Source organism: Pantoea sp. XAF26B01_ASV70 (assembly GCF_054512635.1).
The window spans coordinates 1,542,248-1,657,590 of sequence record NZ_CM137251.1 but is presented as its reverse complement, the minus strand read 5'-3'; the positions used below and the strand labels follow the sequence as shown (position 1 = coordinate 1,657,590).

Sequence of the window (115,343 nt, the reverse complement as noted above, 5' to 3'; positions counted from 1 at the left end):
GGTAATGTAAAGACTGCAGCAGGCACGGGAATCATAATTTTAATCAAAATTATCAATACATTACACGAAGTAAATCAAAGATTAGCAGGCAGATAGTTTCCCTTGAGAATAATGAAAGCCTCATTAATCAGATCATTGAGTAAGCATAAATAATATTAAAGATTAGTCTGGCGCTGACGATAAGAAGATTATCTTTGAATTATTTAACAGCCTCTTCTCTGCTTCTGATATCTCACTAAAGGTGAACCTTATGGGCCTTGCTCAACGCATCTCCGATATTAAAATTGGGAAAAAACTGGGCGTCGGTTTTATCGTCGTCATTGCTGCCTCCCTCGCCATTACTTTTATCGCTTTCGATTGTTTTCGCAGTATTAAAGACAACTCCGCCCGGCGCACGATTACCGTGGAGATGGTAAACACGTTAAGCAAGGCACGCCTTAACCGCACCCTCTACCAGTACACCAAAGATCCCAAATTTGCCACGCAGAACGTTCAGGCCCTGAAGGAGTTAGATGCCCTTTATAAACGGCTGGATGGATTCAAATGGGATGAGATGGGCCAGCAGAAAGTCGCGCTGATGGGGCAGTTACTTAACGATTATCAGAATCAGCGCCAGACATTCGTGACGGCTGCGCAGGCGACAAGCAGCGCCTTTGATGCCATTAAACCGGGTGCCCTGATTGCGCTTGCGCATCAGTTTGAATCACTCGATATGGCTCTGACACCCGACGCGGCGCTGCCGGTCATGCACCTGGCCGCAGCGCTGTTTGATGCGGCCAATGTTGAAAAAGCGTTTCTCGATAAGCCGTCTGAGGCCAGCAGAGAGGCGATTCTTGAAGAATACACCGCTATCAACACCCTGAGCGAGCAACTGGATATTTTCGCCCAGCCGAATATTAATGACGTAACGCGAAATGTGCTCAGCACTCTGACGCAGCAACGCCAGGCTTTAACGCGCTATGTCGATGCGACAGAGAAAGAAAAGAGCGAATCGGCGGGCCTGACCACCACCGCAGAGCGGCTCAATGCGGTGGTCTCCGATACCTTTGCCTATCAGTCCCAGCTATCCTCTGAATTTATCAAACAGGCGGAGTGGCGCATTGCTTTTGCCGCGCTGATTTGTGTGGTGCTGAGTCTGCTGATTGCCTGGCGGATCACCCGCAACATTACGCTGCCATTGAAAGAGACGCTGAACGCAGCGCAACGTATTGCCAGCGGTGATTTAACAACCTCACTGAAAACCACACGTGGTGATGAGTTAGGTCAGCTGATGCAGGCGGTAGATGCAATGAACATCAGCCTGCAGAACATCATCTGCAACGTGCGTGATGGCGTCAGCAGCGTGGCGCGTGCCTCGGCGGAAATCGCGGCAGGTAATACCGATCTTTCATCCCGCACAGAACAGCAGTCTGCCGCAGTGGTTCAGACCGCGGCCAGCATGGAAGAGCTCTCTTCAACGGTGAAACAGAATGCGGAGAACGCTCACCATGCGAGTCAGCTGGCGACAGACGCGTCAGTGAATGCCGGACGTGGTGGCGAGATTATCCGTGACGTTATCGAAACCATGAACAACATCAGCCAGAGTTCGGGCAAAATCGGCGAGATCATTCACGTCATCAACAGCATCTCCTTCCAGACCAATATCCTGGCCCTTAACGCCGCCGTCGAAGCGGCACGAGCCGGAGAGCAGGGTCGCGGATTTGCGGTAGTTGCCGGTGAAGTCAGAAATCTGGCCCAGCGCAGTTCACTGGCCGCCAAAGAGATTGAAACGCTGATACGCGAGTCACTTGATCGGGTTCATGATGGTTCTGAGTTTGTGGAACGCGCCGGTACCACCATGGATGACATCGTCCGCTCTGTCAGTCAGGTTAAAGATATTATGGGTGAGATTGCTGCCGCCTCTGACGAGCAAAACCGCGGCATTTCTCAGATCGCCACGGCAATGGCCGAGATGGATACCACGACGCAACAGAACGCCGCGCTGGTCGAAGAGTCTTCCGCCGCAGCCAGCTCACTGGAATCTCAGGCAGATGAACTGGAAAAAACAGTGGCCGTATTCCGTCTCTCTCCCGGACAGAGCAGTAGCAGCCGGGGCGCACCTGCCCTGTCACCGCGTTTAGTACCCGCTGCGCCCGTTAATGCATCCGCAGACTCAAGCTGGGAAAGCTTTTAACGGCTAGCGAAGCGTTAATTCTGTCTGACTGTAAATAGAGCCAGCCTTAATTGATTGAGGCTGGCTGAAATAACAGCCCTCTTCAGACAAATAAGTGGTCTGATTAATCAGAAGATAATAAGCCGCAGCGGTTAACGCGGGAATGACAGGGTCAGGCGGGCATCCGTAAATTGAGGGAAGATAATATTATCGGCCACGACAGCTGAAACAAGCTGGCCCGAACCTGATGATTCCGGTTTATATCCCGGCTGGCTTTGAAATGAGGGTAGATAACAATCGCGATCGGTCTGTACAGAAAGCGATGGAGAGAGAGTTGTCGTCCCTGACAGCTTCTCCGGCCGGTATACGCTTTCGCGCAACCGATGAGGTCGTCCGCTTCGTCGTTTTCCGGCCGGAGCCGGACTACGTCCATTGGCATCAGTTCCGTTACTGCTAGTTCAGCTCTTCGTTCAGGCTTGCAAGCGTCCGCAGGTACGGCACCTGCTGTTGAGCAATCGCCGGTGACTCAAAACTACTCAGCCAGCTTCTGGCTTCGGCGATTTTCGTCAGCCGATCCGCGTTGCTTTCAGATTTCGCCATATAACCCAGTTGGGTAAAGAGTGTTGCGATACTGATTTCTTTTTCACCCAGGGCAAGGCTTAGTGCCGCTTCGCCAATAATGACGTGGCCTTTCTCGTCGTTTTGAAATAACACAGAAAATCCTCCATTAGATACGAATTGATGACAACCTCACCAGAGACTGTAGTCGTAAAAGAGAGAGCTGCCCGAATTTATCACTAAAAATCGCGCAACTTGCTGAACAAATGTTCTTAATGTTTTTTTTCCGGATTGTTCTGTTTGTCTCTGCCGCCCTTCCTGTCAGACTTGCTTTTAAATTCACGATGGGATGTCACCATGAAACTTTCCATTCTCCTTACGCTGCTGGCTGCAACGGTCTGCTCCGTTTTTGCTGCCCATGGCAAATTTGAAACGCAGCAGGCTGGCCAGTCACTCTTCACGCAAAGCGGGGAAACGATCAGCGAAGAATAATGGCTGCGCGCAGCATCGTCAGTGACCGGCCAATCGGTTATGATCCGTTGCCATTTACCTGCCGGTTGCCCGATGTCTGCCATTATCGATACGTTTATCGCCCCGCCCTGCTTTGATGAGATAACCCTCCTCTTTCAGGACGACCATCTGCTGGTGATCAATAAACCCAGCGGCTTGCTGAGCCTGTCAGGCAAAAATCCGCAAAACCTCGATTCGGTGCATCATCGGCTGGTGAAGCTTTTTCCTGGCTGCACGCTGGTTCATCGGCTCGATTTTGGCACCTCCGGGCTGATGGTCGTCGCACGCAGCAAAACGATTAACGCGGCACTCTGCCAGCAATTCAGCCAGCGCAGCGTGCGTAAAACTTATCAGGCGCTGCTGTGCGGGCACCTTGCCGATGACGAAGGCGTTATTGATGCCGCGATAGCGAAAGATCCGGCGCAGTTTCCCCGGATGGTGATTTGCCCGATCCAGGGGAAACCTGCGCGCTCACGCTACCGGGTCATAGAACGCGGTTATTATCAGGAAAAAAAGGGAAAGGGATTGCCGGTCACGCGGGTCGAACTGATGCCGGAAACCGGGCGCACCCATCAGCTGCGCATTCACTGTCAGCAGCTGGGGCACCCGATTCTGGGCTGTGATCTCTACGGCGGGCTTTTGCTGCCTGGCGCAGATCAGGCAGAGAGACTGATGTTGCACGCCAGCGCACTGACGTTTGTTCACCCTGTCAGCGGCAGCACGCTGCAACTCTCTGCCGACAGCCCGTTCTGAATGCGTCAGCGCGCTGTTACCACATCAAATCATCGGGCACTTTGAAATCAGCATAAGGATCATCTTCGTCCTGTGCTTCTTCGCTTAATGCACTGTTTAATACGATGGCACTGGCATCACGCTGCGCAATTTTATCCGCTACGCTGGCGGGGATGATAGCGTACTGGCTCTCGCCATTATTGTCAGCCGCCAGGCGGGCAATGGCGAGACGCCCATTGATCAGCTGAGTCTGCGTCAGCTTATCCACCATAATCTTTTTGATCAGGTTATTGTCGGTGAAATTGAAGCTGATGTTGCCTCTTGCCACGTCAATTTTGTTCATTTCGATCAGCTGTTTGACCTGCGCTTTGTACTCTTTAGACAGCACAGCCAGCTTCTGCTGCTCGTTCAGCTGCTTATCCCGCTCAAGCTGCGCTTTTTTGTTATCTTCCACCGCCGCTCTGGCTTCGCGTGCCTGAACCCTGGATTTCTTCGCTGTCCGCTGAACCTTGTCCATTTTTTTGCTGGATACTAATCCCGCTTTCAGCATCTGCTCTTGCAAGGTGAGTTTTGTCATTGTCGTCTCTGAACCTGTGAAATAATGTCCGGGATTATACCTGTAATCATCCGGGCTGTACCAGGTTGCCGCACCTGCCACGCCCGCGATTGCGGGCAGCCTCTCAACACTGTGCTAACATTCCCCGGTCAAAATCACCTTATTGAGCACCATGTCAGAGCTAACAAAACGTAAAAATGACCCTGAAGGGCTGAAAAAACGCATTATCGCAGGCGCACTGAAAACCTTCGCGGAGTTTGGTATGCAGGGTGCCAGGCTGGAGCAGATTGCTGAGCATGCGCAAACCACTAAACGCATGGTGGTCTATCACTTTGGCAGTAAAGAGCAGCTTTATATCCACGTGCTGGAGCAGGTTTATCAGCAGATACGTCAGCACGAAACCGGCCTGAACCTGGCGGCGATGGAGCCGGAACTGGCCATGACCCGCCTGGTGGAAGCCAGTTTTGATTACCATGTCGAGCATCCCGATTTTATCCGGCTGGTCTGCAGTGAGAACCTGTTGCGCGGGCGCTACATCACCCAGTCGCCGCAGATTAAAGCCCTTAATCGCAGCGCGCTGGATCTGCTGGATGACATTCTGGCACGCGGTCAGCAACAGGGCGTGTTCACTGCCGATGTGCAGACCATCGATGTCCATCGCCTGATCAGCAGTATCTGCGTTCATCACGTCTCAAACCGCTACACCTTCAACGCCCTTTTCAGCCTGGACAACAGCGAAGCAGAGAGTATCCGCCGCAATCGTCAGCTGGCTGTAACCGCAACGTTACGCTATATCCGCAAATAATTGCCCGCAGGCCGGGCTGCGCTTAGCCATAGTCTACGCTTACTGATACTTGTCACTAAAATGCAATAATAAGGAATGCTGTTGTGAGCAGAGATGCACGCCTCTATCCGCTTCGTCAGACCCATGTTGAACCCGATGATGATGCGCTGTGGAACTGGGCGCAGAACGCGCAAATCGGCAGCCGTCACCAGGTTCAGCGTCCCGCCAGTGAAGCGGAATTACAGAGACTTATCCGGGAGTCACACGGCCAGATTCGGGTGATCGGCAGCAAGCTGTCGCCTGGTCGTATGCTGCATGTCAGTGATGACGATGTGCTGCTCGATCTCAGCGCACTGAGCGGCCAGCTTGCCAGTGATGAACAGAGCGTGACCTTTGGTGGCGCGACCCCGCTTGAGCAGGTCTATCGCAGCCTGACCGAAATGAACCGCATGCTGGCTTCATCGCCAGGCGTGATTGCGATTCAGACACTGGCGGGCGCGATGGCGACCGGAACGCACGGCCAGGGATTGCAGCAGAGTTCGATTGCCGACGAAGCGCTGGCAATCAGAATGGTGCTGGCCGATGGCAGCGTGCGCGAATTTGTTCGTGGCGACGCTGACTTCCCGGCAGCGCAGGTCTCACTGGGCGCACTAGGCATTGTTACCGCGGTAACCCTGCGTACCCAGCCGTTTAGCATCTTCACCTGCCACAAATATGCCGTCTCTGCCGATACCCTTGAAGAGGATCTGCTGCGCTGGAACAACGACTATCCGCTGAGCAAAGCCTGGTGGTTTGTCGATGACAACCTGATGCACGTCTGGAACGCCCATGAGGCGAGTGACGAAGAGCGTCAGCGCTACGAAGCGCAGGGTCGTCAGGTGGTGGAACATGAGGGCGACGTTGACGAAAGCCTCAACGACACTATCGACCAGACGCTGGCACATATGCACCGCGATACGCAGATTGAGGGCAAAGGGGGAAAACAGTTTCGCACCGTCACCCGTTTTCGTGATTTCACCGATGTTACCGGTGACATTTACCAGCTTTTCTGCCGCGGCATTGCAGTGCCACAGATCAATGTGGAAATCGGCGTGCCGCTGGCAAAAACCCCGGCCATCATTCGCCGCATCAAGCAGTGGTATGCCGAGAACCGTCCGCATATGCACTACCCGATTATCCTGCGCTGCACCGGTGCATCATCGGCCTGGCTCAGTCCGGCCGCTGACCAGCCAACCTGCTTTTTCGGCTTCGTGGTCTATTACGCCGACGATGGTTCGCTGTCACAGGAAGGCCTGCACTTCCTGACTGAAGTGGAAAAACTGCTGGCCGAAGAGGGCGGACGCCCGCACTGGGGCAAATATTACGATGAAGAACGCTACAACTGGCGTGAGATCTATCCGCAGTGGGACGCCTTCCGCGCCCTGCGCAGCCAGCTCGACCCAAATGGCCGACTGGGTAACGACTACATCACGCCACTATTTGACTGATTGAGGAAAGCTATGTTTGCCTGGGTAACGCTGTTAACTCAACCCGATTATCTGGTGGGCGTGAAAGCGCTGCACCGTTCGCTGCAACAGAGCCAGAGCCAGTGGCCGCTGGTGGTGATGACCACGCCGGCGATTTCAGCGTCTGACTGTCAGATTTTGCAGGATGAGGGCTGTGTGATTAAACCGGTCGACCCCCTCTATCCGCGCGACGATCTGGATCAGCACTACGCATCGGCGCAGTTCGGCGAAGTCTGGACCAAGCTGCGCGCATGGCAGCTCACCGATTATGAGCGCGTCGTGTTTCTGGATGCCGATATGCTGGTCCTTCAAAACATGGATGAGCTTTTTACCCTGGATCTGGGCGATAACCCGCTCGCCGCCTGTCACGCCTGCCGCTGTAATCCCAACCAGATTGCCTCTTATCCGGCAGAGTGGCAGCCTGAGCAGTGCCACTATACCTGGCAGGCGCGCGGTGAAAAGGCGCCAGAGAGTGTGGATCTGTACCTGAACGGCGGTTTTCTGGTGCTGAAGCCCGATAATGCGATGTTCGACGCACTGGAAAAGCGTATTGCCGCCATTGATGATCTCAGTAACTATCCCTTCTCCGAGCAGGATCTGCTGAACGAAGTGTTTGCCGATCGCTGGAAGCCGCTCTCTTACATCTACAATGCCTTGAAAACGCTGCCGTTTCAGCACAGCGGTCTCTGGCACGATGAAGAGGTGAAGAACCTGCACTATATTCTGGCAAAACCGTGGAAACGCGATCTCAGCCAGCCCGAGAGTCAGCGCGATCGCTTTTATGCGCTGGATAAATTGTGGTGGGAAAAAAGCGGTCTGATCTGATTGGCTGTGGGCGGGAAGCCAACGTTTCCCGCCCTGCCCGCCAGTGTTAATCAACACATCGGCAATACCCTCTATCCCTCTGATTCTGCCCTATACCTCAATCCAGCGGCGTTGCACTGCTGAGTCAGCAATCGCTTCCAGTACCTTCTGAACCTGCAATCCCTCTGCAAAATCGGGCCACATGCGGTCGCCCGCTGCGATGCCGTTGATCAGGTCGCGAATCTCCACCGTTTTCTGATCGTTAAAGCCGATACCGTGTCCGGCAGAAACACAGAAATTTGCGTAGTCAGGGTGCGCTGGTCCGGTCAGGATAGTTTTAAATCCCTGACGCCCGGCCGGTTCGTCATGCAGATAAAGCTCCAGCTCCGCCATGCGCTCCTGGGTGTAGCGCAGTGTGCCTTTAGTGCCGGTGACAACGTAAGTCAGGCCCATTTTTGCGCCACAGGCGATGCGTGAGGTTTCAATCACGCCGTGCGCGCCGTTATGGAAGCGCAGCAGCGCGCTGGCCTGATCTTCGTTTTCGACCGGTAACTGCCGCGCAGGCTCTTTCGGGTCGGGCCGGGAGGCGATCACCGTCATCATGTCGCCGCTGACCTCAGCAATGTCACCCACCAGGTAGTGCGCCATATTAACGATATGCGCCGCCAGATCGCCCAGCGCACCGAGGCCTGCCAGCGCTTTCTGACAGTGCCAGTCGAGCGGCGTTTCCGGTCGGGCGAGATAATCCTCGTTATGGGTGCCGTAGAAATGCACCACGTCGCCTATCTCACCATTGGCAATGATCTCTTTCGCCAGCTGGCTGGTAGGGTTTTTCATATAGTTGAAGCCTACCAGCGTTTTAACCCCTGCCGCATCGGCTGCCGCCACCATCTCCTGCGCATCCGCCACGCTTAACGACAGCGGCTTTTCTGAATAGACGTGTTTGCCGTGGCGTATCGCCTCCAGCGCCATCTCTTTATGCAGGAAGTTGGGGGCGCAGATATCCACGACATCAATCGCCGGGTCGCGGACCAGCGCGCGCCAGTCACCCGTCGATCGTGCGAAACCAAAGGTCGCCGCCTGACGGGCGGCCAGCTCGGGGTTCACTTCAGCCAGCATCTCCCGCACGATTTCGCCTTTCAGCGCAAATACAGTGGGGGCCTGGGCATAAGCAATCGCGTGGCAGCGTCCGATATAGCCGCTGCCAATCATGCCGATTCTGACTTTGTTCATTTCAACTCCACGGATTCAGTTCAGGGTTGAAATGGAATCTACGTTTCGTTTTTATTGCTGACAAAGCCAGAATGGAGACTTTGTGACGCCCGTAAAAAACTATCCGGTTAAATCACGCGCCTGGCCGCCTGACAAGGGCGATACAGCGCCATAACACCTCATAAACACCTCAGTTTTACACGTGGCGTTTTGCCGGATGAGTCAGCCGCACAGGCCGCTCTGTCAGTGCTTAAAACGCCATAGTGGCGACTATTTCAGCAGTCGCGCTAATTTATGAAAAAGAGCTTTGACATGGCCCGGCGTGGCCGTTACTATGCGCCCCGTTCAAACGATTCCTCTGTAGTTCAGTCGGTAGAACGGCGGACTGTTAATCCGTATGTCACTGGTTCGAGTCCAGTCAGAGGAGCCAAATTAGAAAAGCCTGCTTAGGAAACTAAGCGGGCTTTTTGCTTTTCATACTTCTGATAAAATTTTTGCGTCTTACTCAGTCTGTTTACTCTTCAAATTCCCCGTTCTTTTCGTTAGTGCCTGATACTTAGACATTCGGTGCCGCCCTCACTTAAAGGTTCATTTCTGACCCCTACATCTCATACTCTTTTTAACAAATGCATTAATAGTGACTTAAAGTGTCATAAATGACCTTTCATCGGCATATTTCGCATTCTGGCTGTAAGCTGAGAAGATGATGCCGGTAAATAGTTCAAAAATGACCCTTTTAGTACTATAGTCGGACCATATCGTTTCAAAAACGTACTGAAATTGCAGAAAAGGTCAAAAATGAACCTTGATGAGATTAAATCTTCGTTGCTAAGCCTTTCTGAGTCAGATCGGCAAAAGGTATTGGCGGGGTTAGCTTTGAGTAGAGAAGTCACAACAGAAGCAATAAATGCGGACAAACCGGACACCCGATCGGAGCTGAGTGATCTGACGTTTCCGACACTGCCACAACTACTGGCCAATGAACTCAAACAACAAAACATCACCTATGAAGAGATGGCGATTCAGATTGGTGTATCACTCTCAACATTTAAACGACTGATTGCTAAACCATCTTCTGCAAAGGCAATAAATCTTCACGCCTTGCTTAAAGAACTGGGTATAAAAGTATGGCTCGAAAAATAGAGGTGTGGCTTTACAACACGCTGGCAGGAACGCTGAGTGAAGGGCAAAACGGTTATACTTTCTGCTACCTGCCCACTTATGCTGGTTGTGCGATATCTCTCAGCATGCCGGTAAGACCTGAGCCCTATTTAAGTGAAGAGCTACATCCCTTCTTTAAAGGTTTAGCGCCGGAAGGCTGGTTGCGAAAACGCTATTCTGAAATTCAAAAAATTGATGATAAAGATCTGTTCGGCTTACTGATGGAAAATGGTAACGATTTGCTTGGGGCTGTCGTCTTTAAAGAGATAACATCATGAATTCAGAACGCTGCCTGATCACATTAAAACGGCTTAAAGAATCTGAGCTAAAAACTGGCTACTCAACAAAAGGCATCCGGCATCTGCTGGGTAGTCTGAATGTGGCTCTTAGCCTGCCGTTTACTCGCAGTCAGTTTATTCAGGAACTCCCTGAACGTCAGAAAGGCATGAGCATTTCAGGCTATCAACCCAAACTTTCACTTCGCCTAACAAAGGGAGAACTGGTGGTCGTCAGCAATGATGGCACCTATATCCTGAAACCCTCTCCGGAAGAATACCCACACCTGGCAGAAAACGAGCATGCCACTATGTGCGTTATGCAGCGTCTGAAATTTGACGTCCCCCCATTCGGGCTGATGCCATTCAGACACGATGAAAATCGGCCAGAAGAACTGGCGTTTGTCATTAAAAGGTATGACCGGACAGCGTCAGATAATGCGAGATTACATCAGGAACAGCTGGATGGCGCGATGGGTCTCGGCGATAAATATGGCAGGATTGATAATCATAAAGCCATCAGTTATGAGAAAGCCGCTAAATTCCTGAATACCAGAGTGAACAGCAGCTTAAAGAGTAAACGTGACCTCTTTTTGCGCATCGTGTATGCCTATGTGCTGGGAAACAATGATTTTCATCTGCGCAATATCGGGATTATCCTGCCTCCGCAGGGTTCACCCTGGCTGGCCCCGGTTTATGACTTTATCAGCGTTGTGCCCTACCCTGCAGCGTTTGGAGAGTATTTAGCTTTGCCCCTGCTGGAACGTGAAGAAAATGATGCAGGAAACGCACCGGGGATCAATTCAGAGTACGGAGAATATCTGGGTGCAGACTTTATCCTGCTTGCCCAGGGTATGGATATTAATCCGACACTGGCACGAAAATGGCTTTCCGAGGTGGTGAGTCATCATCAGCTTATTATCGATACTTATAATGAAAGTCATATGCCTGAATCGCAGCGGGAAGCCGTACTTGACTACGTGGCCCGAAGGATCACGTTACTGGCAGTGACCGAAATTTAAATGATGCCATTAACCTGTTGTACCTGGGTTGTAAAAGGATAGTTAAGCGGTCGAATAACTCACCTGCTCTCATAAAAAAACCCGCTAATATCAGCGGGTTTCAGGTTTTACAACGTCAACAGCAATCAGAGTTCAAACCGATCCAGATTCATCACTTTGGTCCAGGCGGCAACAAAGTCTTTGACGAATTTTTCACGGGCGTCGCTGCTGGCGTAGACTTCCGCCGAGGCGCGTAACACCGCATTGGAGCCAAACACCAGATCGGCGCGCGTGGCGGTGAAACGGGTTTCGCCAGTGACGCGATCCCGTCCAATGAATTTCTCATTGGTCGAATCGGCGGCTTTCCACTCGGTGCGCATATCCAGCAGATTCACGAAGAAGTCTGTGTTCAGCGTCCCTGTGTGGTGCGTGAAGATGCCGTGCTGGCTGCCATCAAAGTTAGCACCCAGCGCACGCATTCCGCCAACCAGCACCGTTAACTCCGGCACGGTCAGGGTCAGCTGCTGCGCTTTATCGATCAGCAGATTTTCGGTGGTGGTTTTGCCGAAGCCAGTACCGTAGTTACGGAAACCATCTGCACGCGGTTTCAGCAGATCGAACGATTCGATGTCAGTCTGATCCTGACGCGCATCAACACGGCCCGGAGTAAATGGCACGTCAATTTCAACGCCAGCTGCTTTCGCCGCCTGCTCAACGCCGACCACACCCGCCAGCACGATCACATCTGCCAGTGAAGCCTTGTGCGCTTCACGCTGCACCGCTTCCAGCGTCGGCAGCACGCGTGCCGCGATGGCATTGACGTCCCACTCACGCTGCGGCAGCAACGCCAGGCGGGCACCGTTGGCACCACCACGTTTGTCGCCGCCACGGAAGGTTGATGCCGAAGCCCAGGCAACCGAAACCAGCTCGCTGACGCTGAGGCCGGTTGCAGCAATCTTCTCTTTCAGCTGCGCGATATCCGCCACGGTTGGATGATAAACCGGTGCAGGCAGCGGATCCTGCCAGATCAGATCTTCCTGCGGGACTTCAGGTCCGATGTAGCGCGCTTTTGGCCCCATATCACGGTGAGTCAGCTTAAACCAGGCACGGGCAAAGGCTTCGTTGAACGCCTGCGGATCGTTGTGGAAACGACGCGAAATCTTTTCAAATTCCGGGTCAAAACGCAGCGTCAGGTCGGTGACCAGCATGGTCGGCTTGTGTTTCTTCGCAGCGTCAAACGCATCCGGGATAATGTCCGGGGCATCAGCTGCCACGAACTGGATGGCATCCGCCGGGCTGCGCGTCTGAACCCACTCATATTTGAACAGGTTCTCGAAGAAGTAGTTACTCCACTGGGTTGGCGTCTGAGACCAGATTACTTCCAGACCAGAGGTAATCGCATCTGCGCCAACGCCCGTGCCGTGGCTGTTGACCCAGCCCAGGCCCTGCGCCTCAATCGGTGCAGTTTCCGGATCGACACCGACGTGGCTGGCCGGTGCGGCACCGTGGGTTTTACCCAGCGTATGTCCACCGGCAATCAATGCCACGATCTCTTCGTCGTTCATGCCCATGTTGCCGAAAGTGGCGCGAATAGCCGGGGCCGCAGAGGCAGGATCGCCGCTGTGTTCCGGACCTTCCGGGTTGACGTAGATCAGACCCATTTCGGTAGCGCCCAGTGGCGACTGCGCCAGGGATTCCGGGTGACGGTGTTCCAGCCAGGCGGCTTCTTCGCCCCAGTTCACATCCATATCCGGTTCCCAGACATCTTCACGTCCGGCACCAAAGCCAAAGGTACGGAATCCGGAGTTTTCCAGCGCGACGTTGCCCGCCAGAATGTAGAGGTCGGCCCAAGAGATCTTCTGACCATATTTCTGTTTAACCGGCCACAGTAAGCGGCGCGCTTTATCCAGACTAACGTTGTCTGGCCAAGAGTTTAGGGGTGCGAAGCGTTGCTGACCACGACCTGAACCACCGCGTCCGTCCACGGAGCGATAGGTTCCGGCGCTGTGCCAGGCCATACGAATAAACAGGCCGATATAGCTGCCCCAGTCAGCGGGCCACCAGGCTTGTGACTCGGTGAGCAACCCTTTGATGTCAGCTTTCAGCGCTGAGTAATCTAATTTGGCAAATTCTTTACGGTAATCGAAGGATTCATCAAGCGGGTTCGAACGGGATGAGTGCTGGTTCAGCAGGTCAACCCGGAGTTGATTAGGCCACCAGTCGCGGTTGGTTGTTCCGCCGCCCGGCGCCTGATTTTCCTGAGAAGGCTTACCGGCATGAAAAGGACATTTGCCCTCGGGCGCTTCGCGATCGGCTTCGACAATAGGCTTTGCATCTTTTGCATCTTCATCAATGGAATTGCTCATGGTCACACCTCTTTTTTGTATTTTCATCGCTACTCTATAGAGGATTTTCAGGATCGCACACCTGTCTCATCCTATCTGTTTGATAGCTTTTACCTTTTTATACGCCTTCTTCAAAAGCTTAAAACAATGAATTGACGGTTGCCGCCAGGCTGCAGAGAGCAGCGAAGCGGCAACTGTCACCCTGAGACTATTCCGACAGCGCCGGTTTCACAACTGCCGTTTTGCTGCCCGGCAGGCGGATGCGGAACCAGATAGCGTACATTGCGGGCAGGAAAACCAGCGTGATCAGGGTGCCGCCCAGCGTGCCACCAATCAGGGTATAGGCCAGCGTTCCCCAGAACACCGAGTGGGTCAGTGGAATAAACGCCAGAATCGCCGCCATTGCCGTCAGCAGCACCGGACGGGCACGCTGCACTGTCGCTTCGACCACTGCATCAAAGGGTGCCAGACCCTCCTGTTCATTGTGGTGAATCTGCCCTATCAGAATCAGCGTGTTACGCATCAGGATGCCCGACAGGGCAATCAGCCCGACCAGTGCATTAATACCAAACGGCTGACTGAACAGCAGCAGCGTCGGCACGACGCCAATCAGCCCGAGAGGCGCAGTCAGAAAGACCATGATCATCGCCGACAGAGAACGCACCTGCAGAATGATGATTAGCAGAGTGATCGCAATCATGATCGGGAACAGCGGGGCCATCGCCTGGGTCGCTTTACCGGACTCCTCTATTGAACCGGCCAGTTCAATGCGGTAGCCCGCGGGCAGCGTCGCGATGATCGGTTGCAGGGCTTTGTTCAGCGCCGTCGAGACGTCAGGCGGCTCCAGGGAATCGGCGATATCACCCCGAACGGTGATGGTCGGCGTGCGGTCGCGCCGCCGCAGTACGGGATCTTCCATTTTCACCTGCACATCACCAATCTGCGATAAGGGAATACGCTGACCCGCGGCGCCCACCAGCGTGAAGTCGGCGATTTTAGCCGGATCGAGCCGGGTTTCTCCGGCCGCACGCCCCACCACCTGGACCGCGCGGATATCTTCCCGCACGGTAGTGACAGGCACGCCCGACAGCAGAAACTGTAATTGCCGGGCGACGTCACTGGATGTCAGCCCCACTGCCTGCAGCCGGTTCTGATCCAGTGAAAAATGCAGCGTCGGCACGGGGGCGCCCCAGTCGGTGTTCACCGTCCTCATCATCGGGCTGGCCCGTAGGACCGCTTCCACCCGATCGGCAATCGCGCGCAGATGGGCCGGATCAGGCCCCATCACCCGCCACGCCACCGGATAAGGGGAGTATGGGCCAAACACCAGCTGCGTCACACGAACCTGCGCTTCAGGCACCAGACCGCTGGCAATGGCGGCGCGCAGCTGCGTTTTCAGTGCCTCACGCGCGTCCTGACTGTCGGTCAGTACCACCAGCTTGGCAAAGGCCGGATCGGGCAGTTCCGGTGCCATCGCCAGATAAAAACGCGGTGGCCCCTGACCAATATAGGTGGTGACGATTTTTGCCTGCTGCTGCTGTTTAAGCCATGTCTCAACCTTTTCAGCCGCTGCGCGGGTCTGTTCTATGGCGCTGCCGTAGGGGAGCTGAACTTCAACCAGCACTTCAGGCCGGTCTGAGGTCGGGAAAAACTGTTTTTTCACCAGCGCCATACCGAGCACAGCGGCGATAAACAGGGCAATCACCACGCCTGCCACCCAGCCTTTACGGGCAATCACGCGGGTCAGCAGGCGGCGAAAGCGGTTGTAGTGGCGGGTGTTGTAGATCGCTGCGTGGCCGCCTTCTACCGTTTTGATGGCTGGCAGCAGCTTTACGCCAAGATAAGGGGTGAACACCACCGCGACGATCCAGGAGGCGATCAACGCGATGCCGACTATCCAGAACATATTGCTGGTGTACTCGCCCGCCGTGGACTGCGCAAACCCATTGGGCATAAACCCGACGGCCGTAACCAGGGTGCCTGCCAGCATTGGTGCCGCCGTATGACTCCAGGCATAGGCAGAAGCCTTAATGCGGTCGTAGCCCTCTTCCATTTTCACTACCATCATCTCAATGGCGATAATGGCGTCGTCCACCAGCAGGCCCAGCGCCAGAATCAGCGAACCCAGCGTGATGCGGTCAAAGTTTTTGCCGGAAGCCTCCATCACCACAAACACCACCGCCAGGGTGAGCGGCACCGCAGCCGCGACCACTACCCCGACACGCCAGCCCATGCTGACAAAGCAGACCACCATCACCACCAGCAACGCCACGACGAACTTAACCATAAATTCATCAACCGCCGAGCGGATATTGACGGACTGATCGGTGACCTGAGTCAGTGAGAGCCCCAGCGGCATCGCCTGGTTAATGCGGGCGGTTTCAGCCGCCAGTGCCTTGCCGAGTTCCAGACCGTTCCAGCCTTCACGCATTACGATACCCAGCAACAGCGCCGGTTCGCCCTGATTGCGCACCATAAAGGTGGCGGGATCTTCGTAACCCCGGGTCACCGTAGCCACGTCCGCCAGCTTCAGGCTTCTCCCCTGCGCCACAATCGGCGTCTCACGGATTTTTTCCAGTTTATCGAACGCGCCATCCAGCCGGATAAAGACCTGCGGCCCCTGCGTATCAATCGATCCCGCTGGCGTCAGGACATTCTGATCGTTCAGCGCAGCAAAAATCGCTTGCGGGGTGATGCCGAGTGTCGCCAGTCGATCGTGTGAAAACGACACATAGATGCGTTCACTCTGCTCACCGATGATATTGACCTTTTTCACGCCAGGCAGATGCAGCAGTCGCTGACGCAGTGATTCCGCTTCACGAACCAGCAGGCGCTGCGGCTCCCCTTTTGCCTTCAGCGCCAGCAGTGCAAAGGTCACGTCGGAGAACTCGTCGTTGATCATCGGCCCGATGACCCCGGCAGGCAGATTTCTGCTCTCATCACCCAGCTTCTTACGCGCCTGGTAAAACTCCTCCTGAACCTGGGAAGGCGGCGTTTTATCCTGCAGGGATAACATAGTGAAAGCCAGACCGGGGCGCGTGTACGTCTCGCTACGGTCATACCACCTCAGCTCCTGCAGACGCTTTTCCAGCGGCTCGGCCACCTGATCCTGCATCTCCTGAGCCGTCGCACCTGGCCAGGCGGAGATAATCGTCATCTGTTTTACGGTGAACGGCGGATCTTCTGCCCGTCCCAGTTCGAAAAAGGACAAGACGCCCGCCACGGTAATCAGGATGATCAGAAACAGCGTAATGGCGCGCTCGCGCACGGCCAGCGCTGACAGATTAAAGCGTCCCTGGCTCATGGCTGGCTCCCGGCAACGGCAGCGTCATCGGGGCGCACGCGCTCCCCCTGCTGCAACAGATGCGCGCCCAGCGCCACTATCTGATCGCCAGCATGAAGCTGACCCGTGACGGTGGCCGCCTCGTCACTTATCGACACCACCGTCACCGGCCGCCAGGCAACGGTAGCGGGCTGGCCGGTAATATCCCAGACGCCTGGCCCTTTACCGGCATCGTAGATCGCCGCCAGCGGAACCTGCAGCAGCGGTTGCGACGGTTTATTCGGCAGCGTGATTGTGACGGTGGCTCCCAGCGGTGCGCTGGCCAGTGCGCCCTCCAGCACATATCTCGCCTCAAAGGTGCGCGTCATCGGATCGGCCACATCAGCCAGTTGACGCAGCCGGGCGGAAACCGGCGCACTGTCCGCACCATACAGCGTTGCCTTTGCCTCACTTCCCACTGCCGGGCGCAGGGTCTCTGGCAACTGAACACTTGCCTCGCGCTGTCCGGCTCTGGCCAGTCTGATGACAGCCTCACCGGCACTCACAACCTGACCCGGCTCCGCCAGCGTTGCCATCACCACGCCATCGTCATCAGCCAGGAGCAGCGCATATCCGCTGGCGTTACCTGCAACGCTGGCCTGCGCCTGGGCGGCTTTCAGCTCAGCCTGAGCGGTGGCCGCAGCGGCCCGAATCTGGTCGTATGCCGACGCAGAAACTGCCCCGGTTGCCACCAGAGTGCGGTAACGCGCCTGATCGGCGCTGGCCTGTCTGACGCGTGCCTGCGCGGCGGCAACGGCCTGCTGCTGAGCCTGGGCCTGCAGCCGGAGATCTGCCGGGTCGAGCCGCATCAGCGGCTGACCGCGCTTCACCCGCTGGCCGCTGTCCACCAGCCGTTCGAGGATTTTTCCTGAGACCCGAAAGCCGAGGTCGCTCTGAACCCGGGCAACCACGACGCCACTAAACGCACGGCTGCCATCGGTGGCGCTGATGACCTTTGTGACCCTGACCAGCGGCGGCTGCGTGCGCGGATCGTCTTTGGGTGAATTATCCCGGCAACCCGCCAGCGCCAGTGGCAGCAGACAAACAACCAGAATGGCAGGATTGAACCTGAGCATAGATTACCTTCAACAGTAAGCAGGAGAGTGCCGCCATTCTCTTATCATGTGACCAATACTGTCAATAGTCACAAATTACGTAAAGGCATTGTCCGTTCATACAGGTTATGAAAACACGTTAAACCAGGGAAATGCGTTGATGAAGGGTTCAGGCCCACCCTGAGCAGAGGAAACATCCCATTCAGCAACAAGTGACGAAATAAATCATAAGTCACAAAATCTGCATATTCCGTACACTGGAAACAGAGTGACGACAAGGCTCTGCCAGGGCCTGGAATGGCTCGCCAGAGAGAAGTTCAGCGAGGATAAAGCAGAAAAAAACGGGGAGTGATGACGCGCGTTTACAGCGGAATCACCGCAGGCGCTTTGTCATCTGCGCCTGAGGTGGATCTCACTGCGCCCTGCTCCTCAGGGCGCTCTGTCACTTAACGCCAGCCGAGTTCCGGGGCGACATACTTCAGGATCGCCTCAATCACATGGGCGTTATAGGCGACACCAAGCTGGTTAGGCACGGTAAGCAGCAGGGTGTCGGCTTCGGCAATCGCCTCATCCTGCGCAAGCTGCTTAATTAACGCCTCTGGCTCTGCGGCATAGCTGCGGCCAAAGATAGCGCGGGTTTTCTCATCGAGAAAGCCGACGGAATCCTGGTCGTTACCGCTGCGGCCAAAGTACGCGCGGTCCATATCATTCACCAGCGCAAAGATGCTGCGACTGACCGAGACGCGTGGCGCATGCTGATGCCCCGCTGCTTTCCAGGCCTCACGGTAGGCGCGGATCTGTTTAGCCTGCTGAATGTGGAACGGCTCGCCGGTTTCATCATCTTTCAGGGTTGAACTTTGCAGGTTCATGCCCATTTTTGCCGCCCATTCTGCGGTGGCATTGGAGCCGGATCCCCACCAGATGCGGTCGCGCAGGCCTTCAGAGAGCGGCTCAGGACGCAGCAGGCCTGGCGGATTGGGGAACATGGGCTGTGGATTGGGCTTAGCAAAACCTTCGCCGCGCAGCACCTCCAGAAACTCTTCGGTGTGACGACGGCCCATATCCGCATCGCTTTCTCCCGCTTTCGGTTCAAAGCCGAAGTAACGCCAGCCATCGATTACCTGCTCAGGTGAACCGCGGCTCAGACCCAGTTGCAGACGACCATTGGAGATCAGGTCTGCCGCGCTGGCGTCTTCCACCATGTAGAGCGGGTTTTCGTAGCGCATGTCGATGACACCGGTGCCGATCTCAATCGTTTTGGTGCGCGCTGCAACGGCAGCCAGCAGCGGAAACGGCGAGCTGAGCTGGCGGGCAAAATGGTGGACGCGGAAGTAAGCGCCATCTGCGCCCAGCTCTTCGGCGGCGACCGCTAAGTCGATCGATTGCAGTAACACATCCTGCGCGGTACGGGTGGCGGACTGAGACGAAGGCGTCCAGTGACCAAAGGATAAGAAGCCAATATTTTTCATCTGTATTTCTCCTGACAGGCGGTAAACGCCCGTGGATGCAAGGCGATTTCTGATAGAGAAAGGTTACGCCCCCGGAGCCGTCACTGATAGTCAATATCTTTCAGCGCCATATTCAGGAATTTCGACATAGCTAAGCAGATTATCCACTTTGCCTTTGCCCGCCCTTTCTTTCACTGTTCAGATTCCCGCTTCCGCTGTCAGGTGAATCATGCACACCGGTTATCTCTCTCTACAGCAGCGCGCCTGGCTTAAAGCGCGCGCACGCAGCTGGCTCTGGCGCAGCGAACTGCCGACCTGGCTGCTAATCGGTGTGATCTATGGCGGCTGGTTTGCGGTGATGCTGAACGCGCAGACGCTGGGACGGCTGCCCGCCACCCTGCTGCTGATCGTCTTCACTGGCTGGTATATGTCGCTGCAGCATGAGCTGATTCACGGGCATCCCACACGCTGGCCGCGGGTGAATCAGCTATTTGGCACCCTGCCGCTGGCGGTCTGGTATCCCTACGGACTCTATCGCGATTCTCATCTGGCCCATCATCGCAATCACACCCTGACCGAGCCGGATGAGGATCCGGAAACCTACTACCTCTCCGCTGCTCGCTGGGCGAAGTTACCGCGCTGGCAGCAGCAGCTGATTCATCTGCGTAACACTTTTTTGGGACGGTTGCTGCTCGGCCCGCTGCTGGATGTAGCGGCGACCTTCGGCGGGATGTGGCAGGCACTGCGCCGTGGCGATCGATCCGCGATAGCGATGTGGCTGCTGCACGGGGCGCTGCTGGCACTGCTGTTTTTCTGGATGGCACGGCAGGGATTTTCGCCGCTGTGGTATCTGCTGACGGTGAGTTATCCGGCGCTGGCGCTGACCAAAGTGCGCTCCTTCTATGAACATCGTGCGGCGGACGATCCGCTGGCACGGTCGGTGAATAATGAAGCGGCGTGGCCGTGGCGCATGCTATTCCTGAATCTGAACTACCATTCAGTGCATCACGACCTCCCCGGCGTCCCCTGGTATGGCCTGCGTCGCCTCTATCTGCGCGACCGCGAGCATTACTACCAGCGCAATCATGGCTTTCGCGTGGCGGGTTATCGGGTCTGGCTGCGTCAGTTCTGGGTCAGACCGGTCGGGGTCAATGTCCATCCGGGACGATCAGCGGAGAAAACGCATGAATAACCTGCTCGCCTTGCCGATGTATGCGATTCACCCGCCCGCCACACGAGCACTGATGCAGGCAGTGGTTACCCTGCTGACGCAGCACGGCATCGCTACGCAGCCGGTCTGGCCTGAGGATCTGCTGACACACTGGCAGGATAACCGATTGCTGCTGAGCCAGACCTGCGGCTATCCGCTGGTCAGCCAGCTTCCTGCGGTTCAGCTGGTCGGCACCTTTCACTATCAGGCCCCAGGCTGCACCGGCCGTGACTATCGCAGCTGGCTGGTGGCGCGGGACAAACAGGCGACGCTGGCCGATTTTAACGGCCAGCGGGCCGTAGCTAACAGCCTGGACTCTCACTCCGGCTATAACGCGCTGCGGTTTGTGGCTGCGCTTCAGGGCATGAGATTTTCGCAGCTACTGCTGAGCGGTGGGCATCGTCAGTCGCTGGCAGCACTGCGTGATTCACAGGCGGATATCGCGGCTATCGACTGCGTCAGCTGGGCGCTGCTGGCGCGCTATGAGCCGGATGCGCTGCGCGGCCTGCATATTATCGGTGAAACGCCAGCCGCGCCCGGATTGCCGTTGATCACGGCAGCCTCGACGTCAGTGGACCGGCTGGAGAGACTCCGCACGGCACTGCATCAGCTGGTGAACGATCCCACCTGGCGCACCGTCTGCGACGATAACCTGATCGGCGGATTCAGCCCGGTGCAGAGAGACGATTATCAGGGCGTGCTGGCGTGGGAACAGCAGGCTGCCGCGCTGGGCGTCACCCGGCTGTAACACCCCCCTCTGTTTCGCCCTGCTGACCGGGCAGGGAAAATCTGATATCTCTGCATCGTCACCTCCCTGCCCGCGCTTTCCCGACCTCTCATTTCATGCTCCCCGACGCGCTCTGACCGAGGCTAAGACTGGTAAGCCCGGTCACGGCGTTCTAAGGTAGAGGTTTTCAGCAGAGGGAGAGTGGGATGCGCATTCTGATGGCAGGCGCCGGCGCGACCGGTGGATATTTTGGTGCACGGCTGGCTCAGGCGGGCCAGGACGTGACTTTTCTGGTCCGTGAACGGCGTTATCAGCAGCTTCAGGCCAGCGGTCTGGTGTTGCAGACGCCACAGGGCACTGAAACGCTAAAACCGCAGCTGGCTCAGGCGAGCAGCCTGACGGGCCACTATGATCTGATTATCGTGACGGTGAAGAGCTTTGCCCTTGATCAGGTGATGGAGGATATTGCACCTGCAGTGGGTCCGGAAACGCTGATCATGCCGATTCTGAACGGATTGCGGCACATCGCGACGCTGCAACAGCGTTTCGGCGAAGATAAGGTGATTGGCGGCCTGTGCAAAATCAACGCGACGCTGGGTGACAATGGCGAAGTTATCCAGATGACGCCGCTGCATCAGCTCTATTATGGCGCGCTGGACGGTAACAACGATGCGCGACTGCAGCGGGTTGATGCGGCGCTGCGTGACTGTCAGGTCGATACCCGATTCAGCGATAACATCATGGATGAGCTGTGGGAGAAGTGGCTACTGCTGAGCACGCTCGGCGCGGTTTGCTGCCTGGCGCGCGGAAATACCCAACAGATACTCACCTCGCGCGGCGGCGAAGCGCTGTTACAGGGTGTTTTCTCGGAGATTCTGTCAGTCATTACTGCCGAAGGCTATCAGACGCGTCCGGCGGCCACTGCCCGCATTCTTGAGCTGTTAAGCGATCCGGCCACCCCGATGACCTCCTCAATGTACCGCGATTTAACCCAGGGCTTTGATATCGAAGCCGATCAGGTGATAGGTGACCTGCTGCTGCGGGCGAAACGCCATAGTCTCGCCACGCCACTGCTTAACGCGGTGGATGTGAACCTTCAGGTCTATCTGCAGCAGCGTTAATGGCCCTGCCAGATACCGTGACCGGGTGCCGCAACGGACCCGGTTTTTGTGGTCGTGAAAGTGTGGTGTGCAGCAGCAGTGCAGCAGGAAAATTTGCTACACTCGTCGCTTCATCTTTTGGAGAGTTCAATGACTTCCCGCTCCGTGACCCTCGATGATGTCGCTCAACTTGCCGGCGTCTCATATCAAACCGTTTCACGTGTTTTAAACCGTTCTGAACAGGTGTCAGCCCGCACGCGGGAAAGGGTTGAGGCGGCGATGCTGCAGCTCAATTATGTGCCCAATCGTGTGGCGCAGCAGCTGGCCGGTAAGGCGACGCGCACGCTAGGTCTGGCCACCAGCGACCTGGCCCTGATGGCTCCTGCGCAGATCGCCTCGGCGATCCAGCAGCGCGCCGCCGGGGCGGGTTATCATCTGGTGATCGCCATGGACAGTGGTAACGATGCGGCAGCAACGGTGAATGAACTGCTGGCACAGCGGGTCGATGGACTGCTGATCAACCTGCCACTGGAGGCAGATGAGGCGCAACAGATCCAGTTGCTCTGCGGCAGCAAACCGGTGCTGTTTCTGGATGTCGAACCCCAGGCGGCGGTAGCGCAGTGTCAGTACCCGAATGAGTCTGGCGCACGTGCCGCCGTTGAACATCTGGTGGCGCTGGGTCATCGTCAGATTGGTTTGTTAAACGGGCCGCTGCGCTCGGTCTCGGCCCGTCAGCGTGAAAATGCATGGCGTCAGGCGCTGGCCGATCATCAGCTGACACCGCACTGTTCTCTGCGCGGCGACTGGAGCGCGCAGTCGGGTTATCAGGCGCTGCTGGCGCAGCTTCCCGACGATCTGCCGCAGGCGCTGCTGGTGGCGAACGATCAGATGGCGTTGGGTGCGATGCGGGCGCTACATCAGTATGGCGTAGCCATTCCTGGCGAGATATCGGTGATTGGATTTGATGACACCGCCGAGAGTGCGTGGTATCAGCCGCCGCTGACCACGGTGCGGCAGGATTTGCAATTTCTCGGCGCGCAGAGCGTCGAGCGGATGCTGGCCCGGCTTCAGGGAGCAGAGGCGTCAGACAACGCGCTGGAAACCACGCTGGTGATCCGGGAGACCACCGCCCCGCCTGCTGATGAGCGGGTCAATTTAGTGGCGCTGTCACAGCAGTTACAGGTGATCGCCCGCAGGCTGGCGGGAAAATAACCCTGCGCTGACGCAGGCAATAAAAAACCCGCCCCACCGGAGTGGATGCGGGTTGGCATAAGACGTCTGGCGCTTGCGCGCTGCTGTCTGCCCTTACGCTTTCGGGTGTTCGCCCACGCCCATCGCTTTGATCTTTTTCGACAGCTCGCGACGCTCTTTAGACAGGTCGGCGTTTTTGATGATGTACTCATCCACGCGATCTTCATAATCCACACGCATGCTGGCGATGATTTCCTGAATAGCCTCAACGCTCATGCCGGGTTTGATATATTCGCTCAGGTTGTCGAGCAGCAGTACACGCTTCTGGTTGTCGCGAATTTTCTTCTCGTTGTCGACAATTTCACGCTGCAGTTTGTTTTTGCGGCGGAACATACGCACGAACTCCAGTACGTCCTGAAATGATTGCTTGGCATTTTCCATGATGGCACCTTTCTTTGAGCCTGCTGACGCAGGGAGAGAGTCAAAACGATCAGCTTAGCGGCTAGCCCGCCAGGTAAGCAATTTTCACAGCTAAATTCAGACTGGCTCTTATCTTAGCGCAAAGAAACCCTGTTTCACATTAAGTCATTGTCTGAGGTGATTATTTGCGCAGCGCCATCCGCATCAGGTCGGTCATCCGTTCCAGCTGTTTTGCCAGTTCCAGTGTCAGCCAGACGTAGCCGTAGATCGGCGTCTCCTCCAGACCTTCGCTGCCCGCTTCCGCGATCAGTCGCCGCAGTTCGCCACTGATTTCGGTCAGCTCGTGACTGTTAGCCACCACCTCTTCCGTTTCCCCTTCAATCGCCATGACCGACAGCGCCCGCAGCGTGTTCTCAGTCATCTGCTGGGTGCGGCGCAATGCAGGCGCATTAAGCATAATCAGATGGCTCTCGCGCGATGCCCACCAGGCATTAATCTGCATCTCAATGGTATAAACCATATTACGGTTGATGGTCTGGATCGCTTCAAGCACCGATTTTGGAATGCGCGTCTCTTTGCTTGACGGCTCCAGCAGCGCCCGCATTTTGATCACGCTGCTCAGCAATTTGCCCAGCGGCTTGTTAAGACGCGGCTTTTCAACCAGATTTGGCGAGAAGCCGGCGTGATAGATTTTTGCCATTTCCGCCAGCGCGTCGGAGAGCTGAATGCGCCAGTGTGTATAGGCACGCTGCGCCCAGATAGCGGTAAACAGCAACGCCATCAGCGAGCCCAGAATCACATCACCGCCGCGCCACAGTGCCATCGTGAAATCGCCGGTTGGCGCGCCCACGACCACGCTTAGCGTAATCCCGATCAACAGCGCCATGTAGGGATGTTTGCCCAGCGTCAGGTAGCCGCTGATCATCATGATGATGCCGCACCAGACCAGCATCATCGGCATCGAGATCAGCTCCAGCTTCAGGGCGATCAGACCGGATATTGACCCGGCGACCGTGCCGCTGATGCGCTGCAGTGCACGTGGAAAGACATTTCCCCAGGTGGAGATGGGCCCCATCACCACCACCAGCGTAATCAGCGGCCAGGTGCCTTCAGGGATATCGGTCGCCCGCACAAAGATAAAGCAGAGCAAAAAGGCGATGGCAATACGCACACCGTGGACGGAGCGATAATGGCGATAAAACCAGAACTCCAGTTTTGATATGGGCTTATCGGGACGCAAAATGACTTTCCGGTTGCGGGAACATGGTGTGGCTATCTTAACGCTGAACGCGGCTCAGGCTTAGCGCCGGCCGGATATTTAAAACAGTTTTGACGTTCGCTTACAATTATCAACATCCGCCTCACATACTTTCCCGGTAGTTAAAAACAACTTAGTGCGATTTTTTAACCTTTATCAGCTCTCAGTAACACATTCAGGGCAGCCAGCGTGCAAGTAAAAACGGGCAGCCCGCAGGCTACCCGTTTTAGTGCTGACAATCGGCTAATCAGAACTTCTGCCTGAGATAATCCGTCAGGCGGGTAATCACGCCTGCAGGTTCAACCGCACTCAGCGCCACCAGCGGATAGTGGGCAATCTGCTGATCTTTATCCATCACCTGAATTTCACCAATGACTTCGTTGGCTTTCAGTGGGGCTTCCAGATCTTTGCGATCGATAACATACTTCGCCTTCACGTTCTGCACTTCACTGCGCGGCAGTGACAGATAAACATCTTCTGCGGTACCCACATCCACCTGATGAGGATTGCCATACCAGACGTTTTCGCTGCCAATCTTCTTACCGGCATGGAACAGCTGAACGGTATCAAAGGTGTTCTGGCCCCAGACCAGCAGTTTACGCGCCTGCTCTTCGCGGCCTTTCGGGCTTTTACCGCCCATGACGACGGCGATCAGGCGATGCTTGCCCACCACATTCGAGGCGATGATGTTAAAGCCCGCGGTCTCAGTGTGACCGGTTTTCAACCCATCAACGTGGAGATTATTATCCCACAGCAGGCCATTACGGTTGTTCTGGGTAATGCCATTCCAGGTCAGGGTCTTCTCACTGTACATGGCATAAAAATCAGGCTCACCATCAATAATGGCGCGTGACAGTTTCGCCATATCCAGCGCGCTGGAGAACTGACCCGGCGCATCCAGACCATGAACCGTTTCAAAATGGGTATTCTGCAGGCCGAGCTTCTCAACGTAGTGATTCATCATGCCGACGAAGTTCGCTTCGCTGCCCGCCACATAATCAGCCAGGGCAACGCAGGCGTCGTTACCGGAGTCGATGATGACGCCACGGCTTAAATCCCGGACGCTCAGCTTATCGCCTGGCTTCAGGAACATCAGCGAGGAGCCTTTGAACACCGGATTACCCGCCGCCCAGGCATCTTTTCCGACCGTAACCATGTCGTCACGGCTGATTTTCTTCTGGTCAATGGCGCGATCAACCACGTAACCGGTCATCAGTTTGGTCAGGCTGGCGGGATTACGGCGTTCATCGGGATTGCCAGCGGTCAGAACCTGTCCTGTAGTGGCATCCATCAGCACCCAGGAAGCCGCATCAACCGCCGGAGGCGTCACAGGAAAGGGAATCGCATCAGCCTGCGCCAGCGAGGCCCAAAAAACAGTAGCGGTAACGGTGAACAGCAGACGCCTTTTCAACACTTCATCCTTAATTGCACGGGAGAGAAAATTTCTAAAACGAAACGGAAACAGCCGCACGTTTTACGGCAAAAGCGTTGTGAAGGTTTGAATAAATTGAAAAAAAGTATGAACTGCGACGGGTATGGCTGATGCCTGCAGGGGGGAGGTAACGGCTAATTGATGCAGGAATTGAGACTGAATATTTCAATATCATCCTGAAAAACGTTAAGGTCACCACGGTATCGCCCTGCCTTGCACCCAGCGGCATGAGCAGCACGCATCTGGAAACACCGGAATTACAGTATGCAGCAATAACCTGGAAATATGCCGAACGGAATATTATCTATCGTGGCACATGAAATGAGCGAGCTGCAGCCTGAGAGGTAAAAAGTCCGCTTTACTCCTTGCCCCTGACCGCTCAGTCAGATACTACGCCCCCCGCTACCATCCGAAACTTCAGGCCAGTGGGATTATGGTTTACCATGTAGTGAGTGAAGCCTGAGCCTGTATGACCTTGCCCGGCAAAGGCACCGCTCTCGCACCAGCAGCCAGGCGCCGATGAAGAAAGGCATCCAGCGAACGGGAAGCCTGATGACTTTCTGTTCATCAGTTTAGTGAACGCAATGAACGGATATGAAATTTGAATAACGACCGCGTACAGCCCACTTTCCTCTTCCACGATTACGAGACCTTCGGCACCAGCCCTTCTCGTGACCGGCCAGCCCAGTTTGCCGGCCTGCGCACCGACAGTGAGTTTAATCCGGTCGGCGAACCCGAAGTGTTTTACTGCCGTCCGCCTGATGACTATCTGCCACAACCCGAAGCGGTGATGATCACCGGCATTACCCCGCAGATAGCGATGAGTCGCGGCGTGATCGAAGCTGAGTTCGCTGAACGCATCCACGCGTTGTTCACCACGGAGCAAACCTGTGTGGTGGGCTACAACAACGTGCGTTTCGATGATGAAGTGACGCGCAATATCTTCTATCGCAACTTTTACGATCCCTATGGCTGGGCCTGGCAAAACGGCAACTCACGCTGGGACCTGCTCGACGTGATGCGTGCCTGCTACGCGTTACGGCCAGAAGGGATCAACTGGCCGGAGAATGAAGAAGGTTTTCCCAGCTTCCGGCTGGAGCATCTGACCAAAGCGAACGGCGTGTCACATGAAAATGCGCACGATGCCATGTCCGACGTTTACGCCACGCTGGCGATGGCGAAGCTGGTGAAGGAGAAGCAGCCAAAACTGTTTGAGTTTTTGTTTACCCATCGTAACAAAAACAAGCTGATGAACCTGATTGATATCCCGCAGATGAAACCGCTGGTTCATGTCTCCGGTATGTTCGGTGCCGCGCGCGGTAACACCAGCTGGATCGTACCGCTGGCCTGGCATCCCGATAACCGCAATGCGCTGATCGTGGTGGATCTGGCGGGCGATATGTCACCGCTGCTGCAACTGGATGCCGACACGCTGCGTGAGCGTCTTTACACGCCAAAAAACGATCTCGGCGATCTGCCCGCGGTGCCGGTCAAACTGGTGCATATCAATAAGTGTCCGGTGCTGGCGCCTGCCAGTACGCTACGACCGGAAGATGCGGCCCGGCTGAATATTGATCGTCAGCACTGCCTGGCGAATCTGGCGCTGCTGCGTCAGCAGCCCGACGTGCGGGAAAAACTGGTCACGCTATTTGCCGAAGCGGAGCCGTTTACGCCGTCAGATGATGTGGACACACAACTCTATGATGGCTTCTTCAGTGATGCCGACCGGGCGGGGATGAATATTATCCGTCAGACCGCGCCCGCGAATCTGCCTGCGCTGGACCTGAGCTTTGAGAGTGCACGGGTAGCGAAACTGCTGTTCCGCTACCGGGCGCGTAACTTCCCCGGCACGCTGGATGATGCCGAGCAGCAACGCTGGTTGCAGCACCGTCGTGACGTGCTTAATGCCGATCGGGTGCAGGCGTTTATGCAGGAACTGGAAGCTCTGGCGAATCTGCATGAAGCGGATGCAGAAAAGGTTGGGCAGCTTAAAGCGCTCTATCTCTATGCGCAGGAGTTGGTTTCCTGAAGCACTAAGAGTCTGACCCGGTATCGCCTGCCGGGTCAGACTTTCTGATGCGGCTTAATCAGAGCACGGTCCACGCCAGCCAGGTCAGCGCAAAGCCGCTCAGCCCCATTAGTGTTGTCAGCACCGTCCAGGTGCGTAAACCGTCGGCCACCGAAAGTCCCAGATAACGGGTCACCACCCAGAATCCCGCATCATTGACATGCGACAATCCCAGACCACCAAAACAGGCCGCCAGGGTGACCAGTACCCGTTGCATATCCGTCACGCCGGTCACCGCCTGCGTCAGCAGCCCGCTGGTGGTGAGGATCGCCACCGTGGCGGAACCCTGTGATGCACGCAGCGCCAGCGACAGGATAAATGCCGCGGGCACCAGCGGCAGATGCAGCGTTTCAAGGGTGACCGCCAGCGCTTTACCCACGCCCGACTCCACCAGCACTTTGCCGAATGCACCACCGGCCCCGGCCACCAGAATCACGCTGGCAGAGGTGGGAATGGCCCGGCCGGTCAGATCTTCCAGCTTATCTTTGCTCCAGCCACGCCGTACGCCCAGCAGCCAGGCCGCCAGCCCTAAGGCAATCAGCAGGGCAATCGGCGGTGTGCCGATCACGGTCATCACACTACGCAGCAGCCTCCCTTCAGCCAGCAGTGTGTGTGACAGAGTTCCCAGCACGATCAATACAATCGGGACCACAATCAAGCCGCTGATGGTGAGCGCACCGGGTGGTGCCGGTTCATTCTCCTTTTCCTGCCCTTCCGGCCTGGCCATCTGCAACTGTTCCAGCACCTCCACCGACAGAGGGTAGTGGCGACGGTTCATGAATTTCGCTACGTAGTAGCCGATGATCCCGACCGGCACGGAAATCGCGATTCCCAGTATCATCAGCCATCCCATGTCGGTGTGCAGGATCCCGGCCGCCGCCGCAGCGCCCGGATGGGTCGGCAGCGCCACATGTACCGTCAGCATCACACCCGCCATCGGCAGGCCAAACTTCAGCGGCGAGACCCGCGCCACTTTGGTAAAGCCATAAATCAGCGGAATAACAATGATAAAACCGACTTCAAAAAATACCGGGATGCCAAGGATAAAGGCCGCCATGGTCAATGCCGCAACGGTACGCTTCAGCCCCAGCGTTTTACTGAAACGCTGCGCCAGCGACTCGGCACCGCCCGAGGCTTCAATGATCGCCCCGAGCATGGCACCAAGCACGATGATGATGGTGATGTGACCAAGCAGGCCGCCCATCCCGGTGATAATCGTCTCCATGATTTTTTCAGCCGGAATGCCGGTGGCGATGGCCACCAGCAGACTGACAATTAACAGGGCGACAAAGGGATGAACTTTGGCTTTGATGACCAGCAGCAGCAGGATCACGATGCTGGCGGTCGCTATGGCTAACAGCAGTGCGGTGGACATAGTAAACCTCAGAAATTGTTATATTTTTTAGGTTATCGGCGTACAGAATAAACAGGTGCAGGGTCAGAAAAAGGACGAAAAAATCTCAACCGGTGCCGAAACACCGGTTTTTTTTAGCCCGTTAAATCAGGTTTTTCTCGCCCAGGGCGCAAACCAGCCAAGACCCGCAGTAGTGTTGCCGCGCGGGATATATTCGCAGCCCACCCAGCCGGAATAGCCGACCTCATCCAGCAGTGAGTAGAGATAGGGGTAGTTGATTTCACCCTCATCCGGTTCATGACGATCCGGTGCCGAAGCAATCTGCACGTGCCGATAGCGTCCGGCATAGTGGCGAATCAGATGGCTGAGGTTGCCATCCACCCGTTGCGCATGGAACAGATCGAGCTGAGTGAAGACATTGGGTCGATCGATCTGTTCGACCATCTCCAGCGTCTGATACTGGCTGGCATAAAGATAGTTGGGTTTGGTTGTGGGATTCAGCGCCTCAATCAGCAGGATGATGCCGTGCGGCGCAAAGCGCTCAGCCGCATAACGCATATTGCTGATAAAGGTCTCAACGTAGCGCTGACGGTCAGCGTCGGGCGGCACCGTCGCCGCCATGATGTGCACCTGCGGGCAGTTCAGCGCCAGCGCATAGCTCAGGGCGCGATCGATATCCGCCTTTGCTTCCGCTTCCCGTCCGGGGATGGCCGAAACGCCCCACTCACCCGCTGCGACGTTGCCGGGTGCGGTATTGAACAGCACCAAGTCCAGCTGGTTATCATCAAGCCACTGCTTGATCTGCGTGGCGGGATAGTCATAAGGAAACAGAAATTCGACGGCGGTGAAACCGGCTTCTGCCGCTGCAGCGAAGCGTTCAGCAAACGGCAATTCAGTAAATTGCGTCGAAAGGTTAGCAGCAAACTTCGGCATTATCGGCTCCTTAATTCTGCCACTTCGGCATCATTGAGATAACGGATCGGGCGGTCGCCCAGGGTAAAGATCAGCCGGGCGGTCTCCTCCAGCTCTTCAGTGTTGTCTGCCGCTTCCTGCAACGATTTCCCCACTACTACCGGGCCATGATTCGCCAGCAGGAAGGCACGGTAACGTGGAGCCAGCGCCGCGAGATCCTCGGCCAGTCGCCCATCACCCGGCTTGTAGTAAGGCACAACCGGCACATCACCGACACGCATCACCACATAGGGGGTAAACGGACGGATGCAGTTGTCCGTGTCCAGCCCCTGTAAACAGGAAAGCGCCGTCAGGTAGTGGCTATGCAGATGCACCACCGCCCTGCAGTCGGGATTATTCAGATAGAGCGCGCGGTGAAACGCAATCTCTTTGGAGGGTTTATCGCCTGAGATCCATTCGCCGTCAGGCGTGACTTTGGCCAGCCGGTCACCCTGTAATTCACCCAGGCATGAACCGGTGGGAGTCGCCAGCAGATTGCCATCCTCCAGCAACATTGAGAGGTTGCCCGCCGAGCCGGTGGCATAGCCGCGCTGAAAGAACGAAGCGCCAAGACGCACCATCTCGTCACGCGCCTGCTGTTCCGTTAAAGAGAAAGATTCAGACATCAGTAAACTCCGTTTGCGCGCGGCGGAAGAAATCTTCATCGCCAAAATTGCCCGATTTCAGTGCCAGAGAGAGCGGCTGATGAATGTCGCGCACCCAGGGCACGCCGGGCGAAATCGTCGGACCGATGTGAAAGGCCGTCACGCCCAGGCTCTGTGCGACCACGCCGGAGGTTTCGCCACCCGCCACGATAAAGCGCTGCCATCCGCGCCGTTTCAGCTCGCGGGTGACGGCAGCAAACAGCTGCTCAACGGCTTCGCTGCTGCGTTGAGCACCATAACGCTGTTGAATCGCCTGCAATTGTTGTGCGTCAGCGGTGGCAAAAAGCAGGGGTGCCAGCGTCTGATCGCTGTTCGCTTCCACCCAGTCGCATAACTGCCGGGCATAAGCCCCGGCATCTTCCAGACAGCGTTCAGTCTCCACTTCGCAGGCCGGTGCCAGCTGGCGGTACACCGCGACCTGACGATTTGTCATCTGTGAACAGGAACCGGAAAGCACCACGGCGCGATCGCCCTGCGGACGGCCTGCCTGCTCCGCTTTTGCATCACTCTGAGCCGTTGCCCACTGCCGTGCCAGACCGATGGCCAGCCCGGAACCGCCGGTGACCAGGCGCAGATCGCTCAGTGCTTCGCCCAGGGTCAACAGATGTTCCTGATGCAGGGCGTCAGTTACGACGTAGTTGATCCCCTGCACCGCCAGCTGACCCAACGCCTGCCGTACTGACTCAGCGCCCTGATCGACCTGTGCCGCAGCGATCAGCCCGGCTTTGCCCGTCGCCTGTGATGTCATCAGGCGCAGCAGGTTACTGTCGTGCATCGGTGTGACCGGATGATGCCGCATACCGGAATCTGACAGCAGCTGATCGCCGACAAACAGGTAGCCCTGATAAACGGTGCGGCCATTCACCGGCAGCGCCGGACAGATTACCGTCTGCGTTTCACCCAGCGCCTGCAGCAGAGCGTCGGTTACCGGACCGATATTGCCCTGCGCGGTGCTGTCGAAGGTGGAACAATATTTGAAGTAGAAACGCTCACAGCCCTGCGTCTGCAGCCAGGCCAGCGCAGCCAGCGACTGAGCAACCGCCTGGTCTGCCGGACAGGAGCGGCTCTTCAGGCTGACCACAATCGCCTGCGCCTCTGTGGTTTCCTCGCTGTCAGGAATGCCGTTGAACTGAATAGTGGTCAGCCCGTTCTGCACCAGAAAACTGGCAATGTCAGTCGCACCGGTAAAATCGTCCGCTATCACGCCAAGCCGCATCAGATTTTCTCCTCTGCCTGCGGCAGCGTGATGCCGCTGAAGATTTTAATTACTGCACTGTCATCTTCACGGCCGTAACCGGCGTTGCTGGCTTCGGTGAACATATTGAGGGCGGTTGAGGCCAGCGGCAGCGGGAAGTGCAAGGCTTTCGCGGTATCGGCCACCAGGTTGAGATCTTTCACAAAGATATCGACCGCCGATTTCGGGCTGTAGTCGCCATCCACCACATGCCGCATGCGGTTTTCGAACATCCATGAATTGCCTGCGGCGTTGGTGACCACTTCATACATGGTTTCCAGCGGGATGCCGGCACGTGCCGCCAGCGCCATCGCTTCTGCCCCGACCGCGATATGAACACCTGCCAGCAGCTGATGGATAATTTTGACGGTTGACCCGAGGCCGATCTCACTGCCCACGCGATATACTTTGGCTGCGACGGCATCCAGTACAGATTGCAGTTGTGCAAAGGCCGCGTCGCTGCCGGACGCCATCACCGTCATCTCACCGCTGGCCGCCTTAGCGGCACCGCCGGAGACCGGTGCATCCAGCACCAGCAGCTGATATTGCGCCAGCTGTTGTTCAATCTGCTGCGCATCCCGGGCGGACAATGTGGATGAGACCATGACCACGGTGCCGGGACGCAGTTTTGCGGCCAGGCCCTCTTCACCGAACAGAATGGCGTTAACCTGCTGCGCATTTACCACCAGCAGCAAAACGGCATCAAGCTGGTCTGCAAAGGCGGATGCTGAAGGCTGCGCATCACGCGCGCCGGCCTGGCGTAAGTTCTCAAGCGCGGCGGGATTCAAATCGACACCCCAGGTATTAAGACCGGCACGCAGACAGGATTTCGCAGCACCCATGCCCATGGAACCTAACCCGATAACGCAGATATTTTCAGCTGGCACGATACGCCTCCACTGTTAATTTAAGTGATTATTTGTTTGTTACTGTTAATCCTGCCAGTTTACTGCCGGCAAAAACGTGTTGCCGCTCACAAAAAGATATTCCCTATGTGAACCAGAACAATTTTTAACATTGCCACATTCACAGCGCTGGCCCTGTTGCAGTGCGGTTAGCGCCGCCGTTGCCGGGATTGCCGCTGTTATTATTTGTTCTGGTTAACCCGCAGATGCTTTATAATGTGAAAAAATGGTAATCATCAGGAAGCCAATATGATTCCGGTTGAACGTCATCAACAGATTCTTGCGCTGGTGGCCGATCGTGGCGTGGTGAGCATTGCAGAACTCACTGAACGGCTGGGTGTGTCACACATGACCATACGCCGTGATGTGCAGAAACTGGAGGAGCAAGGGGCCGTGCTGTCGGTCTCCGGCGGCGTGCGCTCAGCCGAGCGGCTGGCCGCTGAGCCGTCACACCTGACGAAAAGCACCCTCTACAACGAGGAGAAGCGCGCCATTGGCCGCACCGCCGCCCGACAGATCCCCCGTAACAGCTGCATCTACCTGGATGCCGGCACCACAACGTTAGCGCTGGCAAGAGAAGTGGTGGATCGCGATGATTTGCTGGTGGTAACCAATGATTTTATGGTGGCGAATCTGCTAATGGAGGCCAGTCAGTGCCGGGTTATTCACACGGGCGGCACCGTTTGCCGGGAGAACCGCTCCTGTGTCGGCGAGTCGGCGGCACGCAGCCTGCGTCATCTGGCCATTGATATTGCCTTTATTTCCGCCTCCTGCTGGGGGCCGCGTGGCTTGTTTACGCCGGATGAAGATAAAGTGATGGTGAAGCAGGCGGTGAGTGAGGTGAGCAGTAAGCGGGTATTGCTGAGTGACAGTTCGAAGTACAACAGGATCGCGACGTTTCTGGCTTTACCGCTGGAGAGCTTTGATCGGGTAGTGACAGACACGCATCTGAGTGAGTCGGCGCGGGAGCTGTTAAGTGCGGGGAGCTGTGAACTGGTACTGGCTGGTTAAGCTGTCGCCGCCTTCCCTGAGACCGGGAAGGCGGCAACGTGAGCGTGATTAAACTTCTTCGCTGAACTGCGGCACCGGATTACGGAAGCTGCGGGTTACGAACGCCAGGTAGATAATCCCGATGGCGGCCCAGATCAGGCCCAGCTCCATAGAACTCTCTTCCAGATTCACCCACAGCGCTCCCACCGTCAGCGCGCCAAGCAGCGGCAGCAGCAGATACTGAACGTGATCTTTCAGCGTGCGGTTACGCTTCTCACGAACCCAGAACTGCGCAATCACCGACAGGTTAACGAAGGTAAACGCCACCAGCGCACCAAAGTTAATCAGCGCGGTTGCGGTCACCAGGTCGAAGTTAATCGCCATCAGCGCAATCGCACCCACCAGCAGCACGTTGAGCGACGGGGTACGCCATTTCGGATGGATGTAACCGAAGAAACGCTCCGGGAACACACCATCACGGCCCATCACATACATCAGACGCGAGACGCCAGCGTGCGCCGCCATACCGGATGCCAGCACCGTGACCACCGAGAAGATCAGGATGCCGACCTGCAACGCTTTACCGGCCACGAACAGCATGATTTCAGGCTGCGATGAGTCCGGGTGCTGGAAGCGTGTGATGTCCGGGAAGTAGAGCTGCAGGAAGTAAGATGCCGCGATAAAGATCACCCCACCAATCAGCGCGGTCAGGAAAATAGCGCGCGGAATGGTGCGTTCTGCATCTTTGGTCTCTTCCGACAGCGAACTGATGCCATCAAAGCCGAGGAACGAGAAACAGAGTATCGTCGCACCGGTAATCATCGGCACCACATGCGCATTCTCAGACCAGAATGGACGGCTGCTCACCAGCGTGCCGGAACCTACGCCGCTTGCCACACCGTAGATTACCATCGCGGTAATCCCGACCATGACCACCACCTGCAGCACCACAATCACACTGTTGAAGTTGGCGACGGTTTTGATGCCCTTGAGGTTAGAGAGCGTCATAAACCCGACCAGCAACACCACAAAAATCCACGACGGAATGCCCGGCACCAGCGATTCGAAATAGTTTTTAGCCAGCAGGATGTTGATCATCGGCATGAACAGGTAGTCCAGCAGTGATGACCAGCCGACCATAAAGCCGACGTGCGGACTGATCGCCTTCTGAGCGTAGGTATAAGCGGAGCCCGCAGAGGGGAAGCGGCGTACCAGCTTACCGTAACTCACGGCAGTGAACAGAATCGCAATCAGCGCGAAAGCATAAGCGGTGGCGACGTGACCTTCGGTCAGCCCGGAAACGATGCCAAAGGTATCGAACAGGGTCATAGGCTGCATGTAGGCTAAGCCCATCATGACGACCGGAAGTAACGTGAGTGTTTTTTTGAGTTGCGCACGCTGCGGTGCGGCGGAGGTATTAAGCGACATGCTTCAGTCCCCCATGTGCGACAACCTGGCTGGGCTGGGTCACAGGGCAACTGCGCATTAAGCGACAGGGAGTAAGGTTAGCGGTTAACGCGGCGCCGTAGTCATCACGAAAACGCGTACCAGCGTTGGCTGGCAGAGTGTAAAACATCCCCATCTTTGTCATCCTCAATCTCACGCTTATGCGTGTTTTCAGTGTTTATCTATCCGGGTGCGTGCCCGGCCTCGGTTAAGTCAGCAAAAAACGCTCTAATAAAACTGGATGCAAAAAAATAACCGGCGCGGTTAGCGTCGGTTATCATCTGATTTTGCAGGCCGAGTATTCTGCCCTAACCCGTGGCAGGAATACAAGCCATCGGGGCATCTTATGCAAAAAAAAGCGCGTCAGATGACAGGTAAAAAAACCTGTCAGGCATTTTTCAGCATCCAGTCAATCTCGGTAGACGTAATCAGCCGTTCAAACTGCATCAGTTCATGATGCTTACAGCTGTGCCAGACACTGGCAAAGCGTTCGCCCAGTAACTTCTGCAGCGGATAGCTGTTGTCAAACTCATACAGCGCATCGCTCTGGCGAATCGGCAGTGCCAGACCCTCGGCATGGTGACCGTTGCCGGTGACCGGATGGGGCAACGGCAACTGGGTATCCAGCCCATGCAGCATCCCGGCAAGAATAGCCGACACCACCAGGTAGGGATTAGCATCCGCGCCCGCAACCCGGTACTCAATACGATGATTGTCGATATCCCCGCACGGCACCCGCAGCGCAACGGTCCGGTTGTTATGGCCCCACGATGCCTGCAACGGCACATAGGCGTCCGGAACAAAACGGCGATAGGCATTCACATTGGGTGCCAGCAGCGCCATTGAGGCGGGCATCAGATCGATCATCCCGGCCAGCGCCCGTTTCATCAGCGGCGAATCACTGCCGTCATCGCAGGCGAAGGCGTTATGATCGGCGGCATCCAGCATGCTGATATGCACATGCATGCCGCTGCCCGCATACTCCTCATAGGGCTTCGCCATAAACGTGGCGGTCATACCGTGGTTTTCTGCCACCTGACGAATCAGGCGTTTCAGCTGCACCGCATGGTCACAGGCCCGCAGCACGTCGCGGGTATGATGCAGGTTAATTTCAAACTGTCCGGGCGAGGCTTCCGCCAGCGCACCATCGGCCGGGATGCCCTGCTGACGGGCCAGATCGTCGATGTCACGCAGCACATCGGCGAAATGATCGAGGTTATCTACCGAGTAGACCTGGCTCTGCATATTGCGTTCATCACTGCCGGGCGAACACGGCGGCTGGATAAAGCCTTCGGCATCGCGCTTTTTGTCCACCAGATAGAACTCCAGCTCTACCGCTACCACCGGAAACAGACCTCGGTTACGCAGCTGTTGCCACAGCCGGTTAAGGACATTTCGGGGTTCAACGTCAAAGGGAGTGCCATCTTGGTTGCACATGGTTAACAGCAGTTGCGCAATGTGCTGAGGGTCAGACGCGGAGGGAACTAAAGTACCGGTGACGGGCAGGCAGAGATTATCGGGTTCGCCCAGTGACTGGCCGAGTCCCGCTTCTTCTACTGTGTTGCCGAGGATATCCATGGCAAACACCGAGGCGGGGAAATAACACCCTTTTTCCAGCTTAGGCAGCGCAGAGACCGGAATGCGCTTACCGCGGAACACACCATTTAAATCATTTAACAGGATGTCGACATACTGCGTGTCAGGATGGCGCTCCAGCCAGGTTTTCACCTCAAGCTGGAACGCGCTGGTTCGTTTCTCTTCACTGTGAAGCGTGAAGTCTTCCACTTCTACCAGGTTAGTCATGATCTCACCCGCCCCTATTAGGTTTGCGTAATGCTCAAAATAACAGCCACACCACTAACATAGCGCCAACATAAAAAGTGTGCAAATGTAACAAATCTGTTTGAAGAACAAACAGCAGATTGCTAGATTGAAAAAATATTGCACACTTAACCGCCAGACGTGCCCTTTCGGTAGATATTTCGAAAAGCGATGCGAGGACGTGAGATGGGCATTATTTTTGACAAGCCGTTGATTGGCGTAGTGATGTGCCAGAAGGATCTGGGCGGCCATCCGAGCCAGACGGTTCACAATAAGTATACCGATGCGGTTGTCCTTGCGGGTGGCGTACCGCTGGCCCTGCCCCACAGTCTGATGAATGCGCCTCATCTATTAGAAAACGCTATGGCTGTTCTGGATGGCCTGCTGCTGACCGGCAGCCCCAGCAATATCGAACCCTGGCATTATGGCGAGGCGGGCGAAGAGCTGCATGCCGATCCGGGCCGTGACCATCTCGCCTTTCAGCTGATCACCTGGGCCACCAGCCACAAGATGCCGATGTTCGGGATCTGCCGTGGGCTGCAGGAGCTGGTGGTGGCGAATGGCGGCGCGCTATGGCGAGAGCTCAGCGGGCAGCCGTCGTTTCAGCGTCACCATGAAGATGAGACGCTGCCGCTGGAGCAGCAGTATGCTCAGGCGCATCCAATCACTATTGAACCCGACGGCCTGCTGGCGACGCTGCTGGACAGCAACAGTCCGCTGGCGGTCAATTCACTGCATCATCAGGGGGTACGCGAACCGGGCCCGCAGTTGCGCGTTGAAGCGCGCGCGCCGGATGGCCTGATTGAGGCGGTGAGTCTGCGCCATCATCCCTTCGTCCTGGCGGTGCAGTGGCATCCCGAGTGGCAGCCGGAACACACGGCGGGATCGCAGGCGCTCTTCAGCGGCTTTATTCAGGCCGCCATTCGTTATCACAAGGAAAAAGAAAATGAGTGATGCCACGCTGGCGCCGGGACGACGGCTGGCGCAGATCCGGCAGACACTGGGGCTGTCGCAACGCCGTGTCGCCGAACTGGCCGGACTGACCCATAGCGCCATCAGCACCATTGAACAGGATAAGGTCAGCCCGGCGGTCAGCACCCTGCAGAAGCTGCTGAAAGTCTATGGGCTCTCGCTGTCAGAGTTCTTCTCGGAACCCAAACCGGATGCGGAACCGAAGGTCATTGTCCGCGCCAGCGACCTGCTGGAGATTGGCAGTCAGGGGGTTTCGCTGAAGCTTATCGACAATGGCCGTGCACAGCGCACGCTGGGCATGCTGCTGGAAACTTATCAACCGGGTGCCAGCACTGGCGAGAAGCTGCGTCATCCGGGCGAAGAGACCGGCACACTGCTGGAAGGAGAGATTACGCTGGTCATCAACGGAGAGCACTATCATCTCTCCGCCGGAGAGAGCTACGTCATTGATACGGGCTTACCACACAGTTTCACCAACCGTGCTGAAATCCCCTGCCGCATTGTCAGTGCCCATACGCCAGCCAACTTTTAGGCGCTTCAGGAGGTTGTTATGAATTACGTGGAGAGTTATTACGCAGCGACCGCCAATCCGCATGCGCCCTGGCCGACATTACAGGAGAGCATTCAGTGTGACGTCTGCATTATTGGCGGCGGTTTCACCGGTCTTTCGGCGGCGCTGCATCTGACCGAGGTGGGCTATGACGTGGTCGTGCTGGAAGCGGCGCGGGTCGGCTTTGGTGCCAGCGGACGTAACGGCGGTCAGGTGGTGAACTCCTACAGCCGCGACGTGGATGTGATTGAGCAGCGCTACGGTAAAGAGAGCGCCCGCATGCTGGGCAGCATGATGTTTGAAGGCGCTGAGATTATCCGCGATCGCATTAAGCGGTACGCGATTGACTGCGATTACCGGCCTGGCGGCGTTTTTGCGGCCCTGAATGCGCGCCAGATGGCGCATCTGCGAAAACAGAAAGCGTTATGGCAGCAGTATGGGAATCATGATCTGGAACTGCTGGATGAGCGAGCCATCCGACGTGAAGTCGCCACCGAACGCTACGTTGGCGGGCTGCTGGATCGGCGCGGCGGCCATCTGCATCCGCTGAACCTGGCGCTGGGTGAAGCGGAGGCGATCCGTCGACATGGCGGACGCATCTATGAACAGTCCGCGGCGACCAGTGTGGTTTATGGCACACCAAACCGGGTGAAAACCGCCCAGGGCGAGGTCAGCGCGACCTTTGTGATCTTCGCCGGGAATGCCTATCTAGCCCCGCAGCTGGAACCGCGACTGAGCAGGAAAAGCATGCCGTGCGGATCACAGATTGTAGCAACCGAACCGCTGTCACCCGACCAGGCGTTGTCGCTGATGCCGAACAACTACTGTGTGGAAGATTGTAACTATCTGCTGGATTACTTCCGTCTGACGGCGGACAACCGGCTGCTCTATGGCGGCGGCGTGGTTTATGGCGCACGGGAACCGGCCGATATTGAAGCGTTGATCCGGCCCAAGCTGCGCCGCACTTTCCCGCAGTTGCAGAACGTGAAGCTGGACTTCAGCTGGAGCGGCAATTTCCTCCTGACGCTGTCGCGCATGCCGCAGTTTGGCCGACTGGAGAAGAATGTCTATTTTATGCAGGGTGACAGCGGTCATGGCGTAACCAGTACGCATCTTTCCGGCAAGCTGATCAGCGAAGTGTTACGCGGCGACGCCGAGCGTTTTGATGCCTTCGCCCGCCTGCCTCACCTGCCGTTTCCCGGTGGGCGACGATTTAAGGTGCCGCTAACGGCGATGGGCGCGGTGTGGTATGCGTTGAGGGATCGGTTAGGGGTGTGAGGCTGAGGGCCAGACCTGGCTGTCTGGCCTGATGAAAACAGGTCTTTCAGCAGGGCACATTCTGCCCTGTAGTTTAAACTGCTTTAGTATGTTGTAACTATGAAAAGAGCAGAACCCTTATATATCAGAGCGGGAGCAATCAGCCCCCGCAACAGCGCCAGCCGCGTATCACTCCAGCGGCATTTTAATCGGGTCGTCATAGCGGTACTCAAAACCGAGCTCGCTACAGATGCGGGAACCATCAATCAGCTTGCCGCTATTCTTTTCCGCCTCGGGTGCGAACTGCGGCGGCTGCAGCCCAAGCTGGTGCGTGACCGCAGGATAGAAGGTGTCACGCGAGGGATGTTTCGAGGCACACAGATTGTAGACCCGGCCCCCTTTGGGCGACTGCAGTAGCAGCGTGATCGCCTCAACCACATCATCCAGATGCACCAGATTCACGCCCTGCGAGCCATTGGCCACATCCTGCTTGCCGGCGAGGAAGCGTCCCGGATGGCGCTTTGGTCCTACCAGACCGGCCAGCCGCACAATATCTACGCTGGTGCCTGGCAGATCGTGCAGCCAGTTCTCCAGTTTAACCAGCGTCTTTCCGGCCACCGTTTCTGCGTCCAGCGGGCTGTTTTCCCGCTTAGCGCCGGCGCTACTGCCATAGACTGAGGTGGAACTGGTAAAGATAATGCGCGGTACCTTATAAACCAGCGCGGTATCGACCACATTCTGCACCGCCTGCAGATAGGCTTCGCCCCCTTCCGCAGTGCGGCTGGCGGGCAGTGTAACGATCAGCGCATCGACGTTGAATAGCGGCTCAATATCGGCGGCATCACAGAGCAGTTCTGGCGTCAGTTCCAGCTGGAACGCCTCAATGCCGCAGCGGCGTGCCGCGTCTATACCGTCTGGCGTGGTTTTGCTGCCGGTGACCTGCCAGCCTCGCGCCGTTAACGCCGTGGCCAGCGGCATGCCTAACCAGCCCAGTCCCACAATCGCGACCTTCTTCATTTTGACTCCTGACGTGAAACATCAACCCTGACTTCACCGTAGTTTGCCCCCGGATTGCAAACCAGAACAACCTGTTTCAGCGCTTTCCGAACCGCCCGTTTAAAAAAGTGTTGCCAAGCGCAGCCATCTTCGCTAGGTTAAACCCCACAAATGAATACTCATTCATCGACGAGATTATTATGACACGCGTTCAGTTCAACCATCATCACCACCATCATCCTGACTAGTCTTTCAGGCGATTGGTGCTGGAAGACTTTCAAGATCTTCCAGTGGTGTGAACGCAAGAGAACCCCCGGAAGATCGTCTTCCGGGGGTTTTTTTATGGGCTGACGTAACCACACATTCAGGACCGAATTAAGAGGACAGGAACCATGTTAGATAACACCCGTTTACGCATAGCTATGCAGAAATCTGGCCGTTTAAGTGATGATTCACGCGAACTGCTGGCGCGCTGCGGCGTTAAAATCAACCTTCAGCAACAGCGCCTGATTGCGTTTGCGGAGAACATGCCGATCGACATCCTGCGCGTGCGCGATGACGATATTCCTGGCCTGGTGATGGATGGTGTGGTCGATTTAGGCATCATCGGCGAGAACGTGCTGGAAGAAGAGCTGCTGTCGCGCCGTGCCCAGGGTGAAGATCCGCGCTACTTTACGCTGCGCCGCCTCGACTTCGGCGGTTGCCGTCTGTCACTGGCGATGGCGACAGATGCCGAGTACACTGGCCCGGAATGCCTGGATAAATCCCGTATCGCCACCTCCTATCCGCACCTGTTAAAACAATACCTCGACAAAAAAGGCGTCAGCTTTAAGACCTGTTTACTGAACGGTTCCGTAGAAGTGGCGACCCGTGCCGGTCTGGCTGACGCCATCTGCGATCTGGTCTCTACCGGTGCTACGCTGGAAGCCAATGGCCTGCGCGAAGTTGAAGTAATCTATCGTTCAAAAGCGGTGCTGATCCAGCGTGACGGCGAGATGCCTGCCGCGAAGCAGGAGCTGATCGACAAGATGATGACCCGTATTCAGGGCGTGATTAAAGCGCGTGAATCGAAGTACATCATGCTGCACGCGCCGAGTGAGCGCCTGGAAGAAGTAATCAGCCTGCTGCCTGGCGCAGAGCGCCCGACCGTGCTGCCGCTGGCAGGCGATGTCAGCCGCGTGGCGATGCACATGGTCAGCAGCGAAACCCTGTTCTGGGAAACCATGGAAAAACTGAAAGCGCTGGGTGCCAGTTCGATTCTGGTGCTGCCTATTGAGAAGATGATGGAGTAAGCCATGGCCTTTTCTACCCCGATTGAGTGGCAGCAGTGCACCCCCGAACAGCAGCAGGCGCTGCTGTTACGTCCTGCTATCGCCGCCTCTGAAAACGTGACGCTGACGGTGCGCGATGTGCTGGAGCAGGTAAAGCTGAACGGTGATGACGCTCTGCGCCAGTTCAGCGCCCGCTTCGACAAAGCGCAGGTGGATAACCTGCGTGTTACCGCGCAGCAAATCGCAGAAGCCAGCTTACGTCTGAGTGACGAGCTGAAGCAGGCGATGGCCGTCGCGGTGGGCAATATCGAAACCTTCCACAACGCGCAGATCCTGCCGCCGGTGGATGTGGAAACCCAGCCAGGCGTACGCTGCCAGCAGATTACCCGTCCGGTGAAATCGGTCGGACTCTATATTCCTGGTGGTTCCGCCCCGCTCTTCTCCACCGTGCTGATGCTGGCGACCCCGGCCCGTATCGCTGGCTGTGGCCGCGTGGTGCTCTGTTCGCCGCCGCCGATTGCCGATGAGATCCTGTATGCCGCCCAGCTGTGCGGCGTAGAAGAGGTGTTCCAGGTGGGCGGCGCGCAGGCCATCGCCGCGATGGCCTTCGGCACCGAAACCGTGCCACGCGTGGATAAGATTTTTGGCCCGGGCAACGCCTGGGTGACAGAAGCGAAACGTCAGGTAAGTCAGCGACTCGATGGCGCGGCGATTGATATGCCAGCGGGTCCTTCTGAAGTGCTGGTGATTGCGGATGAAGGCGCCACGCCCGCGTTTGTCGCGTCTGATTTGCTTTCACAGGCAGAGCATGGTCCCGACTCGCAGGTGATTCTGCTGACGCCTTCATTAAAGCTGGCCGAGGCGGTCGCGGTCGCGGTTGAGCAGCAGCTGGCGCAGTTGCCGCGGGCTGCCACAGCGCGTCAGGCGCTGGAAAGCAGCCGCCTGATCGTGGCGCGTGACCTTGAGCAGTGTGTCGCGATCTCTAATCTCTACGGCCCGGAGCACCTGATTCTGCAAACGCGCCAGCCGCGCGATCTGGTGGAGTCGATCACCAGCGCCGGTTCGGTATTTTTAGGCGACTGGTCGCCGGAGTCCGCGGGCGATTACGCCTCTGGCACCAATCACGTGTTACCGACCTACGGTTACACCTCGACCTGTTCCAGCCTGGGCCTGGCCGATTTCCAGAAACGCATGACGGTGCAGGAGCTGACGCCGCAGGGCTTCCTGAACCTGGCCGCCACCATTGAAACCCTGGCCGCCGCCGAGCAGCTGGATGCCCATAAGAATGCCGTCACCCTGCGCGTTGCCGCACTGAAGGAGCAAGCATGAGTCAGGATATTGAGCAGCTGGCGCGCGCCAATGTGCGCGCACTGACGCCCTATATGTCGGCGCGTCGTCTGGGTGGCAACGGAGATGTCTGGCTCAATGCCAACGAGTTTCCGCTGCCGGTGCCGTTTGAGCTGTCGCAGCAGACGCTGAACCGCTATCCGGAATGTCAGCCCAAACTGGTGATTGAGCGCTACGCGGCTTATGCAGGCTTAACGCCGGAGCAGGTGCTGGTGAGCCGTGGCGCGGATGAAGCCATCGAGCTGATCATGCGCGCCTTCTGTGAGCCGGGTCAGGATGCGATTCTGTTCTGTCCACCGACCTATGGCATGTACAGCGTCAGCGCCGAAACCATCGGCATTGAATACCGCACCGTCCCGGCCCTGACCGACTGGCAGCTGAACCTGCCTGCCATTGCAGAGCAGCTGGATGGCGTCAAAGTGGTTTACCTCTGCAGCCCGAACAACCCGACCGGCAACCTGATCAATCAGGACGACATCCGTCAGCTGCTGGCAATGACCGCCGGTAAAGCGCTGGTCGTCGCAGATGAAGCCTACATTGAGTTCTGCCCGCAGGCGACCCTGACCGGCTGGCTGAAGGATTATCCGCATCTGGTGATCCTGCGTACGCTTTCTAAAGCCTTTGCGCTGGCTGGCCTGCGTTGCGGCTTTGCGCTGGCGAATAAGCCGGTCATCGACCTGCTGATGAAGGTCATCGCGCCCTACCCGCTGGCCACACCGGTTGCCGATGTCGCCGGTCAGGCACTGAGCGACCAGGGAATTGCGCTGATGCGTGAGCATGTGGCACAGCTGAATGAGAATCGTAGCTGGCTGCAGGTTGAACTGACTCAGCTGGCCTGCGTTGAGCAGGTTTTCTCCAGTGAAACCAACTATGTGCTGGCGCGCTTTACCGATTCACCAAAAGTCTTCAAAACCTTATGGGATCAGGGCATTATCCTGCGTGATCAGAACAAAAATCCGGGCCTGTCGGGATGCCTGCGCATCTCCATCGGCACGCGTGAAGAGTGCGAACGAGTGATCGCCGCGCTGCAAGCCTTTTCTGTGGAGCAAGCATGAGCCAGAAGACCCTTTTTATTGACCGCGACGGTACGTTAATCTCTGAGCCGCCTGAAGATTATCAGGTGGACCGCATGGATAAGCTGGCGTTTGAGCCAGATGTTATCCCGGCGCTGCTGGCGCTGCAGGCCGCTGGTTATCGCCTGGTCATGATCACTAACCAGGATGGTCTTGGCACCCCGGGTTTCCCGCAGGCCGATTTCGATGGTCCGCACAATCTGATGATGCAGATCCTGACCTCGCAGGGCATTGCGTTTGACGATGTGCTGATCTGCCCGCACATGCCGGACGATCACTGCGACTGTCGCAAGCCAAAAACCCGAATGGTGGAAGCCTGGCTGGCCGAAGGCGCGCTGGATACCGCCAACAGCTACGTGATTGGCGATCGCCTGACCGATGTTCAGCTGGCGGAGAACATGGGCATCCAGCCTATCCGCTACGGTGCTGACGGCCAGAACTGGCAGACTATCCAGCAGCGTCTGACCCAGCGTGACCGCCATGCGCTGGTGCAGCGCAACACCAAAGAGACACAGGTGCGGGTAGAACTGTGGCTGGATCGCGAAGGCGGCAGCAAGATTAATACCGGCGTGGGTTTCTTCGACCACATGCTGGACCAGATCGCCGTGCACGGCGGGTTCCGCATGAATATCGAAGTGAAAGGCGATCTCTATATTGACGATCACCACACGGTGGAAGATACCGGTCTGGCACTGGGCGAAGCGCTGCTGAAGGCGCTGGGCGACAAGCGTGGCATTGGCCGTTTCGGCTTTGTGCTGCCGATGGATGAATGTCTGGCGCGCTGCGCGCTGGATATCTCCGGCCGTCCGCACATCGAGTTCAAAGCGGAGTTCAACTATCAGCGCGTGGGCGACCTCAGCACCGAGATGGTCGAGCACTTCTTCAGCTCACTCTCCTACGCCATGATGAGCACCCTGCATCTTAAAACTAAAGGCAAGAATGACCATCACCGCGTCGAGAGCCTGTTTAAAGCCTTTGGCCGTACGCTGCGTCAGGCGATCCGCGTTGAGGGCACTACGCTGCCGAGCTCGAAGGGAGTGCTGTGATGAACGTGGTGATCATGGATACCGGTTGCGCCAACCTGTCGTCGGTGAAATGGGCGATTGAACGTCTGGGCTACACCCCGGAAGTAAGCCGCGATCCCGATGTGGTGCTGCGTGCCGACAAACTGTTTCTGCCCGGCGTCGGCACCGCACAGGCGGCAATGAATCAGCTGGAAGAGCGTGACCTGATCGATCTGGTCAAAGCCTGTACCCAGCCGGTGCTGGGGATCTGCCTGGGTATGCAGCTGCTGGGACGCGGCAGCGATGAAAACGGCGGCGTGCCGACGCTGGGAATTATCGATGAGCCGGTGTCGTTAATGGACACGCACGGCCTGCCGCTGCCACACATGGGCTGGAACCAGATTACCGCGCAGGCGGGCAATCATCTGTTCCGTGGCATCGACGAAGGCTGCTATTTCTACTTCGTCCACAGTTATGCCATGCCGGTCAACGCCAGCACTATCGCCCAGTGTCACTACGGTGAAGCTTTCACCGCCGCGGTGCAGAAAGATAACTTCTTTGGCGTCCAGTTCCACCCGGAACGCTCGGGCAAAGCGGGCGCGCAGCTGCTGAAAAACTTCCTGGAGATGTAATGATTATCCCCGCGTTAGATTTAATTGACGGCAAAGTGGTTCGTCTGCATCAGGGCGATTATGGACAGCAGCGCGATTACGGCAGCGATCCGCTGCCACGTCTGCAGGATTACGTTCGCCAGGGCGCGACCGTGCTGCATCTGGTGGATTTAACCGGCGCGAAAGATCCGGCGAAACGCCAGATCGCGCTATTGAAAACCCTGCTGGATGGCGTTGATGTGACGGTGCAGGTCGGTGGCGGCATTCGCAGCCGTGACGATGTTCATGCGCTGCTTGAAGCCGGAGCGAGTCGTGTGGTGGTTGGTTCCACGGCGGTGAAACAGCCTGAAGAGGTAAAACGGTGGTTTGCGGAATTTGGCGCAGAGGCGATTGTGCTTGCGTTAGATGTGCGCATTGATGCCAGTAACCGCAAAGAAGTGGCAATCAGTGGCTGGCAGGAAGCGGCGGGTGTCACGCTGGAAGAGGTGATTACCGACTTTCAGCAGGTGGGCCTGAAGCACGTGCTGTGCACCGACATTTCTCGCGACGGCACCCTGAGCGGCTCCAATGTTGCGCTCTATCAGGAAGTGACGGCGCGCTTCCCGACGATTGCTTTCCAGTCCTCGGGTGGCATTGGCGACCTCAATGATATCGCCGCCCTGCGCGGCAGCGGCGTTCAGGGCGTGATTGTTGGACGTGCGCTGCTGGAAGATAAATTCACTGTTTCGGAGGCGATCGCATGCTGGCAAAACGGATAATTCCCTGCCTGGACGTACGTGACGGCCAGGTGGTCAAAGGCGTACAGTTTCGCAATCACGAAATCATCGGCGACATCGTGCCGCTGGCGCAGCGCTATGCCGCCGAAGGTGCCGACGAGCTGGTGTTCTATGATATCACCGCCTCATCCGATGGCCGGGTCGTCGACAAAAGCTGGGTCTCCCGGGTTGCGGAAGTAATCGATATCCCGTTCTGCGTCGCGGGCGGCATTAAAACCCCGGAAGACGCAGCGCGCATTCTGGAGTTTGGCGCAGATAAGATTTCGATTAACTCGCCGGCGCTGGCCGACCCCACGCTGATCACCCGCCTCGCGGACCGTTTTGGCGTGCAGTGTATTGTGGTCGGGATCGATACCTGGTTTGATGAAGCCAGCGGTAAATATCAGGTGAATCAGTATACCGGCGACGAAGCGCGCACCCGCGTGACGCAGTGGGAAACGCTGGAGTGGGTGCAGGAAGTGCAGAAGCTGGGCGCAGGCGAGATCGTGCTGAACATGATGAATCAGGATGGCGTGCGTAACGGCTATGACCTGGTGCAGCTGAAGAAAATGCGTGAAGTCTGCAACGTCCCCCTGATCGCCTCTGGCGGCGCAGGCACCATGCAGCACTTCCTGGATGCGTTTACCGAAGCTAACGTGGATGGTGCTTTAGCCGCCTCGGTATTCCATAAGCAGATTATTAATATTGGTGAGCTGAAGAGCTTTCTGATCGACAACGGAGTGGAGATTCGCGCGTGCTAACTGAACAACAACTGGCCCTTCTCGACTGGGATAAAACACAGGGCATGATGCCGGTCATTGTCCAGCACTTCGTCTCAGGCGAAGTGCTGATGCATGGCTACATGAACCCGGCCGCGCTGGAGAAAACGCTGGCAGAAAGCAAGGTCACCTTTTTCTCCCGCACCAAAAATCGCTTGTGGACCAAAGGCGAAACCTCCGGCAACTTTTTGCAGGTCGTGAGCATCACGCCTGACTGCGACAATGACACCCTGTTAGTGCTGGCGGATCCTATTGGCCCGACCTGCCATCTGGGCACCACCAGCTGCTTCTCACCGGCGGTCCCTGAGTGGACGTTCCTCTATCAGCTTGAGCAGTTGCTGGCTTCGCGCAAAACCGCCGATCCTGAAAGCTCCTACACCGCACGACTCTACGCCAGCGGCACCAAACGCATCGCGCAGAAAGTGGGTGAAGAAGGCGTTGAAACCGCACTGGCCGCCACGGTCAACGATCGGGATGAACTCACCAACGAAGCGTCTGACCTGGTCTATCACCTGATGGTGCTGTTGCAGGATCAGGATCTCGACTTCCGCGCCGTGATCAACAACCTGCGTGACCGCCATAAGTAACTGTGCAATATGCTGCTCAGAATTTCGTTTTTTATGCGGATTCTGAGCAGTCTTCTGCTCATTCCTCACGTCCATCCGACACAATGACGGCAACTCAAACCTCAGGGAGAGAACCGTGACCACCCATGAGAAATTAATCGCCCTGCTCGACCAGCACCAGGCACGCTATCGCCTGATGGAGCATGAGGCGACCGGTAAATGTGAAGCGGTCGCGGCGATACGCGGCACCGAAATCGGCCAGGGTGCTAAAGCGCTGGTCTGTCATGTGAAAGGCAACGGCGTTAAACAGCATGAACTGGCGGTTTTACCTGCCGATCATCAGGCCGATCTGGGCAAAGTCGCGGCCGCGGTCGGAGGAAGACGCGCCTCACTCGCCAGTCCGGCGGAAACCGATCTGCTGACCGGCTGCATATTCGGGGCGATTCCGCCGTTCAGCTTTCATCCCGACCTCAGACTGGTTGTTGACCCCGCGCTGTTTGAACGTTATCCGGAGATCGCCTTTAACGCCGGTCTGCTGGAACGTTCAGTGATCCTGAATACCGAAGATTATCGCGCGTTATGCGCGGCTGACGTGGTGAAGATTACGCAGTAATTGCCATCCCGGCAGCCCGGCGATACTCTGCATAATCACTCATCACGACAGAATAAGAGCAAAATCATGAACATTTTCACTCAATGCCTGCGTCAGACGCTGGCTGTGGCGGTTATGGCAGGCTGCGCTTTTGGCGCGCAGGCGAAGATCGAACAGGTGCGTTTCGCGGTCGATCCGACCTATCCGCCCTTCGAATCGAAAACGCCACAGGGCAAGCTGGTCGGCTTTGATATTGATCTGGGCAATGCGCTTTGTACCCAGATGCAGGCAAAATGTGTCTGGGTTGAAAGCCAGTTTGACGGCATGATCCCGGCCCTTAAAGCACGTAAATTTGATGCCATTCTGTCCGACATGGGCATTACCGAAGAACGCCTGAAGCAGATTGATTTCACCGCGCCGCTCTATGACACCCACACCCAGCTGATTGCCCGTAAAGGTGCTGGCATACTGCCCACCGTTGAATCCCTGAAAGGAAAAACGGTCGGCGTAGAACAGGGAACGGTTCAGGAGCGCTATGCGCTGGCGAAATGGCAGCCTCACGGTGTGATCGTAGTGCCTTATGGCGATCAGGCACAGGTTGAAAGCGATCTGGTTTCAGGCCGACTGGATGCGGTATTCACTGATGCGGCACAGGCGGCCATCGGCTTCCTGAAGCATCCGCAGGGCAAAGATTTTGAACTGGCTGGCCCGATTATACAGGATCCGATCATCGGCCCCGGCACGGCGATTGGCCTGCGTAAAGGCGATACCGAGCTGAAAACCGCACTGGATAACGCCTTCGTCGAAATCAAAAAGAATGGCACCTTTGACCAGATTCAGAAGCGCTACTTCGCCACGGATATCTCTATCCAGCCTTAACCTCGCGGTCGCCCTTTTTCATCCTCACCGCGATCCGGCACTATACTCTAACTATTTCGGGACGGCGCGCTGTCGTCCTTTGCCGATTAAAGGACATTAACACGGTATGCATCAACAACATCATCCACTGTTAAGCGCCTCTTTAGGCACCCAGCGTGAAATCATCAGTTTCCATTTCGCGGAAGACAACGAGCGTCAGGTCTACATTCAGGCTGCGCTGCATGGCGACGAACTGCCCGGTATGGCAGTGGCGTGGTTTTTAAAGCAGCGACTACAGGCGCTGGAGTCCGCCGGTCAACTTAAAGCCGCCGTTACCCTGGTGCCGGTTGCCAATCCCCTGGCGCTGGGACAGCACTGGCATGGCACCCATCTGGGCCGATTCCATACACTCTCTGGCCAGGACTTCAACCGCCGTTTCCCGTCACTGGGCGCAACCCTGGCGGCCGGGCTGGCTGAGAGTCTGACCCAGAGTGAAACGCAGAATAAGAGCCTGATCCGCGAGGCGATTGATCGCCACTATCGCGATACCGTGCCAAAAACCGAGCTGGATGCGCAACGCCACACGCTGATGCGGATGGCCAGTCAGGCCGATCTGATGATTGATCTGCACTGTGACTGGGAAGCCGTGCCACATCTGTACACCACGCCGCACGCCTGGCCGGACATTGAACCGCTGGCGCGCTGGTTAGGCAGCGAGGTGCAGCTGCTGGCGCAGATCTCTGGCGGTGAGCCGTTTGATGAAGCCTGTTGCGAACCCTGGCTGACGCTGGCGGAACGGTTTGGCAAAGATTACCCGATGCCACGGGGATTGCTGCCGGTGACGCTGGAGTTGCGTGGCGTGCGTGATGTGTCGCCTGAACAGGCAGAGAAAGACGCGGAGGCGATTATCTCAGCGCTGCAGGAAGGGGGTTATATCGGCTACAGCGAGCCTGCGATTTCCGTGGAAGTGGCTGCGCCCGTGATTGGTGGCGACGAACTGGTCCCGGCGAGCGCGGGCGGAGACGATATCGTGGCTATCAATGACGGCCCGATTGGTTTAAACGTGCCAGATATCGCTGAAGCACCTGGAGAAGCTGGCGTCATCAAAGAGCGTCACAGCGAAGGATCGGCGGCGGCCTCCCCTGCCCTGAAAAATCCACCTACGCCGTTAGCGGGCTGTGAATATATTCATTCGCCGGTATCCGGACTGATCCTGCATCGTAAACCGCTGGGCGCAAAGATTCGGCCGGGAGAAGTGGTGGCGGAGATTGTTGACCCGATAACTGACCAGATTACGCCGCTGGTGACGGAACATGGCGGTATTCTCTATGCGAGACACTGGGCTAAGTTTGCGACGGCAGGCATGCTGGTTGTGAGGCTGGCAGGTGAGCGAGAGATTCGGAGCGGGGATTTGCTGGTAGGATAAAAAAAGGGCTTCCCGAGGGAAGCCCTTTTTAGTGATTAATCTAACCACTCGGTGTGGAACACACCGTCTTTATCAATGCGCTTGTAGGTATGCGCACCGAAGTAGTCACGCTGCGCCTGAATCAGGTTAGCAGGCAGCACTTCTGAACGGTAGCTGTCGTAGTAAGCGATCGCCGCAGAGAAGGTTGGCGTCGGGATACCGTTCTGAATCGCGTAGGAAACCACATCACGCAGCGCCTGCTGATACTGATCGGCGATATCTTTGAAGTACGGAGCCAGCAACAGGTTAGCGATGCCTGCATCTTCTGCGTATGCATCAGTAATCTTCTGCAGGAACTGGGCACGGATGATGCAGCCAGCGCGGAAAATCTTCGCGATTTCACCGTAGTGCAGATCCCAGTTGTTCTCTTCTGACGCGGCACGCAGCTGTGAGAAGCCCTGAGCATAAGAAACGATTTTACCCAGATACAGAGCGCGACGAACTTTCTCGATGAACTCCGCTTTGTCACCGGTGAAGGCCTTCGCCTGTGGACCGCTCAGTACTTTAGAGGCTGCCACACGCTGGGTTTTCAGCGAGGAGAGGTAACGAGCGAATACAGATTCAGTGATCAGTGACAGAGGTTCGCCGAGATCCAGTGAGCTCTGGCTGGTCCATTTACCGGTGCCTTTATTCGCTGCTTCATCCAGAATCACATCAACCAGGTATTTACCTTCTTCGTCTTTCTTGGTGAAGATATCTTTGGTGATGTCGATCAGGTAGCTGCTCAGTTCGCCGTTGTTCCACTCAGTGAAGGTCTCAGCCAGCTCTTCGTTGTTCAGACCCAGCGCGCCTTTCAGCAGAGCATAGGCTTCAGCGATCAGCTGCATGTCGCCATACTCGATGCCGTTGTGAACCATCTTCACGTAGTGACCCGCGCCGTCCGGACCGATGTAAGCCACACAGGCTTCACCATCTTCTGCACGTGCAGCAATTTTATCCAGAATAGGAGCAACCAGCTCGTAGGCTTCTTTCTGACCGCCAGGCATGATAGATGGGCCTTTCAGTGCGCCCTCTTCACCACCGGAGACACCGGTACCGATGAAGTTGAAGCCCTGGTCAGAAAGCTCTTTGTTACGACGGATAGTATCTTTATAGAAGGTGTTACCGCCATCGATCAGGATGTCGCCTTTATCCAGGTGTGGAGTCAGGGAGGCGATTGTCTTATCGGTCGCTTCACCCGCCTGAACCATCAGCAGGATACGACGAGGTTTTTCCAGCGATTCGACAAACTCTTCAACGGTGTAAAAAGGAGCAAGTTTCTTGCCCTGGTTCTCGGCGATGACTTCATCAGTCTTTTCGCGTGAACGGTTAAAGATAGAAACAGTGTAACCGCGGCTCTCAATGTTAAGAGCCAAATTGCGGCCCATCACTGCCATACCTACAACGCCGATCTGTTGCTTGGACATTACATACTCCTGTCTGTGGTCTCGCATGGTGTTACTCGTAACACCACTTTGTAAGTGATCAGTATGTTAACTCAGGATGGCGGATTAAAGGTAATGAATGGTGCGGTCGCGCAGATGAAATTATCTGAAAATAAATCACACATTTAACAAGGATTTATAAAGCTTTGTATAGCTTTGAATCATTCTATCTGCTGTGAAAAGGGATTCAAAGCGTGCCAGCGCAGCCGCACCATAGGTCATTGCCAGCTCGGGGTTCTGCCAGATTTCATCCATCGCCCGTCGTAATGCTGCGGGATCGGATGGAGGGACGACTAATCCAGTGACCCTATCAATATTAATAAAGGTTGTTCCCGTTCCGATCTCGCTGGAGATTAGTGGTTTTGAATAGAGAGCACCTTCCAGTAAAGAGATACCGAATGCTTCTGAACGTAAATGAGACGGGAAAACCAGACAGGTACATAACTGTAGCAAGGCAGATTTTTCGCTGTCTTCCAGCGCACCCAGGAAATGGATATTGTTCACGCCTAACTGCTGCGCCTGCGATTTCAGCTCAGCCTCAATAGGTCCTGCACCAACCACAACGATTGGATAATGGCTGTTCTTTGCCGCCTCGATTAAGATATGCAGGCCTTTGTAATAGCGAAACGTTCCAATAAAGAGAAAGAAGCCATCCGGAAATCTTGCCTGCCATTTTTGCAGAACGGCAGGATCGTTATTTTGATAAAACTGTTTATCAAGACCGTAAGGAATAACTTCAACTTTATCTTTGAACTGCTGCAGGACCGGGCTACTTTCAACATAGTTTGGCGACGCGGCAACGATGCGGTCTACACTGGAGAGAAAGCGGTTCATCAATGGAGTGTAGAGCTTTAACAGCACCTTCTGTTTAACAATATCAGAATGATAACTCACTACTGATGGCTTTTTGATGCCAGCGGCAAAATGCATAAAGTCCATAAAGGGATACGGGAAGTGGTAATGGATGATATCCGCCTTCTGAGCCAGTTCCCTGAACTCTTTTATCGCTGAATAAGAGAATGGCGTGGAAGCAAACTCACACTGCGTTTTTACCCGATGAATCTGATGATTATCCAGCGTGTTTTGTTTGTTTTCAAATTGGGGACTATGAGTAAAAACAACAGACTCAATACCTGATTTAAAACCACCTTCTGCGAGCTGATAAATAACCTGCTCGATGCCGCCAAAAGTATCAGGGTAGTAGGTTTTGTAACAGTGTAGAACTTTAATCATATATATCTTGCGACCTGCTCATAAGCTTCAATGGTTTTATCCGCACACAGTGACCATGAAAATTCGCGGGCACGCGCTAATCCCGTATCAATCATACGGCGCTTTTCATCAGCGTTTTCAATCATCATCTGGATGTAATTTGTCAAAGCATGAACGTCCTGAGGTTCATGCATTAATGCTGCATCTCCAGCGACTTCCGGAAGTGATGTTGCATTTGAGCAGATCACGGGCGTTCCTGATGCCATCGCTTCAAGAACCGGCAAGCCGAAACCTTCATAGATTGAAGGGAAAACAAAGCTCGTTGCAGCACTGAATAAAAACGGCAGATCTTTACCGGGTACAAAACCTAAATATTTTAGCCACCCTTCTCTCTCGCCCTTGTCAAAGAGTTTAAAGAGTTGCTCATTTTCCCAACCCTTATAACCACTAATGACTAACGGGAAAGCAGATTTTTCCTGAGCGGGCAGACGATCATACGCCTGAAGCAATGTCAGGATATTCTTTCTTGGTTCAATCGTGCCGGTATACAGAAAGAAACGTCGCCACTTAAGATTGTATTTTTCAAGAACATGTTGTGTTTCTGCTTCATCCCGGGGATGAAAATGTTCATTACAGGCCAGAGGAGCTACGGCAATCTTATGATCTTCAATACCAAAGAAATCAATTAACTCATTCTTTGTGTAATAAGAGTCAGTAATCAACATCGATGCACGCGAAACGGTATTTCTTAACTCTTTTTGCATCAGGTGAACACGTCCAGCCGGATGAAATTGAGGCCAATGGAATACTGACAGGTCATGAAAGGTGGCAACACAATGTTTCACGCGAGGAGGTAGATAATAGTTTGGACTATGAAATATATGATTCTTAAAATGCCTCAGCGCCATCATTTTCATTACCGGGAAAGTCAGGCGGTATATTTCACTTACTGTTTTGCTTCTTTGTAACTTACGCTTTATAGATTGAACCGATTGAGCAGACTCACTCGCGACTGCTAGTGAGTCGCGAGTCTTAGTGCCATGAAGAAACGTCAGCGCGACGTTATCTCTTTCCTGAAGCTGTTTAGCAAGCTCAAACGCATAACGGCCAATACCGGTTAAAGGATATTTAATACAGTCCGTAGAATAAACGACGTCTATTGCTTTGCTTCCAGCATCCATTTCAGGGTATCTCTAAGAGGGATTTTAGACGAAGTCTCACCGACTAAGCTACTGAGCAAAGTGATATCGCCACAAAGTTCTTTAATTTCATTAGGCCGCATAAAATCAGGATTAACTTCAATCTTAATATCATGGCCTGTCAGGGATTGACAGAGATCAACGACTTCCCTCAATGAATGCATTTTACCTGAAGCGACATTGACAGTCTGACCAGATGAGCGGGAATGCAGTAACGCGGAATAGCTTTTAACGACGTCACGCACGTCGGAAAAATCACGCCATACATCTATGTTGCCCAGCTCAATGACATCTTTTCTCTCACGAAAATGTTTGACGATTTTCGGGATCAGGAAATTTTCTGCCTGACCGGCGCCGGTGTAATTGAATGGCCGGGTAATAATAATCGGCAATTTTTCATAAAACAGACTGGTCATATACTCCATTGCCAGCTTGCTTACCGCATAGTCATTTGCAGGTCTGGCAGGAACTGACTCTGCTAATTTTCCCGGTGTGTTATTACCGTAAACATTAGCACTGCTGGCGATCAAAACTGCATCCGGCATTTTTGCTGATTCGCTAAGAGCCTGTAATAGATTACGCGTACCGCAAAGGTTTACACTATAGAACGCATTCGGGTCGGCATGACCAACAAAAGCGATGGCTGCAAGATGAACAACGACGTCAGGCTGAATACTGTCCACAGCATTTTTTACCTGTGCTGCATTCGTAAGATCAACCTGAAAATAGCGTGAGGAATTCTGGGCGGGAGTTGAACCGAAACCATAAACTTCATATCCGGCAGCGGATAAATCCGCTGCCATATATTGGCCGGTAAAGCCCTTGATCCCAGTGATCAATGCTTTTTTGCCATTAGTCATATCAGAAGGAGAACCCTTGTTTATTGCGGCGCAGATCTTCTTCTACCATCATCGCGCACAATTCTTCGAGCGTAGTTTTTGGTTCCCAGCCCAGAATGTCTTTCGCGCGCTGTGGATTACCAATCAGTAATTCTACTTCAGCAGGACGATAGAACTTAGGATTGACCTTAACCACCACTTTATTAGTGGCTACATCGATTGCAACTTCCTGGTCATCTTTGCCTTCGAAGCGCAATTCAATGCCAGCAGCTTTGAACGCCATTGAAACGAAGTCACGGACTGTTTCAGTGCGGTTGGTTGCCAGGACAAATGTATCTGGCTCATCAGCCTGCAGCATACGCCACATGCCTTCAACATATTCCTTAGCAAAGCCCCAGTCACGCTTGGCGTCCATGTTACCTAACTCAAGCACATCCAGCTTACCGAGCTTAATTTTGGCTACAGAATCGGTGATCTTACGGGTCACAAACTCCTGTCCACGCAGTGGTGATTCATGGTTAAACAGAATGCCGCTTGATGCGAAGATGTTGTAGCTCTCACGGTAGTTAATTGTCATCCAGTGGGCATACAACTTTGCAACGCCATACGGGCTACGTGGATAGAAAGGCGTATCTTCTTTCTGCGGAATAGCCTGTACTTTACCAAACATCTCTGAAGTAGACGCCTGATAGAAACGAATTTTAGGGTTAACGATGCGAATAGCTTCTAACAGGTTTACCGGACCAATACCTGTAATTTCAGCTGTGGTCAGCGGCTGGTCAAAAGAAACACCTACAAAGCTCTGAGCCGCAAGGTTGTAGACTTCGGTCGCTTTGCTTTCCTGAAGTAAACGAATGCTTGATGACAGGTCAGTCAGGTCATATTCGACAAGGTGAAGATTAGGATTGCTTTTAATTCCTAACTCTTCGATGCGCCAGAAGTTTACTGAACTTGTACGACGATAGGTGCCAAAAACTTTGTAGCCTTTATCGAGCAACAATTCGGCTAAATATGCGCCATCCTGACCAGTGATGCCTGTAATAACTGCAGATTTCATAAAATAGTACCTTAAACCAGGGTGTTATAGAGATCGATAGATTCTTTAGCGGAGTTGTACGATGACAGTTCTCTGACTCGTAGCAATGCACCTTCGCTAAGTTTAGCTACTACACTGTCATCGTTGTTTAACAACGCGATTTTATCAGCAAGTGCCTGTGAGTTACCATCTTCAAAAAGCAACCCACAATAGTTATTAATAACAACTTCAGGAATCGCGCCTGAGTTGCTTGCGATAACGGGCTTACCATGTACAAACGCTTCAAGGGGCACTAAACCGAAAGATTCGTATCTTGATGGGAAAATTACGACATCACTTAATGCATAAATTTTCTCACGATCAAAATCATTAACTTCTCCGAGATACACGATATTGTCATGATCCTTAAAGCGATCTTTCAAAATACTTCTGATATCGATTGAAGAGCTTCCGGCTATTATAAAACATGCATTGTTATTATTAAGATGCTCCAGATTGAATTTCTCAATTGCGTCTAATAATACATCAATACCTTTTCTTAATTCCAGCCGGCCTAAAAACAGGAATTTTTTCTTGTTCTTTATTTTCTCATCACTCAAATCAGGGAAGTTTTCTAACTTCGCATAACCCTGAGATACCTCATAATAAGGCCAGTAGGCTATCCCAGCATGGATCTTGTGATATTTAACACTTTCAGACGGTGAGTATTTTTCAATGAATGTTTTCTTGATTGATTCGCTTATAGGGATAACAGCATTAGCATTGTTAACAATTTCCGTTTCGAAGAACGATAAATAGTCAACATCTTCAGTCTTCATATTCCAGGCATTTTTTTCATTAGCTACCTTCAGTGGCGTAACTAATCTAACCACTAAAGGAATATCGAGATTTTTATTAATCAGGCTAAATGAATAGACTTCAGAATCCCAAAGACATGAATCAACAACCGAGATGGGATGAATCTCGTTGAGACTATCAATCTCTACTGCCACTCTTGTAGACCAACTAACAATAGCGTTAGCAATGTTTGAATCATCAATATAAACGTGATTGATAGATTGTTTTTCGAGTGCTATTAGTTTAAATCGGCCTCGCTCTAAAACATTTTCCTCATCGCTTTCAATAATCACACTTACAAAGTGGCCAGCCAGTAGCAGTTCGCTCACCAAATGATAATAAAGCGTGCCTATCCCGCCAGAACGGGTAAATGGTGGGAACTCTTTACTGACTACAACTATGTGAAGTCGTTTGTAATCTGTTGCCTGAGATTTAAAAGGAAGAAATTCGTCAGGTTTTAAGCCTTCGTAGCTCAAAAGTTTTGGTGAATTATTAGCTGCACTCAACCCAGCATCAAAACCTCGCCAAATTTCGGCCAGATATTTATCACACTCTTCTTTACTAATTTCTTTCTTATTAAAACCACTTTGTATGTAGTCGACTCTCTCGCGCTTAACAATAGATTCCAGTTCTTCAATCAAAAAACTCCGACTTGCTTTAGAATACGTCAGCGCAAAATAAACAGTATTTTTTACTATAGAATACCAGTTGTAGCCATATTTATTGGTTCTGTTTTCACTTTGCGCGAATTCATGTCTGAGATATGCATCTGCGCAGTGGTTTATAGAGAAACCATTTTTAATCAATCTAAAACAGAGATCAGTTTCGTCCAGAAAGTAGTCGTATTCTTCGTCAAATCCACCACACTCAATTAAATAATCACGTCTGAAAACAGAGTTAGTACCAAGAAGCGTTCTGTTGTATTCAGGATCATTTTTAATATTATCGTTAGGATCTACGATTCCACTACCAAAATGATCGACAAATATATCCCTGGCCTGAAAGTTTAGTGTCCCGGCGTAATAAGTCGGACCGCCCGCACCTGCAACGAATGAGTGCGTACTGTTAAAGTAATTTACCAGGTTTTCAAACCAGTCAAAAAACGGTATGGCATCATCATCAATAAAAGCGACAAGATCACCTGAAGCAGCTTTAATACCTATATTTCTAGATATAGACAAGTTTTTAACTGGATTGTCGAATACTTTAATCAGATGAGACCATTTTTTTAAAACATCTGAAGTGTTATCGGTAGATGGCCCATTAACAACAATAACCTCGAAATTGTTACTATAGCTTTTTTCAAGGTAATCCAGGCATCTGTCTAAATGGTCTCCTCGATTGAGAGTACAAATAACAACAGAAACTGTTTTAAATTGATCTTTATCAGGTAGAATCGTTGACAGGAAACTATCTGCATATCCTTTCCAGGAACTATAGTTATTTTTAGTCAGGACATCATTTTGATAATCTATTAAATTTTTCCGGTAAATATTATCGTTTAGCGATTTAGTTAATAATCCTTCCAGTTCAATAGAGTCGTTAAATATACCGGGAGAGCCTGATAGTGTCTCATACACAGCCGCCTTATTTAAGGCCAGTACAGGTAATTGATATTGCGATGCTTCAAGCAACGGTACACCAAATCCTTCATGTTCACTAAAAGAAATAAAACAGGAAGCATTTTTATAATACTCATCTAATTCTTCTTCAGATACAGAACCAGTAAGTATCACTTCATTTTTTAAGCCCAGGTCATTAATAAGCTGGACAACTTTCTTGTAGTAGGCCGATGATGTATCGTATTTACCAACTAAGAAAAGTTTATTAACTGAATTTTTCTTCCTGTATTGAGAAAAAAATTCAACTAACTTGTGCTGACATTTGTTTTCACAAATCCTGCCAACAAATAGAAGATTTTTTTCAACCTCATCAACCGTTCTAAGTTTATCAAGCTTACGATCATCAATGATGATAGGAAGTTTTAGTGTTCTGCTCTCTTTAAACCCAAGATTAATTATCTCCTGAATGTTATAAAAGCTATCACCTGTTACAAAACTAAACTTATCAATTATTGAACTTAACTGGTCTCTACCTTTTTTACAGAGCTCATAAAGAAATGAATTCTTCTCAAAAAAATAGTGTGGCGTAATATTATGATAATGTAGTACTTTGAATCCCTTTGAGGAAACAACTTTCTCAGCGCAATATTCAGAATAAGCAGAGAAATGAAAGAGTATAATATCATCATCAGTTGTCTGTAAATGATCGATGAACTTTATCAATGACTCTCTTTCAGGATGAAAATGCCGTGCATAAATTTCTGATTTCAAACCATATGCGCTTTTAACATACTCATCAATATTGACGACATGATTCGAACATGCATCATACATATCCAGAGATTCGATTACCTGGATAAAACGTCCCGAGAAATGTTCGTACATATTCAGCCTCTGACCTTAATATAAATTTTTCTTGCAAGATCGAAAAGAGTTTTGTTTCTACGCAATATTTTTACTGCGGCATATTTAAAACTGCCTTTAACCCTGACTTTTGATTTCGGATGAAGAGCCAGAAGGTTAATAAATATAAAAGGACTTGCCCTGAATCTATCTATGAATGAATAGCCCTCAATATTTTCAGGTGAGACTTTGGTGATCAAAACAACAATAATTTTTCGATAATCATCTTTGCATAAAGTAATCAATTCATTAATTTCAAACTGAGTGGTCTTAAAAAGAAACCTCAACTCTTTAGGCAAAATATTAATGCCCGTTCTTTCGGTTTGTCTTCTTTCTGAACGAGCATCTTCGATTGTCTCTAAAATGCTTTTGTTTGCGGAGACAATTTTTTCTTTGTTCATATAAACTCCATTATTTAATTGCGAGAACTTCCATTTCTCTGCAGAGGCCATTCTTTCTGTTGTCTTCTACTAACGTTACAGTAGTAAATCCTGCATCAGTAAGCATCTTTTTTAACGAGTCGACTGAGAACATGATGTAATGGAAGTCACCTTCATAATCTTGTGCTCCATAAGTGACTTTCCGCAGATCGTCAAAACTCATGGTGCCACTGACGTAATCCTTAATCATACTATCTGCGTCAGGTGTTACTAATTTTAGTACTCCGCCAGTTTTGAGCTTCTTGTACCAGTGTGGGAAAATAACTCTGGTCAGTTCTAATTCAGTAAAATGCTCAATCAGATGTGCAGCATAAATTTCTTCCAATGCTTCATCATCAAATACTAAATCGCTCGCGCTACAGATGACATCAACTCCAGGTAACTCCCTGGCATCAACATTTATATAACCCTCAGGTTGAACGTGACCGCAACCGATATTGATCTTTCTCCAGCCGAGGTTATCGAATTTATCTGAGGATATTATCTTTGTTTCAATTTCTTTTTTGTTATCTCTGTCTGTTAGCGTACCTGTTTTCAGACGTAACTCGAACATAAATTCTTCGCGCACAAATTCAAGTCTGTCCTGAAGATTGTGCACAAGCTGCTCAATAACAGCGCTCTTATCATCAGCCTGATCAACCTCTACCGGAATTAACTGGCTCTTTTCTTCATTTACTGCATCAAACTTATCGTCAATAGATGCTATTTTATGATTTAAATTTTCAACTTTAGCATCTACAGATAGCACTTTTTCATCAAGGCTCGTCACCTTGTTTTCTAATCTACTGATGACATCAATAATATTATTAAATTTATTCTTGAATTCACTGATAATATTCAACATAATTTTCCTAGATTGTTGTTACGGTGCAGGTGTTTTCAAGCCAAGCGCTGCCGACAAATATTTTTCCAGGCGCTATTACATTAAATTGTCCTAAACCATCCTTCCAATGGAAACATTCTTCGTAGTGATCCCTTTCTTTGTGTAATGCAGCTGAAATACTGTATTCACCAACCCCTATATTCATATTAAATTTAAATCTAACGATCTTTTTACCTGGCTCATTCATGTCAATGTTATGAGCGAGAGTATTAGTTCCAAAAACAATGTTGCCAAGGCGGTCTCTGATATGAAAGCCAAGTGTTAAACCTGAACGAACTTCTTTGTTATCAATGGCAAAACATAAAGAACTGTCTTCAGCCACGTTAACAACTTCAGTTTTTTGACCTGCTGAATTTTCAAGAAAGAACTCAGTAATAACCGCTTTTTTATTGCCAGATTCAGATTTACCATTTTCTGCATTTATAGCATTCTGTTCTGAACTTTTAGAAAGCTTAGCATTATACAAGTTCATCACATCTGTAGGAGCGCCATCGGCAAGAACTTTACCTTTATCCAATAAAATCGCTCGGGTACAGATATTAGCTATGGCAGCCTGATCATGGGAAACGATGAGCAGAGTTGTACCCTGTGCTTTAAACTCTCTGATTCTGTTAAAGCATTTGGCCTGAAAATAAGCATCCCCTACCGAAAGTGCTTCATCCACGATGAGCAACTCTGGTCTGACGGCAGTCGCGACAGCAAATGCCAGTCTGACTTGCATCCCGCTTGAATAGGTTCTGACGGGTTGATCTATATATTCGTTTATTTCTGCAAATGCTTCTATCGCTGGCATCAAATCTTTTATTTGAGCGCTATTCAATCCCATTAACTGGCCAGACATATACACATTGTCTCTACCAGTAAAATCAGGATGAAAACCCATACCTAACTCAAGCAAAGCTGCCACTCTTCCTGTTACAGACACGCTTCCTGAAGTTGCAACCGTTGTGCCAGTAATAATTTTTAACAGAGTACTTTTGCCAGCACCATTCATTCCAATGATTCCGACAGACTCTCCGGCACCAACATTAAAATTAATACCTTTCAAAATATCGATGGTAGTGTGGCATTTCTTATAACCTAAAGATGCCCATTCGATAAGACGATGGTTTTTTTTAGGGTAGTTTTTATAGCTCTTTGTGACATTATTTACTGAAATTATATTCATCAGAGTTCATCTACCATTTCGCCAGCATGTTTGCGGTAAAGATAAAATGCAGTAATATTAAAAAATATTGCAAGTATCAGTGCTAAAGTTACATGGTCCCATTCAGGGGCTTGATGATTAACAAATATGTTTTGATATCCCATTATGATGCCAGTCATTGGATTCATCAAAAGCCAGTGTCTGGCCCACTCAGGTAGGATATTTATTAGATAAATTACTGGAGTAAACCAAAACCAGAACTGAAGGACAATGCTCATAAATTGGCCTACATCTCTGAAGAAAACATTTAAAACACCAAGTGTAATCCCCAGACCGGTAGCAAAGAGTATTTGAATAGCCAGGAGCGGAATAATATATAGGATTTCAAAGCCAGGGAAATTCCCTGATAAAAGAAGGAAGATTAAATAGAGAGAAAAAATTATCAAAAAGTTCGTAAAAGAAACGCCTATTGAAATAATTGGCAAACAGATTCGCGGGAAGTTAAGTTTCTTTAAATAATTTCCACTATCAACAAATACATTTATTAATCTTGCTACTAATTCTGAGAAAAGGCCCCAGGTCAATAATCCGGCACAAAGATAGATGCTATATGCAAAAGGACCATTGTTATCTGGCATCCTCGCTTTCATCACTTCAGAAAAAATTACAGTATAGACTGTAATCATAGCTAAAGGTTGAAGCACTAACCATGCAGCGCCAAATATACTTGTCTGATATCTGCTCTTAAAATCACGTATTATACTGTTTAATATAAAATCACGATATCCGGCCGCAGCCATTAATGACTTTATCATTTATTATTTCCTTGAATAACATCAATCAATTTTTTGGTATTTAATTCCATTTCACGTAAGCATCCCCGACTCTCAACATTGATTCTTAACAGAGGCTCGGTATTAGAGTTTCTTACGTTTACTCTCCATTTTTCAAATTCAATGCTTACTCCGTCAATATAGTTTTCATTGACACAGTCTTTTAAATATTCGGCCTTAATAGTTTCAATAACTTTGAAAGTATCTTTCACTTTAAAGTTAATCTCACCACTGCAGGGAAACGCCTTCATTCGTTCCGAAACAAGCCCGGAAAGCGTCTCACCTTTCACTGCCAGCAGCTCTGCCACCAGCAGCCATGGAATCATACCGCTGTCGCAGTAAGCGAAGTCGCGGAAGTAGTGGTGCGCACTCATCTCACCACCGTAAACCGCGTCTTCTTCACGCATACGCTCTTTGATAAACGCATGACCGGTTTTAGACATCACCGGAATACCACCCGCTTTGGTCACCACATCAATGGTGTTCCAGGTCAGACGCGGATCGTGAATAATTTTCGCTCCAGGCTCTTTCTTGAGGAACGCTTCGGCTAACAGCCCAACGATGTAGTAACCCTCAATGAACTCTGCATTCTCATCAAACAGGAAGCAGCGATCAAAGTCACCGTCGAAGGCGATACCCATATCGGCCTGATGCTCACGCACCGCATCAGAAGTGTCCTTGCGACACTCCGGCAGCAGCGGATTTGGAATACCATTCGGGAAGTTACCGTCAGCTTCATGATGTACTTTGATGAACGTTACTGGCGCATTCGCCTGCTTAAAGCGTTTTTCAATTTCATCAATGATATGACCTGCTGCACCGTTACCGGAGTTGATCACCAGCTTCATGGGTTTAGTGAAGTTGCTCAGGTCGATGTAACCCATCAGGTGATCGACATAGGCATCCAGCACAGAAATCTGTTTATAGCTGCCGCGCTTACTCTCTTCTACCGGAGCAAAGTCATTCGCTTCAGCCAGGCGCTGCACGTCACGCAGACCGGTATCACCACTGACCGGGCGAGCACCTTCCCGTACCAGTTTCATCCCGTTGTAGTTCATCGGGTTGTGGCTGGCAGTCACTTCAATACCGCCATCAATGCCTAAATGAAACGTGGCGAAATAGATCTCTTCTGTTCCGCTCATACCAATATCGAGCACATCGGTGCCCGCATCCCGCAGTCCATTTGCCAGTGCCAGCTTTAACGACTCGCTGGTCAGTCGGACATCGCCGCCCACCACGATCGTTTTTGGCCGGATAAATTCACCATAGGCGCGGCCAATGCGGTAAGCGATGTCTTCATTCAGTTCAGTGCCTAACTCGCCGCGGATGTCATAAGCTTTAAAACAGGTCAGTGCTGCCATGATCGTGTCTGTCCTTACTTACTTGCAAACTGTTGTTTAATCAAAATGAGGTCGTCATCACCAAGGTAAGAACCCGACTGGATTTCCAGAAGTTCCAGAGGGATTTTGCCTGGATTTTCTAACGTATGCGGGTGACCGATTGGAATAAAGGTTGACTGGTTTTCAGTCAGCAGCAGGGTTTTATCCTGAATGGTGACTTTCGCTGTGCCTGAGAGAATCACCCAGTGTTCGGTGCGGTGATAGTGCATCTGCAGTTCAAAGGCTTCACCCGGCTTAACCGTAATGCGGTTAACGTTGAAGCGGCCAGTGTTGACCACCAGATCGCAACGTCCCCATGGCCAGTAAGTTTCACGATGGCGGCGATATTCGCTGCGGCACTCGCTTTTCAGGAACTCAACCACTCGCTTAACATCCTGTACCTGGTCTTTACGTGCAACCAGCACAGCATCTTTGGTGTTCACAATGACCAGGTTTTCAACGCCGATGGCGGCAACCAGCTGATCTTCACTGTTGATATAGCAGTTTTTGGTGTTGTGCAGGAAGGTATCGCCCTTCAGGGAGTTGCCGTGAGCGTCTTTGTCGTTTACTTCCCACAGTGCAGACCATGAACCGACATCACTCCATCCGGCTGCAAGCGGGACGACCACTGCGGCATCGGTCTGTTCCATTACTGCGTAATCCACTGACTCGTCAGGACAGGCGATAAAATCATCTTTATCAATACTGATGAAATCATTCCCTTCTTTCACGTTAGCCATGGCGCGACGGCAGGCTTCCAGAATATCCGGGCGAAATTTCTCCAGCTCCTGCAGATAGCGTTTAGCCCGGAACATGAACATGCCACTGTTCCAGTAGTATTCACCGGACTCAAGATACTGCTCAGCGGTGCTCTGATTCGGTTTTTCAACAAAGCGCTGAACCTGATAAGGGCCGCTTTCTGCGCCTGGCAGTGCTTCGCCACGCTGAATGTAGCCATAGCCGGTTTCCGGACCGGTTGGCACGATACCAAAAGTCACCAGCTTGCCCTGCTTGGCATAAGCGGTAGCGACCTGGATAGCCTGATGAAACGCAGCACGGTCTTCAATTACGTGATCGGCGGCCAGCACCAGCAGAACCGGATCATCACCCTGCTCTACGGCGTTCAGCGCAGCCAGCGCGATGGCCGGAGCAGTGTTACGCCCTACCGGTTCGAGAATGATGTTATGGGATAGCTTGTTAATTTGTCGCAACTGCTCGGCAACCAGGAAACGATGCTCCTCGTTACAGATGACCATCGGTGCGCGCGCTTCGACGCCGCTCAGACGATTAACCGTCTCCTGCAGCATGGAGTGCTCACCGTGCAGACAGATGAACTGTTTTGGGTAAAGTTCGCGGGAAAGGGGCCATAAGCGGCTGCCGGTTCCTCCGGCCATGATTACGGGAAGTAACATTCCACATCCTCTAACAAATTTAAACATGCTATGCATATAAGCGGGTCAATTTTTATTCATTATGAATAAACAGCCACGCTACCGCCCCTGGCTTGCAGCAACCAATGCGCTGTGTGATAGGAATCTTACCTTCACAGGTTAGCTTGTCGATGCGCTGATTATATTTTATTCAATCGCATACGGGTTCCGGGATAACACCAAATAGTACATTTTGTGCGGCAAAAATAATATGCCTAATCTTTCATTGCCACTGACAAAACTTAAGAGTGACTAAACATTTATCTCATCCTGCATGAGTAAATGTAATCACTGGCAAAACAGCATAGTAGCGTATGAGGAATCGCGCTTTGCGCCTCTTCACAGAGTCGGATTAGCCGCTATTGTGATTAAACGCTACAGAAGCCAGACCAGGATAATTCCGTATTAAGTCATCAGTCAGTCACAATCTGGCATTAAGGTGAGGAGAGTGAGCAGGAATATGCAATTTCTCTTAACGCAGGCACAAAAAAACCCGGCCTGAGCCGGGTTTTTTGAATTTCATCGCAGACTACCGAAACCCATCCGGGTTCTTGCTCTGCCAGTTCCACGTATCGCGCATCATCTCATCGATGCCGCGCGTCACGCGCCAGTCGAGCGTGGTGTTTGCCAGTGACGCATCGGCCCAGAACGCAGGCAGGTCGCCATCGCGACGTGGCTTGATCTCAAACGGGATTGCCTTGCCGGATGCCTTCTCAAACGCTTTGATCATCTCCAGCACCGAGACGCCTTTGCCGCCGCCCAGGTTAAAGGCGGTGTAGCCCTCGACTTTGCTCAGATAATCCAGCGCTTTCAGGTGCCCTTCCGCCAGGTCAACGACATGGATGTAGTCACGCAGACAGGTGCCGTCTGGCGTATCGTAATCACCGCCAAACACGCCCAGCTTCTCCAGACGGCCAATCGCAACCTGTGCAATGTACGGCAGCAGGTTGTTTGGGATGCCCGCCGGATCTTCACCGATTTCGCCTGACTCATGCGCGCCAACCGGATTGAAGTAACGCAGGGCAATCGCCTTGAACTTCGGCTCCGCTTTGGCGAAGTCGCGCATCACGAATTCGGTCATCAGCTTAGAGGTGCCGTATGGACTGGTGGTGCCGCCAATCGGGGTGGTCTCAACGTAAGGAACCGGGGCATCTGCGCCATAAACGGTTGCTGATGAGCTGAAGATAAAGTTCCAGACGCCGGCATCACGCATCTCTTCCAGCAGCACCACGGTGCCCGCGACGTTGTTCTCGTAGTACTCCAGCGGCATACGCGTAGATTCACCGACGGCTTTAAGCGCAGCAAAGTGGATCACGGCTGAAATGCTGTTGGATGCAAACAGGTCACGCAGACAGGCGCGATCACGGATATCGCCTTCAACGAAGGTCGCTTTTTTGCCTGCCAGTTTCTCAACGCGGTTAATCGCTTCGCGTGAGGCATTGCAGAGGTTATCCAGAACCACAACATCATCACCGCGCTGCAACAGCGCCAGTACCGTATGGGAGCCGATATACCCTGCTCCGCCCGTGACTAAAATTGCCATGTGAGCTCCTTTCAATCTGCCGCGCAGGACGCGGCAAATAAATTACTGTTGTTTTGCGAGGATGGTCTGGATAGCTTCGCGGAAATCGCGACCCTGCGCGTTGCTGCGCAGGCCGTAAGAGACAAACGCCTGCATGTAACCGAGCTTACGACCGCAGTCAAAACTGTGACCGGTCAGCAGCGAAACATCAACGGTTTTATGTTTGCTCAGGCTGGCGATGGCATCGGTCAGCTGGATACGGCCCCACGCGCCTGGCTCAGTGCGCTCCAGTTCCGCCCAGATATCAGCAGAGAGGACATAGCGGCCTACCGCAGCCAGGTCAGAGTTCAGTCCGGCGGTATCTTCAGGCTTCTCAACGAAATCGGTAATGGTGCTGATGTCGCCAGGGTGATCAATCGGCTCTGCAGTGGTGATTACCGAGTACTCAGTGAGATTGGACGCAGGCATATGCTGTGCCAGGACCTGGCTGTGGCCGGTCTCTTCAAAACGGGCAACCATTGCTGCGAGGTTGTAACGCATGTGGTCAGCGGTGGAGTCATCCAGCAGGACGTCTGGCAGCACGACCACAAACGGATTATCACCGATCATCGGACGGGCACAGAGAATCGAGTGGCCCAGACCCAGCGGCTGCGCCTGGCGCACGTTCATGATAGTCACGCCTGGCGGGCAGATAGACTGCACTTCGCTCAGCAGCTGACGCTTCACGCGCGCTTCAAGCAGCGCTTCGAGCTCATAGGTGGTGTCGAAATGGTTTTCTACGGCATTTTTCGATGCATGCGTGACCAGCACAATCTCTTTAATACCCGCGGCAACACACTCGTCAATGATGTACTGGATCATCGGTTTGTCGACGACAGGCAGCATCTCTTTCGGAATGGCTTTAGTCGCAGGGAGCATATGCATACCGAGGCCCGCAACCGGGATTACTGCTTTAAGCTTGGTCATATTTATTCCGTTTAATAAAATGAAGATGTGGGTCGATTATGCAGGATCGGCCGGAAGAGCAAGTATAATCTTTATCTGAAAATCGGACAGTAACTCTCTGTCATAACTTGGAAATTCGGCATTTTGCCCATTGCCAGCAACGGCATAAACTGAATAAAGACAATCAGTAATCGAATATCGCCTCTGTTATTTCCACCCCTGGTCGCCGCGCGGCTGAGACCAGCCATAAATGAAAACGGGCGACCCTGAGGCCGCCCGTTGATATAACGCAATTGTGATTACAACCAGCCTTCAAACCACTCTGGCATCACAAACAGATTAAAGTGATTGACCAGCAGCATTATGCCGACAAATACCACCGACACCGCCACCCACTGCCGGGCATAAGGGATAAACCGAATGCCAATCACCGGCTTAATAAAGAACGGATGAGCCAGTGCCGAGATCAGAATCTGCGAGATGGAAAGCGTCAGCGCCACATAGAGCACGTTCGGCCAGATAAAGGTGGTTGCCAGCACCGCCAGAACCACAATACTCGCCACGATGTTCCAGTAGAACTCAACGTTGGTCCGTCCGTTGGCCTGGGAAATTGCCCCGGTCAGTCCGCCCATCGGCCGCAGCATACCAAACAGCAGCATCAGCGGAATCAGATGATAGACCTGCTCGTGGGATGCGCCGTAGAGCACACGAACGATAACCGGCGAGAAGATGCCAATCACCAGGTACATCGCGCTGCTGAACAGCATGATCCCCAGCGTGCCTTTGAGGAACAGCTTCTTCAGCTGCTCGGCATCGTGCTGCTTCTCTGCAAAGCGCGGCAGTGCCAGACGGTTAATCACCGGCGTCACCAGCTTCAGCGGTTGCAGCACCAGCTCTTTCGCCAGCGAGTAAACACCCAGCATCTCGGCACCCATCACTTTACCCACTACCAGTGCATCGGCCTGGGTTCGCAGCTGGTTAATGGTCTGCGAGCCGAGCTGATAACTGCCGTAGCGAATCGCTCCGATAAAGGTCGCTTTATCGAACTCCCAGGTCGGACGCCACGACTTCTCACCCAGCGCAATCATGCAGAGGATGCGGGTAAAGGCGTTGATAAACAGACCGAGAATCGCCGCCGCTACGGTGAGCGAGGTGAACTCCAGCATCGCCACCACACAGAGGAAGGCAAACAGCTTGGTGCCCATCTCAATCTTTGCCAGCGAAACCATCCGCTTGGTTTTGATGTAGTGCGCCTGATACTGCGACAGATGCCCCAGCACCAGGAAGTTGAGGCTGGTCAGCATGATCAGACCCACCAGCTCCGGCAGATGATAGAACCAGGAGACCGGGAAGGCGATCAGCAGCATGATCAGGCCAGTACACAAGCTGAGTGAGACGTTCACCCAGTAGATAGTGCTCTGCTCACGACGGGTAATGTTCTGGCGATGCACCAGATAACTGCTCATCCCCATATCCTGCAGCACACCCGCCACCGCCAGGATGGCGTTGATGATGGCTAACAGACCCAGCTCGTGGGTTTCCAGTTTGCGGGCGAGAAAGCTTAGCTGTGCAACCTGCAGCACCGCAGAAAAGCAGGTGCTGCCGAACAGCCAAATCGCCTGTGACTTAAATCCACTCACACCAGTCGCTCCAGAATCTGTGCCAGTTCGCCGTAGGCGATATGCTGATTAAATTCAGTCTCAACTTTGTGACGGGCGGCCGCGACCACGGGTGCCACATCCACTTCACCCTGAGAGAGCTTCAGCAGCGTCTCCGCCAGCGCCTCAGGATCGTCCTCTTCCACCAGCCAGCCAGATACGTTGTTTTCGATCAGCTCCGGAATGCCGCTGTGGAAGGTTGAGACCACCGGCAGGCCGACCGCCATCGCCTCCATCAGTGCAACCGGAATACCTTCCATATCGCCATCTGCGGCGGTTTTGGAGGGCAGCAGGAAGATGTCAGCCTCACTCAGCGCGCGACGGATCTCCTCCTGCGGTTTAAAGCCCGGCATGCTGACGCAATCTTCCATCCCCTCGCGGGCGATGAAATCACGCATCATCTCATCCTGATCGCCGTTACCGATAATGGTGTACTGAAACTGACCGCCACGTTGCTTCAGGATGGCGCTGGCTTTGACCGCCACATCCAGCCCTTTCTTCTCGGTCAGACGTGCCACCGAAACGATACGCAGCGGCGTCTGAAACGCCTGGCGCGGCTGGAAGTTAAACTTCTCCGGCTCAATGCCCATACGCGTAACATGAATTTTTTCCGGCGGGCAGCCCATCTCAATCAGCTTGTTCTTCCACAGATTGCTGATAGGCAGCATCAGCTCACTCTGGCGGAACAGATTCACATAGTCGAGTTTGTGCTCTTCCAGAATGTGACGACGGGAAATATCGGCGCCGTGAAACACGGTCGCCTGTTTACCCTTGAGCACGCCCAGCTCACGCAGCTTGTTCGCCAGCGCACCGGCATAGCCGAAATGCACCAGGAACACATCTGCGGTGAAGGTCTGCTTTGCATTCGCCACAATCGACGGCAGCAGCAGTTTGCTGGACTGCGCGCCATACCGGCGCACATTCAGCGAACGCAGTAGCGACGGCTTCGTCACTTTTGGCAGCACCAGCTTGATGCGCTGGTTCAGCTTATCGACAATCGAGATCTTCTCTTCCGGCAGCAGATAATGCGTCTTCGCCGCCAGACCATACTCATCAAAAGCGGCATGCCGGTTCACTAAATCGCCGGGAAAGACTGAAATAATCTCCACCTCGTAACCGGCATCAATAAAGTGGGTTACCTGATTTAATACGAATGTCTCAGAGGCAACCGGGAAACGCATGGTGAAAAAAGTCAGTTTCATCACATTACCCTAATACTTTGAGAATCTCTTCAGTGATCCGGTTGCCAATTTCCCTTTCATTCGCAACGGCCGTGTCGACCTTAAGCTTGATGTTGTCATAATCGGCAAGCACAGTTTTCACCTTGTCGATTAGCGAGCCATCCATCAGGCTTTTCACATCGGTTGCCATCTGCGGCAGACCAAGCTGGTTCATCACACCCATCGACTTGTGCTCGTAGTTGATCGCCACAGCCGGGGTGCCAAAGTTCATAGAGATAATCGCCGAGTGCAGGCGGGTACCAATGGTCAGATGACAATGATTCAGCAGGATGCCCAGTTCCAGGTCATTAAACTCATCCATAATGACATGGTAATGTTCAGGCTGCGTCACGTGGTCACGCAGGGTCAGTGCAACCATGCGGTCATCTTTGGCATAGCTGTCGATGCCGGTACAGGTTGAGAACGCCACAACCTGATAGCCTTCAGCAATCATGGCGTTGATCACCCGGCCAAATGCCGCTTCATACTCTTTCTGCGTCACACCCAGACGTTTATCAAACGGTGCCAGTTCACGCACGGTGATCGCGATGGTTTTACGGCCATCGATAATGCCCTGCCAGTAGAGCAGGTTATGGCTCGGATTTTCGACTTCGCGTGCCCGCACCAGGAAAGCGGTATCAACGCCAGACGCGACTTTAGAACTGGTCACGCCATCGCGCTTCATCAGGTCAAGACTGACCGATTCACGCAGCACCAGGCTGTCGACCCGATCAAAGACAAAGTTTGCCAGCGCATTGACGCGCGGGTTCTGGAACGGACCCACCGAGTGACCGATCAGGTAGATCGGCTTTTTCGCCATCAGTGCACAGAGGGCATGGTCAAACTGGGTCACGCCATAGAGGTCAACGAAGAACGATCCGCCAACCTGAATAATCGCATCATATTTTGCCAGACTGTCAGTAAACGCCTTCAGGTGCGGGGGTACAGCGAACGACTTAAAGATCCCGCCCTTGCCCAGATGCGCCATCATGATATCAGGCATCAGGCGGTTCGCGACTTTACGCTTGAACGAACCGACCAGACCTTTACCTGATTTGCTGTTGTGCAGATACAACGCATCCTGCTTAATATCCTGCTGAAGCAGATAACCGGAGCTGGTTGGATAACGGCTTATAACATCAATTTCTAAATCACTGCGTGCAGACTTCATTGAATCAATCAGTCCACGAAGAATCGCGCCATCCCCGCGATTTCCACACGTATGGTTACCCACCAATAAAATTTTCATAACAACTCCGAATGAATTTTTTTAATTCTGTAAGCCGCCCAGATCCGCAATGGGCAAAATGAACTCTGTTTAAAGTAATGCTTTACGGGATAACGCACCCAAAGGTAGTGCTCCTGTTAAAACCGGCCGCCTCCGTTGTGGCGGCCGTGATGCAAGGTGTTACGACTTAATGGCGAAGTAAGGCAGTGCGACCTGTTTGCCGTTGATTACGACGGAAACAAAGCCTTCCGGCTTGCTGGTATCGACCTGATCGGCGGAGAGCGGACGCGAAGCCATCAGCAGATCGCCCTGCTCGTTGGCACCCACGCCCGCTTTGCCGTTGTGCAGGCTGAAGCGCTGCGGCGCGCGTTTAGTCGCGTCGCCCGCCGGAGGATTGCCCTTCTCCATCTTCGCGTTAACGCGCGCACAGCGACCGGTGACAAAGCGATCTTTACCGGTGGTTTTCACCAGCACGGCCACCGACGGCGTCCAGCCCGCCAGTTTGACGAAGATGCGGACATCGGTGTCATGCTCAGCCACATAGCGCACATCGACAATCGGGCTGCTGCCTTCGGCCGACCAGCTCGCTTCAGAGCGATCTTTTTTGCGCTGTACATGGATCATCGCGCGGCCACCGGTGGTCTTGTCACCGATCAGGTCCATCAGCGGCTTATCGCCACTGCCGTTGCTGAACTGCGACTGACCAAAAATTTCGATCTCCCACGAATCACCCACGGTCGGGGAGTAGAGGCTGCCGAGATCAAACCAGGTTTCCTGATTCGTGTTGTTCTCTAAACGCCAGCGCGAGGTGATGTAGTTGTACTTCAGGCTGCCATCCAGCGCGACGCCATAGGACTCCACGCGGGTCGATCCCATCTCCCAGATGCTGAGCAGACGGTCGCCCTGCATGGAGTTGTCGATCCAGCTGCCCGACTGCAGGCTGGTCTGGCGCATATTCAGGCGCGTGTTATGCGCGATCAGCGGATTCTTACAATCCTCCAGGCTCAGCGCATCGACAATCCACTGACCGTTGGAGAGATCGCCCGGGTTATCACAGTGCTCAATCCAGCCGTTATGGATAATCGACTGGCCGCAGCGCGGCAGGTTGAGGACTTTGCCACCACGACAGTACTGCGCATTAAAGTTCGACAGCTCAATCGCGGTGCTGTGGTCCCATTTGCCCTGCTTCTGACCTGACCAGCCCGATTTGATCACATCGCCGCTACAGCGTGAGGCGTACCACTGGTCGATTTTACAATCCAGAGTATCCTGCAGGCTGATGGCGGTGCCGCCGACTGCGTTAAAGCGCAGGCAGGCACCACGGAAATATTGTCCGCCAGGGCAGTTGTTATGGAAAAAGCCCTGCTTGTTGGGGCTTTTATCGCTGTTGCCGTTAAAGTTCAGGTTGGAAAGCTCAACCCGACGGGCATTCATCTCAAAGACGAACTCTGACTTACCATCCGAGACAATCGTGGTCGCCGGGAAGTAGCCGAAGTTTACCATCGCACCGGACATGCGGAAGAAGTTGAGATACTTATCGCCAAGGTTACAGGCTGAGACCATAAAGGTACCGGCCGGGAACTGGACGCAGATCTGCTGGTTAGCCTGCTGTGACCACTGGAACATCGCCATAATGGCGGGCGCCGTATCGGTTTTGCCATCGGCAATCGCACCGAAATCAAACAGGGTCAGGCGGTTAAAATCGTCTACCACGCGACGCCAGGAAAAGCCCTCACCGGCAAAGTTTACGCCGCCATCATTCTGCGCGGGCTGGAAGCTGCCGACAAACTCGCCGCCGCCGACTTCCCGTCCTTCATGCCAGCTTTTCAGCTTAACCTTGGCCCCTTCAAACAGCGGACGGGTTTTGCGTAACTCCGCTACGGACGGGATCTCACCAATCAGCTGATAACCCGCTGGCTGTGCCAGACGCTGGCTGAAATCTGCAGCGCCCGGAAGGCTGACATCCGCGATGTTGAACAGCGTCTGACCGTTGCTATCCTCGACTGCCATCGAATGCGACGGATTAGCAATCAGCGCAGCATTGTCCTGAATAAACTGGGCAAAGTTACCTTTGTTCAGCGCGATAGGCTGAGCAATCTCCGACACTTTGCCGCTGGCATCACGCAGGAAGACCGGGATCTGATTGCCCGGTTTGCTGGCATCTGCACCTGCTTTACCAATCCAGAGTTTGCCTTCAAAGCCCTGCCAGAACTGCGGCGGCATGGCGTAGACATTTTCCGGGGTCAGAATTGGCACGTCGCTTTTAGGTACGTCAGTGGCATCAACCGGCTTCAGGGCGATACCGTTACTTTTTGCAGCGTAGCTGGAAAAGGTGCTCACGGAGAGAGCCCCCACCAGAGCGGAGGCGGCGGTCTGTAAAACTTCTCTTCTTTTCATGCATCAATTCCCGTAGTCAATAAGGCCATTGGCCATGGCGGTGTCCCTGAGGCACGTCGCAAGTGAGCTTTTCCAGCTCCGGTTAAACCAGTGACAGCCAGCTTTGCTTAATCTGATTACCGTCGAATTTCAGCGCGGTCTGTTTCGTTTTTTCGCTCATGGCATAGAACAGCGCGTCATCGCTGGCGAGCTGCTCCATTCGGGCCAGAAACGTGGCTTTGTCGTTCATCGGAACCAGGAAACCATCTTCACCGTGATTGATGATCTCCTGTGGACCGGTCGGGCAGTCATATGCCACTACCGGCAGTGACCAGGATTTTGCTTCCAGCAGTACCAGTGGCAATCCTTCATAGCGCGAGGTCATCAGCGCCATATCGCTGTCGCGATAGTAGTCGTTGATATTGCTGACCTTACCGACAAACTTCACGCTGTCGGTGATGCCCAGCACCGCCGCCTGGTCATGCAGTTGCTGACGCAGTTCACCGTCACCGGCAATCACCAGCGTCCAGTCAGGATGGCTGCGGGCGAAGTCGCGCCAGATATCCAGCATCAGGTCAAAGCCCTTCTGGTTATCCAGACGGCCTACGGCCAGCGCCTGGCGATGACGGGTCTGGCGCTGATAGTCTTTGTAAACCACCGGGTTGGGGATTTGCTTGCTGGGAATGCGCCAGCGGCTGAACACCTGATGATCTTTGTCGGTCAGAACAATCACGCGGTCGTAGTAGCGCAGCAGCAGAAACTTGAGGAACTTAATCGGTTTGCTGAAGGAGTTAATGGCGATGTGTTCGCAGGCGTAGGCTTTGCCCCGCTTCTTCTTCATCGCCAGCAGATTCCAGAACGCGAACATCACGCTCAGGCGACCCATGCTGATCAGGAAGACGGTATCGAAACCCTCTTCGTGAATCCGGGCAACCGCGCTTTTGATCGGATTGCTCTGCCCTTCAAAGCTGACGATCTGTTTGACGTGCTCAAACGGGTAAAAGGTTTTTCCACTGCCTTCCAGCGAGTAGATGGTGACTTCATGGGTCTCGCCAAGACACTCTGACATGAAGTTACAGATGTTCTCGGTGCCCGCATACGAATAAGCATCTTTGATCACCAGGACAATTTTTTTCATGAAACGCTATCCACCTCAAATTTTAAAGACAATCCTGCCGACAGGCTTAACGATGCTTAAGGGTAAACAGCACACCATTCACCATATACCAGGCGTAATAGTAATAGATTTTTAAAGGATTGTTTTTATAGATAATTCTTAATAATTCAAGGTGCCACTGGGCCGCTTTGTTCTTATTACGGGAAAGGGAATCGCCTAATTCGTAATAGTTGACCAGAATCGTCTGAATTACGCGTGCCTGCTTATAGCGGGTGAATAATTCATACAAAAACAGGAAATCTTCGTGGCCTTTGCGCTGGAAGAAAAGCCCCTGCGGCGGGCGGCGGAAACAGACGGAGGAGAAGCAGACGCGATACTGCTTCTTCACAAAGTTTTCCTGCTGCAGGTAAGGTTTGCCGTAGGTAATGTCGTGCTCAGCCTTGCGGGTTTTATAGTGATATTCGGTAATCACAAAATCATCACCGGCCGCGATGGCAGCGACCTGCTGGGTCAGCTTATCCGCATGCCACTCATCGTCGCTGTCGAGAAAGGCGATAATCTCTTCAGTGGCCGCGCGCAGCCCGACGTTACGGGTTTCTGCTGCGCCCATGTTGACCGCGTTATCCAGAATGGTAATGCGCGGATCCTGACAATGCTCACGCACAAATTCCAGCGAGTCATCGGTCGATTTATCGTTGACCAGATAGAGATGCCAGTCGGTATAGTGCTGATTGATAACCGATTGCACCGCGCGTAACACCGTCTGACGTGCATTATACATAGGCATGACAATGCCAACGGTTCCAACAGAAGTATTCATCTTCAACCCTGAATTAATCGTAAAAAGAGTCGCTCCTGGCATCAGGAGCAGAGCGAGGCGCGGCGCGCGTCAGGAGATCGCTTTCTCACCGCCGAAACGTGCTCTGACCTTGTCTTTAACCCGGTTCATGAAATAAGCACGGTTGTCTTTGTTGGTGAGGAAGAAGTAGCGCGCGAAGCTCAGGCTCGCCATCAGCGACTTACCATCCATCTTGTAGCGCAGCGGCAGCTTAAAAGCTTTGTAGGTGTGGATATCACGCGGGGTCAGATGCGGCTTCATGCTATCGAGCCAGAACATCGAGTAGTTCACCGATTCGCCTTTGTGTTTCGAGCCAAACTTAGTGACCAGGTGGTAGTTCGCCAGCGGTGCAGCGATCATCACAAAGTCATAGCCCATGCGGTCGGCACGAATGCAGAAATCATAGTCCTGATGACGGATGTAGCGGGTATCGAACTGAATTTTCGCCGCGTCTTCCCGCTTCAGCACAATGGTGCTGGTCTGGATAAAGCCGTAGCAGCCGAACAGATACTCCGCGACCGTTTCATTGTTGCCTGGCGGCTGCATCGGCATCACTTTCAGGAACGTGCCATCCTGATAGATATTCACCTGGCTGAAAATGACGAAATTCTTTTTGCCCTGCGCGTCCAGCTGAGCAATTTTTTCGCTCACCTGCTGCAGTTTGTCCGCCGCCCACTCATCATCGGCGTCAAGGAAGCTGACGTAGTCACCGGTCGCCAGCTCAATGCCTTTGTTACGTGCACCGGCTCCGTTGAGTTTGACCTCGGAGAGCACCAGATTGATATCGAGATCCCGGTAGCGTTCGCTGCGCACCACATCCGCCAGCGCGGCGGCATCCGCAGATTTATCATCAACGATGATGACTTCGAAATTGCGATACGTTTGTGCTTTAACGCAATCCAGCGTCGTGACAATCGATTCTGACGCGTTATAAGCCGGAATTACGATGGAGAAACGAATGTCCTTCATTGCCAGCACCTCATTAAAGTAGTTCAAAAATAAACAGTTCATTCGACAACGGTCGATGAAAAACCTGTGTTCTGACCGACGACCGCCCCTGGGTGAAACTCGTCATCCAGAGGCGGTCGTCAGATTGATTAGTGGATCAGCCAAAACTCCCGCGCCACTTCATAACCGGTAACGGCCTGTTTGGTTGAAATGGTGTTGTAGTAGAGGTAATAGAGCAGGAAGAACACCAGCATGGCATACAGCGCTGGCTTCCAGGATCGCCTTGCCTGATAAATCAGCGAGGTCAGGATGATCGGCTCAACCTGCTGCAGATAGTTGGACAGGCGCGAACCTGACGGGAAGTTGTACAGGAAGATCCTGATCGCCCCGCCGATGGCAAAACTTAAAATCAGCAGATAGTTAAGGCGATACTGGGCGTAATTCTCGCGCTTCAGCTTATCGGTCAGCATGAAATAGAAGAAGACGAACACCAGCATGATGTTTTTCAGGTTCGATACGGCCAGGATGCTGCCACCCATTGCATAGGAGGGGTCATTGTTATAGCCCGATGCCCTCTCTCCCAGCGATCCCAGATGACCGGCAATCAGGGCAATAAAGCCCGAGCCGCCCACAACCGATAGCGGCAGACTGGCAACGATGATAATGACCGGCCACCAGCGCCAGTCCCGGATAAACAGGAACGGCACAAGCGTCACCACCATGACACCGGTGTTATGGCTCGTGAACGACAGAATAAAGAAGGCAAATGCCCACCAGTAGCGCTTGAGATAGATCGACCAGAGAACGCCAAGGAACAGCGCAGAACTCAGGCCAAAGCGAATCTGGTTAATGTCTTTGTTGATAAAGATGTGCGCCGAATAGAGCACCAGCGCCAGCACCGGATACGGAGACATCTTCCTGAAAAACCAGGTATTGATGGAAACGGCAATGGCGCAGAAGACAAACAGGAAGATGCTGGCATTGTGCGAAAACAGGCTGGTGAGCCAGGCCATCGCAAAAATCAGCGGTTCGTAACGGAAAAACGCAACGGTATTAAAGAAGCCATTAATCTCAATACGTCTTACAAAGTCTTCGAAGAAGCTCCGGTACTGAAAGTCATCCATGCCGGTACCAAGACCGCGTATTCCCCCGAAAATAATCAAAGTCACGGCGGCAAAACAGAGTAGCCAGGTCAGAATATAATTTGTGCGTTCGTCTTTTTTTAGCGCTATTTCAAACAGCGAAAGCAGCAGTAAAAAGCCTGATACATACCAATATGGAGCCATGGTGTGATTCCTTAATTCCACAAGTTCTCATGCCAGCAATAATCACGCTTCGCCTTCCCGACTGGCTTTACAGCGAGTCTGATGGCACGGTCACAAATTGCGTGCGGGCGATGCCTGCTGGTGATGAATTCTGTTGAGTGACGCTCGCCATGCGATTTATAGATGTATCGCTTTTGTGGGTTTGGACAGAATAACCTGTGTAAATTGATGCGTGTCGTCATTCAAAGGGACGATAAAAAGGGGCGGTCAGACCGCCCCCTGTTTTATTGCTCAATGATCAGCTTTTGTTCGTCTTGCCGTAGTCATAGGCGTAGTAGTCATACCCATAGCCATACGCATTAGCGGCTTTACGCACCACGGCGTTGAGGATCACACCTTTAATCTCAATACCGTTCTGGGCAAAGCGTTTGAAGCTGACGTCCACTTCTTTGGTGGTGTTGGCTTCGAAACGCGCCACCATCAGTGAGGTGCCGGCCAGCTTACCGATGATAGAGGCATCGGTGACGGCCAGGATTGGCGGCGTATCGATTAACACCAGGTCGTAGTTCTTGCTCGCCCACTCCAGCAGCTCACCCATGCGACGATGCATCAGCAGCTCAGACGGGTTCGGCGGAACCTGACCACGTGGCAGGAAGTCGAAACCGTACACGCCCTGCTGAATCAGCGCCGGGCTGAACTCAGTTTTACCGGACAGCACGTTGGACAGACCTGATTTGTTATCTGCGCCCAGCAGTTCGTGGGTGTAACCACGACGCATGTCGCCATCGATAAACAGAACACGCTGACCCGCTTTCGCGACCAGGGTCGCCAGGTTGGCACAGATAAAGGTTTTACCAATACCCGGGCTGGCACCGGTGATCATCAGGATGTTGTTTTTCGCTTCCATCATCGCGAAGTGCAGGCTGGTACGCAGGCTACGAATCGCTTCGATGGAGAGGTCAGTCGGGTTACCCAGCGCCAGCAGCGTTTCGTGCGGATCGGTTTTCACCTTGCTGCCACGACGCGCCAGGGCTTCGGTATCCTTCTTACGCTGCCAGTCTGACAGTGGAACGCTGGCATAGACATTCATGCCCAGCTCTTCCAGCTGATCCGGGTTCTCGATGCCGTGATGCAACAGCGCTTTCAGCAGAACCAGACCCACTGACACGAACAGACCGAAAATCAGGCTCGCGGCGATGATCAGCAGCTTCTTCGGTGCAACAGGCGAGTTAGCGGTCTGCGCGCCATCGATGATGCGGACATCACCTACGGTACTCGCTTTACTGATACCCAGCTCCTGCTGACGGTTCAGCAGCTGCATGTAGATCTCCTGACCAGACTGAACGTCACGGGTCAGACGCAGGATTTCCTGCTGAGTCTGTGGCATGCCAGCAATTTTCTTGTTCAGCTGAGCCTGCTCACCTTCCAGCGTTTTGCGTTTTTCAAGCAGCGCGCGATACGTCGGGTGATCTTTGGTAAACAGCTGAGAGACTTCGGCTTCACGGAAGGTCAGTTCGTTCAGCTGACTCTGCACGCTGACAGAGGAGTCCAGAGCGGATTTCGCTTCCAGTGACAGGTCAACAGATTCGTTCTGACGACGGAAGGTGTTCAGCTTGTCTTCCGCTTCATCCAGCTTGCTGCGCACGGCAGGCAGCTGAGTGCGTAAGAACTCCAGGCTTTTCTCTGCCTGCGCTGACTTGCGTTCAACGTTCTGTAACAGATAGTTATTCACAATCTGGTTCAGCACTTTACTGATCTGCTCTGGATCTTCACCCAGATACTCCAGACCCAGCACGCCGGTATCTTTACCTTTGTCAGCCACGGTCAGGTTAGAGAGCACTGAACGGATCGCCTGCAGGTTATTCAGCTTGGTCACGGTGAAGCTGGTGCCTTCATCAGCGTGAATCTCGCTGACCAGCATGCTGATGTCGCCGTGCGACTCCAGCTGGCCGACTTTACCTTTGAACAGCTCATCGCCATCTTTTGAGACGGTGTAGCTATCCGGACCGGTCACTTCCAGTTCAACGTTACGTTTGTCGATAGTGCGTGGGATTTCCAGGCGCGAAATCGCGATACTGGCGGGTTTGTTGCCCATCAGGCGCGACAGACCTTTACCGATAACCGGGAAATAGTTCTGCTCAACGACGGTATCCAGACCCAGATCGTCAACGGTTTTGCCGATGACCATACGGGATTCCAGAATCTCGATTTCCGTATCAGAGGCTGGTGTCGGTGGCAGAATGCTGTCAATTTCGTTCAGAACGGTGCTGGCATTCTTCTGCTCAACCTGAACTAACGCATCTGCGCTATAAATGGGTGTTGCAAACAGTGTGTAGAGTGTTCCCGCCAGCATGAAAAAAGCGGTAACGGCAACAATGATCCAGCGATGATCAATTAGCTGTCCCACAAGATGCGCCAGATCCCATCCATTCGAATCCTCTCCCGGCGCGGTTCTGACCTTATTTTTTATATTCATGGATAATCCCAACTATCGGCTTAATACGTTCACCCACTTCTGGGTAGCGTTTTCCAGTAATCCGTAAATCTCTTCAAAGGCCTCACGGCTTTTTCTGTACGGATCCGCAATTTCTTTCTGATTGAGCCAGTGCCCAAGCAGCATGGTTTTGCCACGCGCGGCCGGGTCGATGCGATTCACCTGTTCAATATGTCGCTTTTCCATCACCAGAATCAGGTCAACGTTGCGGCACATCTCTGCCGTCAACTGTTGCGCCTCATGTCCTTCCAGCGACAGACCCTGCGCAGCAGCGACTTCAGACGCCGTCTTGTCGGCCGGGTGGCCGACCAGCGCCCCCAGGCCGGCAGAGCGAACGTCTAAATCAGGCAGCGCACGTTTAAACAGGCGCTCTCCGGTAGGAGAGCGGCAGATGTTGCCAACGCAAACGACTAACACGGACTTAATCATGATGGGACCTTAATTACCCCAGGTACGGATACGCGATGCGGCCTGTGTTGCATCGTTGATACCTGCGATGGTCGGTATCAACTGCCCAATCACACGGTTCCAGCGCGTCAGCGGCGTAGAGGTGACATAAACGATGTCGTAAGGCTGGAGCTGGAAATCGGTTCCCATCACCATGGATGCCGCATCTTTGGTGTTCAACTGATAGATGTTGGCAATCTTGTTGCGATCGGTACCGTGCAGTGGACGGATAACGAATACACCGGTGGCGTCAGAGGTGGTTTGATCCATCCCGGCCGCATTGCCCAGTGCTTCCGCCAGCGTCATGCCGCTACGGTCCATTTTCAGGGTGGTCTGCTGCTTCACTTCACCCATCACGAAGATTTTCAGATCATCGTTACGCGGAACGTAAAGAATATCGCCTGGATAGAGGAGGTGGTTCTGGCTCAGGTCACCATTCTGCATCAGTGCCTGCAGAGAGATGCGCTGTTCACGACCGTTGTGCGTCAGCACCACGTTGCGCCAGTCAGCATCAGCGGCCAGGCCGCCAGCGGCGTTGATCGCATCCAGCACCGTCAACGGAACGTTGGTGATGGGCTGCTGACCAGAAGTGGTCACTGAACCCGTCACATAGGTTTTCTGTGATTTGAACGAGGCGATGCTGACATCAACCTGTGGGCTTTCAATGTACTGAGCCAGACGACGTGACACTTCGTCACGCACTTCGCCGACGGTACGGCCCGCTACACGCACACGACCGATGTAGGGATAGAAAATGGTGCCGTCAGAATGCACCCAGTTACCGGTGTCGCTGGCGCTACGGTACTGACCCGCTGGGGTGGTCAGTTCCGGGTGGTCCCAGACCGTTACGGTCAGGACATCGCCCACACCGATACGGTATTCGTAGTTCTGAATTTCGTTCTGCAGGGCAGGATTCGTCTGAGCCACCAGTGGCTTCGGACGCATCCTTTCAACCAGTGAAGGCGTTAACGGGAAGACGTTGACATATTTATCGATGTCAAAGTTGCTATCCTGCTGTTCAACAACATCTTTTCCTGATGTAGAAAGGTGAGAACCTGGTTCGATCGTACACCCGCTAAGGAATGTGGCGGATACCAGCAAGGGTATCAATTTCATTTTGATTGTAATCATTTAGATCTTCGCTATCAGTTATTTATTGATAGAGGCGAAACCGCCGCTGTGTAAGCGTCCAACAAAAAGTAAATCCTACCTGACTTAAGCACTGAACCTGTCGTTCATTATCCTTGCTCCACTTGTTATAAGTAGCGGCCATCTACCAGGGTGTACCCTGAACGCCACGCATCATAGCGGACTATGGATGCACAGCGATATCCCTGATGATGGCCACTATCAACGACACGCCTGACAACGGCAAAACACCTCTGAGCGCGCATTAACGCGCTCATTCCGACTCACGATTAATAGGCACCATCGCGTTTCAACACCACGCCCACTGTTTTAAACAGAATCGCGATGTCGTTCCACAGTGACCAGTTTTTCACGTACCACGAGTCGAAATAGACGCGGGTTTCATAGTCAACATCATTACGACCGCTGACCTGCCACAATCCCGTCATGCCTGGCTTTGCCATCAGGTAATAATCAACATCACCGGCATAACGACAGAGTTCATCTTCAATGACCGGACGCGGTCCGACCAGACTCATATCACCGCGCACCACGTTCCAGAGCTGAGGGAGCTCATCGAGGCTTGTTTTACGGATGAAGTGGCCCACTTTAGTAATACGTGGATCATTTTTGAGTTTGAAATCTTTATCCCATTCCGCACGGGCAATCGGATCAGTGCGCAGCACCTCTTCCAGCACTTCTTTTGAATTAATGACCATCGAGCGGAATTTCAGGCATTTGAATTTACGGCCATTCATTCCCACACGCTCGTGACCATAAATCGGTGGTCCACCGTCACGACCCACCAGGAAGCCCAGTACCAGCAGCGCTGGCATCAGCATCAGGATAATCGAGAGCGCACCCACGATATCGAATGCCCGCTTCAGGAAGCGCGACGTGCGTTTAGCGAGGTTGTTCTGAACCCGCAGGATCATCACTTCATGGCTGAAGATATAGGCCATGTCGGTACCGTAGAGCGGTACACCACGCAGGGTTGGGATCACTGACACTGAACGGCAGTTGTGCATCGCCAGCGATTTAAGCCAGACATCACGGTACTGACTCTGCTCATACTCAACGGCAACGATAAACTGCGTTTCGCTGTTGGTGAGGCTCCAGAGTTCTTGCTCGTCGCGCTGCACCGGCACGCCGTTCATGATCTCCTGCGGACAGGTTCCATCAACGTCATAGAAGGCGATAACGTCAAAACCCATGACCTCTTCGCTTTGCAGTGCCTGCCAGGCTTCGTGCGCATTTTTGCTGCTGCCGATAATAATGGTCTGTTTTTTCCACAAGCCATTTTTATTCAGCAGACGTTTAGAAAGCGCGCGGCAGGTCGGAATTAAAATCAGCGCCAGGATCCAGGTCAGTAACCAGACGAAACGCGACATCTGCCACTGCGACAGGGCGGTAATCGACAGGTCGATAACAGAAAATATAAGAATGGTACGAAAAACTTCTTTTAATTCGAACCAGAAAGGTTTGCGGTAAGTGTAGTGACGCAGCCTTACCCAGAACCAGCCAATACAAATTACCGACAGACAAATGTGTGTGGCAATTTTTAAATTCATTTCTTTTTCAGAAATATCTGCCAGCGGCGAATCTGACTGCAAATTAATTAGCATCATCGCCAAAAAGAACGCTGCGTTGAAACAAATTAAGTCTGAACATGCCAGCATTAATTTGGTAATAAGACTTTTAAACGTAAATTCTGTATCGCGCATATTTAACTCTTTATTTTATTTCCTTAAACCCGCAACGGCTATCGCCTGTTTAATCATTAAGCGACGAAACCTCTCCAGAGTGAGCCGTTTCTAAGGGGAGCTCCTGCGGCGTTTACGCCAATGATCTTAACCATGAAACCAATAATATCGTGATGAATACCAACAGATTACTCTGACTTAACCACCGCCAGCGCTGCTCACTTTATCAACAAAAACGCGATTCGGGCACGCTACCGCCCTTGGCTGTCGCTGCCAATATCGCTGTCATCATTCATAATGCTCCCCGTAATGTGTTAGCGTTACCGCAACGCATCATACAGACGTTCACAGGCGAATTACTCATTCGTGACATTGCGATTAATGTCGAATAGGTACGCAGATTACGACTCTGGGGCAGAGTTTGCTAACTTGTTGCTATACTAGTTATTACTGGCTTGTTTACAAGCAGGTCCCGCCATCCCTGGACTATTTTAGGAAAAAGACTACCAGCAATTAGTATTGAGGCCTGACGGGCAGTGCAATCCTTTCTTCACAATTCGGATTAATGCCATACTCCCGATGAGATAAATCGCATAAGCCCGACAGGTGAATATCTCTTTCCTGTCAGCCAATGACTAAGAATTATCTCTACTGCGCCCTGTGAAGTTAATCAAAGCGTCACACTATTATGTTCATATTTTGCACGATATAGCGCGGTTATCTGAGAACATGCCCCCTGCCCTGCCATTTGTACGTGGCTTCGCACTCCACTATCATCAGAGAAAACTCAATTTAAGACATTCAGGTGAACAACGCATGCTGGAGGTAATTGCAGATCCCTCGCTATGGGCGGGATTAGTAACGCTAATCGTTCTGGAACTGGTTTTAGGCATCGACAATCTGATCTTCATCGCCATCCTGGTGGAGAAGCTTCCAGGGCCGCTTCGCGACCGCGCGCGCGTGATTGGACTGCTGCTGGCGTTATTGTGCCGATTATTGCTGCTGGCATCGCTTTCCTGGCTGGTTACGCTGAAAGAACCCTGGATTACGCTTATGGGCCACCCCTTCAGTGCGCGCGATTTACTGTTGCTGACAGGCGGGATTTTCCTGCTATTTAAAGCCACCACAGAGTTGAATGAGCGTCTTGAAGGGGATGATGAGGCGTCCGGTCAACAAAAAGGCGGCGCTAAATTCTGGCCGGTGGTGGCGCAAATCGTGGTGCTGGATGCCATCTTCTCGCTGGATGCGGTGATTACTGCCGTCGGCATGGTTAATGACTTACCGGTCATGATGATTGCGGTCACCATCGCCATTCTGCTGATGCTGCTCGCCAGCAAGCCGTTAACCCGCTTCGTGAACAACCATCCGACGATTGTGATCCTCTGCTTAAGCTTTCTGCTGATGATCGGCTTCAGCCTGGTGGCGGAAGGCTTTGGTTTTGTGATTCCCAAAGGCTACCTCTATGCGGCAATCGGCTTCTCGGTGGTGATTGAGGCACTGAACCAGCTGGCGCACTTTAATCGTCGTCGGGTGCTGTCGGCCGGTCGTCCACTACGCCAGCGTACGGCGGAAGCGGTGTTACGCCTGCTGCGCGGCGCGGCAGAACCGGCGGAGCTGGATGCGAAAACTTCCTCACTGATTGCTGACAGCGATGACAGCATGCTGTTTAACCGGCAGGAACGGGTGATGATTGCCCGCGTACTGGGCATGGGTCAGCGCCACATTAACAGCATCATGACCTCGCGCCACGACGTCGAACATATCGATCTCAGTGATGATCCGGCAGAGATAATGTCGCGCCTCGACCGCAACCAGCACACGCGAATACTGATCACGGATCACTCCAGCGAACCGCTGGGCGTAGTTCACGTTATCGATCTGCTGCACCAGTCACTGCACCACAATTCCCTGGATTTACGCGCCCTGATTCGACAGCCGCTGGTCTTTCCTGAGCGGCTGACGGTGCTGCAGGCGCTGGAACAGTTTCGTCAGGCCCATACTCACTTCGCCTTTGTGGTCGATGAGTTTGGTTCGGTGGAAGGCGTGGTGACGCTGAGCGATGTAATGGAGACCATCGCCGGCAATCTGCCGAATGAGGCGGGTGAAATCGATGCTCGCTACGATATTCAGATTCAGGATGAAGGTCACTGGATTGCTAACGGTCATATGCCGCTGGAAGATCTGGCGCTCTATGTGAAATTGCCGCTCGATGAGCAGGGTGACTATCATACGCTGGCGGGATTACTGATGGATAAGCTGCAACACATCCCTCAGGAAGGCGAAGTGTTGCAACTGGGTGACTATCTTCTGCGAACGCTGCAGGTCGAAAATCATCGGGTGCAGAAAGTCGAGATCCTGCTGCAGCCCGATATCAGTTACGAGGTCTGAGCAATTAGCTGGCTGAAGGAAATGCGCCCGTTACGGGCGCATGATTTTCTTCAGGTTCTCTTTATTCTCGCCCTCTTTCTGGCGATCGATCCACTGATTCAGCCGTGATTTCGCCTCACTCTGCAACCGGTTACGCAGAACGTCATCCACCGGCAGAGAGTATTGCAGGCTGTCCCAGCGACCATACATGCGCAGCGGAACCGGCTGACTGGAGAGCGCTTTCACCAGCGCATCATCGCCACGCCAGCCGCTGATTTTCAGCCCCAGGGTCATATCCAGCTGTTGCTGCACCATGTCAACTTTGCCCGCGCCCTGCAAGCCCAGATTCTGGCCGTTGCCATTGATATCGCTGAAGCTGAGTACGCCCTTATTCAGCGCCACCTGTGCGCTAATCGACTCAATCCCCTCATCCACCGCCTGATCGCTGCTGACCTTATCGCTGACCCGCGCCACGGCACGCTGCACCATCTGCTGCAGATTCAGCTGTGCCAGCTTCAGGTTGCTGGCGCTGATGGTCGCCCTGCCCTGCCAGCGACGTTTGGCTGCTTCGACCGTCAGCGTATCACCCGACAGGTCGCCATCCAGACTCAGATTCCCCTGCACGCTTTCCGGCAGTTCAAACGCTTTAAGCAGCGGCTGAATCGCAATTAACCGGAGTTGGGGTTTAAGGCTGACCCGCGTCTCTGGCTGACGGATATCGATACTGCCGGGAATGGAGAAACTGCCATTGCCCAGCTTGCCGCTGAGCGTCTTCAGCGTCATCACTCCCTGCTGATTGCTGGCGTTCACCGAAAGACTGGTCAGAGAGAGTCCGCGCCATACCGCATTGTCAGCCTGTAACTTCAGCGCCAGATCCAGGTCATTCAGCGGAGAGTCGGCGTTGCTGCGTTCCCGCGGCGCAGCAATCACCGGCGAACGGGCTACGGTGGCGTGCTGCACGCCAGGTGCGTCAGAGACGGGCGCACTGGTGAGTAAATTATCGACGTTAAGGTTGCTGGCTTTCAGATCCAGCGCCAGCTGCTGCGGTGGCGCAATATGGCCACTGCCCTGCCCGGTCAGGGTGCTGTCATTGGCGGTGAGCTGCAGATTACTGAAGGAGAGCTGCTGGCGGTCACCATCCCACTCGCCCTGCAGGCTCAGCGAGCCTTTGATCCCCTGTGCCGGAATATCGGCGCCGGACAACGTGTAATCAAGCTGCTGCAACTGGCCGCTGAGGCGATGGGGATATTGCGCGGCATCCAGCTGGCCTTTGAGATTCAGTGTGGCGTTGCGCTGGTTGCGCATCAGCGTGGTGCTCAGCGACAGCGTCGCCAGCTTGTTCGCGTCCTGTTCCATATTAATGTTGAGGTCGCGGAAATTATACTCGTCGCCGCCTGGCTGCTGCCAGATCAACAGACTGTCTGCTACCCGCAGTTTAGCGATATCGAATGACCAGCCGCTGGAAGGCGAAGCCGGCTCCGCATCACGCGGACCCTGGGGCGCATTTCTGGCACGCTGCGCGCGGCTATCTGGCGTCACCCGCACTATCGCATTTTTCAGCATCACCTGGCTGACGCTGAGCTGATGGGATAACAGTGGCCAGAGATCAACATCCAGCCGCATGTTTTCCGCCGAGACCATCGGCTGGCTGGCGCCCGGCGCGGTAAGACTCATCCGGCCGGCCAGAATGCTGAGCTGAGGCCAGACGTGCCAGCGCAGATCGCTGCTGACCTCAAGGCGATAACCACTGCGTTGTTCGACCTGCTGCACCATATAGGCACGAAAGTCGTTGGGATTGACCAGCAGCACCAGCGCGCTCATTCCCGTTACGACCACCACTAACAGGATGGCCAGCGTGGTTATCACTCTTTTCATTACATCCTCAGATCAGTCTTTGTCGATACGGCTGGCATCAGCGCCCTGCTGACCGCGATATTTCGCATCTTCACGCCGGTTGTAGGGACGCGCAGCCGGGCCTGAAAGCGGTTCAAAACTCAGCGCGCCGATCAACATGCCGGGACGCAGAGCCAGCGGCAGTTTACCTGAATTGTAGAACTCCAGCACGATACGGCCCTGCCAGCCAGGATCGATGCGGTGAGCCGTAACGTGTACCATCAACCCAAGTCGCGCCAGCGATGAACGGCCATCCAGCCAGCCGACCAGATCGTCAGGCAGCGTCACGGACTCCAGCGTCACCGCCAGCGCCAGCTCTCCCGGATGGAGGAAAAAGGCTTCGCCATCAGGCAATACGATCTCATCGCTCATGACCCGATCCAGTGCCGCGCTCACTTCCTGTTTCGGGCCGCTCAGATCGATAAAGGCCGCGGTATGACCGCTGAAGGTGCGGAACTGATTACCCAGACGCACATCGACGGTGGCTCCGTTAATGCGCTCGACCGGCGGGCGTGGCTCAATGGCCAGTTTGCCATTGTCCAGCCAGGCTTCAATATCGCGATCGCATAATCTCATTGCGGTAACTCCATGGCATAAGTGTAGCAAACCGGCATGCTTGCCTGCCGCCGGTCTGCACCACGTCCGGACGGACGTGTGTTATTCAAAAAACTGGTTGATTTTCGCCTTGAGGATATCGATGGCGATACGGTTTTTTCCGCCGCGCGGCACAATGATATCGGCGTACTGTTTTGATGGCTCGATAAACTGCAGGAACATCGGACGCACGGTCTTCTGATACTGACTCATTACCGAATCCATTGAGCGGCCACGCTCATTGACGTCACGTTTCATACGACGCATCAGACAGATGTCGAGCGGCGTGTCCACGAAGATAGAGAAGTTGAGTTCCTGGCGCAGACGGGCATCGGTTAACAGCAGAATGCCTTCAAGGATGATGACCTTTTTTGCGCTCAGATGATGCGTTTGCTGGGTGCGGGTGTGCTCAACGTAGCTGTAGACCGGCAGCTCAATATCCTGACCAGCTTTAACCGCCTGCAGATGCTGCAACAGCAAATCATGATCCATCGCGCTCGGATGGTCATAATTGGTTTTAACCCTCTCTTCCATGGTGAGGTGACTTTGATCTTTGTAATAAGCATCTTCCGGGATGACCCCGATGTGCTCGCCACCTACCTGATCACGGATTTCACGATAGAGCGTGCTGGCAATTAAACTTTTACCGGATGCGGAAGCGCCGGCAATGCCTACAATCACGCACTGATGAGACTTGTCAGTCATACTTTTTTAAGACCTGATAACTGGAGCCTGCCACTGGTCACACATTACGCGGGCAGCGGACGGGCCGAAATGGAGAGGGTGTGTTCGCGCTAAGTATAGGGATTTCGGCCTTTTGATGCCAGAGAAATGGCGTCGACGACTTTTCAGACTTTCTCCTTTGGACGCCACTCATTTCACCGATAAACTAGCGGCACACCATACTATAAAAAAAATGGCCTGCGCGGCGCGCTGTTCAGACAACGCGTGTCGCTAACGTGACGACCGAAGATGCATCAGGAGTGGTATGCACTGGAAGACTTTGACCTATTTTGGCGACAGCATGCTGTTGATTCCAACAGCCGTGATTATTGCGCTGATTTTGCCGTGGAAGAGTGATAATCGTCATACGGTCTTTTACTGGATTGTGGCATTTGGCCTGGCTGGCCTGACCGTCAGCATCTCTAAAATTCTGTTTCTGGGGTTTGGCATCGGCAGCGCCCGCTTTAATTTTACCGGTTTCAGCGGTCATAGTGCCATGTCCGCCACGCTGTGGCCGGTCATGCTGTGGCTGATTTCCGGGCGCTGGTCCGCGATGTGGCGCATTGCGGCGATTGGGGTTGGCTATCTGATTCCCCTGATGGTCGGTTTCTCCCGCCTGGTCATCCACGCACACTCAAAAAGTGAGGTGGTCACCGGGCTGCTGCTGGGCTTCACGCTGAGCACGGCGTTTCTGATATCCCAGCGTCGCACCTCGCTCAAAGGCTTCAGCTGGCCGCAGGTCGGTGCTGCGCTGTTAGTGCCGTTTGTATTGATGAGTCACGGTCGTGTCGCCACCACGCAGCAGTTCCTGGAGCGTTTCGCCGCCAGCCTTGCGGGCATGGAGAAACCCTATACCCGCGCCGATCTTTTCCGCCAGTAATCAACGTGCTGGCAATCAATCTTAGCGTGCCCGTCAATTCGCCGAATAACGGGCAATATTGATTTCACCCCTTTTTTCTTTGCCGGATGTGCTAGCATGCAGTGAGAGAATGACTGGTGCCTGATACGCCATTGTGGAGCGCTGCACCCTGCCGGAAGTCCGCATGACGATAGAGATCCTGTCCCCGCAAAATAGCACGCCAAACCGCTGGCTCTCGGCGCTGCTCCTTGGCTGCGTGGTGTTTGTCCTGACACTCTTCTGTCTGGAACTGATCGTCGTCAGCGGCAAAATCTCCCCGCTCTGGTTTCCGACTACGTTAATGACCGTCGTGGTTTTCCGCTGCCCGTCACGCCAGCTCCCGCTGCTGCTGACAGCCTGCGTGCTTGGCACCGCCGGGGCTAACGCCATCATCATCGGGCCTGCCCTCTCGAACATTAAATTCGCCCTGCTCAATCTTATCCAGGCCGGTGTGGGTGGCATGCTGCTGCGCGCCCTGCTGGATCGGCGCGCGCCGCTGGATTCACTGCATGACTGGGCACGGATGGTACTGTCGGTGGGCATCGTGACGCCGGTGCTCGGCGGCCTGCTGGCACTCTGGACGCTACAGGTCAGCGGCCACGCCTCGTTTCCCTTCTTTTATACCTGGGTGATCTCCGAAATCATCGGCATGCTGGTGTTAGGCCCGATGCTGTTACTGCTGCCGTGGCCGCTGCGTCGCACGGGGTTCAGCAATCTGCGCCTGGCCGAAGCTCTGCTGACGCTTCTTCTCACCCTCGGGGCCAGTTATCTGGCGCTGCGCTTTTTGCCGTGGCCCTTTACCTTTATCGTGGTGATCCTCTTCTGGTGCGCGGTCCGCCTGCCCAAGCTGCAGGCGTTCGTGCTGTTCTTCCTGAACGCCAGTTTTATCTCGATACTGCTCGCCTTTGATCTGGTCAGCGTGGTGAACAACAACAGCGCGCTGGGCCCGGTCTCCAGCTGGCTGCCGTTCCTGCTGGTGCTAATCCCCAGTCACATTATGTCGCTGGTGATGGATGCGTTCCGGCGCGAAAAGCTCCATATCACTGACAGTGAAACCCGCTTCCGTCACGCCATGGAGTACTCCGCCATCGGGATGGCGCTGGTGGCGCCCCACGGCAGCTGGTTGCAGGTCAACCGCTCGCTGTGCCAGATCCTGGGCTACCCGGCTGAGGAGCTGAAGCGGCTGACTTTTCAGCAGATCACCCATCCCGACGATCTCAGCCTCGATTTGCAACATGCGAACCGACTGCTGGCGGGTGAGATTGATACCTACACCTTTGAGAAGCGCTATTTCCGCAAAGATGGCGAGATTGTCTGGGCGCGGCTGACGGTATCGCTGGTGCGCGATGGTAACCAGGAACCGCTCTACTTTATTGCGCAGATTATCGATATCTCTGAGCTGAAGCAGAGCGAGCAGGTGAATCGCAGGCTGATGGAGCGTATTACGCTGGCCAACGAAGCGGGTGGCATTGGCGTATGGGAGTGGAACCTGCTGACCGGCGAGATGTTATGGGACAAGCGCATGTACGCGCTGTTTGGTCTTGCCCCGCATGAGTCACCCAGCTATGACCTCTGGATCCATCTGCTGCATCCCGCCGATCGCGAGTATGCCGCACTGACGGTGCAACAGGCGATTGAGCTTCGCAGCGCGTTTCACATGGAGTACCGCGTGGTCGATGACCAGGGACATCGCTGGGTGCGCACTCAGGCCAACCGGCTGCTGAGTAAAGAAGGCCGCATTGAGCGTATGCTGGGCATCTGTCAGGACATCACGCCGCTACGCAATCTTAACGAGGCGCTGTTTCAGGAGAAAGAGCGCATGGCGATCACCCTGGATTCGATCGGCGAAGCGGTCATCAGCACCGATAAAGAGATGCGCGTTGCCTTTATGAACCCGGTGGCGGAGAAAATGAGTGGCTGGTCGCAGGAGCAGGCCGCCGGTCAGCCGCTGAGTGAGCTGCTGCATATCACGCAGGGACGTAACGGCCCTGAGGTAGAGAGTTTGCTGTTATGCCAGCTGCCGCCGGAAAAAGTCACCCCCGGTCTCGCTGAAGATCTGGTGCTGCATACCCCGGACGGCGGCCATATCGATATTCACTACAGCATCACGCCGCTGCGTTCGGAAGCGGGTCTGGAACAGGGGGCGGTGATGGTCATTCAGGATGTGAGTGAGTCACGCAAACTGATGAAGCGCCTGAGCTACAGCGCGCTGCATGACACCCTGACCCGTCTGCCTAACCGCGCCAGCTTCGAACTTCAGCTTAAGCGTCTGCTGTTTGATGCCGCTGAACATCAGCATCAGCACGTGCTGGTGTTTATCGACCTTGATAAGTTTAAAGCGGTCAATGACAGCGCCGGGCATGCTGCAGGCGATGCGTTACTGCGCGAACTCTCCGATCTGATGCAGCACCCTCTGCGCAGCAGCGATTTCCTTGCGCGACTGGGCGGTGATGAGTTTGCACTACTGATGCCCGATTGCGATATCGGACAGGCACATGATGTGGTGCAGCGCATTGTCGCCGCGGTAAATGATTACCGGTTCCAGTGGCTGGGACGCCTTTATCAGGTCGGTGCCAGCGCGGGCGTGACGCAGATTTCAGCAGAAAACTGTCAGAGCAGCGACGTGCTTTCGCAGGCGGACATCGCCTGTTACAACGCCAAACGCAGCGGGCGCGGACGGCTGGTGGTCTACGAACAGCATCGCTTACCGCTGTCGGGCAACCATCAGGGTATGGATGCGGCGATGATTGATGCGCTGCAGATCGAACTGCCCGCCTGGGCCGTTGCGCCGCCAAAAACGCCGCAGGCCGCCTTTATCTGGCTGCTTGAGGTGCAGCTGTTAACCGCTGACGGATTGCTGCTGGATGAGACACTGCTGCGCAATAACCTGCCTGATGAAACGCTGCGTCGCCGGCTGGATAATAATATTCTTGAGGCTTTTTTCCGCCACGACGTGCAGCGGCTCAATAACAAAGGCATTCCGGTGATTCTGCCGCTCAATGCTCAGGTGCTGAGTGATGTCGCTTTTGTGCAGCAACTCTGTCAGCGCTTTGTCGCCGCCGGTCTCTCCAGCAGCGGCTGTGGTTTTGCTTTCCCTGCCGCCAGCGTGCTGAGCCAGGGCGATCAGCTCTATGCCGCGCTGCTGCAACTGCGGCAGTGCGGCTGCCGCATCGTATTGCAGCATTTTGGCCGTAATCTGGATGCCTTCAATCTGCTGAGTGACGAGGTGGTCGATTATCTGGTGCTGGCGCCTGAACTGGTTGCCAACGTTCACAATAACCTGATGGATGAGATGCTGCTGACCATCATTCAGGGCCAGGCCACACAGCGCAATATCTCGGTGCTGGCCGGTCCGGTTTCGGTACCGGCCCTGCTCAGCACCCTGGCTAACCTTGATGTTAACGGCGTCTGGGGCAGTGCCGTGGCGGAGCGCCAGCCGTTACGTTCACTGGCTGAAGATCACATCTTCGCTATTCGTTAATTCCGGCGCTGCCCGCTTGCCACCCTGCTGAAGCTGCGCTAAAGTCGCCCCCTTTTTTCCGGCATGGGGGCGAAAATGTTCATAGGATTCGATTACGGCACGGCTAACTGCTCTATTGCAGTCAGCGAAAATGGCACGCCACGTCTGTTAACGCTGGAAAATGATCAGCGCCTGCTGCCGTCGATGATTTGTGCGCCGACCCGCGAGTCGATCAGCGAATGGCTCTATCGTCATCATCAGGTCGCGACACCTGACAGCGAAACCACGGCGCTGCTGCAGCGGGCGCTGCGATATAACCGCGAAGAAGATATCGATGTCCAGCCCAATAGCGTGCAGTTTGGCCTCACCGCGCTGCAGCACTATATGGTCGATCCCGAAGATGTCTGGTTCGTTAAATCCCCCAAATCGTTCCTCGGTGCTACTGGCCTGAAGCCACAGCAGATTGCCCTGTTTGAAGATCTGGTCTGCGCCATGATGCTGCACATCCGCAAGCAGGGTGAAAGCCAGCTTGATCAGGTTATCGATCAGGCGGTGATCGGACGCCCGGTCAACTTCCAGGGTTTAGGCAGTGAAGAGTCTAACCAGCAGGCTGAAGGTATTTTGCTGCGCGCCGCCCACCGCGCCGGTTTCCGCGACGTAGAGTTCCAGTTCGAACCGGTGGCGGCCGGACTCGATTTCGAAGCCACGCTGCAGCAGGAGACGCGGGTACTGGTGGTGGATATTGGCGGTGGTACTACCGACTGCTCAATGTTGCTGATGGGGCCGAAGTGGCGTGATAAAGCTGACCGCCGTGAAAGCCTGCTGGGCCACAGCGGTTGCCGTGTCGGCGGTAACGACCTGGACATCATGCTGACGTTTAAGACCCTGATGCCGCTACTCGGTCTGGGCGGTAACACCCAGAAAGGCACCGCCCTGCCTGCGCTGCCGTGGTGGAATGCGATCGCCATCAATGATGTTCCGGCACAAAGTGACTTTTACAGTCCCGCCTGCGGAAAGTGGCTGCGGGATTTAGTGCGTGATGCGGAACAGGGTGACGTAGTGGCTCGCCTGCTGAAAGTGTGGCAGCAGAAGCTCAGTTATCGCCTGGTGCGCGCAGCGGAAGAGAGCAAGATTGCGCTGTCAGCCAGCCCGGCGCATACCGCTTCCCTGGACTTTATTGCCGCCGCATTAGAGACAGAGATTGGCGTGGATCAGCTGCAGGACGCCATCAGTCAGCCGCTGGAGAAAATTCTGGAACAGGTGCAGCTGGCATTAGCCACCAGCCAGATTAAGCCTGATGTGATTTACCTGACCGGCGGCAGTGCGCGTTCGCCGTTGCTGCGCGCGGCGTTGCAGCAGACGCTGCCGGATACACCGATTGCGGGTGGCGATGATTTCGCCTCCGTCACCGCAGGGCTGGCCCGCTGGGCGGAAGTTATGTTCCGCTAGGCTTGCACTGCAATAACAAAGACGGCACCTGAGGGTGTAATGCCAGTCAGTTAAGCGACAGGTGATAACGCAGTCTGGTGCCGGGCCCCGGCCTGCTCTGAAGCTTGAGTGCATGTTGTCAGAAAGGGCACGAGAGTGGAGGCCTGAGCGCCTCTGCTGCTGAAAGGGCTATCCGCAGCGCTGAGGCGTGACGCCGGGCCAGAAGTCCACGCCGGGAAGCGTGGACAGTTCGGGGCCGGCCAGAGAGGGCCGATCCCCGAACGGTTCGTCGGCACGACGTCAAAGCCGAAGGTACCGCGTGAGCGGCGCGAGGACGGCCCGGCAGCAGCAGAGGTGCTCAGGCCCGTACTGCGGCTCGCTCGCCCGGAAAATCAGAAGGCAATATTGGCGCTGATACCGCCGATAAACGCATCTTTCACTTCACTGACTGCGCCAGGGGCAACCACATACTGCAGGTTAGGACGCAGTGACATCCAGTTAGTTACTTTAGCGTTGTAGTAAACCTCATAGTTGTACTCTGAACCTTCCTGAATCGGCAGATAGGTCGGGCTGTCAAAGCGGCTCTCGCCATTAGCCTGATTCTGCTGACGCAGTGAGCGGGTATAGTCGCTGTTCACATGAATACGTGACGCGCCCACGCCGATCTCATCCTGAGGACGGGCATCAAACGGTCCTGTCCAGGTAAACGCAATAGACTGATAGTTGTCGGTCTTTGAGGTCTTGTGATCGTTCATCACCGCCTGCACCCGCACACCCAGACCGCGATTCACATCGCCATCCTGCGCGGTCAGCTGTTGCTGTAACAGCAGATAGCCGCCATAGGAATGGGCCTGATCCTGATAGCCGCCGTTGCGCCAGCTGCCATAAACATCGCCATCCACCGAGGAATAGTAATAGCCGATGCGGTAGTTACCCGGTAATTTCTCCGGCCCGAAGGTTGGCTTCCAGCCCAGTTCGACCGGCACCAGATTCCCTTCTGAATTGCTGGTATCCAGACGGAAACCATCACCGCGATCGTAGTTAGCGCTGTTCTGATTATAGAAACCGACCTGGAAGAAAACGTCCGGCGTGATATTGAATTTCACCCGGCCGCCCCACTGCGAGACCGGCCAGTTAAACCAGCGATCGCCGCGCCAGTTACCCGCCTGCCCGCTACCCAGCGCCAGGTTCTGGAACAGATTGCCATCGAAGTTATCGAAGTCTTCCCCTACCGTCACCCGCCCGGCTTTCACATCGACCACATCGTTAAACAATCCTTTGCGTAACCAGAACTGGGTCAGACGCCAGGTCTGGCCGCGACCGTAAACCTCCTGCACCGAGGAGAGCATACCGGTGCGTTGATCCGCGACCTGTTCAGAAAGATTCTGTCCGTTACGACTGGTCACGGTCATCTGGAACTCGGCATCCTGCCAGTCCAGCAGCTTCTGCAGATCGAAATTGGTGCCAAACGACCACTGATCGCTGTAGCGCATGGTGGTATTGGTATCTGCCCCGCCGACTAAATTCGCGGCGCTTTCCATGGTGTAGTTAACGTCAAACTTAATGCCGTCGTCCTGCAGCTGCGTTCGGTACCCGCCCCAGTCACCAAACATCCATTCGGAGTCCGGGCTCAGGGCGTCAGCGGCCAACGCCTGCGCGGAAAACATGGCCAGGATTAGGGTGCCGGTTGCCACACGGCGCAGCGGGAAACGCTGCTCTGCTTTTCTGTTTTTCATCTTGCTTATTCTTATGTAAGTTACGGAAAATGACGCGCAGAGGATAGTGCTGGATAACCTCTGTTTTTTGTAAATACGTGCGCATAATTACCCGTAACATCCGTTTATTAACGCATTTGTGATCGGGATCGCTGATTGGTTATTCTCTGGGCGGGGTGCCAATTTTTTGACAGGTGTAGCGTAAAAAGGGGCGCTATCGCCCCTTGTGTTTACTGGCTTGCCTGATTCAGTTGTTCAATCTGCGCCGGGGTCAGCGTCAGCTGCATCGCGCCAGTCAGATCGTCGAGCTGTTTCAGCGAGGTGGCACTGACAATCGGTGCGGTGATGCCGGGACGGGCGATCAGCCAGGCCAGCGCCACCTGCGTCGGCGTCACCTGATGCGCTTCGCTGATAGCGTCCAGTGCGTCCAGGATCCGCAAACCGCGCGGGTTAAGGTATTTATCTACGACACCCTGACCGCGCGCGCTTTTACCGGCATCCGCCGCCTCGCGGTATTTGCCACTGAGAAAGCCGCTGGCGAGTGAATAGTAGTTAATAACGCCCAGCCCCTGCGCCATCACCACCGGCTCCAGCTCCGATTCATAGGGCTGGCGGTCATAAAGATTGTATTCAGGTTGCAGGGTTTCATAGCGCGCCAGCCCCTGCGTTTCACTGACCTGCAACGCCTCCTGCAGCCGTGCCGCGCTGTAATTGGAAGCACCAATCGCCCGCACTTTGCCCTCTCTGATCAGGCTGTCAAAGGCGCTCAGGGTTTCTGCCAGCGGCGTATCCTGATCGTCGCGGTGCGCCTGGTAGAGATCGATATAGTCGGTCTGCAACCGGCGCAGTGAATCTTCAACTGCCTGACGGATATATTGCGGTTTCAGCCCGGTTTTCTCCGGCGACAATTCCATGCCGACCTTGGTTGCCAGCACGATCTGGTCGCGTTTGCCGCTTTTTTTCAGCCATTCACCCATAATGGTTTCCGATTCACCGCCTTTATTGCCCGGTGCCCAGCGGGAATAGACGTCGGCGGTATCGATAAACCACAGGCCTCGATCCACCAGCGCATCCAGCAGAGAAAAGGAGGTGGTTTGATCCACTGTCCAGCCAAACACGTTGCCGCCAAACGTCAGCAACGGCACCGCGATACCACTGTCACCCAACTGCCGGGTTTGATTCTGACTCATTTCCTGCTCCTTATTTGCCTGAAAAAACCGTCTGTCTTTCAGCATAGCAAAGTGATTTCACGGCTTTATGACGATTGTGATGCGATTAATGAAAGAACAGGCATAATTACCCCGCCCTGACAGATATCCTTATTTCCTTCAACTTCTGCCCGTCAGAGGCAGCTACACTCTGTCGTTTGCAGGCTACCCATTTGATGCCTGCGCCTGGGACTACGTCACTGCTGGAGAGCACCAACAATCATGAGCACCCGACATCCTGTTATGAAGAAAACCCTTATCGTGCTGGCCCTGATCGCCGTGGCCGCTGGCGGCTATTATGCCTGGCAGCGCCATGCCCAGCCGCAGAGCAGCAGTCAGAGTGACGCACCTGCGCCACGTGGCGGCAAAGGCGGCGGTGACGGCGCCCGTCGTCCCCTCGCGCCGGTTCAGGCCGCTACGGCCACCAGCCAGAGCGTGCCGCACTATCTGAGTGGACTGGGTACGGTGACCGCGGCTAACACGGCCACGGTGCGCAGCCGGGTCAATGGCGATCTGCTGGCAATCCACTTCACCGAAGGGCAGCAGGTAAAAGCGGGCGAGCTACTGGCAGAAGTCGACCCGCGGCCTTATCAGGTGGCGTTAACGCAGGCGCAGGGCCAGTTGGCGAAAGATCAGGCGACGCTGGCCAACGCCCGTCGTGACCTGGCGCGCTTCGAGAAGCTGGCAAAAAACTCGCTGGTGTCGCAACAGGAGCTGGATACCCAGCGCTCACTGGTCAGTGAAACGCTCGGCACGCTGAAAGCGGATGAGGGAAGCGTCGCCAGTGCGCAACTCAATCTTACCTACAGCCGGATCACCGCGCCGATTGCCGGCCGGGTCGGGCTGAAACAGGTGGACGTCGGCAACTATGTCACCAGCGGCGACACTACCGGTATCGTGGTGATCACCCAGACGCACCCGATTGATGTGGTCTTTACCCTGGCTGAGAACAGCATCAGTTCTATTCTCAAGGCGCAGAAAAGCGGTGAATCGCTGCTGGTGGAGGCCTGGGATCGCAGTAATCAGAATCTGATCGCCAGCGGCAAACTGCTGAGCCTCGATAACCAGATTGATGTCACCACCGGCACCATCAAAATCAAAGCGCGTTTTGATAATCAGGACGACACGCTGTTCCCCAATCAGTTCGTGAATGTGCGGCTGAAGGTCAACACCCTGCAGGATGCGATTGTTATCCCACCTGCCGCGCTGCAGATGGGCAACGAAGGCAACTTTGTCTGGGTGGTTAACAGCGACAACAAGGTCAGCAAGAAAAGCGTGATTGCCGGCTTGCAGGATAGCGAGAAAGTGGTGGTCAGCGCCGGTCTGGAGGCGGGTGAACGCGTCGTGACCGATGGTCTGGATCGCCTGACGGAAGGCGCAAAAGTCGAGGTGGTCGCGCCGCAGAGCAACGCACCGCGCGCTACCCGCGCCACCCTTCCGTCAAAAGGAGAGCGTGAGTAATGCAGGTCATGCCTCCCGATCACAGTGGCGGACCTTCACGCCAGTTTATCCTGCGGCCGGTCGCCACCACGCTGTTGATGATTGCGATCCTGCTGGCCGGGGTGCTGGGCTACCGCTTCCTGCCGGTCTCGGCGCTGCCGGAAGTCGACTATCCGACTATCCAGGTCGTCACGCTCTATCCGGGTGCCAGCCCGGATGTGGTCACCTCCTCCATCACCGCGCCGCTTGAGCGCCAGTTTGGTCAGATGTCTGGCCTGAAACAGATGGCGTCGCAAAGCTCCGGCGGTGCCTCGGTGGTGACGCTGCAGTTCCAGCTGACGCTGCCGCTGGATGTGGCAGAGCAGGAGGTGCAGGCTGCCATTAACTCCGCCACTAACCTGCTGCCCAACGACCTGCCTAATCCGCCGGTCTACAGCAAGGTGAATCCTGCCGATCCACCGATCATGACGCTTGCCGTCACCACGCGCAGCATGCCGCTGACGCAGGTGCAGGACATGGTGGAAACGCGGGTGGCGCAGAAAATCTCTCAGGTCAGCGGCGTCGGACTGGTGACGCTATCGGGCGGTCAGCGTCCGGCGGTGCGGGTGAAAATGAATGCGCAGGCGCTGGCTGCGCTGGGTCTGACCAGCGAAACGGTGCGGACCGCCATCAGCAATGCCAACGTAAATTCGGCCAAAGGCAGCCTGGATGGTCCGACCCGCTCAGTTACCCTGTCAGCCAATGACCAAATGAAATCAGCGGAGGATTATCGCCAGCTGATTATCAGCTACAAAAACGGCGCACCGGTGCGTCTTGGCGACGTGGCGACCATAGAACAGGGAGCAGAAAACAGCTGGCTTGGCGCCTGGGCCAACCGCGATGCAGCGATTGTGCTCAACGTTCAGCGTCAGCCTGGTGCCAATATCATCGCCACAGCAGATAATATCCGTGCCATGTTGCCCGCCCTGACCGCAGCCCTGCCGAAGTCGGTGGAGGTTAAACTGCTCACCGACCGCACCACCAATATTCGTGCTTCGGTCAACGACACGCAGTATGAGCTGATGCTGGCGATGGCGCTGGTGGTCATGATTATCTATCTGTTTCTGCGCAACGTGCCCGCCACGCTGATCCCGGCGGTTGCGGTGCCTTTGTCGCTGATCGGCACCTTCGCGGCGATGTACTTCCTCGGCTTTTCAATTAACAACCTGACGCTGATGGCGCTGACCATCGCCACCGGCTTTGTGGTCGATGATGCCATCGTGGTGATTGAGAACATCTCACGCTATATCGAGAAAGGGGAAAAGCCGCTCACCGCCGCGCTGAAAGGTGCCGGCGAGATCGGCTTTACCATCATCTCCCTCACCTTCTCGCTGATTGCGGTCCTGATCCCGCTGCTGTTTATGGGCGACGTGATCGGCCGTCTGTTCCGCGAATTTGCCGTGACGCTGGCGGTGGCGATTCTGATTTCAGCGGTGGTCTCACTGACCCTGACGCCGATGATGTGCGCCAGGATGCTGAGCGCGGAGTCGCTGCGCAAACAGAACCGCTTTTCGCGGGCCAGCGAAGCGATGTTTGATCGTATCGTGGCCGCCTATGGCCGCGGCCTGAAACGGGTACTTAATCATCCCTGGCTCACGCTGTCGGTGGCGCTTGGCACCCTGGTGCTGACGCTGGTGCTGTGGATGATCATCCCGAAAGGCTTTTTCCCGCAGCAGGACAACAGCATTATTCAGGGCACGCTGCAGGCACCGCAGTCGGTCTCCTATGCCAGCATGGCGCAGCGCACCCGCGATGTCGCCTCCATCATCATGAAAGATCCGGCAGTGGAGAGCATGACTTCGTTTGTCGGCGTGGATGGCACCAATGCCTCGCTGAACAGCGCGCGTCTGCAGATCAACCTCAAACCGCTGGATCAACGCGACGACCGCATTCCTGCCATTCAGCAGCGCCTGCAACAGCAGGTCAGTGAGGTACCGGGCGTGCAGCTGTGGCTGCAGGCGGTGCAGGATCTCACCATCGATACCCAGGCGAGCCGCACGCCCTATCAGTTCACGCTGCAATCGGGTTCACTGTCGTCGCTCAGCACCTGGGTTCCGGCGCTGCTGACCCGGCTCAGCACCCTGCCACAGCTGCGCGATGTCAGCAGTGACTGGCAGGATCAGGGACTGGAAGCCTATGTCAAAGTGGACCGCGACAGCGCCAGCCGCCTCGGCATCAGCATGGCGGATGTCGATAACGCGCTGTACAACGCTTTTGGTCAGCGGCTCATCTCCACCATTTATACTCAGGCGAACCAGTATCGGGTGGTGCTGGAGCAGGACAATAGTGCCACTCCAGGCATGGAGAGCCTGAATGCGATTCGCCTTAACAGCAGCGACGGCGGCAGCGTACCACTGAGCGCCATTGCCCGCATTGAACAGCGCAACACGCCGCTCAGCATTAATCATCTCGACCAGTTCCCGTCGGCGACCTTCTCCTTCAACGTGGCTGACGGCTATTCGCTGGAAGATGCGGTGAAAGCGGTGTCGCAGGCTGAAGCCGAGCTTGGCATGCCCGCAGAGCTGATGACGCAGTTCCAGGGCAGCACGCTGGCCTTTGAAGCGGCGCTGAGCAGCACTGTCTGGCTGATTGTGGCGGCTATTGTGGCGATGTACATCGTGCTGGGCGTGCTTTATGAGAGCTTTATTCACCCCATCACAATTCTCTCAACGCTGCCTACGGCGGGTGTCGGCGCGCTGCTGGCGCTGATGCTCAGCGGCAATGAGCTGGATATCGTAGCGATAATCGGCATCATCCTGCTGATCGGCATCGTGAAAAAGAACGCCATCATGATGATCGACTTTGCGCTGGCGGCCGAACGTGAACAGGGTATGAAGCCTGTTGATGCCATCTATCAGGCCTGCCTGCTGCGCTTCCGCCCGATTCTGATGACCACGCTGGCCGCCCTGCTCGGCGCGCTGCCGCTGATGCTCAGCACCGGCGTCGGTGCCGAACTGCGTCATCCGCTGGGGATTGCCATGGTCGGCGGGCTGATTCTGAGCCAGGTGCTGACCCTGTTTACCACCCCGGTGATCTACCTGCTGTTTGATCGACTGGCGCACGCCACCCGCCGCCGCTTTGCCCGCACGGAGGCCGCAGAGTGAAGTTCTTTGCCCTGTTCATCAACCGGCCCGTCGCCACCACGCTGCTGACGCTGGCCATCGCACTGGCGGGGATGCTGGGTTTCCGGCTGCTGCCGGTGGCGCCGCTGCCGCAGGTTGATTTTCCGGTGATCGTTATCTCGGCTTCGCTGCCGGGTGCCGCACCGGAGATCATGGCGTCGTCGGTGGCCACGCCGCTGGAGCGCTCGCTGGGACGCATCGCGGGCGTCAGTGAAATGACCTCCACCAGTTCGCTGGGCAGCACCCGCATCATTCTGGTGTTTGATTTTGATCGCGACATCAACGGAGCCGCGCGCGATGTCCAGGCCGCGATTAACGCGGCGCAAAGCCTGCTGCCTACCGGGATGCCGTCGCGCCCGACCTATCGCAAAGTGAACCCTTCAGATGCGCCGATTATGATCATGACGCTGACTTCGGATACCTATAATCCGGGTCAGCTCTACGATTACGCCTCGACCCAGCTGGCGCAGAAACTGTCACAGATTGAGGGCGTGGGCGACGTCACCGTGGGTGGCAGCTCGCTGCCTGCGGTCCGCGTGGCCCTGAATCCTCAGGCGCTGTTTAATCAGGGCGTCTCGCTGGATGCAGTGCGCACCGCCATTTCCAACGCCAATCAGCGACGGCCGCAGGGCGCACTGGATGATTCGCAGCAGCGCTGGCAGTTGCGTACCAATGACGCGCTACAGACCGCCAGTGAGTATCAGCCGCTGATAGTGCATTACAACAACGGCGCGGCGGTCAGACTGTCGGATGTGGCGACAGTCGAAGATTCAGTGCAGGACGTACGCAACGCCGGGATGTCGCGCGGTAAACCGGCGGTGCTGCTGCTGATCCGCAAAACGCCTGAAGCCAACGTCATCGATACGGTGGACCGCATCCGCGCCGAAATGCCGCTGCTGCATGAGGTGATCCCGGCCGCCATCGATCTGCAGATCGCTCAGGATCGCTCACCTACCATTCGCGCCTCGCTGCATGAGGTGGAGCAGTCGCTGGTGATCGCCGTGGCGCTGGTGATTCTGGTAGTTTTTGTTTTCCTGCGTTCGGGCCGCGCCACGCTGATCCCCGCCGTTGCGGTGCCGGTTTCGCTGATCGGCACCTTTGCCGCGATGTACCTGTGTGGCTTCAGCCTCAACAATCTGTCGCTGATGGCGCTGACCATCGCCACCGGCTTTGTGGTGGATGATGCGATTGTGGTGCTGGAGAACATTGCCCGACACGTGGAAGCGGGCATGAAGCCGCTGGCCGCCGCGCTGAAAGGGGTACGGGAAGTCGGCTTTACCGTGTTGTCGATGAGCCTGTCACTGATTGCCGTGTTCCTGCCGCTGCTGATGATCGGCGGACTGATTGGCCGCTTCTTCTCAGAATTTGCCATTACGCTGTCGGTGGCTATCGTCATCTCGCTGTTTATCTCGGTCACCCTGACGCCGGTGATGTGCGCCTATCTGCTGAAGCCGCACGCGCCGCGCAGTCAGCCGCGTCAGCGCGGCGCGGGCCGGCTGCTGATGGCGGTCCAGCAGGGCTATGGCCGCTCGCTTAGCGTGGTACTGAACCATGAGCGCTGGGTGATGGTGCTGTTTTTCGCCACCATCGTCCTGACCGGCTGGCTGTTTGTTCATATTCCGAAAACCTTTATGCCGGAGCAGGATACCGGACGACTTTCCGGTTTTATCTCTGCCGACCAGAGCATCTCGTTTCAGGCGATGCGCAGTAAACTGCAGGATTTTATGGAGATTGTCGGGGCCGATCCGGCGGTAGAGAGCGTGGTGGGCTTCACCGGCGGGATGCGTACCAACAGCGGCTCTATGTTTATCTCGCTGAAGCCGCTGTCGGAGCGGAAAGAGAGTGCAGTGGAGATTATCGCCCGCCTGCGCAATAAGCTGGCGAAAGAACCCGGGGCGAGTCTCTATCTGAATGCGGTGCAGGATCTGCGCGTCGGCGGTCGGGAATCGAATGCCGGTTATCAATATTCCCTGCTGTCGGACGACCTTAACGCCCTGCGTGAGTGGGAGCCAAAAATCCGTCAGGCGTTCTCTGCCCTGCCGCAGCTGGCGGATGTGAACTCCGATCAGCAGGATAAAGGCAGCGAAATGGCGCTGACCTATGACCGGGAAAGTATGGCGCGGCTTGGCATCGATGTCTCTCAGGCCAATGCCCTGCTGAATAACGCCTTTGGTCAGCGTCAGATCTCCACCATCTATCAGCCGCTTAACCAGTACAAAGTGGTGATGGAGGTCGATCCGCGCTACACCCAGGATATCAGCGCCCTGTCGCAGATGTTCGTGATAAACAGCGAAGGTAAAGCGATTCCGCTGTCGTGGTTTGCCCACTGGCAGCCCGCGAATGCGCCACTCTCGGTCAACCATGAAGGGCTGTCTGCCGCCTCGACCATCTCATTTAACCTGCCGGAAGGGGTGTCGCTGTCACAGGCGTCGGAGGCGATTGAACGCACCATGACCGCGATTGGCGTGCCCTCCAGCGTGCGCGGCAGCTTTGCCGGTACGGCGCAGGTGTTTCAGCAGTCGCAAAGCAATCAGCTCTGGCTGATGCTGGCGGCGATTGCAGCGGTCTATATCGTGCTGGGGATCCTTTATGAGAGCTATGTCCATCCGCTGACGATCCTCTCTACCCTGCCCTCGGCGGGTGTCGGTGCGCTGCTGGCGCTGGAACTGTTCGATACGCCCTTCAGCCTGATAGCGCTAATCGGTATTCTGCTGCTGATCGGTATCGTGAAAAAGAACGCCATTATGATGGTCGATTTTGCGCTGGAGGCAGAGCGCAACGGCCAGCTCAGCGCGCGGGAAGCGATTTTCCAGGCGTGCCTGTTGCGCTTCCGGCCGATTATGATGACGACGCTGGCGGCGCTGTTTGGCGCGCTGCCGCTGGTGCTGACCAGCGGCGACGGCGCAGAGCTGCGTCAGCCGCTGGGAATTACCATTGCCGGCGGGCTGGTGATGAGCCAGTTGCTGACGCTCTACACCACGCCGGTGGTCTATTTAATGATGGATAAATTGCGCCGTAAAAAACGCCCGCTGGCCGCCGCGCAGCAGCCGTAACAGGTATGGCGGCAGCAGGCATCGGACGTGACGCCTTTATCGGGGGGGATCGATGAGTACGCAAAGCACTAACGTCCGCTGGCAACTGTGGATTGTTGCCATCGGCTTCTTTATGCAGACGCTGGATACCACCATCGTGAATACCGCGATCCCATCGATGGCGCACGATCTGGGTGTCAGCCCGCTGCACATGCACTCGGTCATCGTCTATTACGTGCTGACGGTCGCCGTCATGCTGCCGGTCAGCGGCTGGCTGGCCGATCGTTTTGGCGTGCGCAACATTTTCTTCTGCGCCATTGTGCTGTTCAGCCTGGGATCACTGCTGTGCGCCCTCTCCGGCACCCTCGATCAGCTGGTGCTGTCGCGGGTGGTTCAGGGGATTGGCGGGGTAATGATGGTGCCGGTGGGTCGTCTGACGGTGATGAAAATCGTGCCGCGCGAGCATTATATGTCCGCCATGACGTTTGTCACTCTGCCCGGCCAGATCGGTCCGCTGCTGGGTCCGGCGCTGGGCGGTGTGCTGGTGGAGTACGCCAGCTGGCACTGGATCTTTCTGATCAATATCCCGGTCGGCATTGCAGGCGCTATCGCCACCCTGATGCTGATGCCCAACTACAGCATGCAGACGCGGCGCTTTGATTTCGGCGGTTTTATCCTGCTGGCCGCCGGAATGGCAACCCTGACGCTGGCGCTGGATGGTCAGCGCAGCAGTGGCGGCTCTCCGCTGCTGCTGGGTGCCATGATCCTCATTGGTATGTTCTCTCTGCTGTTCTACCTGATGCATGCGCGCAGCAATGATAATGCGCTGTTCAGCCTGAAGCTGTTTGATAATCGCATCTACTCCATTGGTCTGCTCGGCAGTTTTACCGGCCGCATCGGCAGCGGCATGCTGCCCTTTATGACGCCTATCTTTCTGCAGCTCGGCATGGGTTACAGCCCGTTTCACGCCGGTCTGATGATGATTCCGATGGTGCTGGGGAATATGGGGATGAAACGCATTGTGGTGCGCATCGTCAATCTTTTTGGCTACCGCAACGTGCTGGTGATGTCGACCGTGGCGCTGGCGCTGGTGGTCCTGCTGTTCCCGCTGGTGGCAATTCTGGGCTGGGTCTGGCTGCTGCCGCTGGTGCTGTTTCTGCAGGGCATGGTCAACGCCATCCGCTTCTCCTCAATGAATACCCTGACGCTGAAGGAGCTGCCTGATGAGCTGGCGTCCAGCGGCAACAGCCTGCTGTCGATGATTATGCAGCTGTCGATGAGTATCGGCGTTACCGTGGCCGGGCTGCTGCTGGGGGCATTTGCTCAGGAGAGCGCAGCGAACAGCACGGCGGAACATCAGATGTTTATTTATACCTACCTTTGCATGTCGCTGATTATCATCCTGCCCGCGCTGGTGTTCTGGCGCGTGCCGCCACAGGTGAGTACCAACGTTGATTTGCGACGCCGGAGAAATAAATGAGAGATAACCTGCGCCTGGGCATCGGTGCCAAACTGTTTATGGCGATTTTCGCCACCTGCATGCTGGTGCTGATTACCATGCACTGGGGGGTTCGCCTCAGTTTCGAGCATGGCTTTGTCGACTACATTAAGCGCGGCAACGAGCAGCGGTTAAATCTGCTCAGCGATGCCCTGGCCGATCAGTATGAGCAGCACGGCAACTGGGATTTTTTGCGCCACAACGATCGGCTGGTGTTCACCATGCTGCGCTCGCTGGAGCAGAATCCCGACAGTAACAGTCAGCTGCCGCCGCACGGCTGGCGCACCCAGTTCTGGATCCTCGATCAGCAATATAAAGTGCTGGCCGGGCCAAAATCGCCGGTGCCGCCCGAAGGCACGCGACGCAATATCACCACCAGCAATAATAAAGTGGTCGGCTGGGTCATCGGCTCGCCGCCGGAGCGGCTGACGCGCAGCACCGACATTAACTTTGATCAGCAGCAGCGCCGCACCAGCTGGATTATCGTCGGGCTGTCTACGCTGCTGGCGGCGCTGGCGACCTGGCTGATGGGGCGCGGTCTGCTGGCTCCGGTCAAACGACTGGTCGACGGCACCCATCATCTGGCGGCCGGTAATTTTGCTACCCGCGTTGAGGTCAGCAGCCGGGATGAGCTGGGCCAGCTGGCCAGGGACTTTAACCTCCTTGCCAGCTCGCTGGAGAAAAATGAGAGCATGCGCCGCGCCTTTATGGCCGATATCTCCCATGAGTTACGCACACCACTGGCGATCCTGCGCGGTGAACTGGAAGCGATGCAGGATGGAGTCCGCAAACTGACACCGGAAGCGATCGCCTCGCTGCAGAGCGAAGTGGTGGTGCTGACCAAGCTGGTCGACGATCTGCACCAGCTGTCGCTGTCCGATGAGGGCGCCCTTGCCTACCGCAAACAGGCAACCGATCTGGTGCAACTGCTGGAAGTGACGGCGGGCAGCTTTGCCGAACGCTATCGTGCACACGGGCTGACGCTGAAACTCAATCTGCCCGATAACGCCCCCTTCTTTGGCGATCCCGACCGCCTGATGCAGTTGTTCACTAATCTGCTGGAGAACAGCCTGCGCTACACCGACAGCGGGGGCCGGGTTGAAGTGACGCTGAACTATGAGGCACCCAACTGGCGCATCGAGTTTGATGACAGCGCACCGGGCGTGGATGGGGAACATCAGGCCCAGATTTTTGAGCGCTTCTTCCGCACCGAAGGCTCGCGCAATCGCGCCAGCGGTGGCTCGGGCCTGGGCCTGGCCATCTGTAAAAATATCGCTGACGCGCATGGCGGCGATATTCATGCGGCGCACTCTGATTTAGGTGGACTGAAAATCGCGCTACACTTGCGCTATGTTCCCCTTGTGTAGACGCTTATGAGCCTGGAAAACCACGACCCGCTGATTCTGGTGGTCGAAGATGAGCCGAAACTGGCGCAGCTGATGATCGATTATCTGCATGCCTCGAATTACCGTACCCATCACATCGCCGACGGCAACGCGGTGCTGGAGTATGTGCGCCAGACGCCACCCGACCTGATGCTGCTGGATTTGATGCTGCCAGGCACCGACGGTTTAACGCTGTGCCGTGAAATCCGTCGTCATTCCGAGCTGCCGATTATTATGGTCACCGCCCGTACCGAGGAGATCGATCGGCTGCTGGGGCTGGAGCTGGGCGCGGATGACTACATCTGTAAGCCCTTCAGCCCGCGTGAAGTAGTGGCGCGAGTTAAAACGATTCTGCGCCGGGTAAAACGGTCGGCGGAAGAGCCGCAAAGCGCCTCGTTACTTCGCGTCGATGAGAGCCGCTTCTTCGCCAGCTGGCGCGGAAAACCGCTGGATCTCACCCCGGCGGAGTTCCGCCTGCTGAAAACGCTGTCGCTGGAGCCGGGCAAGGTCTTTTCACGCGAACAGCTGCTTAACCATCTCTATGATGACTATCGCGTGGTCACGGACCGCACCATCGACAGCCATATCAAGAACCTGCGGCGCAAGCTGGAGAATCTCGATAGCGAGCAACCTTTTATCCGCGCCGTCTACGGCATGGGCTATCGCTGGGAAGCCGATGCCTGTCATTTGATCTAGTTTGATCCCGATCAATTTACTTCCCTTTTCTCACTGCCTACAATTCCGCACCTTTTGCAGGGCTGCCCTGCACCTGCCGCCTGAGGCGACATGCTGACCTGACATCAGTGAGAAAATCATGAAACCCGAACTGCTTTCCCCCGCTGGCACCCTGAAGAACATGCGTTACGCGTTTGCTTATGGTGCCGATGCCGTCTATGCCGGCCAGCCGCGCTACAGCCTGCGGGTGCGCAACAACGAATTCACCCACGAAAACCTCGCGCTGGGCATCAGTGAAGCGCACGCGCTGGGTAAAAAATTCTACGTGGTGGTGAACATTGCGCCGCACAACGCCAAGCTGAAAACCTTTATTCGTGACTTAGCGCCGGTAGTGGCGATGCAGCCCGACGCGCTGATCATGTCCGATCCCGGCCTGATCATGCTGGTGCGCGACGCTTTCCCGACGATGCCGGTTCATCTGTCGGTGCAGGCCAATGCGGTTAACTGGGCCACGGTAAAATTCTGGCAGCAGATGGGGCTGAGCCGGGTGATTCTGTCACGCGAGCTGTCGCTGGAGGAGATCGCTGAGATCCGCCAGCAGGTCCCGGAGATGGAGCTGGAAGTCTTTGTCCATGGCGCACTCTGCATGGCCTACTCCGGTCGTTGCCTGCTCTCCGGCTATATGAACAAACGCGACCCGAATCAGGGAACCTGCACCAACGCCTGCCGCTGGGAGTATAAAGTGGCGGAGGGTCAGCAGGATGAGGTGGGGAATATCGTTGGTATCCACACACCTGTCGCCGTACAGGATGTGACACCAACGCTGGGCGTTGGTCAGCCCACCGACAAGGTGTTTCTGCTGGAAGAGAAGATGAAGCCCGGCGAGGTGATGAGCGCGTTCGAAGATGAGCACGGCACCTACATCATGAACTCGCGGGATCTGCGCGCGGTTGCCCACGTGGAGCGGCTCAGCGAGATGGGCGTTCATTCGCTGAAGATCGAGGGACGCACCAAGTCCTACTACTACTGCGCCCGCACCGCTCAGGTTTATCGCCGGGCGATTGATGATGCCGCTGCCGGTAAGCCGTTTGATCCCTCACTGCTGTTAACCTTGGAAGGCCTGGCACATCGTGGCTATACCGAAGGTTTCCTGCGCCGCCACACTCACGACAGCTACCAGAATTATCAGCAGGGCTTTTCGGTGTCCGACCGCCAGCAGTTTGTCGGCGAATTCACCGGCGAACGCCGGGGCGAATGGGCTGAAGTGGCGGTGAAGAATAAGTTTATGCTGCACGACAGCGTGGAGATCATGACGCCTCAGGGGAACCTGAATTGCCAGCTGGACGCGCTGCAGAATGCACGTGGTGAGCCCACTGAAGTTGCCCCGGGCGATGGCCATCGCGTCTGGCTGCGGGTGCCAGAGGAGGTGGATCTGCGTTTTGCACTGCTGCTGCGCAACTTTGATCATGGTGAAGATACCCGGGACCCTCATAATCGTTTACCAACGGAAACATTTTGAGGAAATCAGAACAGGATCACAGACCCCTGCTCGGCGCTGCTTTATAGTCCCGCCTGCTGCTAACGAGTAACAATAAACGGCAGATTTACCAGGAACCACCTCATTTACCCGCCCGGCTCCCCCGTGCGGGTTTTCTTTTTTCTCTCTTTCGCCAATAATTTACTGCTGGCAGCTGTGTTATAAATCCCTTCTTACTCTGTAGATCTTCAAGGAACGCAAAATGGATAATAAACCGCTTACGCTGCTCATCCTGAATGGGAAAGGCGCGGGTAATGATGATCTGCGCGAAGCTATTACGACCCTGCGTGAAGAAGGCTTCGACATTGCGGTGCGTGTCACGTTTGAAAAAGGTGACGGCGATCGGTACGTCAAAGAGGCCATTGCGCTGCAGGCCGCGACCGTGGTGGCCGGTGGTGGCGATGGCACCATCAATGAAATTGCGACAGCGCTGGCTTCTTCTGAAGCGGATCATCGCCCGGTGCTGGGCATCCTGCCGCTGGGTACCGCCAACGATTTTGCCACCAGCGTCGGCATCCCGGAAGAGATGGAACCGGCACTGCGACTGGCGATTCAGGGCAAAGCCAGTGCCATCGATCTGGCCAGGGTAAACCAGAGCCACTACTTCATCAATATGGCGACCGGCGGGTTTGGCACCCGTATCACGACTGAAACCCCGGAAAAGCTGAAATCGGCGCTGGGTGGCGTCTCCTACTTTATTCACGGCCTGATGCGCATGGATACGCTGAAACCGGATACCTGCGAGATCAGCGGCCCCGATTTCGCCTGGCAGGGTGATGCGCTGGTGATCGGTATCGGTAATGGTCGTCAGGCGGGCGGCGGTCAGCGGTTATGCCCTTCTGCCCTGATCAACGATGGCAGACTTGACGTCAGTGTTGTTACCGCGCAGGAGTTGCTGCCTACCCTGCTGCACTCGCTGACCGGCGACGATGACAATCCCGGCATCGTCACCACGCAACTGGAGTCACTGACGATCCGTTCTCCGCATGAGATGACCTTTAACCTCGATGGCGAGCCGCTTTCCGGGCGCGAATTCGTGATTGAGGTGATGGCGGGCGCGCTGAGCTGCCGCCTGCCGCCGCAGTGCGCGCTGCTTGCCTGAACCAACATCAGGGGCGAAAGCCCCTTTTTTATTGCTGCAAATAGCGCCTATTTTGTTCGTAACATTCCCCCTGCTGCCTCGCTTTATGACGCCTTAATCGCCGTTTTCAGACAATGTAAACACTCTGTGATTCCGTTCACAACTCTGCCACCCTAACTTGTATGGTAGTATTAAAGAGCGTACTTTTTCATCATTGAACGCTGACTTAAGGCAACCAGGATGAAAATTGTTAAGGCAGAAGTATTTGTAACCTGCGCAGGCAGAAACTTTGTCACCGTAAAGATCACCACCGATCAGGGTCTGACCGGCATTGGCGACGCAACGCTGAATGGCCGTGAATTACCGGTCGCCTCCTACCTGAAAGATCACGTCTGCCCGCAGCTGATTGGACGCGATGCGCATCAGATCGAAGACATCTGGCAATATTTCTACAAGGGCGCTTACTGGCGTCGTGGCCCGGTCACCATGTCCGCTATCTCGGCCGTCGATATGGCACTGTGGGATATCAAAGGCAAAGCCGCCAATATGCCGGTGTATCAGCTGCTGGGTGGCGCATCACGCACCGGCGTGATGGTCTATTGCCACACCACCGGCCACTCTATTGATGAAGTGATGGATGACTACGCGAAGCACAAAGAGCTGGGCTTCAAGGCTATTCGCGCGCAGTGCGGCGTCCCGGGCATGAAAACCACCTACGGCATGGCGAAAGGCAAAGGTCTGGCCTATGAGCCTGCAACCAAAGGTAACTGGCCGGAAGAGCAGCTCTGGTCAACCGAGAAATACCTCGATTTCACCCCGAAACTGTTCGCCGCCATCCGTGACAAGTTTGGTTTCGATGAGCACTTGCTGCATGACATGCATCATCGCCTGACGCCAATTGAAGCGGCGCGTTTCGGCAAGAGCGTGGAAGATTATCGCCTTTTCTG

At 54.5% G+C, this 115,343-nt stretch carries 93 protein-coding genes, 1 tRNA gene and 1 other annotated feature (1 of these 95 cut by a window edge); of the genes, 44 read left to right on the top strand and 50 right to left on the bottom strand.

Annotation, left to right across the window (positions count from 1 at the left end):
- Positions 1–250 precede the first annotated feature (250 nt).
- On the top strand, positions 251–2,173 hold the full coding sequence (locus tag ACX8ZY_RS07735; protein WP_425020969.1) for a methyl-accepting chemotaxis protein: 1,923 nt from the start codon (positions 251–253) through the stop codon (positions 2,171–2,173).
- A gap of 432 nt (positions 2,174–2,605) precedes the next feature.
- Here the strand turns inward: ACX8ZY_RS07735 and ACX8ZY_RS07730 are convergent, their stop codons facing one another.
- Together ACX8ZY_RS07730 and ACX8ZY_RS07725 are read right to left on the bottom strand one after the other, a co-directional pair.
- A complete protein-coding gene (locus tag ACX8ZY_RS07730) occupies positions 2,606–2,866 on the bottom strand; it encodes a hypothetical protein (protein WP_179256787.1) in 261 nt (86 codons plus the stop codon).
- 116 nt (positions 2,867–2,982) lie between these two features.
- Entirely contained in the window at positions 2,983–3,285 is a 303-nt protein-coding gene (locus ACX8ZY_RS07725; RefSeq protein ID WP_154210388.1) for a hypothetical protein, read from the bottom strand.
- Here ACX8ZY_RS07725 and ACX8ZY_RS07720 point away from each other — a divergent pair.
- Entirely contained in the window at positions 3,275–3,973 is a 699-nt protein-coding gene (locus ACX8ZY_RS07720) for an RluA family pseudouridine synthase (protein ID WP_277972333.1), read from the top strand. The genes ACX8ZY_RS07725 and ACX8ZY_RS07720 overlap by 11 nt on opposite strands.
- Positions 3,974–3,989: 16 nt before the next feature.
- On the opposite strand, the gene ACX8ZY_RS07715 is transcribed toward ACX8ZY_RS07720, so the two are convergent.
- Positions 3,990–4,529 (bottom strand): DUF2058 domain-containing protein, encoded by a 540-nt coding sequence (locus tag ACX8ZY_RS07715; RefSeq protein WP_010247968.1) that lies wholly within the window; start codon positions 4,527–4,529, stop codon positions 3,990–3,992.
- A gap of 151 nt (positions 4,530–4,680) precedes the next feature.
- On the opposite strand from ACX8ZY_RS07715, the gene ACX8ZY_RS07710 reads away from it, so the two are divergent.
- The 3 genes from ACX8ZY_RS07710 (at position 4,681) to ACX8ZY_RS07700 (ending at position 7,622) form a co-directional block, all read left to right on the top strand.
- Entirely contained in the window at positions 4,681–5,313 is a 633-nt protein-coding gene (locus ACX8ZY_RS07710) for a TetR family transcriptional regulator (RefSeq protein WP_158131581.1), read from the top strand.
- A gap of 83 nt (positions 5,314–5,396) precedes the next feature.
- Positions 5,397–6,779 carry a D-arabinono-1,4-lactone oxidase gene (locus ACX8ZY_RS07705; protein WP_132500078.1) on the top strand — a complete coding sequence of 461 codons (1,383 nt, stop codon included), beginning with the start codon at positions 5,397–5,399 and terminating at the stop codon, positions 6,777–6,779.
- A gap of 12 nt (positions 6,780–6,791) precedes the next feature.
- Complete coding sequence (locus ACX8ZY_RS07700) at positions 6,792–7,622, top strand: glycosyltransferase family 8 protein (protein WP_060680551.1); 831 nt, start codon at positions 6,792–6,794, stop codon at positions 7,620–7,622.
- A gap of 90 nt (positions 7,623–7,712) precedes the next feature.
- On the opposite strand, the gene ACX8ZY_RS07695 is transcribed toward ACX8ZY_RS07700, so the two are convergent.
- Positions 7,713–8,834 carry a Gfo/Idh/MocA family protein gene (locus tag ACX8ZY_RS07695; RefSeq protein ID WP_158131580.1) on the bottom strand — a complete coding sequence of 374 codons (1,122 nt, stop codon included), beginning with the start codon at positions 8,832–8,834 and terminating at the stop codon, positions 7,713–7,715.
- 333 nt (positions 8,835–9,167) lie between these two features.
- On the opposite strand from ACX8ZY_RS07695, the gene ACX8ZY_RS07690 reads away from it, so the two are divergent.
- The 4 genes from ACX8ZY_RS07690 (at position 9,168) to ACX8ZY_RS07675 (ending at position 11,271) form a co-directional block, all read left to right on the top strand.
- Positions 9,168–9,243: transfer RNA gene (locus ACX8ZY_RS07690), tRNA-Asn, on the top strand.
- Between the two features lie 368 nt (positions 9,244–9,611).
- On the top strand, positions 9,612–9,956 hold the full coding sequence (locus ACX8ZY_RS07685; protein WP_010247978.1) for a helix-turn-helix domain-containing protein: 345 nt from the start codon (positions 9,612–9,614) through the stop codon (positions 9,954–9,956).
- Entirely contained in the window at positions 9,941–10,252 is a 312-nt protein-coding gene (locus tag ACX8ZY_RS07680) for a HipA N-terminal domain-containing protein (RefSeq protein WP_010670935.1), read from the top strand. The genes ACX8ZY_RS07685 and ACX8ZY_RS07680 overlap by 16 nt, the downstream gene beginning before the upstream one ends.
- Positions 10,249–11,271 carry a type II toxin-antitoxin system HipA family toxin gene (locus tag ACX8ZY_RS07675; RefSeq protein ID WP_158131579.1) on the top strand — a complete coding sequence of 341 codons (1,023 nt, stop codon included), beginning with the start codon at positions 10,249–10,251 and terminating at the stop codon, positions 11,269–11,271. Before ACX8ZY_RS07680 ends, ACX8ZY_RS07675 begins: the two co-directional genes overlap by 4 nt.
- Positions 11,272–11,396: 125 nt before the next feature.
- Here ACX8ZY_RS07675 and katG read toward each other — a convergent pair whose 3' ends face one another.
- From katG to ACX8ZY_RS07655, 4 genes are all read right to left on the bottom strand, one after another.
- Entirely contained in the window at positions 11,397–13,616 is a 2,220-nt protein-coding gene (katG, locus tag ACX8ZY_RS07670) for a catalase/peroxidase HPI (RefSeq protein WP_233273082.1), read from the bottom strand.
- Positions 13,617–13,803: 187 nt separating this feature from the next.
- Positions 13,804–16,899, bottom strand: a complete 3,096-nt coding sequence (locus ACX8ZY_RS07665; protein ID WP_033767734.1) for an efflux RND transporter permease subunit — start codon at positions 16,897–16,899, stop codon at positions 13,804–13,806.
- Positions 16,896–17,993, bottom strand: a complete 1,098-nt coding sequence (locus tag ACX8ZY_RS07660) for an efflux RND transporter periplasmic adaptor subunit (RefSeq protein WP_158131578.1) — start codon at positions 17,991–17,993, stop codon at positions 16,896–16,898. Before ACX8ZY_RS07660 ends, ACX8ZY_RS07665 begins: the two co-directional genes overlap by 4 nt.
- Before the next feature lie 425 nt (positions 17,994–18,418).
- Positions 18,419–19,441: an LLM class flavin-dependent oxidoreductase gene (locus ACX8ZY_RS07655; protein WP_010247994.1), complete on the bottom strand. Its 1,023-nt coding sequence runs from the start codon at positions 19,439–19,441 to the stop codon at positions 18,419–18,421.
- A 208-nt stretch (positions 19,442–19,649) separates the two neighbouring features.
- On the opposite strand from ACX8ZY_RS07655, the gene ACX8ZY_RS07650 reads away from it, so the two are divergent.
- The 4 genes from ACX8ZY_RS07650 to ACX8ZY_RS07635 all read left to right on the top strand — a co-directional run bounded on the left by ACX8ZY_RS07650 (position 19,650) and on the right by ACX8ZY_RS07635 (position 23,669).
- On the top strand, positions 19,650–20,612 hold the full coding sequence (locus ACX8ZY_RS07650) for a fatty acid desaturase (RefSeq protein ID WP_010670941.1): 963 nt from the start codon (positions 19,650–19,652) through the stop codon (positions 20,610–20,612).
- The gene (locus ACX8ZY_RS07645; RefSeq protein ID WP_158131577.1) at positions 20,605–21,378 is read left to right on the top strand and encodes a phosphate/phosphite/phosphonate ABC transporter substrate-binding protein; all 774 of its coding nucleotides are present in this window, start codon (positions 20,605–20,607) and stop codon (positions 21,376–21,378) included. Before ACX8ZY_RS07650 ends, ACX8ZY_RS07645 begins: the two co-directional genes overlap by 8 nt.
- A gap of 185 nt (positions 21,379–21,563) precedes the next feature.
- A complete protein-coding gene (locus ACX8ZY_RS07640) occupies positions 21,564–22,478 on the top strand; it encodes a ketopantoate reductase family protein (RefSeq protein WP_033758344.1) in 915 nt (304 codons plus the stop codon).
- A gap of 129 nt (positions 22,479–22,607) precedes the next feature.
- Positions 22,608–23,669 carry a LacI family DNA-binding transcriptional regulator gene (locus ACX8ZY_RS07635; RefSeq protein WP_158131576.1) on the top strand — a complete coding sequence of 354 codons (1,062 nt, stop codon included), beginning with the start codon at positions 22,608–22,610 and terminating at the stop codon, positions 23,667–23,669.
- A 93-nt stretch (positions 23,670–23,762) separates the two neighbouring features.
- On the opposite strand, the gene tmaR is transcribed toward ACX8ZY_RS07635, so the two are convergent.
- The 3 genes from tmaR to dacD form a co-directional block, all read right to left on the bottom strand.
- Positions 23,763–24,089, bottom strand: a complete 327-nt coding sequence (tmaR, locus tag ACX8ZY_RS07630) for a PTS system regulator TmaR (protein ID WP_004571340.1) — start codon at positions 24,087–24,089, stop codon at positions 23,763–23,765.
- Positions 24,090–24,249: 160 nt separating this feature from the next.
- A complete protein-coding gene (locus ACX8ZY_RS07625) occupies positions 24,250–25,308 on the bottom strand; it encodes an FUSC family protein (protein WP_404562441.1) in 1,059 nt (352 codons plus the stop codon).
- 265 nt (positions 25,309–25,573) lie between these two features.
- The gene (dacD, locus tag ACX8ZY_RS07620; protein ID WP_010248019.1) at positions 25,574–26,737 is read right to left on the bottom strand and encodes a serine-type D-Ala-D-Ala carboxypeptidase DacD; all 1,164 of its coding nucleotides are present in this window, start codon (positions 26,735–26,737) and stop codon (positions 25,574–25,576) included.
- 158 nt (positions 26,738–26,895) lie between these two features.
- Here dacD and ACX8ZY_RS07615 point away from each other — a divergent pair, with 158 nt between their 5' ends.
- Positions 26,896–27,078 carry a type VI secretion system tube protein Hcp gene (locus ACX8ZY_RS07615; RefSeq protein WP_372340254.1) on the top strand — a complete coding sequence of 61 codons (183 nt, stop codon included), beginning with the start codon at positions 26,896–26,898 and terminating at the stop codon, positions 27,076–27,078.
- Positions 27,079–27,359: 281 nt separating this feature from the next.
- A complete protein-coding gene (gene sbcB / locus ACX8ZY_RS07610) occupies positions 27,360–28,787 on the top strand; it encodes an exodeoxyribonuclease I (protein ID WP_033778828.1) in 1,428 nt (475 codons plus the stop codon).
- A 58-nt stretch (positions 28,788–28,845) separates the two neighbouring features.
- Here the strand turns inward: sbcB and ACX8ZY_RS07605 are convergent, their stop codons facing one another.
- From ACX8ZY_RS07605 to ltnD, 5 genes are all read right to left on the bottom strand, one after another.
- Positions 28,846–30,201 carry a GntP family transporter gene (locus tag ACX8ZY_RS07605; protein ID WP_425020971.1) on the bottom strand — a complete coding sequence of 452 codons (1,356 nt, stop codon included), beginning with the start codon at positions 30,199–30,201 and terminating at the stop codon, positions 28,846–28,848.
- Between the two features lie 126 nt (positions 30,202–30,327).
- A complete protein-coding gene (locus ACX8ZY_RS07600) occupies positions 30,328–31,113 on the bottom strand; it encodes an HPr family phosphocarrier protein (RefSeq protein WP_061901290.1) in 786 nt (261 codons plus the stop codon).
- Entirely contained in the window at positions 31,113–31,757 is a 645-nt protein-coding gene (gene otnC, locus ACX8ZY_RS07595) for a 3-oxo-tetronate 4-phosphate decarboxylase (protein WP_010248031.1), read from the bottom strand. The genes ACX8ZY_RS07600 and otnC overlap by 1 nt, the downstream gene beginning before the upstream one ends.
- Positions 31,750–33,012: a 3-oxo-tetronate kinase gene (otnK, locus tag ACX8ZY_RS07590; RefSeq protein WP_425020972.1), complete on the bottom strand. Its 1,263-nt coding sequence runs from the start codon at positions 33,010–33,012 to the stop codon at positions 31,750–31,752. The genes otnC and otnK overlap by 8 nt, the downstream gene beginning before the upstream one ends.
- Positions 33,012–33,917, bottom strand: a complete 906-nt coding sequence (gene ltnD, locus ACX8ZY_RS07585; RefSeq protein WP_425020973.1) for an L-threonate dehydrogenase — start codon at positions 33,915–33,917, stop codon at positions 33,012–33,014. Before ltnD ends, otnK begins: the two co-directional genes overlap by 1 nt.
- 267 nt (positions 33,918–34,184) lie before the next feature.
- On the opposite strand from ltnD, the gene ygbI reads away from it, so the two are divergent.
- Positions 34,185–34,946: a DNA-binding transcriptional repressor YgbI gene (gene ygbI, locus ACX8ZY_RS07580; RefSeq protein WP_045140278.1), complete on the top strand. Its 762-nt coding sequence runs from the start codon at positions 34,185–34,187 to the stop codon at positions 34,944–34,946.
- A gap of 48 nt (positions 34,947–34,994) precedes the next feature.
- Here the strand turns inward: ygbI and ACX8ZY_RS07575 are convergent, their stop codons facing one another.
- The gene (locus ACX8ZY_RS07575; protein ID WP_010248042.1) at positions 34,995–36,353 is read right to left on the bottom strand and encodes an APC family permease; all 1,359 of its coding nucleotides are present in this window, start codon (positions 36,351–36,353) and stop codon (positions 34,995–34,997) included.
- Positions 36,354–36,758: 405 nt separating this feature from the next.
- The gene (locus tag ACX8ZY_RS07570) at positions 36,759–38,174 is read right to left on the bottom strand and encodes a glutamine synthetase family protein (protein ID WP_010670953.1); all 1,416 of its coding nucleotides are present in this window, start codon (positions 38,172–38,174) and stop codon (positions 36,759–36,761) included.
- Between the two features lie 204 nt (positions 38,175–38,378).
- On the opposite strand from ACX8ZY_RS07570, the gene puuD reads away from it, so the two are divergent.
- The 3 genes from puuD to ACX8ZY_RS07555 are packed head-to-tail and all read left to right on the top strand — an operon-like array spanning position 38,379 to position 40,992.
- Positions 38,379–39,146, top strand: a complete 768-nt coding sequence (gene puuD, locus ACX8ZY_RS07565; protein ID WP_331842664.1) for a gamma-glutamyl-gamma-aminobutyrate hydrolase — start codon at positions 38,379–38,381, stop codon at positions 39,144–39,146.
- Positions 39,139–39,696 carry an HTH-type transcriptional regulator PuuR gene (puuR, locus tag ACX8ZY_RS07560; protein WP_010670955.1) on the top strand — a complete coding sequence of 186 codons (558 nt, stop codon included), beginning with the start codon at positions 39,139–39,141 and terminating at the stop codon, positions 39,694–39,696. The genes puuD and puuR overlap by 8 nt, the downstream gene beginning before the upstream one ends.
- Before the next feature lie 18 nt (positions 39,697–39,714).
- Positions 39,715–40,992 carry an NAD(P)/FAD-dependent oxidoreductase gene (locus ACX8ZY_RS07555; protein WP_010670956.1) on the top strand — a complete coding sequence of 426 codons (1,278 nt, stop codon included), beginning with the start codon at positions 39,715–39,717 and terminating at the stop codon, positions 40,990–40,992.
- Positions 40,993–41,160: 168 nt separating this feature from the next.
- On the opposite strand, the gene ACX8ZY_RS07550 is transcribed toward ACX8ZY_RS07555, so the two are convergent.
- The gene (locus ACX8ZY_RS07550; RefSeq protein ID WP_062758004.1) at positions 41,161–41,988 is read right to left on the bottom strand and encodes an SDR family oxidoreductase; all 828 of its coding nucleotides are present in this window, start codon (positions 41,986–41,988) and stop codon (positions 41,161–41,163) included.
- A 179-nt stretch (positions 41,989–42,167) separates the two neighbouring features.
- Between ACX8ZY_RS07550 and hisL the strand changes: the two genes are divergently transcribed.
- From hisL to ACX8ZY_RS07490, 12 genes are all read left to right on the top strand, one after another.
- Entirely contained in the window at positions 42,168–42,215 is a 48-nt protein-coding gene (gene hisL / locus ACX8ZY_RS07545; protein ID WP_100396937.1) for a his operon leader peptide, read from the top strand.
- Positions 42,191–42,311 (top strand) — a sequence feature (His leader region). It overlaps the preceding gene by 25 nt.
- A 48-nt stretch (positions 42,312–42,359) precedes the next feature.
- Complete coding sequence (gene hisG, locus ACX8ZY_RS07540) at positions 42,360–43,259, top strand: ATP phosphoribosyltransferase (protein WP_004571317.1); 900 nt, start codon at positions 42,360–42,362, stop codon at positions 43,257–43,259.
- A gap of 3 nt (positions 43,260–43,262) precedes the next feature.
- The gene (gene hisD, locus ACX8ZY_RS07535; protein WP_010670959.1) at positions 43,263–44,567 is read left to right on the top strand and encodes a histidinol dehydrogenase; all 1,305 of its coding nucleotides are present in this window, start codon (positions 43,263–43,265) and stop codon (positions 44,565–44,567) included.
- Complete coding sequence (gene hisC / locus ACX8ZY_RS07530) at positions 44,564–45,640, top strand: histidinol-phosphate transaminase (RefSeq protein ID WP_158149181.1); 1,077 nt, start codon at positions 44,564–44,566, stop codon at positions 45,638–45,640. The genes hisD and hisC overlap by 4 nt, the downstream gene beginning before the upstream one ends.
- Complete coding sequence (gene hisB / locus ACX8ZY_RS07525) at positions 45,637–46,704, top strand: bifunctional histidinol-phosphatase/imidazoleglycerol-phosphate dehydratase HisB (RefSeq protein ID WP_158149180.1); 1,068 nt, start codon at positions 45,637–45,639, stop codon at positions 46,702–46,704. The genes hisC and hisB overlap by 4 nt, the downstream gene beginning before the upstream one ends.
- Entirely contained in the window at positions 46,704–47,294 is a 591-nt protein-coding gene (hisH, locus tag ACX8ZY_RS07520; RefSeq protein ID WP_008926061.1) for an imidazole glycerol phosphate synthase subunit HisH, read from the top strand. Before hisB ends, hisH begins: the two co-directional genes overlap by 1 nt.
- The gene (gene hisA / locus ACX8ZY_RS07515) at positions 47,294–48,031 is read left to right on the top strand and encodes a 1-(5-phosphoribosyl)-5-[(5-phosphoribosylamino)methylideneamino]imidazole-4-carboxamide isomerase (protein WP_031591331.1); all 738 of its coding nucleotides are present in this window, start codon (positions 47,294–47,296) and stop codon (positions 48,029–48,031) included. Before hisH ends, hisA begins: the two co-directional genes overlap by 1 nt.
- Positions 48,013–48,789: an imidazole glycerol phosphate synthase subunit HisF gene (gene hisF / locus ACX8ZY_RS07510; protein ID WP_010670962.1), complete on the top strand. Its 777-nt coding sequence runs from the start codon at positions 48,013–48,015 to the stop codon at positions 48,787–48,789. Before hisA ends, hisF begins: the two co-directional genes overlap by 19 nt.
- Complete coding sequence (gene hisIE / locus ACX8ZY_RS07505; protein WP_033778806.1) at positions 48,783–49,394, top strand: bifunctional phosphoribosyl-AMP cyclohydrolase/phosphoribosyl-ATP diphosphatase HisIE; 612 nt, start codon at positions 48,783–48,785, stop codon at positions 49,392–49,394. The genes hisF and hisIE overlap by 7 nt, the downstream gene beginning before the upstream one ends.
- A 115-nt stretch (positions 49,395–49,509) precedes the next feature.
- Positions 49,510–49,986, top strand: coding sequence for a YbaK/prolyl-tRNA synthetase associated domain-containing protein (locus ACX8ZY_RS07500; protein ID WP_421665317.1), 477 nt, complete (start codon positions 49,510–49,512; stop codon positions 49,984–49,986).
- Positions 49,987–50,052: 66 nt separating this feature from the next.
- Positions 50,053–50,844: an ABC transporter substrate-binding protein gene (locus ACX8ZY_RS07495; protein WP_158131565.1), complete on the top strand. Its 792-nt coding sequence runs from the start codon at positions 50,053–50,055 to the stop codon at positions 50,842–50,844.
- 106 nt (positions 50,845–50,950) lie between these two features.
- Positions 50,951–52,249, top strand: coding sequence for a succinylglutamate desuccinylase/aspartoacylase family protein (locus tag ACX8ZY_RS07490; RefSeq protein WP_158131564.1), 1,299 nt, complete (start codon positions 50,951–50,953; stop codon positions 52,247–52,249).
- Positions 52,250–52,284: 35 nt separating this feature from the next.
- Here ACX8ZY_RS07490 and gndA read toward each other — a convergent pair whose 3' ends face one another.
- From gndA to wbaP, 26 genes are all read right to left on the bottom strand, one after another.
- Positions 52,285–53,694 carry an NADP-dependent phosphogluconate dehydrogenase gene (gene gndA / locus ACX8ZY_RS07485; protein WP_010248093.1) on the bottom strand — a complete coding sequence of 470 codons (1,410 nt, stop codon included), beginning with the start codon at positions 53,692–53,694 and terminating at the stop codon, positions 52,285–52,287.
- 135 nt (positions 53,695–53,829) lie between these two features.
- A complete protein-coding gene (locus tag ACX8ZY_RS07480) occupies positions 53,830–54,945 on the bottom strand; it encodes a glycosyltransferase family 4 protein (RefSeq protein ID WP_158131563.1) in 1,116 nt (371 codons plus the stop codon).
- On the bottom strand, positions 54,942–56,105 hold the full coding sequence (locus ACX8ZY_RS07475; RefSeq protein WP_158131562.1) for a glycosyltransferase family 4 protein: 1,164 nt from the start codon (positions 56,103–56,105) through the stop codon (positions 54,942–54,944). Before ACX8ZY_RS07475 ends, ACX8ZY_RS07480 begins: the two co-directional genes overlap by 4 nt.
- On the bottom strand, positions 56,081–56,983 hold the full coding sequence (locus ACX8ZY_RS07470) for a GDP-mannose 4,6-dehydratase (RefSeq protein ID WP_033778799.1): 903 nt from the start codon (positions 56,981–56,983) through the stop codon (positions 56,081–56,083). The genes ACX8ZY_RS07475 and ACX8ZY_RS07470 overlap by 25 nt, the downstream gene beginning before the upstream one ends.
- A gap of 1 nt (position 56,984) precedes the next feature.
- Positions 56,985–58,019 carry a GDP-mannose 4,6-dehydratase gene (gmd, locus tag ACX8ZY_RS07465; protein ID WP_033778797.1) on the bottom strand — a complete coding sequence of 345 codons (1,035 nt, stop codon included), beginning with the start codon at positions 58,017–58,019 and terminating at the stop codon, positions 56,985–56,987.
- 11 nt (positions 58,020–58,030) lie between these two features.
- Positions 58,031–61,282, bottom strand: a complete 3,252-nt coding sequence (locus ACX8ZY_RS07460) for a glycosyltransferase (RefSeq protein ID WP_158131561.1) — start codon at positions 61,280–61,282, stop codon at positions 58,031–58,033.
- 2 nt (positions 61,283–61,284) lie between these two features.
- Positions 61,285–61,701: a hypothetical protein gene (locus tag ACX8ZY_RS07455; protein WP_033778793.1), complete on the bottom strand. Its 417-nt coding sequence runs from the start codon at positions 61,699–61,701 to the stop codon at positions 61,285–61,287.
- 10 nt (positions 61,702–61,711) lie between these two features.
- Positions 61,712–62,584 (bottom strand): class I SAM-dependent methyltransferase, encoded by an 873-nt coding sequence (locus ACX8ZY_RS07450; protein ID WP_033778791.1) that lies wholly within the window; start codon positions 62,582–62,584, stop codon positions 61,712–61,714.
- Between the two features lie 7 nt (positions 62,585–62,591).
- Positions 62,592–63,791 (bottom strand): ABC transporter ATP-binding protein, encoded by a 1,200-nt coding sequence (locus tag ACX8ZY_RS07445; protein ID WP_031591345.1) that lies wholly within the window; start codon positions 63,789–63,791, stop codon positions 62,592–62,594.
- On the bottom strand, positions 63,791–64,585 hold the full coding sequence (locus tag ACX8ZY_RS07440; protein ID WP_031591346.1) for an ABC transporter permease: 795 nt from the start codon (positions 64,583–64,585) through the stop codon (positions 63,791–63,793). Before ACX8ZY_RS07440 ends, ACX8ZY_RS07445 begins: the two co-directional genes overlap by 1 nt.
- Complete coding sequence (cpsG, locus tag ACX8ZY_RS07435; RefSeq protein WP_060680583.1) at positions 64,582–65,964, bottom strand: phosphomannomutase CpsG; 1,383 nt, start codon at positions 65,962–65,964, stop codon at positions 64,582–64,584. Before cpsG ends, ACX8ZY_RS07440 begins: the two co-directional genes overlap by 4 nt.
- Before the next feature lie 14 nt (positions 65,965–65,978).
- Positions 65,979–67,394, bottom strand: coding sequence for a mannose-1-phosphate guanylyltransferase/mannose-6-phosphate isomerase (locus ACX8ZY_RS07430; protein ID WP_060680585.1), 1,416 nt, complete (start codon positions 67,392–67,394; stop codon positions 65,979–65,981).
- 547 nt (positions 67,395–67,941) lie between these two features.
- The gene (gene galE / locus ACX8ZY_RS07425; protein ID WP_010248116.1) at positions 67,942–68,955 is read right to left on the bottom strand and encodes a UDP-glucose 4-epimerase GalE; all 1,014 of its coding nucleotides are present in this window, start codon (positions 68,953–68,955) and stop codon (positions 67,942–67,944) included.
- 42 nt (positions 68,956–68,997) lie between these two features.
- Entirely contained in the window at positions 68,998–69,900 is a 903-nt protein-coding gene (galF, locus tag ACX8ZY_RS07420; protein ID WP_010248118.1) for a UTP--glucose-1-phosphate uridylyltransferase GalF, read from the bottom strand.
- Between the two features lie 278 nt (positions 69,901–70,178).
- On the bottom strand, positions 70,179–71,519 hold the full coding sequence (locus ACX8ZY_RS07415; RefSeq protein ID WP_010248120.1) for a lipopolysaccharide biosynthesis protein: 1,341 nt from the start codon (positions 71,517–71,519) through the stop codon (positions 70,179–70,181).
- Positions 71,516–72,739 (bottom strand): glycosyltransferase, encoded by a 1,224-nt coding sequence (locus tag ACX8ZY_RS07410; RefSeq protein WP_010248122.1) that lies wholly within the window; start codon positions 72,737–72,739, stop codon positions 71,516–71,518. The genes ACX8ZY_RS07415 and ACX8ZY_RS07410 overlap by 4 nt, the downstream gene beginning before the upstream one ends.
- Before the next feature lie 4 nt (positions 72,740–72,743).
- Entirely contained in the window at positions 72,744–74,006 is a 1,263-nt protein-coding gene (gene wcaK, locus ACX8ZY_RS07405; RefSeq protein WP_010248124.1) for a colanic acid biosynthesis pyruvyl transferase WcaK, read from the bottom strand.
- Between the two features lie 159 nt (positions 74,007–74,165).
- Entirely contained in the window at positions 74,166–76,382 is a 2,217-nt protein-coding gene (locus tag ACX8ZY_RS07400; protein WP_158131558.1) for a phage tailspike protein, read from the bottom strand.
- 82 nt (positions 76,383–76,464) lie between these two features.
- Positions 76,465–77,499, bottom strand: a complete 1,035-nt coding sequence (locus ACX8ZY_RS07395) for a glycosyltransferase (RefSeq protein WP_010670977.1) — start codon at positions 77,497–77,499, stop codon at positions 76,465–76,467.
- Positions 77,500–77,545: 46 nt separating this feature from the next.
- A complete protein-coding gene (locus tag ACX8ZY_RS07390; RefSeq protein ID WP_010670978.1) occupies positions 77,546–78,298 on the bottom strand; it encodes a glycosyltransferase family 2 protein in 753 nt (250 codons plus the stop codon).
- Positions 78,299–78,367: 69 nt separating this feature from the next.
- Entirely contained in the window at positions 78,368–79,285 is a 918-nt protein-coding gene (locus ACX8ZY_RS07385; RefSeq protein WP_158131557.1) for a glycosyltransferase family 2 protein, read from the bottom strand.
- Between the two features lie 128 nt (positions 79,286–79,413).
- A complete protein-coding gene (locus tag ACX8ZY_RS07380; RefSeq protein ID WP_010248137.1) occupies positions 79,414–80,550 on the bottom strand; it encodes an EpsG family protein in 1,137 nt (378 codons plus the stop codon).
- A gap of 277 nt (positions 80,551–80,827) precedes the next feature.
- Positions 80,828–83,005 (bottom strand): tyrosine-protein kinase Wzc, encoded by a 2,178-nt coding sequence (wzc, locus tag ACX8ZY_RS07375; protein WP_010248139.1) that lies wholly within the window; start codon positions 83,003–83,005, stop codon positions 80,828–80,830.
- A gap of 12 nt (positions 83,006–83,017) precedes the next feature.
- Complete coding sequence (locus ACX8ZY_RS07370) at positions 83,018–83,452, bottom strand: arsenate reductase/protein-tyrosine-phosphatase family protein (protein WP_010248142.1); 435 nt, start codon at positions 83,450–83,452, stop codon at positions 83,018–83,020.
- 9 nt (positions 83,453–83,461) lie between these two features.
- Entirely contained in the window at positions 83,462–84,601 is a 1,140-nt protein-coding gene (locus ACX8ZY_RS07365) for a polysaccharide export protein (RefSeq protein WP_010248145.1), read from the bottom strand.
- A gap of 287 nt (positions 84,602–84,888) precedes the next feature.
- The gene (gene wbaP / locus ACX8ZY_RS07360; protein ID WP_459260908.1) at positions 84,889–86,322 is read right to left on the bottom strand and encodes an undecaprenyl-phosphate galactose phosphotransferase WbaP; all 1,434 of its coding nucleotides are present in this window, start codon (positions 86,320–86,322) and stop codon (positions 84,889–84,891) included.
- 795 nt (positions 86,323–87,117) lie between these two features.
- On the opposite strand from wbaP, the gene ACX8ZY_RS07355 reads away from it, so the two are divergent.
- On the top strand, positions 87,118–88,689 hold the full coding sequence (locus tag ACX8ZY_RS07355; RefSeq protein ID WP_010248151.1) for a TerC family protein: 1,572 nt from the start codon (positions 87,118–87,120) through the stop codon (positions 88,687–88,689).
- A gap of 30 nt (positions 88,690–88,719) precedes the next feature.
- Here ACX8ZY_RS07355 and asmA read toward each other — a convergent pair whose 3' ends face one another.
- From asmA to udk, 3 genes are all read right to left on the bottom strand, one after another.
- Entirely contained in the window at positions 88,720–90,543 is a 1,824-nt protein-coding gene (gene asmA, locus ACX8ZY_RS07350) for an outer membrane assembly protein AsmA (protein ID WP_158131556.1), read from the bottom strand.
- A gap of 12 nt (positions 90,544–90,555) precedes the next feature.
- Complete coding sequence (dcd, locus tag ACX8ZY_RS07345; RefSeq protein ID WP_004571280.1) at positions 90,556–91,137, bottom strand: dCTP deaminase; 582 nt, start codon at positions 91,135–91,137, stop codon at positions 90,556–90,558.
- A gap of 81 nt (positions 91,138–91,218) precedes the next feature.
- On the bottom strand, positions 91,219–91,860 hold the full coding sequence (udk, locus tag ACX8ZY_RS07340) for a uridine kinase (RefSeq protein ID WP_010670982.1): 642 nt from the start codon (positions 91,858–91,860) through the stop codon (positions 91,219–91,221).
- 283 nt (positions 91,861–92,143) lie between these two features.
- On the opposite strand from udk, the gene ACX8ZY_RS07335 reads away from it, so the two are divergent.
- The 3 genes from ACX8ZY_RS07335 (at position 92,144) to yegD (ending at position 97,685) form a co-directional block, all read left to right on the top strand.
- A complete protein-coding gene (locus ACX8ZY_RS07335; RefSeq protein WP_010248160.1) occupies positions 92,144–92,758 on the top strand; it encodes a phosphatase PAP2 family protein in 615 nt (204 codons plus the stop codon).
- A gap of 163 nt (positions 92,759–92,921) precedes the next feature.
- On the top strand, positions 92,922–96,257 hold the full coding sequence (locus tag ACX8ZY_RS07330) for a diguanylate cyclase (protein ID WP_158131555.1): 3,336 nt from the start codon (positions 92,922–92,924) through the stop codon (positions 96,255–96,257).
- A gap of 75 nt (positions 96,258–96,332) precedes the next feature.
- Positions 96,333–97,685: a molecular chaperone gene (gene yegD, locus ACX8ZY_RS07325; RefSeq protein WP_033788265.1), complete on the top strand. Its 1,353-nt coding sequence runs from the start codon at positions 96,333–96,335 to the stop codon at positions 97,683–97,685.
- A gap of 371 nt (positions 97,686–98,056) precedes the next feature.
- Here yegD and ACX8ZY_RS07320 read toward each other — a convergent pair whose 3' ends face one another.
- On the bottom strand, positions 98,057–99,400 hold the full coding sequence (locus ACX8ZY_RS07320; protein ID WP_199267443.1) for a carbohydrate porin: 1,344 nt from the start codon (positions 99,398–99,400) through the stop codon (positions 98,057–98,059).
- A gap of 209 nt (positions 99,401–99,609) precedes the next feature.
- Positions 99,610–100,569: an aldo/keto reductase gene (locus ACX8ZY_RS07315; RefSeq protein WP_010670985.1), complete on the bottom strand. Its 960-nt coding sequence runs from the start codon at positions 100,567–100,569 to the stop codon at positions 99,610–99,612.
- A gap of 240 nt (positions 100,570–100,809) precedes the next feature.
- Here ACX8ZY_RS07315 and ACX8ZY_RS07310 point away from each other — a divergent pair, with 240 nt between their 5' ends.
- From ACX8ZY_RS07310 to manD, 9 genes are all read left to right on the top strand, one after another.
- On the top strand, positions 100,810–102,048 hold the full coding sequence (locus ACX8ZY_RS07310; protein WP_010248177.1) for an MdtA/MuxA family multidrug efflux RND transporter periplasmic adaptor subunit: 1,239 nt from the start codon (positions 100,810–100,812) through the stop codon (positions 102,046–102,048).
- Complete coding sequence (locus ACX8ZY_RS07305) at positions 102,048–105,170, top strand: MdtB/MuxB family multidrug efflux RND transporter permease subunit (protein WP_031592107.1); 3,123 nt, start codon at positions 102,048–102,050, stop codon at positions 105,168–105,170. Before ACX8ZY_RS07310 ends, ACX8ZY_RS07305 begins: the two co-directional genes overlap by 1 nt.
- Entirely contained in the window at positions 105,167–108,241 is a 3,075-nt protein-coding gene (mdtC, locus tag ACX8ZY_RS07300) for a multidrug efflux RND transporter permease subunit MdtC (protein ID WP_158131554.1), read from the top strand. The genes ACX8ZY_RS07305 and mdtC overlap by 4 nt, the downstream gene beginning before the upstream one ends.
- 52 nt (positions 108,242–108,293) lie before the next feature.
- Positions 108,294–109,700, top strand: a complete 1,407-nt coding sequence (gene mdtD / locus ACX8ZY_RS07295) for a multidrug transporter subunit MdtD (protein ID WP_459260901.1) — start codon at positions 108,294–108,296, stop codon at positions 109,698–109,700.
- Positions 109,697–111,085 carry an envelope stress sensor histidine kinase BaeS gene (gene baeS / locus ACX8ZY_RS07290; protein WP_033758415.1) on the top strand — a complete coding sequence of 463 codons (1,389 nt, stop codon included), beginning with the start codon at positions 109,697–109,699 and terminating at the stop codon, positions 111,083–111,085. The genes mdtD and baeS overlap by 4 nt, the downstream gene beginning before the upstream one ends.
- Positions 111,086–111,091: 6 nt before the next feature.
- A complete protein-coding gene (baeR, locus tag ACX8ZY_RS07285) occupies positions 111,092–111,799 on the top strand; it encodes an envelope stress response regulator BaeR (protein WP_158131553.1) in 708 nt (235 codons plus the stop codon).
- A gap of 115 nt (positions 111,800–111,914) precedes the next feature.
- Positions 111,915–113,297: a prephenate-dependent tRNA uridine(34) hydroxylase TrhP gene (gene trhP, locus ACX8ZY_RS07280; RefSeq protein WP_033743970.1), complete on the top strand. Its 1,383-nt coding sequence runs from the start codon at positions 111,915–111,917 to the stop codon at positions 113,295–113,297.
- 220 nt (positions 113,298–113,517) lie between these two features.
- Positions 113,518–114,417: a lipid kinase YegS gene (yegS, locus tag ACX8ZY_RS07275; RefSeq protein WP_033772226.1), complete on the top strand. Its 900-nt coding sequence runs from the start codon at positions 113,518–113,520 to the stop codon at positions 114,415–114,417.
- A gap of 219 nt (positions 114,418–114,636) precedes the next feature.
- Positions 114,637–115,343: the 5' portion of a D-mannonate dehydratase ManD gene (gene manD / locus ACX8ZY_RS07270; RefSeq protein ID WP_010670990.1), read on the top strand. 508 nt of this gene lie beyond the right edge of the window; 707 of the gene's 1,215 nt are visible here — the first part of the coding sequence; the start codon lies at positions 114,637–114,639; its stop codon lies off the right edge, out of view.

Coding starts and splice junctions, on each gene's coding strand:
- ACX8ZY_RS07430 (WP_060680585.1), bottom strand. CDS start 67,394: ATGTTACTTCCCGTAATCATGGCCGGAGGAACCGGCAGCCGCTTATGG.
- ACX8ZY_RS07655 (WP_010247994.1), bottom strand. CDS start 19,441: ATGAAAAATATTGGCTTCTTATCCTTTGGTCACTGGACGCCTTCGTCT.
- cpsG (WP_060680583.1), bottom strand. CDS start 65,964: ATGGCAGCACTGACCTGTTTTAAAGCTTATGACATCCGCGGCGAGTTA.
- ACX8ZY_RS07735 (WP_425020969.1), top strand. CDS start 251: ATGGGCCTTGCTCAACGCATCTCCGATATTAAAATTGGGAAAAAACTG.
- ACX8ZY_RS07605 (WP_425020971.1), bottom strand. CDS start 30,201: ATGTCCACCGCACTGCTGTTAGCCATAGCGACCGCCAGCATCGTGATC.
- ACX8ZY_RS07645 (WP_158131577.1), top strand. CDS start 20,605: ATGAATAACCTGCTCGCCTTGCCGATGTATGCGATTCACCCGCCCGCC.
- baeS (WP_033758415.1), top strand. CDS start 109,697: ATGAGAGATAACCTGCGCCTGGGCATCGGTGCCAAACTGTTTATGGCG.
- puuD (WP_331842664.1), top strand. CDS start 38,379: ATGGGCATTATTTTTGACAAGCCGTTGATTGGCGTAGTGATGTGCCAG.
- baeR (WP_158131553.1), top strand. CDS start 111,092: ATGAGCCTGGAAAACCACGACCCGCTGATTCTGGTGGTCGAAGATGAG.
- galF (WP_010248118.1), bottom strand. CDS start 69,900: ATGACCAAGCTTAAAGCAGTAATCCCGGTTGCGGGCCTCGGTATGCAT.
- ACX8ZY_RS07650 (WP_010670941.1), top strand. CDS start 19,650: ATGCACACCGGTTATCTCTCTCTACAGCAGCGCGCCTGGCTTAAAGCG.
- ACX8ZY_RS07410 (WP_010248122.1), bottom strand. CDS start 72,739: ATGAAACTGACTTTTTTCACCATGCGTTTCCCGGTTGCCTCTGAGACA.
- ACX8ZY_RS07305 (WP_031592107.1), top strand. CDS start 102,048: ATGCAGGTCATGCCTCCCGATCACAGTGGCGGACCTTCACGCCAGTTT.
- mdtD (WP_459260901.1), top strand. CDS start 108,294: ATGAGTACGCAAAGCACTAACGTCCGCTGGCAACTGTGGATTGTTGCC.
- ACX8ZY_RS07640 (WP_033758344.1), top strand. CDS start 21,564: ATGCGCATTCTGATGGCAGGCGCCGGCGCGACCGGTGGATATTTTGGT.
- ACX8ZY_RS07400 (WP_158131558.1), bottom strand. CDS start 76,382: ATGAAAAGAAGAGAAGTTTTACAGACCGCCGCCTCCGCTCTGGTGGGG.
- ACX8ZY_RS07600 (WP_061901290.1), bottom strand. CDS start 31,113: ATGCCGAAGTTTGCTGCTAACCTTTCGACGCAATTTACTGAATTGCCG.
- ACX8ZY_RS07450 (WP_033778791.1), bottom strand. CDS start 62,584: ATGTTGAATATTATCAGTGAATTCAAGAATAAATTTAATAATATTATT.
- ACX8ZY_RS07695 (WP_158131580.1), bottom strand. CDS start 8,834: ATGAACAAAGTCAGAATCGGCATGATTGGCAGCGGCTATATCGGACGC.
- ACX8ZY_RS07440 (WP_031591346.1), bottom strand. CDS start 64,585: ATGATAAAGTCATTAATGGCTGCGGCCGGATATCGTGATTTTATATTA.
- hisA (WP_031591331.1), top strand. CDS start 47,294: ATGATTATCCCCGCGTTAGATTTAATTGACGGCAAAGTGGTTCGTCTG.
- otnK (WP_425020972.1), bottom strand. CDS start 33,012: ATGCGGCTTGGCGTGATAGCGGACGATTTTACCGGTGCGACTGACATT.
- ACX8ZY_RS07490 (WP_158131564.1), top strand. CDS start 50,951: ATGCATCAACAACATCATCCACTGTTAAGCGCCTCTTTAGGCACCCAG.
- ACX8ZY_RS07675 (WP_158131579.1), top strand. CDS start 10,249: ATGAATTCAGAACGCTGCCTGATCACATTAAAACGGCTTAAAGAATCT.
- ACX8ZY_RS07710 (WP_158131581.1), top strand. CDS start 4,681: ATGTCAGAGCTAACAAAACGTAAAAATGACCCTGAAGGGCTGAAAAAA.
- ygbI (WP_045140278.1), top strand. CDS start 34,185: ATGATTCCGGTTGAACGTCATCAACAGATTCTTGCGCTGGTGGCCGAT.
- ACX8ZY_RS07315 (WP_010670985.1), bottom strand. CDS start 100,569: ATGAGTCAGAATCAAACCCGGCAGTTGGGTGACAGTGGTATCGCGGTG.
- ACX8ZY_RS07685 (WP_010247978.1), top strand. CDS start 9,612: ATGAACCTTGATGAGATTAAATCTTCGTTGCTAAGCCTTTCTGAGTCA.
- ACX8ZY_RS07495 (WP_158131565.1), top strand. CDS start 50,053: ATGAACATTTTCACTCAATGCCTGCGTCAGACGCTGGCTGTGGCGGTT.
- ACX8ZY_RS07715 (WP_010247968.1), bottom strand. CDS start 4,529: ATGACAAAACTCACCTTGCAAGAGCAGATGCTGAAAGCGGGATTAGTA.
- ACX8ZY_RS07355 (WP_010248151.1), top strand. CDS start 87,118: ATGCTGGAGGTAATTGCAGATCCCTCGCTATGGGCGGGATTAGTAACG.
- ACX8ZY_RS07475 (WP_158131562.1), bottom strand. CDS start 56,105: ATGGATGCTGGAAGCAAAGCAATAGACGTCGTTTATTCTACGGACTGT.
- ACX8ZY_RS07555 (WP_010670956.1), top strand. CDS start 39,715: ATGAATTACGTGGAGAGTTATTACGCAGCGACCGCCAATCCGCATGCG.
- katG (WP_233273082.1), bottom strand. CDS start 13,616: ATGAGCAATTCCATTGATGAAGATGCAAAAGATGCAAAGCCTATTGTC.
- ACX8ZY_RS07380 (WP_010248137.1), bottom strand. CDS start 80,550: ATGGCTCCATATTGGTATGTATCAGGCTTTTTACTGCTGCTTTCGCTG.
- ACX8ZY_RS07635 (WP_158131576.1), top strand. CDS start 22,608: ATGACTTCCCGCTCCGTGACCCTCGATGATGTCGCTCAACTTGCCGGC.
- tmaR (WP_004571340.1), bottom strand. CDS start 24,089: ATGGAAAATGCCAAGCAATCATTTCAGGACGTACTGGAGTTCGTGCGT.
- ACX8ZY_RS07365 (WP_010248145.1), bottom strand. CDS start 84,601: ATGATTACAATCAAAATGAAATTGATACCCTTGCTGGTATCCGCCACA.
- ACX8ZY_RS07330 (WP_158131555.1), top strand. CDS start 92,922: ATGACGATAGAGATCCTGTCCCCGCAAAATAGCACGCCAAACCGCTGG.
- gndA (WP_010248093.1), bottom strand. CDS start 53,694: ATGTCCAAGCAACAGATCGGCGTTGTAGGTATGGCAGTGATGGGCCGC.
- ACX8ZY_RS07725 (WP_154210388.1), bottom strand. CDS start 3,285: ATGGCAGACATCGGGCAACCGGCAGGTAAATGGCAACGGATCATAACC.
- ACX8ZY_RS07455 (WP_033778793.1), bottom strand. CDS start 61,701: ATGAACAAAGAAAAAATTGTCTCCGCAAACAAAAGCATTTTAGAGACA.
- galE (WP_010248116.1), bottom strand. CDS start 68,955: ATGGCAATTTTAGTCACGGGCGGAGCAGGGTATATCGGCTCCCATACG.
- ACX8ZY_RS07370 (WP_010248142.1), bottom strand. CDS start 83,452: ATGATTAAGTCCGTGTTAGTCGTTTGCGTTGGCAACATCTGCCGCTCT.
- yegD (WP_033788265.1), top strand. CDS start 96,333: ATGTTCATAGGATTCGATTACGGCACGGCTAACTGCTCTATTGCAGTC.
- ACX8ZY_RS07395 (WP_010670977.1), bottom strand. CDS start 77,499: ATGAAAAAAATTGTCCTGGTGATCAAAGATGCTTATTCGTATGCGGGC.
- wbaP (WP_459260908.1), bottom strand. CDS start 86,322: ATGCGCGATACAGAATTTACGTTTAAAAGTCTTATTACCAAATTAATG.
- ACX8ZY_RS07320 (WP_199267443.1), bottom strand. CDS start 99,400: ATGAAAAACAGAAAAGCAGAGCAGCGTTTCCCGCTGCGCCGTGTGGCA.
- hisD (WP_010670959.1), top strand. CDS start 43,263: ATGGCCTTTTCTACCCCGATTGAGTGGCAGCAGTGCACCCCCGAACAG.
- ACX8ZY_RS07660 (WP_158131578.1), bottom strand. CDS start 17,993: ATGCTCAGGTTCAATCCTGCCATTCTGGTTGTTTGTCTGCTGCCACTG.
- wzc (WP_010248139.1), bottom strand. CDS start 83,005: ATGAATATAAAAAATAAGGTCAGAACCGCGCCGGGAGAGGATTCGAAT.
- hisG (WP_004571317.1), top strand. CDS start 42,360: ATGTTAGATAACACCCGTTTACGCATAGCTATGCAGAAATCTGGCCGT.
- ACX8ZY_RS07570 (WP_010670953.1), bottom strand. CDS start 38,174: ATGACTAACCTGGTAGAAGTGGAAGACTTCACGCTTCACAGTGAAGAG.
- ACX8ZY_RS07550 (WP_062758004.1), bottom strand. CDS start 41,988: ATGAAGAAGGTCGCGATTGTGGGACTGGGCTGGTTAGGCATGCCGCTG.
- hisH (WP_008926061.1), top strand. CDS start 46,704: ATGAACGTGGTGATCATGGATACCGGTTGCGCCAACCTGTCGTCGGTG.
- hisC (WP_158149181.1), top strand. CDS start 44,564: ATGAGTCAGGATATTGAGCAGCTGGCGCGCGCCAATGTGCGCGCACTG.
- hisF (WP_010670962.1), top strand. CDS start 48,013: ATGCTGGCAAAACGGATAATTCCCTGCCTGGACGTACGTGACGGCCAG.
- puuR (WP_010670955.1), top strand. CDS start 39,139: ATGAGTGATGCCACGCTGGCGCCGGGACGACGGCTGGCGCAGATCCGG.
- gmd (WP_033778797.1), bottom strand. CDS start 58,019: ATGAAATCTGCAGTTATTACAGGCATCACTGGTCAGGATGGCGCATAT.
- ACX8ZY_RS07720 (WP_277972333.1), top strand. CDS start 3,275: ATGTCTGCCATTATCGATACGTTTATCGCCCCGCCCTGCTTTGATGAG.
- ACX8ZY_RS07390 (WP_010670978.1), bottom strand. CDS start 78,298: ATGAATACTTCTGTTGGAACCGTTGGCATTGTCATGCCTATGTATAAT.
- ACX8ZY_RS07575 (WP_010248042.1), bottom strand. CDS start 36,353: ATGTCGCTTAATACCTCCGCCGCACCGCAGCGTGCGCAACTCAAAAAA.
- yegS (WP_033772226.1), top strand. CDS start 113,518: ATGGATAATAAACCGCTTACGCTGCTCATCCTGAATGGGAAAGGCGCG.
- wcaK (WP_010248124.1), bottom strand. CDS start 74,006: ATGAAAATTTTATTGGTGGGTAACCATACGTGTGGAAATCGCGGGGAT.
- dcd (WP_004571280.1), bottom strand. CDS start 91,137: ATGAGATTATGCGATCGCGATATTGAAGCCTGGCTGGACAATGGCAAA.
- ACX8ZY_RS07480 (WP_158131563.1), bottom strand. CDS start 54,945: ATGATTAAAGTTCTACACTGTTACAAAACCTACTACCCTGATACTTTT.
- hisB (WP_158149180.1), top strand. CDS start 45,637: ATGAGCCAGAAGACCCTTTTTATTGACCGCGACGGTACGTTAATCTCT.
- asmA (WP_158131556.1), bottom strand. CDS start 90,543: ATGAAAAGAGTGATAACCACGCTGGCCATCCTGTTAGTGGTGGTCGTA.
- ACX8ZY_RS07680 (WP_010670935.1), top strand. CDS start 9,941: ATGGCTCGAAAAATAGAGGTGTGGCTTTACAACACGCTGGCAGGAACG.
- otnC (WP_010248031.1), bottom strand. CDS start 31,757: ATGTCTGAATCTTTCTCTTTAACGGAACAGCAGGCGCGTGACGAGATG.
- ACX8ZY_RS07470 (WP_033778799.1), bottom strand. CDS start 56,983: ATGACTAATGGCAAAAAAGCATTGATCACTGGGATCAAGGGCTTTACC.
- ACX8ZY_RS07335 (WP_010248160.1), top strand. CDS start 92,144: ATGCACTGGAAGACTTTGACCTATTTTGGCGACAGCATGCTGTTGATT.
- ACX8ZY_RS07385 (WP_158131557.1), bottom strand. CDS start 79,285: ATGAAGGACATTCGTTTCTCCATCGTAATTCCGGCTTATAACGCGTCA.
- ACX8ZY_RS07460 (WP_158131561.1), bottom strand. CDS start 61,282: ATGTACGAACATTTCTCGGGACGTTTTATCCAGGTAATCGAATCTCTG.
- ACX8ZY_RS07665 (WP_033767734.1), bottom strand. CDS start 16,899: ATGAGCCAGGGACGCTTTAATCTGTCAGCGCTGGCCGTGCGCGAGCGC.
- ACX8ZY_RS07310 (WP_010248177.1), top strand. CDS start 100,810: ATGAGCACCCGACATCCTGTTATGAAGAAAACCCTTATCGTGCTGGCC.
- udk (WP_010670982.1), bottom strand. CDS start 91,860: ATGACTGACAAGTCTCATCAGTGCGTGATTGTAGGCATTGCCGGCGCT.
- ACX8ZY_RS07445 (WP_031591345.1), bottom strand. CDS start 63,791: ATGAATATAATTTCAGTAAATAATGTCACAAAGAGCTATAAAAACTAC.
- ACX8ZY_RS07700 (WP_060680551.1), top strand. CDS start 6,792: ATGTTTGCCTGGGTAACGCTGTTAACTCAACCCGATTATCTGGTGGGC.